The organism is Pseudomonas sp. WS 5412 (assembly GCF_012985615.1).
GTDB lineage: Bacteria > Pseudomonadota > Gammaproteobacteria > Pseudomonadales > Pseudomonadaceae > Aquipseudomonas > Aquipseudomonas shahriarae.
In genome coordinates this window covers 57258-165242 of sequence record NZ_JAARMB010000009.1, presented here as the reverse complement: position 1 = coordinate 165242, position 107985 = coordinate 57258, and the positions used below count along the sequence as shown (strand labels likewise).

At 60.4% G+C, this 107985-nt stretch carries 132 protein-coding genes, 4 tRNA genes and 1 pseudogene (2 of these 137 running past the window's edge); 67 read left to right on the top strand and 70 right to left on the bottom strand.

All coding sequences use genetic code 11. The annotated features are described in order from the left end of the window. From HBR94_RS14480 to HBR94_RS14290, 40 genes and pseudogenes are all read right to left on the bottom strand, one after another. Positions 1 to 1165, bottom strand: partial view of a phage tail tape measure protein gene (locus HBR94_RS14480; RefSeq protein WP_170045042.1) — the 5' end (the start) only. 1778 nt of this gene lie to the left of the window's left edge; 1165 of the gene's 2943 nt are visible here — the first part of the coding sequence; its start codon is at positions 1163 to 1165; its stop codon lies off the left edge, out of view. A 55-nt stretch (positions 1166 to 1220) separates the two neighbouring features. Further along, positions 1221 to 1640, bottom strand: a complete 420-nt coding sequence (locus HBR94_RS14475) for a superinfection immunity protein (protein ID WP_262381558.1) — start codon at positions 1638 to 1640, stop codon at positions 1221 to 1223. 381 nt (positions 1641 to 2021) lie between these two features. After that, the gene (locus tag HBR94_RS14470) at positions 2022 to 2180 is read right to left on the bottom strand and encodes a hypothetical protein (protein ID WP_170045041.1); all 159 of its coding nucleotides are present in this window, start codon (positions 2178 to 2180) and stop codon (positions 2022 to 2024) included. Positions 2181 to 2218: 38 nt separating this feature from the next. Then, positions 2219 to 2470 (bottom strand): DUF1799 domain-containing protein, encoded by a 252-nt coding sequence (locus tag HBR94_RS14465; RefSeq protein ID WP_170045040.1) that lies wholly within the window; start codon positions 2468 to 2470, stop codon positions 2219 to 2221. A gap of 62 nt (positions 2471 to 2532) precedes the next feature. Then, complete coding sequence (locus HBR94_RS14460) at positions 2533 to 2916, bottom strand: phage tail assembly chaperone (protein ID WP_170045039.1); 384 nt, start codon at positions 2914 to 2916, stop codon at positions 2533 to 2535. A gap of 3 nt (positions 2917 to 2919) precedes the next feature. Further along, positions 2920 to 3576, bottom strand: coding sequence for a phage tail protein (locus tag HBR94_RS14455; protein ID WP_170045038.1), 657 nt, complete (start codon positions 3574 to 3576; stop codon positions 2920 to 2922). Between the two features lie 71 nt (positions 3577 to 3647). After that, positions 3648 to 4064 carry a phage tail terminator-like protein gene (locus HBR94_RS14450; RefSeq protein WP_170045037.1) on the bottom strand — a complete coding sequence of 139 codons (417 nt, stop codon included), beginning with the start codon at positions 4062 to 4064 and terminating at the stop codon, positions 3648 to 3650. Beyond that, a complete protein-coding gene (locus tag HBR94_RS14445) occupies positions 4061 to 4486 on the bottom strand; it encodes an HK97 gp10 family phage protein (protein ID WP_169956939.1) in 426 nt (141 codons plus the stop codon). Before HBR94_RS14445 ends, HBR94_RS14450 begins: the two co-directional genes overlap by 4 nt. An 11-nt stretch (positions 4487 to 4497) precedes the next feature. After that, positions 4498 to 4884 carry a hypothetical protein gene (locus HBR94_RS14440; RefSeq protein ID WP_170045036.1) on the bottom strand — a complete coding sequence of 129 codons (387 nt, stop codon included), beginning with the start codon at positions 4882 to 4884 and terminating at the stop codon, positions 4498 to 4500. Further along, positions 4884 to 5939 (bottom strand): hypothetical protein, encoded by a 1056-nt coding sequence (locus HBR94_RS14435; RefSeq protein ID WP_170045035.1) that lies wholly within the window; start codon positions 5937 to 5939, stop codon positions 4884 to 4886. Before HBR94_RS14435 ends, HBR94_RS14440 begins: the two co-directional genes overlap by 1 nt. Then, positions 5936 to 6457: a DnaT-like ssDNA-binding protein gene (locus HBR94_RS14430; protein ID WP_170045034.1), complete on the bottom strand. Its 522-nt coding sequence runs from the start codon at positions 6455 to 6457 to the stop codon at positions 5936 to 5938. Before HBR94_RS14430 ends, HBR94_RS14435 begins: the two co-directional genes overlap by 4 nt. Before the next feature lie 43 nt (positions 6458 to 6500). After that, the gene (locus HBR94_RS14425; RefSeq protein ID WP_169956921.1) at positions 6501 to 6680 is read right to left on the bottom strand and encodes a hypothetical protein; all 180 of its coding nucleotides are present in this window, start codon (positions 6678 to 6680) and stop codon (positions 6501 to 6503) included. A gap of 12 nt (positions 6681 to 6692) precedes the next feature. Continuing rightward, positions 6693 to 7655, bottom strand: a complete 963-nt coding sequence (locus HBR94_RS14420; RefSeq protein WP_170045033.1) for a DUF2184 domain-containing protein — start codon at positions 7653 to 7655, stop codon at positions 6693 to 6695. Between the two features lies 1 nt (position 7656). Further along, complete coding sequence (locus HBR94_RS14415; RefSeq protein ID WP_170045032.1) at positions 7657 to 8136, bottom strand: hypothetical protein; 480 nt, start codon at positions 8134 to 8136, stop codon at positions 7657 to 7659. A 10-nt stretch (positions 8137 to 8146) separates the two neighbouring features. Beyond that, complete coding sequence (locus HBR94_RS14410; protein WP_170045031.1) at positions 8147 to 9277, bottom strand: DUF2213 domain-containing protein; 1131 nt, start codon at positions 9275 to 9277, stop codon at positions 8147 to 8149. Continuing rightward, the gene (locus HBR94_RS14405; RefSeq protein WP_170045030.1) at positions 9274 to 10629 is read right to left on the bottom strand and encodes a phage portal protein; all 1356 of its coding nucleotides are present in this window, start codon (positions 10627 to 10629) and stop codon (positions 9274 to 9276) included. The genes HBR94_RS14410 and HBR94_RS14405 overlap by 4 nt, the downstream gene beginning before the upstream one ends. Further along, positions 10626 to 11906, bottom strand: coding sequence for a terminase family protein (locus HBR94_RS14400; RefSeq protein WP_170045029.1), 1281 nt, complete (start codon positions 11904 to 11906; stop codon positions 10626 to 10628). The genes HBR94_RS14405 and HBR94_RS14400 overlap by 4 nt, the downstream gene beginning before the upstream one ends. Further along, positions 11881 to 12264: a hypothetical protein gene (locus HBR94_RS14395; RefSeq protein WP_233092167.1), complete on the bottom strand. Its 384-nt coding sequence runs from the start codon at positions 12262 to 12264 to the stop codon at positions 11881 to 11883. The genes HBR94_RS14400 and HBR94_RS14395 overlap by 26 nt, the downstream gene beginning before the upstream one ends. 72 nt (positions 12265 to 12336) lie before the next feature. Next, positions 12337 to 12450: pseudogene (locus HBR94_RS28905) on the bottom strand (HGGxSTG domain-containing protein); the annotation flags it as partial. A 70-nt stretch (positions 12451 to 12520) separates the two neighbouring features. Continuing rightward, positions 12521 to 12736 carry a hypothetical protein gene (locus HBR94_RS14390; protein ID WP_170045027.1) on the bottom strand — a complete coding sequence of 72 codons (216 nt, stop codon included), beginning with the start codon at positions 12734 to 12736 and terminating at the stop codon, positions 12521 to 12523. Beyond that, the gene (locus tag HBR94_RS14385) at positions 12733 to 12996 is read right to left on the bottom strand and encodes a hypothetical protein (protein WP_170045026.1); all 264 of its coding nucleotides are present in this window, start codon (positions 12994 to 12996) and stop codon (positions 12733 to 12735) included. Before HBR94_RS14385 ends, HBR94_RS14390 begins: the two co-directional genes overlap by 4 nt. 53 nt (positions 12997 to 13049) lie before the next feature. Then, positions 13050 to 13382: a phage holin, lambda family gene (locus HBR94_RS14380; RefSeq protein ID WP_054898887.1), complete on the bottom strand. Its 333-nt coding sequence runs from the start codon at positions 13380 to 13382 to the stop codon at positions 13050 to 13052. 149 nt (positions 13383 to 13531) lie between these two features. Beyond that, the gene (locus HBR94_RS14375; RefSeq protein ID WP_170045025.1) at positions 13532 to 13909 is read right to left on the bottom strand and encodes a hypothetical protein; all 378 of its coding nucleotides are present in this window, start codon (positions 13907 to 13909) and stop codon (positions 13532 to 13534) included. 256 nt (positions 13910 to 14165) lie between these two features. Further along, a complete protein-coding gene (locus HBR94_RS14370; protein ID WP_156796363.1) occupies positions 14166 to 14330 on the bottom strand; it encodes a hypothetical protein in 165 nt (54 codons plus the stop codon). 151 nt (positions 14331 to 14481) lie between these two features. Further along, positions 14482 to 15162: a hypothetical protein gene (locus tag HBR94_RS14365; RefSeq protein WP_169872391.1), complete on the bottom strand. Its 681-nt coding sequence runs from the start codon at positions 15160 to 15162 to the stop codon at positions 14482 to 14484. After that, on the bottom strand, positions 15159 to 15833 hold the full coding sequence (locus HBR94_RS14360; protein ID WP_170045024.1) for a recombination protein NinG: 675 nt from the start codon (positions 15831 to 15833) through the stop codon (positions 15159 to 15161). The genes HBR94_RS14365 and HBR94_RS14360 overlap by 4 nt, the downstream gene beginning before the upstream one ends. Further along, positions 15830 to 16072 carry a hypothetical protein gene (locus HBR94_RS14355; protein WP_170045023.1) on the bottom strand — a complete coding sequence of 81 codons (243 nt, stop codon included), beginning with the start codon at positions 16070 to 16072 and terminating at the stop codon, positions 15830 to 15832. Before HBR94_RS14355 ends, HBR94_RS14360 begins: the two co-directional genes overlap by 4 nt. Continuing rightward, on the bottom strand, positions 16072 to 16488 hold the full coding sequence (locus HBR94_RS14350) for a recombination protein NinB (RefSeq protein ID WP_032877420.1): 417 nt from the start codon (positions 16486 to 16488) through the stop codon (positions 16072 to 16074). The genes HBR94_RS14355 and HBR94_RS14350 overlap by 1 nt, the downstream gene beginning before the upstream one ends. After that, on the bottom strand, positions 16485 to 16661 hold the full coding sequence (locus tag HBR94_RS14345) for a hypothetical protein (RefSeq protein WP_170045022.1): 177 nt from the start codon (positions 16659 to 16661) through the stop codon (positions 16485 to 16487). Before HBR94_RS14345 ends, HBR94_RS14350 begins: the two co-directional genes overlap by 4 nt. After that, entirely contained in the window at positions 16658 to 17017 is a 360-nt protein-coding gene (locus HBR94_RS14340) for a hypothetical protein (RefSeq protein ID WP_170044973.1), read from the bottom strand. The genes HBR94_RS14345 and HBR94_RS14340 overlap by 4 nt, the downstream gene beginning before the upstream one ends. Before the next feature lie 232 nt (positions 17018 to 17249). Continuing rightward, positions 17250 to 17519, bottom strand: coding sequence for a hypothetical protein (locus HBR94_RS14335; RefSeq protein ID WP_170045021.1), 270 nt, complete (start codon positions 17517 to 17519; stop codon positions 17250 to 17252). Beyond that, positions 17516 to 17824: a hypothetical protein gene (locus HBR94_RS14330; protein ID WP_170045020.1), complete on the bottom strand. Its 309-nt coding sequence runs from the start codon at positions 17822 to 17824 to the stop codon at positions 17516 to 17518. Before HBR94_RS14330 ends, HBR94_RS14335 begins: the two co-directional genes overlap by 4 nt. Continuing rightward, positions 17824 to 18549, bottom strand: a complete 726-nt coding sequence (locus HBR94_RS14325) for a replication protein P (RefSeq protein ID WP_170045019.1) — start codon at positions 18547 to 18549, stop codon at positions 17824 to 17826. Before HBR94_RS14325 ends, HBR94_RS14330 begins: the two co-directional genes overlap by 1 nt. Beyond that, positions 18546 to 19307, bottom strand: a complete 762-nt coding sequence (locus HBR94_RS14320; protein WP_170045018.1) for a DnaT-like ssDNA-binding domain-containing protein — start codon at positions 19305 to 19307, stop codon at positions 18546 to 18548. Before HBR94_RS14320 ends, HBR94_RS14325 begins: the two co-directional genes overlap by 4 nt. After that, positions 19307 to 19537 (bottom strand): hypothetical protein, encoded by a 231-nt coding sequence (locus HBR94_RS14315; RefSeq protein ID WP_048375916.1) that lies wholly within the window; start codon positions 19535 to 19537, stop codon positions 19307 to 19309. The genes HBR94_RS14320 and HBR94_RS14315 overlap by 1 nt, the downstream gene beginning before the upstream one ends. Then, complete coding sequence (locus tag HBR94_RS14310) at positions 19534 to 19857, bottom strand: hypothetical protein (protein WP_170045017.1); 324 nt, start codon at positions 19855 to 19857, stop codon at positions 19534 to 19536. The genes HBR94_RS14315 and HBR94_RS14310 overlap by 4 nt, the downstream gene beginning before the upstream one ends. 2 nt (positions 19858 to 19859) lie before the next feature. Beyond that, positions 19860 to 20663 carry a KilA-N domain-containing protein gene (locus HBR94_RS14305; protein WP_170045016.1) on the bottom strand — a complete coding sequence of 268 codons (804 nt, stop codon included), beginning with the start codon at positions 20661 to 20663 and terminating at the stop codon, positions 19860 to 19862. Positions 20664 to 20790: 127 nt separating this feature from the next. Then, on the bottom strand, positions 20791 to 20979 hold the full coding sequence (locus HBR94_RS14300; protein WP_042559998.1) for a hypothetical protein: 189 nt from the start codon (positions 20977 to 20979) through the stop codon (positions 20791 to 20793). Between the two features lie 18 nt (positions 20980 to 20997). Beyond that, complete coding sequence (locus tag HBR94_RS14295; protein WP_017736486.1) at positions 20998 to 21189, bottom strand: hypothetical protein; 192 nt, start codon at positions 21187 to 21189, stop codon at positions 20998 to 21000. A 29-nt stretch (positions 21190 to 21218) separates the two neighbouring features. Further along, complete coding sequence (locus tag HBR94_RS14290) at positions 21219 to 21458, bottom strand: hypothetical protein (RefSeq protein ID WP_017736485.1); 240 nt, start codon at positions 21456 to 21458, stop codon at positions 21219 to 21221. Positions 21459 to 21541: 83 nt separating this feature from the next. On the opposite strand from HBR94_RS14290, the gene HBR94_RS14285 reads away from it, so the two are divergent. The 4 genes from HBR94_RS14285 to HBR94_RS14265 all read left to right on the top strand — a co-directional run bounded on the left by HBR94_RS14285 (position 21542) and on the right by HBR94_RS14265 (position 24005). Continuing rightward, positions 21542 to 22396, top strand: coding sequence for a LexA family transcriptional regulator (locus HBR94_RS14285; RefSeq protein WP_170045063.1), 855 nt, complete (start codon positions 21542 to 21544; stop codon positions 22394 to 22396). Positions 22397 to 22399: 3 nt separating this feature from the next. Continuing rightward, the gene (locus tag HBR94_RS14280; protein ID WP_076965250.1) at positions 22400 to 22600 is read left to right on the top strand and encodes a hypothetical protein; all 201 of its coding nucleotides are present in this window, start codon (positions 22400 to 22402) and stop codon (positions 22598 to 22600) included. A gap of 324 nt (positions 22601 to 22924) precedes the next feature. Continuing rightward, positions 22925 to 23158: a hypothetical protein gene (locus tag HBR94_RS14270; protein ID WP_170045015.1), complete on the top strand. Its 234-nt coding sequence runs from the start codon at positions 22925 to 22927 to the stop codon at positions 23156 to 23158. A 49-nt stretch (positions 23159 to 23207) separates the two neighbouring features. Further along, on the top strand, positions 23208 to 24005 hold the full coding sequence (locus tag HBR94_RS14265; RefSeq protein WP_170045014.1) for a hypothetical protein: 798 nt from the start codon (positions 23208 to 23210) through the stop codon (positions 24003 to 24005). A 282-nt stretch (positions 24006 to 24287) separates the two neighbouring features. On the opposite strand, the gene HBR94_RS14260 is transcribed toward HBR94_RS14265, so the two are convergent. Then, the gene (locus HBR94_RS14260) at positions 24288 to 24599 is read right to left on the bottom strand and encodes a DUF1654 domain-containing protein (RefSeq protein WP_170045013.1); all 312 of its coding nucleotides are present in this window, start codon (positions 24597 to 24599) and stop codon (positions 24288 to 24290) included. Between the two features lie 543 nt (positions 24600 to 25142). On the opposite strand from HBR94_RS14260, the gene HBR94_RS14255 reads away from it, so the two are divergent. The 11 genes from HBR94_RS14255 to HBR94_RS14205 all read left to right on the top strand — a co-directional run bounded on the left by HBR94_RS14255 (position 25143) and on the right by HBR94_RS14205 (position 31106). Further along, positions 25143 to 25316 (top strand): hypothetical protein, encoded by a 174-nt coding sequence (locus tag HBR94_RS14255; RefSeq protein WP_157255584.1) that lies wholly within the window; start codon positions 25143 to 25145, stop codon positions 25314 to 25316. Between the two features lie 356 nt (positions 25317 to 25672). Next, on the top strand, positions 25673 to 26110 hold the full coding sequence (locus tag HBR94_RS14250; protein WP_170045012.1) for a hypothetical protein: 438 nt from the start codon (positions 25673 to 25675) through the stop codon (positions 26108 to 26110). A gap of 226 nt (positions 26111 to 26336) precedes the next feature. Continuing rightward, positions 26337 to 26597 (top strand): hypothetical protein, encoded by a 261-nt coding sequence (locus HBR94_RS14245; protein WP_017736473.1) that lies wholly within the window; start codon positions 26337 to 26339, stop codon positions 26595 to 26597. 21 nt (positions 26598 to 26618) lie between these two features. Next, positions 26619 to 27056: a hypothetical protein gene (locus HBR94_RS14240; protein ID WP_170045011.1), complete on the top strand. Its 438-nt coding sequence runs from the start codon at positions 26619 to 26621 to the stop codon at positions 27054 to 27056. Continuing rightward, positions 27053 to 27244 carry a hypothetical protein gene (locus tag HBR94_RS14235; RefSeq protein WP_170045010.1) on the top strand — a complete coding sequence of 64 codons (192 nt, stop codon included), beginning with the start codon at positions 27053 to 27055 and terminating at the stop codon, positions 27242 to 27244. Before HBR94_RS14240 ends, HBR94_RS14235 begins: the two co-directional genes overlap by 4 nt. Beyond that, positions 27241 to 27462, top strand: coding sequence for a hypothetical protein (locus HBR94_RS14230; RefSeq protein ID WP_170045009.1), 222 nt, complete (start codon positions 27241 to 27243; stop codon positions 27460 to 27462). The genes HBR94_RS14235 and HBR94_RS14230 overlap by 4 nt, the downstream gene beginning before the upstream one ends. Positions 27463 to 27620: 158 nt before the next feature. After that, complete coding sequence (locus HBR94_RS14225) at positions 27621 to 28376, top strand: recombinase RecT (RefSeq protein ID WP_054898778.1); 756 nt, start codon at positions 27621 to 27623, stop codon at positions 28374 to 28376. Then, the gene (locus HBR94_RS14220; protein ID WP_170045008.1) at positions 28373 to 29998 is read left to right on the top strand and encodes a YqaJ viral recombinase family protein; all 1626 of its coding nucleotides are present in this window, start codon (positions 28373 to 28375) and stop codon (positions 29996 to 29998) included. Before HBR94_RS14225 ends, HBR94_RS14220 begins: the two co-directional genes overlap by 4 nt. Continuing rightward, the gene (locus HBR94_RS14215; protein WP_017736466.1) at positions 29995 to 30237 is read left to right on the top strand and encodes a hypothetical protein; all 243 of its coding nucleotides are present in this window, start codon (positions 29995 to 29997) and stop codon (positions 30235 to 30237) included. The genes HBR94_RS14220 and HBR94_RS14215 overlap by 4 nt, the downstream gene beginning before the upstream one ends. Then, positions 30234 to 30704, top strand: coding sequence for a hypothetical protein (locus tag HBR94_RS14210; protein ID WP_170045007.1), 471 nt, complete (start codon positions 30234 to 30236; stop codon positions 30702 to 30704). Before HBR94_RS14215 ends, HBR94_RS14210 begins: the two co-directional genes overlap by 4 nt. 69 nt (positions 30705 to 30773) lie before the next feature. After that, complete coding sequence (locus HBR94_RS14205) at positions 30774 to 31106, top strand: hypothetical protein (RefSeq protein ID WP_170045006.1); 333 nt, start codon at positions 30774 to 30776, stop codon at positions 31104 to 31106. Here HBR94_RS14205 and HBR94_RS14200 read toward each other — a convergent pair. Beyond that, positions 31084 to 31317 (bottom strand): hypothetical protein, encoded by a 234-nt coding sequence (locus tag HBR94_RS14200; RefSeq protein ID WP_170045005.1) that lies wholly within the window; start codon positions 31315 to 31317, stop codon positions 31084 to 31086. The genes HBR94_RS14205 and HBR94_RS14200 overlap by 23 nt on opposite strands. Positions 31318 to 31391: 74 nt before the next feature. Between HBR94_RS14200 and HBR94_RS14195 the strand changes: the two genes are divergently transcribed. Together HBR94_RS14195 and HBR94_RS14190 are read left to right on the top strand one after the other, a co-directional pair. Continuing rightward, complete coding sequence (locus HBR94_RS14195) at positions 31392 to 31781, top strand: hypothetical protein (protein WP_170044972.1); 390 nt, start codon at positions 31392 to 31394, stop codon at positions 31779 to 31781. A gap of 24 nt (positions 31782 to 31805) precedes the next feature. Then, positions 31806 to 32741 (top strand): DNA cytosine methyltransferase, encoded by a 936-nt coding sequence (locus HBR94_RS14190; RefSeq protein ID WP_170045004.1) that lies wholly within the window; start codon positions 31806 to 31808, stop codon positions 32739 to 32741. Here HBR94_RS14190 and HBR94_RS14185 read toward each other — a convergent pair. Then, complete coding sequence (locus HBR94_RS14185; RefSeq protein ID WP_115129370.1) at positions 32738 to 32968, bottom strand: hypothetical protein; 231 nt, start codon at positions 32966 to 32968, stop codon at positions 32738 to 32740. The two genes, HBR94_RS14190 and HBR94_RS14185, sit on opposite strands and share 4 nt — an antisense overlap. 72 nt (positions 32969 to 33040) lie before the next feature. Between HBR94_RS14185 and HBR94_RS14180 the strand changes: the two genes are divergently transcribed. The 8 genes from HBR94_RS14180 (at position 33041) to HBR94_RS14145 (ending at position 37440) form a co-directional block, all read left to right on the top strand. Continuing rightward, complete coding sequence (locus HBR94_RS14180; RefSeq protein ID WP_115127736.1) at positions 33041 to 33580, top strand: hypothetical protein; 540 nt, start codon at positions 33041 to 33043, stop codon at positions 33578 to 33580. A gap of 85 nt (positions 33581 to 33665) precedes the next feature. After that, entirely contained in the window at positions 33666 to 33911 is a 246-nt protein-coding gene (locus tag HBR94_RS14175) for a hypothetical protein (RefSeq protein ID WP_054898773.1), read from the top strand. Between the two features lie 49 nt (positions 33912 to 33960). Further along, positions 33961 to 34278, top strand: a complete 318-nt coding sequence (locus HBR94_RS14170; protein WP_170045003.1) for a hypothetical protein — start codon at positions 33961 to 33963, stop codon at positions 34276 to 34278. 49 nt (positions 34279 to 34327) lie between these two features. After that, positions 34328 to 34744: a hypothetical protein gene (locus HBR94_RS14165; RefSeq protein ID WP_170045002.1), complete on the top strand. Its 417-nt coding sequence runs from the start codon at positions 34328 to 34330 to the stop codon at positions 34742 to 34744. A gap of 39 nt (positions 34745 to 34783) precedes the next feature. Continuing rightward, a complete protein-coding gene (locus tag HBR94_RS14160) occupies positions 34784 to 35005 on the top strand; it encodes a hypothetical protein (protein ID WP_170042688.1) in 222 nt (73 codons plus the stop codon). 187 nt (positions 35006 to 35192) lie between these two features. After that, a complete protein-coding gene (locus HBR94_RS14155) occupies positions 35193 to 36398 on the top strand; it encodes a tyrosine-type recombinase/integrase (RefSeq protein ID WP_170042687.1) in 1206 nt (401 codons plus the stop codon). A 22-nt stretch (positions 36399 to 36420) separates the two neighbouring features. Beyond that, entirely contained in the window at positions 36421 to 36966 is a 546-nt protein-coding gene (gene folE, locus HBR94_RS14150) for a GTP cyclohydrolase I FolE (RefSeq protein ID WP_029300367.1), read from the top strand. A gap of 102 nt (positions 36967 to 37068) precedes the next feature. Then, complete coding sequence (locus HBR94_RS14145) at positions 37069 to 37440, top strand: glutathione S-transferase N-terminal domain-containing protein (RefSeq protein WP_170045001.1); 372 nt, start codon at positions 37069 to 37071, stop codon at positions 37438 to 37440. Positions 37441 to 37561: 121 nt separating this feature from the next. Here the strand turns inward: HBR94_RS14145 and HBR94_RS14140 are convergent, their stop codons facing one another. After that, complete coding sequence (locus tag HBR94_RS14140; RefSeq protein ID WP_057440718.1) at positions 37562 to 38164, bottom strand: glutathione S-transferase family protein; 603 nt, start codon at positions 38162 to 38164, stop codon at positions 37562 to 37564. Between the two features lie 10 nt (positions 38165 to 38174). Beyond that, entirely contained in the window at positions 38175 to 39341 is a 1167-nt protein-coding gene (locus HBR94_RS14135) for a PLP-dependent aminotransferase family protein (protein WP_170045000.1), read from the bottom strand. Between the two features lie 81 nt (positions 39342 to 39422). Here HBR94_RS14135 and HBR94_RS14130 point away from each other — a divergent pair, with 81 nt between their 5' ends. The 3 genes from HBR94_RS14130 to HBR94_RS14120 all read left to right on the top strand — a co-directional run bounded on the left by HBR94_RS14130 (position 39423) and on the right by HBR94_RS14120 (position 42099). After that, the gene (locus tag HBR94_RS14130; protein ID WP_115127729.1) at positions 39423 to 39854 is read left to right on the top strand and encodes a MarR family transcriptional regulator; all 432 of its coding nucleotides are present in this window, start codon (positions 39423 to 39425) and stop codon (positions 39852 to 39854) included. Between the two features lie 223 nt (positions 39855 to 40077). After that, positions 40078 to 41409 (top strand): NCS2 family permease, encoded by a 1332-nt coding sequence (locus tag HBR94_RS14125; protein WP_178112856.1) that lies wholly within the window; start codon positions 40078 to 40080, stop codon positions 41407 to 41409. A 63-nt stretch (positions 41410 to 41472) separates the two neighbouring features. Then, positions 41473 to 42099 (top strand): LysE family translocator, encoded by a 627-nt coding sequence (locus HBR94_RS14120; protein WP_057440711.1) that lies wholly within the window; start codon positions 41473 to 41475, stop codon positions 42097 to 42099. A gap of 155 nt (positions 42100 to 42254) precedes the next feature. Here the strand turns inward: HBR94_RS14120 and uraH are convergent, their stop codons facing one another. Further along, the gene (gene uraH, locus HBR94_RS14115) at positions 42255 to 42608 is read right to left on the bottom strand and encodes a hydroxyisourate hydrolase (protein ID WP_170044998.1); all 354 of its coding nucleotides are present in this window, start codon (positions 42606 to 42608) and stop codon (positions 42255 to 42257) included. A gap of 418 nt (positions 42609 to 43026) precedes the next feature. Here uraH and puuE point away from each other — a divergent pair, with 418 nt between their 5' ends. The 8 genes from puuE (at position 43027) to HBR94_RS14075 (ending at position 50206) form a co-directional block, all read left to right on the top strand. Beyond that, positions 43027 to 43953: an allantoinase PuuE gene (puuE, locus tag HBR94_RS14110; protein WP_057440707.1), complete on the top strand. Its 927-nt coding sequence runs from the start codon at positions 43027 to 43029 to the stop codon at positions 43951 to 43953. Beyond that, the gene (gene uraD / locus HBR94_RS14105) at positions 43950 to 44465 is read left to right on the top strand and encodes a 2-oxo-4-hydroxy-4-carboxy-5-ureidoimidazoline decarboxylase (protein ID WP_169961203.1); all 516 of its coding nucleotides are present in this window, start codon (positions 43950 to 43952) and stop codon (positions 44463 to 44465) included. The genes puuE and uraD overlap by 4 nt, the downstream gene beginning before the upstream one ends. 41 nt (positions 44466 to 44506) lie before the next feature. Continuing rightward, positions 44507 to 45502, top strand: a complete 996-nt coding sequence (gene alc, locus HBR94_RS14100) for an allantoicase (protein ID WP_170044997.1) — start codon at positions 44507 to 44509, stop codon at positions 45500 to 45502. Between the two features lie 145 nt (positions 45503 to 45647). Beyond that, positions 45648 to 46151, top strand: a complete 504-nt coding sequence (locus HBR94_RS14095; protein WP_057440701.1) for an ureidoglycolate lyase — start codon at positions 45648 to 45650, stop codon at positions 46149 to 46151. Positions 46152 to 46202: 51 nt separating this feature from the next. Further along, positions 46203 to 47501: a urate hydroxylase PuuD gene (locus HBR94_RS14090; protein ID WP_057959037.1), complete on the top strand. Its 1299-nt coding sequence runs from the start codon at positions 46203 to 46205 to the stop codon at positions 47499 to 47501. A 136-nt stretch (positions 47502 to 47637) separates the two neighbouring features. Next, complete coding sequence (locus tag HBR94_RS14085; protein ID WP_057440700.1) at positions 47638 to 48984, top strand: nucleobase:cation symporter-2 family protein; 1347 nt, start codon at positions 47638 to 47640, stop codon at positions 48982 to 48984. A gap of 44 nt (positions 48985 to 49028) precedes the next feature. After that, positions 49029 to 49424 carry a hypothetical protein gene (locus HBR94_RS14080; RefSeq protein ID WP_147283328.1) on the top strand — a complete coding sequence of 132 codons (396 nt, stop codon included), beginning with the start codon at positions 49029 to 49031 and terminating at the stop codon, positions 49422 to 49424. Further along, positions 49421 to 50206, top strand: coding sequence for an outer membrane protein OmpK (locus tag HBR94_RS14075; protein WP_170044996.1), 786 nt, complete (start codon positions 49421 to 49423; stop codon positions 50204 to 50206). Before HBR94_RS14080 ends, HBR94_RS14075 begins: the two co-directional genes overlap by 4 nt. A 116-nt stretch (positions 50207 to 50322) precedes the next feature. Here HBR94_RS14075 and HBR94_RS14070 read toward each other — a convergent pair whose 3' ends face one another. Further along, entirely contained in the window at positions 50323 to 51477 is a 1155-nt protein-coding gene (locus tag HBR94_RS14070) for a patatin-like phospholipase family protein (protein ID WP_120732315.1), read from the bottom strand. Between the two features lie 35 nt (positions 51478 to 51512). After that, the gene (locus HBR94_RS14065; RefSeq protein ID WP_057440694.1) at positions 51513 to 52445 is read right to left on the bottom strand and encodes a lipid A biosynthesis lauroyl acyltransferase; all 933 of its coding nucleotides are present in this window, start codon (positions 52443 to 52445) and stop codon (positions 51513 to 51515) included. Positions 52446 to 52562: 117 nt separating this feature from the next. Here HBR94_RS14065 and minC point away from each other — a divergent pair, with 117 nt between their 5' ends. The 7 genes from minC to HBR94_RS14030 all read left to right on the top strand — a co-directional run bounded on the left by minC (position 52563) and on the right by HBR94_RS14030 (position 59463). Further along, positions 52563 to 53300, top strand: a complete 738-nt coding sequence (gene minC / locus HBR94_RS14060) for a septum site-determining protein MinC (RefSeq protein ID WP_115127724.1) — start codon at positions 52563 to 52565, stop codon at positions 53298 to 53300. A gap of 201 nt (positions 53301 to 53501) precedes the next feature. Then, positions 53502 to 54314 (top strand): septum site-determining protein MinD, encoded by an 813-nt coding sequence (minD, locus tag HBR94_RS14055; protein ID WP_057440689.1) that lies wholly within the window; start codon positions 53502 to 53504, stop codon positions 54312 to 54314. A 3-nt stretch (positions 54315 to 54317) separates the two neighbouring features. Further along, positions 54318 to 54572: a cell division topological specificity factor MinE gene (gene minE, locus HBR94_RS14050; RefSeq protein ID WP_003175252.1), complete on the top strand. Its 255-nt coding sequence runs from the start codon at positions 54318 to 54320 to the stop codon at positions 54570 to 54572. Between the two features lie 96 nt (positions 54573 to 54668). Further along, positions 54669 to 55304 (top strand): RluA family pseudouridine synthase, encoded by a 636-nt coding sequence (locus tag HBR94_RS14045; RefSeq protein ID WP_170044995.1) that lies wholly within the window; start codon positions 54669 to 54671, stop codon positions 55302 to 55304. A gap of 135 nt (positions 55305 to 55439) precedes the next feature. Then, complete coding sequence (locus HBR94_RS14040) at positions 55440 to 56729, top strand: M18 family aminopeptidase (protein ID WP_029300406.1); 1290 nt, start codon at positions 55440 to 55442, stop codon at positions 56727 to 56729. A gap of 307 nt (positions 56730 to 57036) precedes the next feature. Continuing rightward, the gene (locus HBR94_RS14035; protein ID WP_162947716.1) at positions 57037 to 57213 is read left to right on the top strand and encodes a hypothetical protein; all 177 of its coding nucleotides are present in this window, start codon (positions 57037 to 57039) and stop codon (positions 57211 to 57213) included. Positions 57214 to 57285: 72 nt separating this feature from the next. Further along, the gene (locus HBR94_RS14030) at positions 57286 to 59463 is read left to right on the top strand and encodes a mechanosensitive ion channel domain-containing protein (protein ID WP_115127722.1); all 2178 of its coding nucleotides are present in this window, start codon (positions 57286 to 57288) and stop codon (positions 59461 to 59463) included. On the opposite strand, the gene HBR94_RS14025 is transcribed toward HBR94_RS14030, so the two are convergent. After that, positions 59439 to 60152 (bottom strand): UTRA domain-containing protein, encoded by a 714-nt coding sequence (locus tag HBR94_RS14025; RefSeq protein ID WP_057959032.1) that lies wholly within the window; start codon positions 60150 to 60152, stop codon positions 59439 to 59441. The genes HBR94_RS14030 and HBR94_RS14025 overlap by 25 nt on opposite strands. Positions 60153 to 60501: 349 nt before the next feature. On the opposite strand from HBR94_RS14025, the gene HBR94_RS14020 reads away from it, so the two are divergent. The 6 genes from HBR94_RS14020 (at position 60502) to HBR94_RS13995 (ending at position 65834) form a co-directional block, all read left to right on the top strand. Next, on the top strand, positions 60502 to 61569 hold the full coding sequence (locus HBR94_RS14020; protein WP_057440683.1) for an ABC transporter substrate-binding protein: 1068 nt from the start codon (positions 60502 to 60504) through the stop codon (positions 61567 to 61569). Positions 61570 to 61727: 158 nt separating this feature from the next. Continuing rightward, a complete protein-coding gene (locus HBR94_RS14015) occupies positions 61728 to 62534 on the top strand; it encodes an alkaline phosphatase family protein (RefSeq protein ID WP_057959031.1) in 807 nt (268 codons plus the stop codon). Beyond that, positions 62531 to 63376, top strand: coding sequence for an ABC transporter permease subunit (locus HBR94_RS14010; protein ID WP_057959030.1), 846 nt, complete (start codon positions 62531 to 62533; stop codon positions 63374 to 63376). The genes HBR94_RS14015 and HBR94_RS14010 overlap by 4 nt, the downstream gene beginning before the upstream one ends. Then, the gene (locus HBR94_RS14005) at positions 63363 to 64163 is read left to right on the top strand and encodes an ABC transporter permease (RefSeq protein ID WP_057440678.1); all 801 of its coding nucleotides are present in this window, start codon (positions 63363 to 63365) and stop codon (positions 64161 to 64163) included. The genes HBR94_RS14010 and HBR94_RS14005 overlap by 14 nt, the downstream gene beginning before the upstream one ends. Continuing rightward, positions 64160 to 65149 carry an ABC transporter ATP-binding protein gene (locus tag HBR94_RS14000; RefSeq protein ID WP_057445233.1) on the top strand — a complete coding sequence of 330 codons (990 nt, stop codon included), beginning with the start codon at positions 64160 to 64162 and terminating at the stop codon, positions 65147 to 65149. The genes HBR94_RS14005 and HBR94_RS14000 overlap by 4 nt, the downstream gene beginning before the upstream one ends. Before the next feature lie 31 nt (positions 65150 to 65180). Beyond that, positions 65181 to 65834: an HAD family hydrolase gene (locus HBR94_RS13995; protein ID WP_057440676.1), complete on the top strand. Its 654-nt coding sequence runs from the start codon at positions 65181 to 65183 to the stop codon at positions 65832 to 65834. A gap of 610 nt (positions 65835 to 66444) precedes the next feature. Here the strand turns inward: HBR94_RS13995 and HBR94_RS13990 are convergent. Next, a complete protein-coding gene (locus tag HBR94_RS13990; protein ID WP_170044994.1) occupies positions 66445 to 67407 on the bottom strand; it encodes a zinc-binding dehydrogenase in 963 nt (320 codons plus the stop codon). Between the two features lie 138 nt (positions 67408 to 67545). On the opposite strand from HBR94_RS13990, the gene HBR94_RS13985 reads away from it, so the two are divergent. Together HBR94_RS13985 and HBR94_RS13980 are read left to right on the top strand one after the other, a co-directional pair. After that, on the top strand, positions 67546 to 69627 hold the full coding sequence (locus HBR94_RS13985; RefSeq protein ID WP_170044993.1) for a carboxy terminal-processing peptidase: 2082 nt from the start codon (positions 67546 to 67548) through the stop codon (positions 69625 to 69627). 118 nt (positions 69628 to 69745) lie between these two features. Further along, a complete protein-coding gene (locus HBR94_RS13980) occupies positions 69746 to 71503 on the top strand; it encodes a bifunctional diguanylate cyclase/phosphodiesterase (protein WP_275942095.1) in 1758 nt (585 codons plus the stop codon). A gap of 9 nt (positions 71504 to 71512) precedes the next feature. Here HBR94_RS13980 and HBR94_RS13975 read toward each other — a convergent pair whose 3' ends face one another. The 5 genes from HBR94_RS13975 to HBR94_RS13955 all read right to left on the bottom strand — a co-directional run bounded on the left by HBR94_RS13975 (position 71513) and on the right by HBR94_RS13955 (position 74317). Continuing rightward, positions 71513 to 71899: a sel1 repeat family protein gene (locus HBR94_RS13975; protein WP_057440672.1), complete on the bottom strand. Its 387-nt coding sequence runs from the start codon at positions 71897 to 71899 to the stop codon at positions 71513 to 71515. Then, positions 71900 to 72271: a hypothetical protein gene (locus HBR94_RS13970; RefSeq protein WP_057440671.1), complete on the bottom strand. Its 372-nt coding sequence runs from the start codon at positions 72269 to 72271 to the stop codon at positions 71900 to 71902. Then, positions 72268 to 72606, bottom strand: a complete 339-nt coding sequence (locus HBR94_RS13965; RefSeq protein ID WP_057959026.1) for a helix-turn-helix transcriptional regulator — start codon at positions 72604 to 72606, stop codon at positions 72268 to 72270. Before HBR94_RS13965 ends, HBR94_RS13970 begins: the two co-directional genes overlap by 4 nt. A 97-nt stretch (positions 72607 to 72703) precedes the next feature. Next, positions 72704 to 73159: a YkvA family protein gene (locus HBR94_RS13960; RefSeq protein WP_032863275.1), complete on the bottom strand. Its 456-nt coding sequence runs from the start codon at positions 73157 to 73159 to the stop codon at positions 72704 to 72706. A 429-nt stretch (positions 73160 to 73588) separates the two neighbouring features. After that, positions 73589 to 74317 (bottom strand): FKBP-type peptidyl-prolyl cis-trans isomerase, encoded by a 729-nt coding sequence (locus tag HBR94_RS13955; protein ID WP_115127718.1) that lies wholly within the window; start codon positions 74315 to 74317, stop codon positions 73589 to 73591. A gap of 258 nt (positions 74318 to 74575) precedes the next feature. Here HBR94_RS13955 and HBR94_RS13950 point away from each other — a divergent pair, with 258 nt between their 5' ends. Together HBR94_RS13950 and HBR94_RS13945 are read left to right on the top strand one after the other, a co-directional pair. Next, positions 74576 to 76384, top strand: a complete 1809-nt coding sequence (locus tag HBR94_RS13950) for a di-heme-cytochrome C peroxidase (RefSeq protein WP_170044991.1) — start codon at positions 74576 to 74578, stop codon at positions 76382 to 76384. Positions 76385 to 76413: 29 nt separating this feature from the next. Then, positions 76414 to 77547: a catalase family protein gene (locus tag HBR94_RS13945; RefSeq protein WP_170044990.1), complete on the top strand. Its 1134-nt coding sequence runs from the start codon at positions 76414 to 76416 to the stop codon at positions 77545 to 77547. Positions 77548 to 77593: 46 nt separating this feature from the next. Here HBR94_RS13945 and HBR94_RS13940 read toward each other — a convergent pair whose 3' ends face one another. From HBR94_RS13940 to HBR94_RS13930, 3 genes are read right to left on the bottom strand one after another with little or no spacing between them, the layout of a single operon-like run. Further along, on the bottom strand, positions 77594 to 78562 hold the full coding sequence (locus HBR94_RS13940; RefSeq protein ID WP_170044989.1) for a LysR substrate-binding domain-containing protein: 969 nt from the start codon (positions 78560 to 78562) through the stop codon (positions 77594 to 77596). Positions 78563 to 78612: 50 nt separating this feature from the next. Next, complete coding sequence (locus HBR94_RS13935) at positions 78613 to 80622, bottom strand: CocE/NonD family hydrolase (protein ID WP_170044988.1); 2010 nt, start codon at positions 80620 to 80622, stop codon at positions 78613 to 78615. A gap of 27 nt (positions 80623 to 80649) precedes the next feature. Continuing rightward, positions 80650 to 82233, bottom strand: a complete 1584-nt coding sequence (locus HBR94_RS13930; RefSeq protein WP_057959020.1) for a BCCT family transporter — start codon at positions 82231 to 82233, stop codon at positions 80650 to 80652. A gap of 725 nt (positions 82234 to 82958) precedes the next feature. Between HBR94_RS13930 and kdpF the strand changes: the two genes are divergently transcribed. The 6 genes from kdpF (at position 82959) to HBR94_RS13900 (ending at position 91068) form a co-directional block, all read left to right on the top strand. After that, the gene (kdpF, locus tag HBR94_RS13925; protein ID WP_081044208.1) at positions 82959 to 83057 is read left to right on the top strand and encodes a K(+)-transporting ATPase subunit F; all 99 of its coding nucleotides are present in this window, start codon (positions 82959 to 82961) and stop codon (positions 83055 to 83057) included. Between the two features lie 107 nt (positions 83058 to 83164). Further along, positions 83165 to 84871 (top strand): potassium-transporting ATPase subunit KdpA, encoded by a 1707-nt coding sequence (gene kdpA / locus HBR94_RS13920; protein ID WP_170044987.1) that lies wholly within the window; start codon positions 83165 to 83167, stop codon positions 84869 to 84871. Positions 84872 to 84881: 10 nt separating this feature from the next. Beyond that, complete coding sequence (kdpC, locus tag HBR94_RS13915; protein ID WP_057440648.1) at positions 84882 to 85535, top strand: K(+)-transporting ATPase subunit C; 654 nt, start codon at positions 84882 to 84884, stop codon at positions 85533 to 85535. A 12-nt stretch (positions 85536 to 85547) separates the two neighbouring features. Next, positions 85548 to 87617: a potassium-transporting ATPase subunit KdpB gene (gene kdpB, locus HBR94_RS13910; RefSeq protein WP_057959017.1), complete on the top strand. Its 2070-nt coding sequence runs from the start codon at positions 85548 to 85550 to the stop codon at positions 87615 to 87617. 110 nt (positions 87618 to 87727) lie between these two features. Continuing rightward, positions 87728 to 90379, top strand: coding sequence for a sensor histidine kinase KdpD (locus HBR94_RS13905; RefSeq protein WP_057438903.1), 2652 nt, complete (start codon positions 87728 to 87730; stop codon positions 90377 to 90379). After that, the gene (locus HBR94_RS13900; protein WP_057959015.1) at positions 90376 to 91068 is read left to right on the top strand and encodes a response regulator; all 693 of its coding nucleotides are present in this window, start codon (positions 90376 to 90378) and stop codon (positions 91066 to 91068) included. The genes HBR94_RS13905 and HBR94_RS13900 overlap by 4 nt, the downstream gene beginning before the upstream one ends. A gap of 87 nt (positions 91069 to 91155) precedes the next feature. Here the strand turns inward: HBR94_RS13900 and HBR94_RS13895 are convergent. The 4 genes from HBR94_RS13895 to HBR94_RS13880 form a co-directional block, all read right to left on the bottom strand. After that, a tRNA-Asp gene (locus HBR94_RS13895) sits at positions 91156 to 91232 on the bottom strand. 18 nt (positions 91233 to 91250) lie between these two features. Next, a tRNA-Val gene (locus HBR94_RS13890) sits at positions 91251 to 91326 on the bottom strand. Positions 91327 to 91627: 301 nt separating this feature from the next. Beyond that, positions 91628 to 91704, bottom strand: a tRNA-Asp gene (locus HBR94_RS13885). A 19-nt stretch (positions 91705 to 91723) separates the two neighbouring features. Beyond that, positions 91724 to 91799: transfer RNA gene (locus HBR94_RS13880), tRNA-Val, on the bottom strand. A gap of 159 nt (positions 91800 to 91958) precedes the next feature. Here HBR94_RS13880 and rdgC point away from each other — a divergent pair. From rdgC to sugE, 3 genes are all read left to right on the top strand, one after another. Further along, a complete protein-coding gene (gene rdgC / locus HBR94_RS13875; RefSeq protein WP_057438902.1) occupies positions 91959 to 92879 on the top strand; it encodes a recombination-associated protein RdgC in 921 nt (306 codons plus the stop codon). Positions 92880 to 93026: 147 nt separating this feature from the next. Then, a complete protein-coding gene (locus HBR94_RS13870) occupies positions 93027 to 93983 on the top strand; it encodes a bile acid:sodium symporter family protein (RefSeq protein WP_057438901.1) in 957 nt (318 codons plus the stop codon). A gap of 105 nt (positions 93984 to 94088) precedes the next feature. Then, on the top strand, positions 94089 to 94403 hold the full coding sequence (gene sugE / locus HBR94_RS13865; protein ID WP_057438900.1) for a quaternary ammonium compound efflux SMR transporter SugE: 315 nt from the start codon (positions 94089 to 94091) through the stop codon (positions 94401 to 94403). A gap of 69 nt (positions 94404 to 94472) precedes the next feature. Here the strand turns inward: sugE and HBR94_RS13860 are convergent, their stop codons facing one another. From HBR94_RS13860 to HBR94_RS13850, 3 genes are all read right to left on the bottom strand, one after another. Then, positions 94473 to 96347 carry an MFS transporter gene (locus HBR94_RS13860; RefSeq protein WP_057438899.1) on the bottom strand — a complete coding sequence of 625 codons (1875 nt, stop codon included), beginning with the start codon at positions 96345 to 96347 and terminating at the stop codon, positions 94473 to 94475. 67 nt (positions 96348 to 96414) lie between these two features. After that, entirely contained in the window at positions 96415 to 97569 is a 1155-nt protein-coding gene (locus tag HBR94_RS13855) for a TDT family transporter (protein ID WP_057438898.1), read from the bottom strand. A 92-nt stretch (positions 97570 to 97661) separates the two neighbouring features. Further along, entirely contained in the window at positions 97662 to 98846 is a 1185-nt protein-coding gene (locus HBR94_RS13850) for an MFS transporter (RefSeq protein WP_170044986.1), read from the bottom strand. Positions 98847 to 98936: 90 nt separating this feature from the next. On the opposite strand from HBR94_RS13850, the gene HBR94_RS13845 reads away from it, so the two are divergent. Further along, positions 98937 to 99482 (top strand): TetR/AcrR family transcriptional regulator, encoded by a 546-nt coding sequence (locus HBR94_RS13845; protein WP_169989431.1) that lies wholly within the window; start codon positions 98937 to 98939, stop codon positions 99480 to 99482. A 78-nt stretch (positions 99483 to 99560) separates the two neighbouring features. On the opposite strand, the gene HBR94_RS13840 is transcribed toward HBR94_RS13845, so the two are convergent. From HBR94_RS13840 to HBR94_RS13825, 4 genes are all read right to left on the bottom strand, one after another. Beyond that, complete coding sequence (locus HBR94_RS13840) at positions 99561 to 100340, bottom strand: ABC transporter permease (protein WP_057438896.1); 780 nt, start codon at positions 100338 to 100340, stop codon at positions 99561 to 99563. Further along, the gene (locus tag HBR94_RS13835) at positions 100337 to 101269 is read right to left on the bottom strand and encodes an ABC transporter ATP-binding protein (protein ID WP_057438895.1); all 933 of its coding nucleotides are present in this window, start codon (positions 101267 to 101269) and stop codon (positions 100337 to 100339) included. The genes HBR94_RS13840 and HBR94_RS13835 overlap by 4 nt, the downstream gene beginning before the upstream one ends. A gap of 134 nt (positions 101270 to 101403) precedes the next feature. Continuing rightward, entirely contained in the window at positions 101404 to 102021 is a 618-nt protein-coding gene (locus tag HBR94_RS13830) for a glutathione S-transferase (protein WP_170044985.1), read from the bottom strand. A 43-nt stretch (positions 102022 to 102064) separates the two neighbouring features. Continuing rightward, the gene (locus HBR94_RS13825; protein WP_057438894.1) at positions 102065 to 102724 is read right to left on the bottom strand and encodes a transglutaminase family protein; all 660 of its coding nucleotides are present in this window, start codon (positions 102722 to 102724) and stop codon (positions 102065 to 102067) included. Positions 102725 to 102926: 202 nt separating this feature from the next. On the opposite strand from HBR94_RS13825, the gene HBR94_RS13820 reads away from it, so the two are divergent. Both HBR94_RS13820 and HBR94_RS13815 read left to right on the top strand, forming a co-directional pair. After that, a complete protein-coding gene (locus tag HBR94_RS13820; protein WP_170044984.1) occupies positions 102927 to 105374 on the top strand; it encodes an acyl-CoA dehydrogenase in 2448 nt (815 codons plus the stop codon). 76 nt (positions 105375 to 105450) lie between these two features. Continuing rightward, positions 105451 to 105858, top strand: coding sequence for a PA2817 family protein (locus HBR94_RS13815; protein ID WP_057438892.1), 408 nt, complete (start codon positions 105451 to 105453; stop codon positions 105856 to 105858). A gap of 144 nt (positions 105859 to 106002) precedes the next feature. Here HBR94_RS13815 and HBR94_RS13810 read toward each other — a convergent pair whose 3' ends face one another. Next, positions 106003 to 106935 carry a LysR family transcriptional regulator gene (locus HBR94_RS13810; RefSeq protein WP_170044983.1) on the bottom strand — a complete coding sequence of 311 codons (933 nt, stop codon included), beginning with the start codon at positions 106933 to 106935 and terminating at the stop codon, positions 106003 to 106005. 90 nt (positions 106936 to 107025) lie between these two features. On the opposite strand from HBR94_RS13810, the gene HBR94_RS13805 reads away from it, so the two are divergent. Together HBR94_RS13805 and HBR94_RS13800 are read left to right on the top strand one after the other, a co-directional pair. Continuing rightward, the gene (locus HBR94_RS13805; protein ID WP_057438890.1) at positions 107026 to 107652 is read left to right on the top strand and encodes a hypothetical protein; all 627 of its coding nucleotides are present in this window, start codon (positions 107026 to 107028) and stop codon (positions 107650 to 107652) included. A 155-nt stretch (positions 107653 to 107807) separates the two neighbouring features. Next, positions 107808 to 107985 carry the start of a dipeptidase gene (locus tag HBR94_RS13800; RefSeq protein ID WP_170044982.1) on the top strand. It continues 1562 nt past the right edge of the window, so the window shows 178 of its 1740 coding nt (coding positions 1-178); it begins with the start codon at positions 107808 to 107810; its stop codon lies off the right edge, out of view.

Sequence of the window (107985 nt, the reverse complement as noted above, 5' to 3'; positions counted from 1 at the left end):
CCGCGAGCTGATCAGCAAGGCCTTTTTCTCGACCAATCGACAGCGGCACATCAAGCGCAGCCTTGGCGGCGTCACGAATAGAGTTCCAGCCACGCTCAATCAAGCCAAGGTTTTGGGTTATCTGTCCCGCCCTGGTTGCAATCGTGCCGGCATAGGTATCAGTCAGCAGGTTTGCCGCGCCTACCGTGTCACCCTGTTCCTTGAGCGCTACGATCTGGGCGTACACAGACGCTGTCAGAAAGTGGTATTGGTCGTTCAGCTCTTTGGCTGCGGCGACCGGGTCCTTCGCGATTTTGGCAAACTCTGCGATGGTTTCATCAATAGATCGGCCCGTTGCGCGCTCCATTTGCAGAGCGGCTTCCGTGATTTGCTCGAAACTGCCGCTGGCAATCTTCCCATTACCCGCCAGTTTTGCGAGCACCTCGGCAGCGGCCCCGGTCGTGCCGATTGTAGAGCTGACCTGCTGGGCCATTACTGCCAGTTGCGAGGAACTCGTCCCGGCAGCGTTTCCAGTGAAAATAAGCGCTTTGTTGTACGAGTCAGCCTCTTCGCTCCCCTTGTAATAGGCTAGCCCTAGAGCGGCCACAGCCGCGGCCGCAAGCGTGAAAGGGTTTATCAGGCCCAGAACGTAACCGCCCAACGCCTTCGCCGCCGGCGCAATCCCGCCGAACATATCTTTTAGCTGGCCGCCCTGCTGTAGCAGAACCGTCAAAGGCGCCTGCCCACCCTGGAGAGAGACTGCAATGTCAGTGAACTGCGCAGGCACGCCGCGCAGCGCTGCCGCCGTCTGCTTCGCTGTGTTTCCGGTACGAGTAAGGCTGTCGTCGAATCTGCCTAGGTTCGCCCGCGACTGGTCGATCTTGCCCTGGTACTCGCTGAATGTTGAGGCGTCCAGCGCTCCAAGTTTTTTTTGTTTGGACAGCTTACTTTCCAGCTCGTCTAAGCGACCGAGAGCCTTAACAGTTGGGTCAATCTCCCCAAGAAGATCGGAAAGCTCGTCCCGCTGCTTTTTAATCGATGCGGAAGCCTTGTCCGTGCCTTTCGACACACGCTCAGCTGCTTTTTCTGCTCTGCCGCCAGCGGCAACAAGCTTGTCGAGGTCAGAACTCGCCTGTGCAGCATCCGTCGAATCGACCCTTATGCCGAGTTCTGCAATCGACGTCATACTTTTCTCCAGGCAATAAAAAACCCGCCGAAGCGGGTCATTTGTGATTTTCTGATCAGGTAGCGGGAATTTCGCTACCGCAGTGTTTGCACTTAACTGCCGCTACCAGCACCTCTTCGGCGCAATAAGGGCAGGCTTTGGTTTCGCGCAAATCCTTCGGTGGAAAAACAGGAGCGTACGCCGGCTCGGCTTTCGCCAAAACCTGCGGTTCTGGCCGTTTAAAGGCCCACACAATGGCCGCCACCCAGCCTAAGAGCGTCCACCCAAGAAATAGGTTAAGCAACGCAATTGAAGTTAGGTTCGGGTGTTTACGCAGCCACGCCTCGAAAGTTGGAAGCATGTACAGAGCAGGGATGAAAACCACACCACTGTAAACGACCAAGTGTCCGAAGGAGTTAAGTGGTCCACGCTCCATACCCATTGAGTAGCTGTAGAAGGCGAGAAACGCCAAAACGATGAGCCTTAAAAAGAACATTTGAATTCCCTTCCTGTAGATAGCGGCAATCTACCACCATCCTCGGGCCGCACCAAAGCAGACTGTACGAATCCCCAGTAACGCCCGACCATCGGCCGGTAGTAGCCTCCTGCCACACGCAAGGATTCCCCAGTCCTACGCCTGCAAGCCCAAGGACTGGGACAGCGCCAATATCGGCGCGTTTATGACCTGGAGGTCAATGTGGCTTTAAAGATAAGCAATATCTCGATCAATTGGAGCTCTACCCCGCCATCCGCTCAAGTAATAATGGTGGATGACCATAACTGCAACGTAAGCGTGCCGATCCTTCTCGAAGGTAAAAATGTCGAGAAATTTTCCCTTCAAGAACTTTCGGATTTGGCTCGTACAGCCGCCAAACACTTAGTGAGCCAAGCGTAATTCCAGCGCCGTTACTCGTTGAAGCAATGATTGGTTAGCGGCGGATGTTTGGCCCGACTCTTGATTGAGTCGGGTCTTAAGTTCCTGAATTTCCCGCTTCAGATGTTCCAGTTCTTTAGTAACCACTTCGTTTTCGCTCATGCTGCTCTCCTGCGGCCATGCCGCTTCATGTTGGTTGTCTACGTCCTGCTCTCGCTCATCACCAGCAGCGCCTCAGCTTCCATCATGCGAAGGTCGGGGAAAGCCTGTGCCAGCTCGGCACGCTTGAGTCCGATCATGCTGGCCACCGGCTTGATCGCGTTGTAGTCCAGGCCCACGGCGCCACCCATACCCACACGCCACTGCGTGGACATCGCCTCGAACAGCAGAAAGGCTGGCCAGTTATCTGGCCAGACCTCGTACTCTTCATCGGGGATGTCGGCCTTGGTCATGCCGAACGCCGCCAGGTCAGACTCTGACGGGCCCTGCTCGTACAGGATGCGGGCGACGCCGGTCAGTTTCCCAGGCGGGCCGGCTGATAGGCGGCCTGATAGGCGGCCAGCACTGCCTGGGGCGCACCCACGCAGGTGGTGACCAGCGCAGTCATGGCCTCGTCGGATAGCTTCTCATCGAAGCCCCAGCCGCTGACGATGTCCTTGAGCTGTTCGACCTGCAGCGCGATTTCCGAAGCCGTGGCGTCCTGCCAGGACATGCCCTCGTCTTGCACCTTGGTGGCGTGCGCATCGCGCGCAGTGTTCCAGCGGTCGAACAGCGCCGAGAGCGCAATTCGATCCAGGTACTTGAACTCGAAGTCCACGGCCACAGCATCACCACCCACGCGGGGGATCTGCACCTTGGCCTTGAACGTTGGGTTTGGGGCGATCTTGATCTTGGTCATGGGTTACACCACCACTGCCGAGTAACGGGTCGGACGGCCAGCCAGCGACAGAGTGATGACGCGGGTCATCAGGTTGTTGCGAGACAGGGCCGGGGTCGACGTGATGGTCACATACGCGTTGTAGAGGATGCTGTCGCCGTTCGGCAGGTTCAGGCGCAGTACACGGGTGACCTTGTCTTCGTCGGCAGTTTCAACCACTGGCACGTATGGCAGTGCCGGATCGTCTGCGACAGTGAACGACATGCTGATCGGGTTCTTGGTGGTCGGGATCTGGCGGTCGTCATCGTCAGCCAGGAAGCCGAAGGTCAGGAACTGCTGGTCGCCGCCGGTGGTTGCCACGTCGGTGATCTGCGAGATCTCAACGAAACCGGTTACTTCGCGTACCGAACCCAGGCCAGAGCCGGCCGGGTATGGCTGGAGATTGGTGGTGTTGATGTTCTCCAGGGCGAAGGTGCCGGTCAGGCTGTTTGCCACGCGCGCGGCGCGGTCATTGAGGCGAGTCCAGCCCGAGGTCACAGCGATGATGTCGCCATCAGTCAGGCCGTGGGCCGCGGCGGTCGCTACCGCAGGATTGGCGTTGCTCAGCGCGGTTACCGGGATCGCCGGGCCATAGGTCGAAGCGATTTGCAGGGTCGCGCCGTTGGGGAGTCGAAAGCCCATGTGTATTTTCCTCTTTGCAGAAATGACAAAACCCGCTCAGTGGCGGGTTCTGGGTTTGCCCAGCGGGCGAATTAGTTGGTGTCTGCTCGATACTGGAACGAGGCCGGCACGGTGTAGGTGCTGCCGTCAGCGATGCCTGGGCCAGGCCCGACCGGAGTCAGCACAATGGCGACCAGTCCGGCGCGCGGGATGCGAAGGTTTACGGGGAACAGAGCGGCGAGCTCGTCAACAATGCCGCTGGCCTCTGTCCGGTACTTACCGGATGGTGCAACGATGTTGACCTGGAATACGCCGACGTACAGGTGGTGGTCGCCGCCCAGTGTGTTGCTGGCGCTTACCGCAGGAAGCGTAAAGGCCCGCAGGTACGTCTCGCCAGAGGCCGGCGTGTATGTCTCGTTCTCGACCACCACCTTCAGTGGCTTGGCTCGAGCCTTGGCCCAGGCCAGCAGGCGCGACTCGAAAGCCGCGGCGATGATGTTATGGCTCATACCTGGTTATTCCTGATGGCTTCTTCGACGATCTGCTGGAAGCGTGCGAGCGTGATTTGCACCATGCCGGCCGGCGCCTGGTCGGAATGCCCGTATTCGAGCGGCACGCCGTACACCAGGTTGTTGACGATGTATGCGACCTGTCCGGCCTCAAGCTTGCTGACCTCGGCCACCAGAGTCGCAATGGTTTCGTGCCCTGCCTTGTCGAAGGTGTCGATGCTCTGGTTCGAAGGCGCACCCACAGTGAACTGCCAGTTGCCTTTGAATCGCCCAGTGTCCACCGGTGACAGCCGGATAACCGAAGTGCCGATCTCGATCACCACATCGCGGAACACATCGTCGATGGCTTCCTTGGTCTGCTCGGCGAATGCCGCCAGGCTCTCGGCAAAACTCCCTTGCTGTCCGCCGTAGCGGCTGGTCATGTGATTTGCCATTACTTGCGCACCTGCAGCTCAAACCCAACCGCCAGGCCGGCGTAGTTCCATGGGCCGACGGCGATGACGGTGTAGGTGGTGCCATCGAATTGGATACGGTCATTGCTCAACGGGGTCGGCATATCCGCGCCGCTGAGCTGCACCGGCGACACCAGCAACTTGACGTCGCCGCGAACGATCAGCGTGTCATCGATGTACTTGTTGTCGTATTCCTCACGAAAGCCGGAACCGTTCAATACCAGTTCGCTGGGCGCCTGAGGTGCATCCGGGTCGTACTCGCCCAATGTCTCGCGGCGCAGGACCAGTTCCAGGCCCTTCCCGCCCTTGCTGCGCGGCGCAAGCATCCGCGTGGCCAGGGCCTTTGCGCGATCATAGATATCTGGCATCACTTGCGCCTTATTTTGTAGATGGCCGAGCATCTGCAGTTGGCCCGCTCACTCCACCCGGCCCCCAGGCTGGTATCGCCCGGATATCGAAGCAGCGCACCGGTGGGGCTCTGGAATGGCTGATCCTTCTGCACCTCTTGGCCACCCATCACGGAGTGCGTGTGGCGGACCTTCTTATCGCCTCGGTCGCGCCAGGTCTTCGTGACCGAATCGCGATCCAGGCCCTGCGCAATGAGCTGCTCGTAAACCTGGTCACGACCGGCACCGAACGACTCCAGCGCCTCAGCCTTGGACAGCATCTCGGCATATGTCTTCATCAGGCGATCAGCGTAGCGACCAGCGATCTTGTCCACGTCAGCCTGAGCAACGGGTGTACCTGCCTTGATGGCGCGGTTCACGATCCCGTCGAAACGGCGGTCCCGGCGCTTGCGCTGCAAGTACTTGCGCATCTCGTCGGGATTGCCGCCCAGTAGCTGCGCACGGGCGTTCAGGACGTACTGGGCATAATTACCGGGCAGACCGATAACACCACCGGAGCGAGATCCGGTCTGAGCGCTCACACGACCCAGCAGGTCAAGCGCTGCCTGGCGAGGCGTGCGAATCATCGGCGTAGCGCTGACTTCCACCTGCACTACAGCAGGCTGCGCACTGGGCCAGCCGACAATGCGGCGGCGACTACCCATCACTTCGCGAATAGCGGCGCGCACGTCGATGGATGCATTGGCGCGAATCTCTTCTGCCTTGGCCGACACCCACTTCTCAGCATCGGGCTGCCTGGCATCGAACTCGAAGCGTCCAAGGTCGCGCGGGATCGCGATCGCCTTGACCTCGAACTTGGCGCCGGCGATGAACACCGACCGCGCCAGCTCAAGGAACGTGGACAGTGCGCCCAGGCTGAGCAGCGCGACCAGGCCTTCTTCATCCTCATCAGCAATCAGGCGCTCGACCTCTGCAACCGTTGCTGCGCTGACCACCGTCTTGACCTGCTCCAGATAGGCCCGCTGCATCGCAGGCTCCATTCCTTCGATGGCCTGGATGATCTGCGCCGGGGTCATACCGTAAACACCGCAGGCAGCGTGTAGCGAGCCACCAGAACAGGGGCAATCATCTCGTCGATGATGCTGATCACCGGGCGCACAGAGCTGGCAGCGTCTGCACCCACCGATACGGCGAATTCAGTTTCCAGCGGCCCGACCTTCTCTCGCTTGACCATTGAGGCGGACACGAAGTCAGGGCTGAGGCTGCCAGGCTCCACAAGCTCTCGCAGCGCGGCTTCGTACGTGGCCTGCTCAACCTCCACGGGCACCTGGTCAGTGGGAATCGGGTTGCCCTCATAGTCATAGGCGCCTGTGCGCGGCCATTCCCTGGCTTGCCCTCTGCCCTCGGTCTTCACGCCGGGGAACAATGACTGCCACACACCAGAAGCCAACAGCTTCCGGTAGCGACCGTCGATGTAGACCGATGCCCGGATCAGTGCGGCTTGCTTCGCCACTTCATCGCCGGCCCAGGCGGTATTCGCGCGCGCAGCGTGATAGGCGTCGGCGGCTGCGACGGTTCCGTAAAAGTCAGGCATCGGATTGTCTCGAATAGGTGGAGCGGCGAACCGCTCCGGGGTTTTACTTCTTGTCGTTGTCAGCTTTCTTGGACTCGCCGACGGCAAGGAAGTCCAGGCGCTTGGCACCCTTCAACCCTGCCTCGGTGAATTCCACATCGACGGAATCGCCTGGCGCGATGTATTGAACGCCAGACTTCGTATGCACGCCCTGCAGCGCCTTCGAGTTGTTGGTCACTTTCATGTCGACCTCCTATCAGGATACTGGCGGGGTGATTTCGTCGAGGTACGCCACGGCGCCCGGCAGACGAATCTCGGTACCGCCGGTACGGGCGATGATCCCAGTTTCGAAGCCCATGATGGACTTCTGGCGCGGTGCCAGGACGCGGCGCGGCATCGGCAGGTGGAAGCGAACCACTTCTGGGTCCTTGCGATACGCAACCAGGCGGCCGCCGCCGTCAGCGGAAGCGTTGCGGGCCTCGCGCAGGGGCGCGATATCCAGCGGCAGACCGGTCTCGGCGGTGTAGATGTTGTTGCGGCGCATGTATTCCAGCACCGTCATGAAGCCATCGCCAGCGCCCATGCGCTTGGTTGCCACGGCTCGGAATGCGTCAGGCGGCATGCGCACGGTATCTGCCCACTCGACTTCGCCAGTGTTGGTGCGGATGCTGCCCAGCAAGCCATTCACGTCAGCCATGATCAGGTCGACGTCTTTGGCGGACCAGTAGGTCGAACCAGCGGTGCCGGATGCAGCAGCGTCAACACGCGATACGTTGCCGTCGTTCAACAGGCCAGTCCAGCGCTTCTCAACACTGCCAGTGAAGGCAATGCTGTTCAGCAGGCGCTCAACCTTGTCGGCGGCCGAATCAGCCTTGGTGCCGCTCAGGTTAATGCCATACAGCTGGGCCTGGTTCACTTCTTCCAGGTTCCATTCCCAGCCGGAGCCGATCATGGCAAAGTCGTGCGATGCTTGGTCGTGGGTGGCCGAGTTGAACGGCATATCAGTGCCCGAACCCGACAGAAACTTGGCCTCACCAGCGGTATCGACGGTGAAGAACGTGGTGCCGATGGCCCATGGAGCGCCTTCGGTGACTACTGGAATGCTCGCGGCGTAGTTAAACGTCGGGTAGCGGCGGGTGTAGATGCGCGTTTCGATGTTCCGGCCCTGGGCCAGAACGAACGGGAACGCCGACTGAGCGTCTTCGAAAACTTGAGGCATGTTAAGCGCTCCGATGTTTGAGGGAGATTTCGACGATGTCACCGTTCGCACCAGTGGTGTCGAAGAAGGCGCCAGGGATCAGCACTGCACCGGTTGCGGCGGTCGTCACGTAGCGATTGGTGGCCGCGACGTAGTACACGTCATCGCCCGGCACTACAGCGGCGCCTGCGGTGACGTACATCTGGCCATCGGTCATGAATGCGCCGGTGAAGTCCTGAGGGTAACCGTCAATCAGCGTGGATCCGGTCGCTACCGGCGGTACGGCTGCGCTCAGCACAGCCAGACCGAGGAATAGGGTGCCAGTGGCGGCGATCTTGTGATCGTTGCCAGCGCCAGCCACACGGAAGCCAGGAGCGCCGAAGACAATGCCCTCAGCGTTAGAGACCGTGCGGCTGATCTTGTTGCACTTCTCTTCGTTGGCGACCAGGCCGGGCACGCCCTTAGCTGGAGCGTTGGTGTACGTGGTTTGGTAAGTAGCCATGGTGTGCTCCTTATGCCTTCGGCAGGTGGGCGGTTTGCATGTCCGAAATCATCTTCAGCCGTGCTTTTTCCGAATCATCACCACCGGCAGCGCTGTCCTGGTGGATCATGTGCTGGCGGAATGGGTCATTGGCCGGGTTCTTGGCAGCGTCTTCCACCAGGATCTCGAAGCGGGCATCGATGTAGGCGTCAGCCTTGCCCGTTACGGCCGCATCACCCAGCTTGGCGATGACCACGGCCTTGCGGATCTCGGCGTCGGTCTTGCCGGTGTAGTCGGCGTCGGCGATGGCCTTGGCTTTGCTGAGCAGGTCGGCGCGGGCAGTTACGCGCTTGTCGATATCGGAGTCACTGATCACGGCCGCCTTCAGCTTGGTGATCTCGTCGTCTTTCTTGGCCAGTTCGCCATCCTTCAGCGCGATTGCAGTAGCGTGCGCATCGGTCAGGGTCTTGGTGGCGGTGGCAGCATCAGCAAGCTTGGTGTTCAGCTTCTCGATGGCCTGGGCGCCTTGCTCGGTGACATCAATGGAGATGCCATCGACAAGGAGTTTTCGCAGTGCATCAGCCATGTCATGGCCTCCTTTGGGGGTGTCTGGTTTGTGGTCACCGATGCGCAGATCGATGCCGCCCCGAGCGCGATGCTCAAGGCTGAGGTGGTTCATTTTCATAGGGCCGAGGTAGCAGTCGTACTGCTCACCGTCGCCGGTTACGCCATCCTGAAACACAACTTCGGCGCCGTAGCCCATGGAGAGCTCGCGCTTGCCTGACTCGTAGTCAGCGATGGCCTTGGCGTCCATCAGCACCAGGGGCACCTTGACGAACTGCCCGTCGCGGACGACTTCTCCACCGGTTTGGCCGATAGCGACGTCTTTCCAGTTCTTGGAATTGACGCCGTCGCCGCCCGGGTGGCCATTGGTCATTGGTCGGTATGCGTACGAGTGCATCGCATCAGCGTGGAAAACCGCGCTTTCGGGCCGGTACACGCGAACGATTGGCTTATCCCGCAGGCCGTGTTCGTTGTCCGGGTCGATCTCGGTACCCAGGTAGTCCTGAATGCCGGTGCGCGCCACCCTTGCCTCGGCTACCAGGTAACCGTCCTCGGTGCGCCGTACGCCTGTGACTGGCACGGAATCGGTAAAGATCATGGGTCGATTTCCTCGATGTCAGGTTTGGCGTCGGATGGCGGGCCAGGCAGATCATCACCGCCCTCTTCGTCCGGAAGCTCTGCGCCGAACTGGTCGATGGCCGCTTCCAGCCCAGGCATCACGCTCAGTTCCACCAGCAGGTTCACCGAGGCAGCCGACAGCGCGTCTTCAGGGAACAGGGCCGAATCCTTCAGCGCCTTGATGGTGTCGGCGGTGGTCTTGCCGATGTCCGATCGTTCTTTGGCCGTGGCCTGCCACAGTGGAGCCCATGAGTAGTGGATCTCCTTGGGGCGGCTGCCCAGCGCTGAGCGGATCAGGCATTCATCCAGCACGCTCATGGCTGGCTTGATCTCCAGCTTCTGGCGCGACGCGACGTTGTCGTAGTAGTTGCGGGTGTTCTCTTCGCCGTTGGCGCCCAGGCCCGTGGAGGACTGGCCGAACATTCGGGTGCCCGGGATATCGAACGCGCCGGACACGCCCTGCTCTGTCTTGGCGATCACCTCAGGCAGATTGCCGAAGCTGGCCGACTTGGAGCTATGGGTCTCGGCGCCGTCGAGGATCAGTGTGCCGTTGATACCCTTGGCGGTAGCAGCCAGACGCAAGCGCTCCAGCAGCAAGCGCTCGTAATTCTTGTCCTGCATGCTCGCCATCAGGTTTGGGATATTGATGACGTCGATCTTGGCCTCGTAGACCAGGCTCACAACGTTGGCCACCGTCTCGTCGTAGTGACGCACGGCGGGCATCGCAGCCAGGAGCACTGAGTCACCCCAACCGAAGCCGCAACCGACCGCGAGCTCAGGGTCAGGGTGTGGCGTGCCGATGAAGATCACCAAGCGCGACGGGTGGATCTCAACCAAGCTGCCCGGTAACCGGTAAGCCTTGGGCTTGCCAAAGCGCGGGCTCTGCGGGTCTTGTTCAATCTCGGTCGCGCTGAGTTGTCGGCGAGTCATGACAGTGAGGTACTTCACGCCTCCCTGCTTGATTCGCTCAGGGTTCAGCTCGGATGCCGTATCACGCTCGCCGGTGCCGATGAACACGGCAGCACCACCGAACAGGCGGGCCTTCAATAGGGCCTCAAGAATCTTGCCCTTGACATTCAGCCGATCCTCTTCGGCCTCGATCAGCTCAATCTGGTCCTTTTCAGCCTGCCAGTTGCGCCAGTTACGGCACGCGTCCACCGCAGGGATGGTGACGCCCTTCTGCGCCGTCCACGATCCACGGAAGGCGTTCAGCAGCTGCTGGTCGTCCATCTCCGGCACGGCATAGTGCGAGTGGGAGGCCTTGTCGCGCGCAGTACCCAGTCCTGCGACCAGGTTCTGCAGGCTGTCTTTCAGGTAGCTGAATGCGCTCATGAGTTGCTCACGTTTGCGAGTGTGTAGCTGCCCGCAATCGGGAAGCGCTGGACAATGAAGTAGCCGAGTGCGTCGACCGGGTCTTCAGTGCCGTCCTTGTTGGGTTGGCCGTGCTCGTCATAGGCCTGCTGCTCCAGCACCTGGGTGGTGACCGGGCAGTTATCGGTGTTCACCAGGTAGCGGCGCTTATGGTCGATATTCAGGAACATGGCATTCACTGCCAGCACCCGATCGCGCACCATGGGGTTGGATGGGTTAACCATCACCATGAAGCCGGCGGCGCGGAGCAGGCTGTGGTCCGACTCGCTGCCGTTGACGCTCTTGCGGTTCTTGCCGCTGGCGTCCGGATAGACCGTGATGCTGTGCCCGGGGAAGCGGCGCTTCAGCTCGACGATCATTGCCGGCGTGTCGAATAGGCTGGTTGCCTCTTCCAGCAGCATGGGCAGTCCGTCACGGATGACATGGATCGTCGCGGCCATCCGGTTGATGTTGAAGTCCATGCCGATGTGCAACTGCTCGCCTGGGCGAATTGTTGCGTCGGTGTGGTTCTGCTTGCGGCAGAAGCTTGGATACACGCTGCCCGACGTCAGGTTGACGAACAAGCCATCAATGTAAGCGTCCACCAGGTTCGCCGGGTAGGACTCGCGCAGCGACTTGATGTAATCCTTCGGCAGGTTCTTTGCGTTCTGCCGCGTCGAGGCGTGCACGATGCCGTACAGCGGGCGCTGGCTGGGATTCGATGCAAGCTCCTTGACGAACTTGCGATACACCCAGTTGAAGCCCTCCGGCGTCGTGGTGACGTCAATGGTGTTCATGTCGCGGCCAGGCCAAACCGTGGACATCCGCGCAATGATCTTCTTCCATGCGCTGTCGGCCTTCTTGATCGGCATGCAGTCGATCTCATCGACCAGCGCATGCGCGATGTTGAAGCCAACGATGCGGTGCGGGTGTTCCATGCTCTTGCAGACGATCGTGGACAGACACCGCCCGCGGTTGTCACGCAGGTACACGCGCTTCTTGCTCGGCACGATATCGGCGAACAGGCCAAACGCCTCAGCAACCACCGGCATGGTGTCGTAGAAGATGTCGGCGATCTGCGGGTAAGTCGGCGCGAAGTAGCCCTGGGGTATGCCAGGGTTCTCCAGCGCATTGATACAAAGCCGCACGCACCCCACGAAAGTCTTACCGCTACGGTAGCCGCCGACGAACGCTGAAAACTTCTTGGGGTGGCTGATGAACTCGAACTGGGGCCTATTCAGCTTCAGGGTCGCTTGCATCTTCTACCCCGATGATTACTTGCTTGGGCTCGGGCAGGCCCTTGTTCGGGTCTTCCAGTTCGCGTCGCAGCTTCTCATTGGTGAGTCGCCGCGTCTCCAGGTCTTCCTTCGTCCGCTCAAGGCTCTCGACACGGGCAGTGAGGCGGTCGATCAGGCTGGAATAGTCGCGAACCTTGCTCGTAGTCGTGATCGAGGTGAGCGAGGTCTCCTTGCCGCCGACCAGGATCGGCTCTTCCTTCTCCGACTCCACCTCCAGCGTGTTGCCGAATTCGCTCTCCCTGGCTAGGGCACGCATCAAGCGCACTCGCGTCAGTCGTAATTCATCATCCACGCGCCCCAGCTCTATGCCGGCAAGCATGTCGTTCTCTTCGTCAGTCAGGAATCGGCTGTAGATCGAGCCGGGCTTCGCAGCGTTCTTGTTGCCCCTCTGTTCCTTAGGGCCTGAACTCTTGCCGCCGTGTAGCTTGCAGCGAGAGGAACCCGGTATCGCGTGACGCTTGCATGGTTCCCCGTTGCCGCGCTTGGATGCGCCGCATAGGGCCATAGTCAGCCTCATTCATGGGGTTGGTTTTCGCAGAACGATTCATTCAATGCATTCGAACGTCATTCAATGATCATTCGATGCCTATAACCTTGATCTCACCCCACACTGGGTGGAAATCGACATGCTCACCATCCGTGGACTTAAGCGGGGCATCCAGAACAACGGCGATACCTGCCTTGGTGTCGCAGTAGGTCACGCCGTCAACGCGCTGCCCGTCGATGATCACCTCGCGCCGGCCTCGACCATCATCCCAGTAGTGGACGTGTTCGCCTGATTGGTCGCTCATGCAAGACGCTCCAGGGTGATTGGGTCAACCTCGATGTAGCCCATGCCGAAGTCGAACAAAGTGGTCTTCTGCCCGCACTTGCCGCAAGTACATACATCGTGGAACGGTGCCGGGCCATCCAGCTCGACGTGACGCCATCCGCCGCAGTTTGCCTGCCACGTATCGCACTTAGGGCACCGCTGATCGCAGTAGTAGCGATTCAGCCAGGCTTTGCGCTCTTGGCGCTCAGCCCAATGCTTGATCCAGGTCCAGATACTCATATCTTTCCCCAATTGCGCGCCACGATTTGGCGCATTCGAAAACGTGGCGCGGATTAATCGACCTTGCGACCTGGCAACTTGAAGTCAGTCACCCGGTCAGCAATGGACCTGATCTTCTCCACACCTAAGAAGCCAACCCAGCCACCTACAAAGGTAGCCATGCTCTGTGGGAGCGAGAAGAACTCAAGCCCGCTAATGATTGTCAGGGCCAAGCCACCACAGATAGCGCCTTCAACGATCATCTGGCGCCGTGTACCGCCACCGTATGTGATTCGCAGGACAGCCATCGCACAGGACAACGCAGCCGCATAGAGGATTGGCGAATGCTGGCTCAACCACGCAAGCGCTATCGCCCAGGTGTCTGGTTTGTCTGGCATGTTGGACATCTCGGTTCCTCCCCGTCAGGGAGTTAGGAATACGACAGGCCATGACCTGCGGAATTGAATCGGCTCACACGGCACTCCCAGCTCGGAGCAATGGGTGTGGTGTAGCCGAAAACTGGAAAGGCCCGCGGAGTGCGGACCATTTGTAAGCGTTAGCGAAGCTGCGAAATTTGTGCTTCGAGCGCGGATATCCTGGCACTCATAACGGAATCGGCTGTTATGCGTGCAGAACACTCATGCGTGATGCGCGCGTTCTTGGCCGTGGCATCATCGATGAAGCCCTGGCGGATGTAGGTCACGCCGTCCACTACGATGAATGGCTTGAGCTCTTGAGCATCATGCAGATCCGGAAGATTGCCCAGAACGACCTGGGGTGCACCGTTTGCACTGATTACCAGCTTTCCGTCTTTGATGACCGTATTCGATCTCTCTCTCGGCAAGCCGTTGATCTCGAAGGTACCGGTGGCCTGGTCAAGCTTCCAACCGGAAACGCCCGGCACGTAGTTGCTGGATTGAATAGAGCAGGACATTTGCTGCGCCTCTTAACGAGAAAAGCCCCAGCGATTGCTGAGGCCCTGAATAGGTGCGCGGTCTTTCCCGCAGTCAGCCAAAGACCAGCCCGGCGTCGACGCCCCAATGCATCGATCTCGCCCTTCCTGTCTCGCGCCACTCCAAAAGCAAGTGTGAGGTCAAAGTGCGCGGGCTGCCGGCGCTGATTCCGTACGTCGCACTATCCGGCTATCGACGTCCAGGCCTTCCCGAGGGCTGTCCTGGCTACAGGTGAAACTACAGATTCTTTTTGTGGATCCGCCAACCCATGGCGACACCAGGATGCAGGTATTCGCCGGTCTGCGGATGGCGCGAAAAGTTTGTCTCGCCAACCTGTCGCGCAACTGCTTCCCAGGCCGTACGGGCGCGCTCCAGCGTGTTGATTCTGGTCTTCAGCTTCATGCGCACCTACCGGCAGTAGAATTCAGGCAATAAAAAACCCGGCGCGATGGCCGGGTTCTTTTTAGTCAGTCCTACACACGCAGGAATGACAGGATGGGTGAATAATGCGACATGGCGACATGATATTGCAAGCCCTTTTGAGGGACTATTTTCATGCAGCCTCTACCGCCAGCACGCCAACCGCCTCAAGCATGTGCTGGGCGTCTACCAGCGCTTCGTTCACAAGACCTTCCAGTGCGCCCTTGATCGACTTATTCCAACGCTGATAGGTGCGCTCTGTCAGGCCCTGGGAATCCCAGTTCGTCATGTCGTAGTTCGAGTCGGCCAGGACGATCATCTCGCCCGGCTTCGTTTCAGCCACTGACCTGGCGTGCTTGTTGGCGCGGGCAGCATCGGCGTCAGCCGCTTTGTTGCGCCAATCCCACTGCCCCTCATCCTTGTTTTCCCGATGCTTTGGAGCTTTGACCTCGACCACGGCGCGCTGGATGCCTTTCGACTGCTGCGGCACAGCCCAGACCAGTACCGCCTGCTGAGTGAAGCGCTTGGGCGCCGACGACGGCACAACCGCTACAAGGCGACCGATGGAATCGATCTTGCGCCCGCGGTGGGTGCTGTACTTGGCCACCAATGCATTCCAGTGGCGAGGGCTGAGCTGGGCATGCAGAAGCTTGTGCACGATGCAGTCAGCAAGTAGGGCCGCATCCTTGCCGGTGATCTCCCCCTTCAGTTTGCTGGTCTGCACTCGAGGCTCGACGTTGCACCCGCCGGCGCTGTTGATGGTTTCCGCTGCCAGGGCGCGGACGACTGCAGAAATGACGTTTTGGTAGTTCATGCTGCCTGCCCCTTCTTGAGTTCTCTGGTCTTTGCCCGGTATTCGGCGGTGATGGCTTTCAGTTGCTCTATGGTTTCCTTGCGCGGCGTGTGGTCTGACTCCAGCGCCTCGACAGCCTCAAGGCCGATTCTTGCGATAAGGCCGGTGCGGAAACCCTGCGAAACCGTTTGGCCCTTTCGGGCGTACTTGGACGAACCGGCATTACAGCTCTTGCACTGCAACCAAATATTGCTGGGCACCAGCCTTAACTCTGGCCGAGCGCCCTTGCCGAGAAAGTGCCCGGCATCAAATGCGCCGCCAGTCTTCCATCCCTGGGCATGGAGGATCGATTCCTGCGAACCACCGCAACTGATACAGCCACTGCCGATGCTCAGTTCGTAGGTGCGGCGGTAATCGCGCACAGCCTTCTCTGCGTCCTTCATGTGGTCCGATCGGGTCTTGAGGGCTTTCTTACGAACCTCGATGTCCCGGCGGCCAACATCCGCCAGGGCCTTCTTAGCGCTAGCCTGGCCCTTCTCGGACTTGCCGTAGGCGATGGCGCACTCGATCTCTCCGCACACCGCCTGCGAGCTTCTGGAGGGTGTGAACATCACCCGGCACTCTGGGCAGCGCTTGCGGCGAGGTCCGTTCGATGTGAGCGGGGTCTTGCGTTGCAGTGGCGTGCGCTTCATGCCGAAACCTCGACCAGACGATTATCGAAGGAGGTTTCACCGACCTTATGCCGGTAGCCGAACTTCGACTCAAATGCCTCGATGTCCAGATCGCACAAGCACTCGCCTGGTTCCATGGCGGTGTCGCTGATCGTGGGCAGATCCCGAACTGCGCAGCCGACGGCCTCAGCAAGCCCCCCGGCGTTATGGGCCTCAGCGGGATTGTCATGGAGCGGCGTGACTTCAAACCAAATGCACATCAGTAGCGCCCTCCCCAGTTGTCCTTTTGCGTCCAGCGCACCTGGTGCTCGGCGCCGAAGGCGTGCACCCACTCGATCAACTCTCCGCACTGCTTCACGGTGAGCTTGCTGGTACGCTCGTAGATGACGTCGAAGCCGTTACCGTCTACCGCTGGTATCATCTGCGGCTGATCGCCAGACTCGCGCAGCCAGGCGGCCGTCAGCAGGCGCTTCCAGATCAGGACGTCCCACTTCTTCCCGGCGTGTTCGACCTGGGCGGCAATATCGGCCAGGGCCGCGTGCAGGGCCTTGTTTTGCTCCCCGCTGCGGTCAACTTCGGTGATGGCCAGCTTCTTGGGCTTGGTGATGTCCATACCAGCGATATGGCCAAGCACCCTGGCTCGGTCGGATTCATTGCGGATCTGGAGGCTAGTCATTTGCGCATCACCTTTTTCCAGAGCTGAGCCGCCGGGTACAGGATCGGGTACGTCAGCGGAAAGCTCACAATCAGCAGTGAGGCACCAAGATCAGCAAATGCGAACGCAAGGTCTCGGCAGTAGGACGGGAAGCCAGTGAAGGTCTTCTTGTACATCCTCAGAAATTCCTTCATGACTGCTCTCCCTGGCCCAGGGCGGCGTCGATCTGCTCCATGACCAGTTTCCGGAGAGGAAACATTGGCGATATGTGCCGGGCTCCATCGGTCATGCGCCGCACCTTGGCATCACGCATAAGGAATTCTCGGGAGGATGTGAGAGCCTTGCGCAGCCCCTCAACCTCAGCCTTCAGCTCAGCATTCACCCGCTCGTAGGCTTCGTAGCCGGTGCGTAGGCCGGCGATTTCGGCCTTGAGCGCTTCAACCTCCTGCCACAAGCGGTCTGCAAGTGGGTCATGCCAGCCTGGCATCTTCTGCAAGCTGCGCATGTGCACAGCGAGCTCGGTAGATGATTGCTCTCTGACGTAGGTCATGGCTTCACCTCAAACAGCTCAGGATGTAGTTGGCGTGCTGGACCTGCCATCCAGGGGCGCCGAATGACTACGTGGAATCTCCACGCCCAAATCGATAAGTGATTCGCCCCTCGGCTACGCATAAAGCTCCTGCATGCCTGATAGCGCCATGGCAGGAAGGTGACCTTCAGAAGGCAAGACTTCGGCAGGGCCTTGTGCTTGACCGTTGCGTCGTGTGGCATCGAATGAATGTTCATGACTTCACCTTCAGGCCGGCAGCTTCTAGGACATCAACAACGTCACGCTTGCCTTGGCGATGGCCTTTGGCGTAGTCGCTTTGGGCGTCTGCGTATTCGCATTTTTCGGGAAGTTTGATCACTATCGCCCCGATAGCGGCATCAGCCTCGGCCCACACGGAATGGTCGGCGCCAATGTCCTCAAGCTCCATGTCGCACCGGTCTTCCTCTTCGCGACGGATATTCCAGATTGCTCTCGCAACCGCTTCACGCATCTTGTCGCTCATGTCCGTTGCTCCGCTGCTTCTGCGATCAATGCGATGCGCTCCAGGCGCTCGGATTCGTCTTTTCGGATAGCCCGGACCATCGTGAAGATGCAGTAGCCGAGGCAGATCGCGATTGGCGCGAAGAGAATCCAGCCGTTGAAAACCCAGGCTTTGCGCCACTCAAAGGTGCCAATTGTGGTCCCTTCATAGATCCATGGGCCGATCCAGATAGTGTTCACCGGCCCCCAAATCACGAAACAGAAAACCAGCATTGCCAGCACTGCAACGGCGCATCGAATACCAGCTTTGTCGATGTGATCTTTCATCAGAATTTCTCCGCGCCGCGCTGTGCTTCGCGCTTGATGTTCATTTTTGCCAGCAGGAGCGCACGCGCCGATTTGCCGTCGGCCGGGATGCCTTGCTGAAGGATTCGCGCCTGGGTTTGCTGGTCGGCCAATTCGTCAGCCAGTTCCAGCGCCGTCTTCTGGCTGTCGTGGCCGATGCCGGTGAGGATCTTTCCGTCGAGCGGCTGGCCTTCCTGGGCGCGGCGGATCACCACGGCGTAGTTGTGATCAAAGCGCTGGCGAAGGCCCTTGTCTTCCTGCTTGGCGGAACGCAGGTCGAACAGCCCGGTGGCCTCGGCGGCAAACTTCACCGCCTCGTGGCTGTAGACGCCCATCAGCGCCTCAATCCATGCGTCGGCGACGATCGGCATGCCGAAGTCTTCCGGGCCTGGCACGCACATCGCGATGAACTCCCCCACACTCGGCGCGAAAGGCTTCTTGAGCTTTCGGCACTTCTGGATACCGAACTCAATCTGCTCCAGGGTGCGAATGCCCTCGTCGGCAAATTCCTTGATCCACTCAGCCTTCGCGGCGTCGAGTGCTTCCGTGGACGGCCACGCCTGACGCCATGCTGGGAATATCCCGCGCAGCCGTCGGAACAGGTCGTTCACCACTTCTGCCGTCTGCGGTGTGACGTGCAACGGCCGGGTGTGAATTGCTGGCGGCAGGTTGCCCATGGTCGCCATCAGTTGGCTGACTGGCTTCATGGGCTCACCACAAGCCCTTCGGCCCAGGCATTGCTGTCGAAGTCGGGCTCATTGCTCTGGCGCGGCGTGAACTGCCTGACGTTCGACGATGCTGCTCGATTCCGATCGCTCAGCACCCACTTCACCAGCATCTGCACCCACTCGGCCTGGGTGTTCACCTGGCCGCGCGGCTTGTAGTGGGCAGTGAATGCTCGGCGCGCATCTTCGGTGAACAGGTCCAGCGCTACGCCTGAGTGAACCGAGTAGGTTTTCAGCAGCTTGTCGTCCGGGTGCCAGTCGAGGGTCATTTCGCTGGGCATGCGAGGGTCGACAGCTTCCCGCGCAGAGAGAGGGTTTTGATCTTCTCTTCTCTTCTCTTCTCTGGTCCGCATTTCGTCCGCATCACTTGCGGACATTTTGCGGACACTTCCCGACTTTCGTGCGGTGCGCTTCCTCTCATTGTCGTTCGCACGGCGCTTGGCGCTTGCCCCGTTGTGCTCGTCAAAGCGAGGCATTACAAGGCTTCCAGCCTCATCGATAGAAGCCCACTGCACGTCGATCATGGCCTGCGTGAACCCTGGCCAGCCGATCACAGCGTCCATCGCATTGCAGTCATAGCCCAGCAGAACGCCATCAGCAGAATGAGTGTCGAAGATGCTCCAAGCGACATGCAGTCCGCCAATCACCCGCAACCTGTCCGCTTTCAATGCGGACACAATGCGGAAAACTTTCGGATGGGTTTGGAGGTCGATTCGCATTTTTATCCAGTCTCCGGCCATTACGCGGCCTCCAATTTGGCGATGATGCGTGCGGCTTCGCGCTCAATTGCGAGGCGTTCGGCTTCTGGCATCTGGTTGTAATAGAACAGCGCGCGCTGGAGCTTCTTGGTTGTCTCGAGAAGCTCTGATTGGTCGCCGAGGCATGCGCTTGTAAGGCGACCGCCAGCTAGCGTCATACCCAAGTGGATTGGCTCTGTGGGGCTGTCGAGAACGATCGTTATCCGGCTCATGCAGCACCCCGCATAGCCTTGGCATGGCTGGATGCGTCAAGGGCACGCAGCGCGGTGTGATGACGGCGCCGGGCGTTGTACTCGGCCTTCTTGGCAGCAGAGACACGCTGAAACTGCGCCTCGGTGAAATTCATCACGGGCAGGAAGGCTTCGCTGTACGGATCGAACGGACCGTCAGGTCGGCCGTATGCCTCGAAGTACGTGTCGTACAGCGAGCGCAATTCAGCCTTGAGGGCCTTTTTAGTGGTCTGCGCCTGGAACAGCTCAAGCGCAGTCAGGGCGGCTCGCTCGATCAGTTGTTGGTAGGTCATGGGCTTCATGGTCAGAACTCCAGGCGCTTGATTTCGGAGAGAAGAGCCCGGCTATGGCGCTGGATGTAGATCTGGCTTAGCTTCTGCTTGCGGGATTCGAAGTCCATGCCGACATCGATCAGAGACGCGTTGACGCGCTGCAGGTGTTCAATGCAGCGAATCTCGCAAGGCGTGAGGTGGTCACGGATCGAGTCTGTAGGGCTGATGCAATGCGCTGCCCGGTACACCTTGGAAGGCATGCCCAGGGCGATACGGTTGATTAGGTCGAACTCATTGCTGAAGTGGTAGTGCTTGGTTTCTTTACCGGCGGCGAGGCGCCCGTGCTTGATGGCGTCGGTCAGAGCTGGAGCTTCGAGGCGGGCTCGCTCGCGAGACATGGCCCGATCAACCCCTTCACGGATGTTGTTGGCCGCAGATCGCTTAACCGACTGAAAAGTGCGATATACGTCAACCTCAAAAGCTGGCTCGATCCAGGCCGCATAGCGGATAGCGATCAGCTCATCGGCGAAGGTTCCGCCAGCGCGCCCTGGCCGCTTCACACAAACTGCTATTTTCGTAGCAGTTTCGAGAGCCCCAATAAAAGCGGATACCGACTCAGATTTTAGGAAGTTACCAGGGCGCTGGCTTTCTGTAGCCTTACCGCTTTCCATTGCCGACCGGTGAAGATCGTTCAAGGAGTAACGACCTTCCTCGTCACGACGGATTATCACGGCCCCGATATTTACCTCATTAATGCGCGCCACGTTTTCAGAGATAACGAATCGTGGCGCGGAATGGATAGAGGAGGTGTTGACATTAATCTGCTGAGTGCGCATTATTCGCTCCAGAACTGATTTGAAATTGCTGCACGAAAAGCCACCATTGCCCGGTGGCTTTTTTGTGCGTCCGATTTACTGCTTGGTTGTTTCACTGGCAGATCCTCAATAGTCCCTGGGGGACTTATCAGCCCTTGCGTCCTATGGAAGCGACGTTGCTCCGGCTCTTTGGTGGCCGGGTCATTCGATCAAGCGCCCGGTTCATGATTGTTGCGGCCATCTCTTCTGGTGTTACCCCGTTGCGTCTGGCTAATAGCTCCAGATCAGCGAGTCCCTGCCAGTCGAGCTGGATTTCCAGCGGTTTTCTTTCAGGCACAGGGCCTCCTCGGCTACTTCAGGCCACGTCTGTTTTCGCGTTAAGCTCTTCCATCATTTGGTTCAGGCCGCGCTCAAGAATCTCGCGTGCTAGCACCGCCTTTTGAGTTCGCTGAAAACGGGCCATGGCCGTCAGCAGATCGTCGGCCACCTCATCCAGGCGAACTTTGGTGGGCTTGTCGTGGAGGTGGTCAGGTGCGGAATACGACATCTGTGTTTCCTTGTGTGGTTGGAATGGGTTTAAGCGGCGGATTTCTTGGGGTGCGCCTCGGCAAGCAGCCAGGCTGGATCGAATGGCTTTCCGTTGGCGGATGCCAGTTCTGCAATTTTCTTGGCGTACTGGGTTTCGCCGGTGTACTCGGTGCGCGGCAATGCGTCGGCAACAAGCCACTTGTAGATGGCGCGCGGGGTCTTCCCGCAGGCCAACGCCACGGACGGAACACCACCAGCATCATCAATCGATTTCTTGAGCGGCCGCATAAGGCCTCCGAGTTAAATATGAACTTGCAGTACATATTATGTCGGAACTGAAAGTACATGCAAGGGCATGCGATATTGAACCTATGGTTCAAATAGAAGAGATACGCGCCGCGTTCGCCTCACGCCTCAAGAAATCAGTAGCCGCCAAAGGCATTGATCAATGGGGCGCGGGCGCTCGCCTGGCTGAAGTTGCCAAAGTTACGCCGAAGGCTGCGAGCAAATGGCTGAACGGTGAATCCATCCCTGGCCCCGCAAAGATGCAGGCGATCGCATCGTTTCTCGGGGTGAGGATCGAGTGGTTGCAGCATGATTCAGGCGACGGCCCTGATGCGCTGACAGATGCCGCCGAACCGGGCCCGGAATCCACCGCTGCCGATAAACTGCGCGCAATGCTTGCTGGTAAGAATTTGGGCGAGGAAAGACTCAAGAAGCTTCTGGCAATAGCAGAAGGTGACGAAGTCGAAGCTGCTGGCGGCGTGCTCGTACATGACGCCTATCGGCCGGGGAAGGTCGGTGACGAAGTGTGGATTGCTCACTACGACGTGCGCGGAGCTTTGGGCGGCGGCGAAATCGCTCATGACTTCCCTGAGATGCTCCAGGACGTGCGCGTTAGCCCTTCTCAGCTCCGAGCCATGGGCGTCGAGTTCAAAGAGCACTTCCATCTGAAGATGATCACCGGCTGGGGGCAGTCCATGACGCCAACCATCAAGCATGGCGATCCGCTGCTGGTCGATGTCAGCATCAAAGAGTTCGTTGGCGATGGAATCTACTTCTTCTCGTACCAAGGCTTTCAGTACATCAAGCGCCTGCAAATGAAGGGTAAGGAAAAATTCAAGATGCTGTCGGACAATCGGAAGCACAAGGCCGAGGACATCTTTCTTGATGAAACGTACATCCAGGCGCGTGTGCTGCTCGTCTGGAATGCCAATCTGGTATAGCCCATGCCCCTCACCAAGCCCAACAAACAGCTGTGCAACGAGCTCAATTACCTTGGGCTGGGCCTCGAGCAAGCCGCGGGCGGCATAATCAACATCACTAAGGACTGCCGAGATGTCGATGCGACAGCTGCCCTTATGCTGATTGCGAAACTCTACAAGCATGCGGATCGGGCGGCGGCGCTTGCGGATGCGGTGAAGGCGTGAAGGTTGTGCGACCTACCTAGCCAGAATGGCATTGCGCACTTGAGCGAGAATTTATGCGTAATCATGGCTTGTGGATATGGGAAGAAGACGAGTGCCTAGCCCTTCGCAGAGCGATTGCCGCTTATAACGCAAGCAGGCAAAAGGCGGATCGTCTAGCTCGGAGCGCCATAGCGAGCGAGATAGGGGTATCCACTTCGACCATTAATAATTATTTTCTAGGTACTAAGGCTCTAGACATTGAGGTTGCTCAAGCGGTTCTTAAGCTTACCGGCATTCCTGTGGAGCGGTTCAGTCAGAGGCTCGCAGAAGATCTGAGGTTAAAGCATGACCCTAACCAAACCTAATCAAGACCTAAAGCGCGACCTCCAGGGCATCGCCTCGGACCTCAAGTGGTCCGCTGTCGAACTGATGCGAATCGCTGAGCGATTGAGCCTGGCCGGCAATGAGGCGGACGCCCAAGCCGTGCTGAGGATGTGCAACGTGTTTCATGCGGATGAGGATCGGCTGGCCGGTTATGCGGATGAGGTGAAGGCCGGAAGGATTGTGCGGGAAGACTGAGCAGCCTGAGTTTCATATTTATATCTAAATACAGAGAAAAGGAATTCCGATGGGTCCGGCAGAAAAGAACGATCTTTTATTTGAAATAAAGAATATCACCCCCGTCTCGGCAGAGGATTATTCCGGTAGCCTGCAAGCGCTTGCCGAGGAATATCGCCGGTTTCTGGCTGTCTTTGAATCGCCTGAAGATAGCGTGGCTACGCAGCTTTACGTGCATGAGGTTCGTGCGGGGAGCATCGTCAGTCTGCTAACCCCGATAGCTGTTGGTGTTTTACCGTTGCTGGATTGCGCCAAGAGCATGCTTGAATACTCCGACTACCTCAAAGCCATCCTTGACTGGGCTCTTGGCAAAGCCAAAGATAAGCCGAAGATGGCCGATGAACAGAAAACCCTAAAGGGTCTTGTGAAAATCATAGAGCCGACCGCCAAAGATCATGGGTCTCAAATGAATATCGGTGTAGTGAATTTTCATGGGGCAGTAAGCGTGAACATCAACCTTGGTTCGGTTGAGGCGAATGCTGCTCAAAATTTTCTGACTCGCCACATGGATAAGGCGAAGGAAAAGGAGTCACTTACTGGCGATCATAATTTTGTGGCGCTCAAGTGGTTTCAGACCAGAAACGAACTCAAAAACAAAACCGGCGACAAGGCTCGTATAGAAAGCATTTCACCAGATCCGGTAAAGGTTCTCTTTGGTAGTGATGATTTGAAAAATCGGATGGTAATCAACGAAGTAAACATCTATCACAAGGCATTCATAGTGGATGTACATGTTGAGACGGTAGATGGAAAGCCAATTCTTTACCTGGTTAAAGCGCTACACGAAACTCTAGATATCGCCTCCTAGTCAGGCCCGGCCAAGCGCCGGGCTTCTTGTTTCTGGCCTTCCTTGATCGCCTCCTAAATTGGTCTACGATTACATAGTCGAGCTACTGGTCCCCCAACTGGCTCGACTTTGCCCGCACATGCGGGCTTTTTTGTATCTGCCCTTCCTGCATTACCCCCTACCCCTCGCAGGCATCGACCTGCACCGCCTGTACCGAACGGTACGACCTGCTGATTTGTGGTCGGCCTGCGCCTGACCGGGTCGAGAACTGAGCCCGCCACTGAGCGGGCTTTTTTGTGGTCGCTAAAAAGGTGCCGGCTCTTCTTCCTGCTCAAACTCAACCTCTCCCCTCCCCGCCACCTCTACCTCCTGCTGCTCCCACCTCACCGTCACGCTGCCGTCGTCATTTAGCGTGAGCTCGAGCTCGTCTGTATCGGCGATCACGCCCAGCACCTCCTCCCACTCCCGATCCCCGTCCGTGTCCAGGCGATGGATCGTCACCCAGCGGCGCTCTTGCGCAACTGGGTGATTGATCATGGATGAGACCCTCAGCCCCAGGCGCGCCATGCCACTCATTTCTTGCCGTGCTGCCGGTACCGCCTGCTTCTTCGCCATGATATTCCCTCCCAATTAAATGCTGTACATACGTCCAGTATCTGAAAGCGAATATAGCGAACCTTTGGTTCGTCGTAAATCCCCGTCAAGCAGCGTTTTATGGATTCGAAAATGAACCAACAAAAATTTATGTACTTTTGGTACTTGACTCAATGTGAACCTGTAGTTCATATTTACTCCATCGAGTCACCCAACAGGGACTCGCCAGGGCCTCACAGCCTGACCGCTCTTTAAAAATTCAGAATACGATCCCGCTGCGGAAATAACAGCGGGGCCGCCTGTCCGGTAAGGACAGGGAGGGCCGATGCAAAGGCTCTGTCAAAACCAAACTATTAAGCCGCTACGCCTCTACTGGGGACCGGCGATCTGATCTGACCTACCGCCCGGGGAGTGACTTGGGTGCTGGAAGGAAACGCAGGGAGAACCTGCGGCGGATCGAGGGATACCGAACTGGCGAATGATCCAGATATGCGTAGCGAGACAGATTTCCTCGATGCCCTTCTCACGAGGGGTATCAGGGAAATCAAACCGGAGAATTAGCAGATGAAGATTGAAGGATTGACGATTGAGGTAATTCCAAAGCCAGGCACTGACGAATTTGATCAGCTGGCCAAGCAGTTCGCAGAATCTGCTTACCGTCACTTTGTTGAGTTGTGGCGACAAGGTGCTGAGCAGGATCCAGCCGCCACTTACCCTCAGTTCCTGGCTACTGAATGATCTCGACCTGGTTTGCTCTCGGCACCTGAGGCGGCTCAAAAGGCTTTGCAAACACCGAATGGATGTTCCCGCAGTCGCCACAGCTTGCAACCAGGATGTTCTTGTTTGCCGGGGCGGGTTGGATGGCGACCTTAGTCAATCCTTCGACTCCGCATGCCGAGCATTTCGGTTTAGCAATTTCCATGTTGTTGCCTCAACGGTTGTAGGGACTTGAGAGGCTACCACGGCCCGGCGTGGGTAAATATCCGGGCATCAAATTCAAGCCGATGACCGACGCCAGTAGCGGGTCACGGCGCCACAGATTTACTGATGCCGCTTCGATGAGGCGGCATTGGAAATCCAGCGGAGGAAGTGAGATGGGCAGATTTGAAAGTTTTCCGGAACAACTGATGGCCTGCTTCATGCTGGGCTTTCCAGTAGCGGGCCTGCTCTTAGGTGCCGTTCTCCTTGGTCTCGTCTGGCGAAAGGCCTGGGCCTGGATCGACGATGCTGAGGCTGGGCGTAACCCCGTGCTTGAGTTTTTGGCAAGGCTGCGCGGTTGGACGCCATATACCACTGAGGGCGCAGGCTACCAATGGTGGAAAGACAAAAAGGACTCAACGCATACAGAGGTCTTTCTTCCGTTTTTTGGGGCGTCCTTCCTTGCCCCGCTAGCGATTTTCCTCGGTATTAAGCTCTACCCGCTTGTTGTCGCTGCGCTGACCATGGTCGCCGTTGCTTTTGTGGCCCGGTTCGCACGGCGCCACAAAAAGCTATTCGACAAGCATCTGAAAGATCCCGAAGCACACAAGTGAACCATCTTCCTGCGCATTCACAGAGTGCGCAGCGGGATGCGGATGAGTCCACACGGCGCAAGGCCGCCCCCTGCATCAATCACCTTTGACGACCCACCACGATCCGTAGCCAGTAGCTGGATTGTGCGCAGATGGCGACCTGCTGTTTCAGGCCTGCCATCTGGTTTCACAAATGCCTCTAGTCCCCCTGGAGGTATTTGGAAGCCCATTCCACTTGGAGAAAGACATGGCCCGCACTTACGAATATTGGACGGTCAAGGATGGCGAGGACATTGCCGTCAACCTGACCGTTGTCTCTTTCTCGGCCTCGAAAGGCAACTTCAGCTCGCAGGCCGCTGATCCCGATGAGTATCACGGGCACTGCGAAATCGAGTGGGAATCGAAAGACGACACCAGCTTCATGACTGAATCTGAGATCGCCTCGATGGAAGAGTGGCTTGTGAATGAGCATTCCGAGTACCTGGCCGATCAGGACTACTACGACTAACCCGCCACCCTGGAGGCGACCATGAACGCAGCATTGAAGATATGCCAAGAGCGCTTCGACGCTCAGTTGCCTCCAGAGATCAGCGAGGAGGATCTGGAACAGGAGTGGCTGGAACACTCGGCGGAACAGTTGGTGTGCGGCATGGACATCAAGTGGAAGCGCCGCTACGGCCGGCCGCAGGTTGTTACGTTCGACCGGTACTGCACGTACCTGCAAGGCATCTTGAATCAGCGCCAGATCGACAGCCTGGACCAGCGCGACTCATTCGCCCGGTTATTCCTGTCGTCGATCCTGGGCAGCCAGGCCGACTCACGCGGCCACGCCGCAGACCTGATTGGCGAGCAACGCCCCATTGAATCCGCCGAGCGTATCGCCATGACCCTTCTCAAGCCCTACGCCGCCGACGCGGTTGCAGCCGAGCGGGAAGAGGCAGAAGGCGACGTGGATGCGGACCTATGAGCCCGCACATCCTTATCGATGAAGCGCTGGATAGCCTCTCGCATCCGGACAGTCCGCCCGGTAACAGCATTCTGGTTCAGCAGATCATCACCAACCTGATGACGGATCAGTTGATCACCCTCGAAGAATTCAGCCATTACTACCAGCGCCTGCTGAAGCATTGCAGGCAGCGCAAGGAGTTCGCATGAGTACCGCACCGGTTAAATCGCTGATCGACGAACAAATTGAAGAACTGCCCGAATTCATGGCGGTACCAAGCGACCGCGTACTGATGGTGTTCAAGGGCGCAACTTGGGAAGACGCTCTACACTCTGCTGAATTAGCCAGCATTGAAAATGTTCACGCTTGGAGCCGCAGGGTCTGCCTGTGTGGTGAGTGGACGATCACATATGAGGTGAAAGCTTGACCTCCTACCAGCGTGCAAAACGTGCCGCCATCCTCCGCGGAAGTTTAATCGCCATCTCCGTCTTCATCTTCCTGATGCTGATCAGCGCCCTCGCTGATCGCGTCACTCAATAACCCCACACCTTCAAACGCTGCGTGCATCGCGGCAAGGATTCTGTCGTGTCCGAATTAACCACAAAGCAAAGTTTCAGCCTGACGCCGTCGTCGCTTACCGAGGCAATGGCCTTTGCCGACATCCTGGCCAAGTCGACGATCGTGCCAAAAGAGTTCCTCGGTAACCCCGGCAACATCCTGGTTGCGATCCAGTGGGGTTTGGAGTTGGGCCTGCAACCGCTGCAAGCGATGCAGAACATCGCGGTCATCAACGGGCGCCCGGCGCTCTGGGGTGACGCAGTGATTGCCCTGGTGCGGGGCTCGCCTCTTTGTGAGTACGTCTACGAAAGCGACGACGGACACGCGGCAACCTGCCGAGTGAAGCGCCGCGGCGAAGACGAGCAGGTCAGAACCTTCGACATGGACGATGCCAAGACGGCGGGATTGATGGGCAAGCAAGGCCCGTGGACCCAGCACCCAAAGCGAATGCGCCAAATGCGGGCCCGAGCTTTCGCCTTGCGTGACGTGTTCCCTGATGTGTTGCGCGGCATGCCGGTCGCGGAAGAGTTGCAGGACATGCCGAAAGACCGCGAGAACGGCCAGCCCCTCGCCAGCGTAGCCAAGATCGCGGCGCCGACGGAGCTTGAGGCGTATCCCGACGAAAAGCTGGCAGAGAACCTGCCGAGATGGCGCAAGGCGATTGAGGACGGCAAGTCATCGCCAGAGCATCTGATCGCCACTGTCAGCAGCAAATACACGCTGACCGCCGAACAAATCGACTCCATCAACCAGCTCAAGCCACTCGAAGGTGCAGCAGCATGAAAATCCATAACGTTGCTCAAGGCTCTGCCGAATGGCATGCCCTCCGCGCTCAGCACTTCACCGCTTCTGAAGCTCCGGCAATGATGGGCGCTTCGAAGTACCAGACCCGCACCGAGCTTCTCACTCTGAAGAAGACCGGCATCGCGCCAGATGTGACGCCTTCGCAGCAGTTCATCTTCGACAAGGGTCACGCGACTGAGGCGCTGGCTCGCCCCCTAGTGGAAGTCATGATCGGCGAAGAGCTGTATCCGGTCGTGGGTACCGAAGGCAATCTGCTGGCCTCTCTGGACGGCGCGACGGAGCTCGGTGAGACGCTGTTCGAGCACAAGCTCTGGAACGAATCACTGGTCGCCCAAGTGAAAGCTGAGGACCTGGCACCGCACTACTATTGGCAGCTTGAGCAGCAGTTATTGGTGAGCGGCGCCGAGCGGGTCATCTTCGTTTGTTCCGACGGCACTGCCGAGAACTTCGTCAGCATGGAATATCGCCCGGTCGCCGGCCGCGCCGAGCAACTGATCGAAGGCTGGAAGCAGTTTGAGGCCGACCTGGCTGAGCACACCCCACATGCCGCTGTTGTTGAAGTTGTCGCGGCCGTTATCGAAACGCTGCCTACGCTCTCCGTCCAACTCGAAGGCGCCGTGAAGTCGTCCAACCTTCCCGCCTTTCAATCTACGGTGATGGCGCGCATCCAGGCCATAAACACTGACCTGCAGACAGATCAGCACTTCGCCGACGCCGAGGAAATGGTCAAGTTCTGCGACGAGGCCGAAAAGAACATCGACCTTGTGAAGGCGAATGCGCTCGCACAGACGGCCAGCATCGACGAGCTGTTCAAGACCTTGGACACCATTCAGGAAGAGCTACGCAAAAAACGCCTGATGCTCGACAAGCTGGTGAAGGCTCGTAAGGTCAGCATCCGTGAAGACATCGCCATGGACGCAGCCAAGGCGCTGCAGGTGCATATCGACCGGATCAACGCATCGCTGGGCGGAAAGGCGCGCATGCCGGCTGTGCCAGCGGACTTCGCCGGCGCCATTAAAGGCAAAAAGACCATTGCCAGCCTGCGCGATGCCGCTGATTCGGAGTTGGCCCGGGCGAAGATCGCTGCCAGCCAGATCGGCGACAGCATCCGGAACAACTTGGCCAGCCTGGACGAGCTCGCCGCCGACTACATGTTCCTCTTCAACGACGTGCAGCAATTGGTGATGAAGGCGAGCGATGATCTGGTAGCGCTGATCAAGGTTCGGATCTCGGAACACCAGAAGGCGGAGCAACAAAAGGCCGACGCGAAGCGTATCGCCGAAGAGCAAGAAGCCCAGCGCCTGGCAGCTATCAAGCCAGAACCGGTCGTGGAGAAGGTGGCGACACCAGAGCCTGTCCGCACCGCTCCGGTCCAGGCGACCGTCGGCCAGGCCACAAAGCCTGTGGCGAGCCACACCGTGGAGCAGGTAGCGCTGCAGGCCAACGTGACAGACTTCGAGGCCCTGGTGAAAGCCGTGGCATATGGTCAGGCGCCGATCACCGTCCTATTGGTCAACCGGGAAGCGCTCGACGCGATGGTCGCGGCGCAGGGGTCGACCTTCAGCATGGCCGGGGTGACGCTGGCCAAGGCGGCAGCATGATCAGCAACCACCTCAACCTGGTTGAGCAGCAGCGTCAGCACGCCGACTCAATATCGGAGCGCACGGCGCAGTTCCTGGCGGCCGGTGGAACGATCTACCTGGGCGAAAGCCCGGCGATCAACCCGCTGCCACCGCCCCGCTCCACCAAGATCGATCCCGAAACCATCCTCAAGCGCCGAAAGCCGCCCATCACAGCGGCAGAACGTAAGGCGCTGCGCAAACTCGCGGAGGCATTATGAGCAAGCGCAAACCCCACAATCTCAAAGCACGCATTGACCGGTCCTGCCGGTCGCTGCTGGCTGCCAACCACGTCGCGGTGGTGAACATCGATCCCAGCGGCCGCCAGGGCATGGTCAATTACAAGTCGCTGAAAAACATCCCGCCCGGGAAGATAGGCCAGGCCGTTTGCGGAATTCCTCACCGATGGACGATCTACCTCAGCGCCCTGTGTATCGACGACCGCGGCGACCGCTACAGCAAGTCGGTGGAGGTGGCGCCCGATGGCGTTTACCTCTCCGACCACCTGGAAGATGTGATCGAGCATTGCTACAAGAAACTGCGCGACGAGGCCAATCAAAGCCAGATGGTGGCTTCGGGCTGGATCGCCATACCTGAAGCGATGTCGCTGGACGAGGCGCACGCCGCGCGGATCTTCGAAGCCGTCGGCGCCTGGCACCAGGTAAAGGTCGACTCATGCGCCGCATAACCCGAATCCAGCAACGCAAACGTCAAACCTGGCTCGCACTGCCGGCCAGCGGAATAGAAGAGGTAGGTCATGGCAGCAGTAACGCAGAAAGAACGCTCGGCCAAGTCTGCCAGGAAGCGTGTAGCACTTGCCGAAGAGGAATTGAGGCTCAGGGTTCGCCCCGGCACGCGCCAGGCCCTGGCCGACCTGATGGAGTGGTCAGGCATTACTGAGCAGGGCGAGGCTATGACGCTGATGATTCATCGTCTTCATGACCTTGGCTCGAAGTCCAAAGCGCTACTCGAACCGCCGCGCCACGAATTCAAGATATCCGAAAACGTGGCACGGGAATTCCGAAATAAAAGCCTTCTCGCCATCCAGAAAGACCCAGGCGATGAAATTATTTCACCCAGCCATCAATGACTTTCCTTGCTTCAGCGGTCTTGGCTGATTTGGCTTCCTCATAAGTCGGCCATGAATGATCGCTGTCATTGCGCCAAGGCAAATCGCCGACTTTGAGTCGTGCGGTGATTCCATTCTGGTGCTGGGTGAAGTCGATCGTGAATTCGTAACCACGATATTCAGTAGTAAACATAGGCAGCATCGACACTTCTTCTCCTTGATCCGGCTCCATGCCGGTCACCCGTAATACCCCATATCAACGAAACACGCCAGCCGGCGAGGCAGGCGCACGCTTGGAGATAACCCATGAGCACCTTTGCAGTGTTTGGAATGACCCTCGATGTCGCCATGACAGAGGCCCGCAAGAAGACGGCGGGCACCCGCAAGAATGCCAAGGCACCTGGCGGCGTCGAGCCAATCCCCGAAGCCGAATGGCTGGAGTTGGTCGCAAAGCGCACCGAGAAGATTATGGGGGGGGGTACGGTTCGCCAGCTCTCACCGCTCTTCGACGCGCCGCAGTACGCCGAGCAGTTCATTGAGCTGGCCCGCAAGACGCTGAGATGCCGCGACATGCAGATCAGGGCCAAGGCTGTACTGGTGGACGCCAAGGGAAAGCCGATCATCAACCCCAAAACAAAGGCGCCCCGCGTGGGGTTTTCGGAGTGGCCGCCGAAGCAGCAAGACCAGGCCGCGTAACCCACTCAGACATCGAGAACTGCCATGACCATCACCTACGGCTCAGTTTGCTCCGGCATCGAGGCTGCAACACAAGCATGGCACCCGCTGGGCATGCGCGCCGCCTGGTTCGCCGAGATTGAGCCGTTCCCCTCGGAGGTCCTGGTCCACCACTACCCCGACGTGCCGAACCACGGCGACATGACCAAGCTGGCAGCCCTGGTGCTGGCCGGCAAGATTCCGGCGCCGGACGTGCTGGTCGGCGGCACCCCATGCCAGGCCTTCTCGGTCGCCGGCATGCGGGAAGGCCTCACCGACCCTCGCGGCGCCCTCACCATCAAATACGTGGAGCTTGCAGATGCAGTTGACTATGTTCGAGCAGGCCAGCGAAAGCCCGCCAGCGTTATCGTCTGGGAGAACGTCCCCGGCGTCCTCAGCGACAAAGGGAACGCCTTCGGATGCTTTCTTGGCGCGCTTGCTGGGGAAGACTGCGAGCTGCAGCCTCCAGGGAAAAAATGGAAGGACGCTGGTTGTGTGTATGGACCCAAAAGAACAATCGCGTGGCGGGTCCTGGACGCCCAATATTTCGGCCTGGCCCAACGACGCCGTCGTGTGTTCGTTGTCGCAAGTGCTAGAGACGAGTTCGATCCCACCGAGGTACTTTTTGAGCGCGAAGGCGCTCGCCGGGATAGCCCGCCGAGATGGCCGGCGAAGCTTGCACTTCACCCTACTCTCACGGCACAAGGGGGAGGCTCTCTCGATGATAGAGAGGCATATGTGCTGGAGCCCGGAGGCGTCCGCCGAACCAGTGTGATCGAGTGGGAGCGTTGCCAAGGCTTTCCCGACAACTACACTCAGACCCCTTGGCGCGGCAAGCCTGCCAGTGAATGCCCGGACGGGCCCCGCTACAAGGCGATCGGCAACAGCAAGGCCGTCACCGTGGTCCGCTGGATCGGCCAGCGCCTACTGCTGCAGCTTTAAGCTCGCTCAGCGATCATTCTGGCCCCAACTTCACGCCCAGCTACCTGCGCCAGGCCACGGTCAACATAGGTTCGGTCACCAGCAACAACCGGCACCACCACTTCACTATCGCGCTTCACCTCGACGTTGATTCGCCAGGTCTCCCGGCCTTCCTCGTCCTTGTCGCACTCCATGTAGTTCCAAACCTGAAAGCCTTCGATCTCATCGTAAATATCGTGCTTGGTCATGGTCCTGCCCATTTGTAGGAAGGGGCCATCGTAGCACCACACCGCCCGGGCATGGCCCGGCAAGGACTCCCCATGCCTACAGAAAACAAAACCACGCCCTTCGAACGGGAAGAGCGATACGTCGTGATCAAGTTGAGCAAGCTACAAACTTTTCATCGCGGTCTACTCATCGACACGACGCGCACGGTTTTTCAAGAATGCCTTGTCGACGCCCTAGTTATCGAAAGCGATTGGCCCGAATACGAGCCTGGCTGGCAGATGATCGAGCGCCGCATGACCGGACAACCACCGGTAACCGCCGAAGAACTCGATGCAGTGTTGCACTGGCGCGCCAAGCATGCTCAGGCAATCCGCGAGCGTGACGCTCTGCAGGTTCGACTGAACGCAGCGCCGGCGATGCATCCATTTGCAGAAAAGGTGGTTCGTAAGCTGGAACGCTTTCAGGAGTGTGCGGACGACGGCCAGGGCGCGGATATTGGTCGACACTGGTTTGATCTGCTGACCCAACTCGGCCTGTTGAATCGGGTACAGCGCAGCCCTGCACTTTGGGAAATGACCCAGCAAGGCGAAGACGCGCTTGAGTTATCACGGCAGAACGCCAAATCCAGATAGGAGTACATCCGTACTCCACCCGCAAAACCTGTAACCCCTCCCCCTTCAAAGTCAGCCGCTATAGCGGCAAGGAAAAGTGTTGCCGATGAATACGAAACTCAAAGCTGCATGGGCAGCCGCCCGGATAGCCGCCCGGCGCGATCTGGGGCTCTTCTTCGTGATGATGATCCTTGCGGTGGTAGCCCTAGTGATCGCGGTGCCGGTGATCCTGGTGCTGGGGTTGATGCCTGAATGGGCTTGGCCAGTCGTTGGTGTCGGGCTCGTTATTTGGTTTGTTTTTGGCGACACCATCAGCGCGACTGTTCGGGCTTTCCGGAGCGAGAAGCCATGATCGCCCCCCTCTGGTTCGCCTACGTCTTCATCTACAAGGGGCCGAGGCCATGAGCGACCAACAGATTCTTGAATTGGCCGCGAAAGCGGCAGGTATCAGCCCTGTTCTTTGTTTTGAGTCGGCGCGGAACTGCCTTCGAATCGGCGACAGGGAAAGCTACAGGCTGTGGCGCCCGCTGGAAGACGACGGCGATGCTCTGCGGCTGGCAATCAAGCTCGGGATCTGCATCGTTTTCATGGAGGATCACGACTCAGTTGGCGCGGAGCACTCGGTACATGGCGTGATGATTATTGAAGCCATGGACGATTTCGGCACCCGTCGAGCAATCGTTCGCGCAGCCGCAGATATCGCCAAAGCAACAGCCTAACCCCAATCCCCCCACATGCCTGCCGGTGAGCGGCGGGCGGAGCTATGCCATGAACAAAGAAGACCTCGCGGACCGGATTACCGGGATCGCTTACCCCTGCCGCATTCACAAGGACCTGATCCAGATCGCCAATGAGTCTGGACTGGTGATCGTCTACGGCGCTAGCGACGACCTGATGGAGTTCGAAGGCGCTTCCGATGAAGAGATTGGTTGCTACGGCGGCGGCATCGCACTTGTTGATGCCAAAGGCGTACTGCCCGACCGCGACAGCATCGACAATGACGTTGAACTGGAGCAGTACTTCCTGCGCAAAGCCAAGGCGAAACCCATAGAGGCGCTGTGGTGCAAGGAGGACGGGTATTCCTGGACCTACAAAACAGACATACCTCACGCCACTTTTGAAGTGCTGGAAGACGCTGACCGCTATTGCCGGGGAATCGTCTTCGCGCTGGCGGACTTGGCCTAACCACCCACCTTCTGCCGCCCAGCGCGGCAAGGACACCCCATGTACGCAACGAAACTCACCCTGCTCATGACGGCCATCGTGTTGTACGTGGCGGGGTCCACCTTCTGGTTTTTCTGGCAGGTGCCGGAGCTGCTCTCCACCGGCACCGAACAAACCCTGGTCGTAGCATTCGCCGGCTCCGTCGCCTGGGCGCTGCTCACCTTCGGTTTCATCATCCACATCATCAAGACAGCGCGGCCTACAGCGGGCGGCGGGAGGTAGACATGGCAGCAGCCGAACAGCTGGAAGAACCGCTCAGGTCGGACAAGATCCCGGAAAAGGAATTCGCCTTACTCGTTGGCACCACGAAACGCGCCCTGGAAGGGAAGCGTCAACGGGGAGTTATTCCCAGGGGTGTTTGGAATGAGTATGACGGGAAGATTTACTATAGCTTTTGGAGATATGAGAAATGGCTAGAAAGCCAATGGGAATGCCCGCCGGCGTTGAGCTTGCCGGACAGTCCGTCCGGATTCGCTTCACCTGGAAGTTTCGTCGCTGCGAAACCCTCCCCTATCCCCAAACGCCAAAGGGCATTAAAGCGGCCGCAGATCTTCGCGCTACAGTAACCAGCCTGATTAAGCACGGCGTGATGGACGAGCAGCGTTACGCCGAGCTGTTCCCAAACTCGACATACTCCACTTATTCAGCCACTCCACTGTTCGGGGAGTATGCCCAGGCGTGGCTAAATGGGCGGGAAGTGGTAACCGGAACCCGGAAAAACTACCGAATTTCGCTGAACCTCTACTGGATGCCCCACCTGGCGCTGATCCCCATGGATCAAATCACGTCGCCGATGCTCAGAAAGATCGTGAGCGAAACAGAATGGAAGTCGCCAACCGTCAAGCGGTCAGCAATTCAGCGGCTTACCACACTGCTTGAGACGGCCGTGAAGGATGAGCTGCTCACGCGCAACCCGGCAAACTCAATTGAACTGCCGACGAAGGCAAAAAAGGCTGTGGATCCGTTTACGGTCGAGGAAGCAGATCGGGTTATTGGGCACCTGTATCAGGTGCTGACCGGTTCAATGCGGGTGTACGCAGCCTACTTTGAGTTTGCGTTTTACACCGGCATGCGGCCTGGTGAGATAGCGGCGTTGCGCTGGGGTGAGGTAGATAAAGAGGCCAGAGTGGCCAATATCTGCAGAATTGTTGCTGACTACAAGATCGAAGAGCGGACCAAGACCCGGGAATCGCGCCGGGTGATGCTCAACAGTCGAGCCCTGAATGCTATAGAAGAAGCGGAGAAAGTCGCCGCACTGCGCGCCAAACAGAGCCGCCGGCAGCACAAGCAATCGCCGTATGTGTTCCCGCCGACCAGGAACTTTGAGTACATCCAGCAGGCCAGCGTGACCGACAAACACTTCCAGGCGGCTCTGGTAGAATTGAAGATCCGAAGCCGTCGGCAATACAACTGTCGGCACACGTACGCTACTATGTGCCTAATGGCAGGCATGAACCTCGGGTTCATAGCAAATCAGCTTGGTCACAGCGTGCAAATGCTGCTGTCCACTTACGCCCGATGGATAAACTCCAGCGAAGATTGGAGCGAGCTCGGGAAGCTTGAACAAAGCCTGAATGGTACAAAATTGGTACAGGCAGAAACCGTACCGCTCTGAAACCCATACGGAATACCGCCCTGTGACTTTGGAACAGAATTACACAGCGATCCTCGGCCAAATCGGCGAGGACGTTTCCCGCGAGGGCCTGCTCGACACGCCAAAACGTGCCGCCAAGGCTATGCAGTACCTTTGCCGCGGCTACGAGCAAACCCTGGAAGAGGTCACCAACGGTGCCCTGTTCAGCTCCGATAACAGCGAAATGGTGCTGGTCAAGGACATCGAGTTGTACTCGCTGTGCGAACACCACCTGCTGCCGTTCATCGGCAAGGCCCATGTCGCCTATATCCCTAGCGGCAAGGTCCTGGGCCTGTCGAAGGTCGCGCGGATTGTCGATATGTATGCCCGTCGCCTGCAGATCCAGGAAAACCTCAGCCGCCAGATCGCCGAAGCGGTCCAGCAGGTGACCGGTGCCCTGGGCGTTGCCGTGGTGATCGAGGCCAAGCACATGTGCATGATGATGCGCGGTGTGGAGAAACAGAATTCGTCGATGATCACCTCGGTGATGCTGGGTGAGTTCCGCGAAAACGCGGCGACCCGCAGCGAGTTCCTCAGCCTGATCAAGTAACAGGCTGCGTCAGAAAAAACCGGCATTCATCGCCGGTTTTTTTTCGCCTGTAAAAATCAGGTAAGCTGCGGCCCCTTCTGTCCTGGGCAAGAGGTTTCAGCCATGTTCGTCAAAGCACTTCGAGTGGGCCTCGGCCACGTCATCATCGCGGGCGACTTACTTACCCGCCCGCGTAAAAAGCAGCGCCCCGCCGAGCAACAGGCACAGGTCAATGAAGCGGCCAAGAGCCTGACCCTGTACCAATTCCACGCCTGCCCGTTCTGCGTGAAAACCCGCCGCACCCTGCACCGCCTGAATGTGCCGGTGGCGCTCAAGGACGCGAAGAACAACGAGCAAGACCGCCAGGCTTTGCTTACCCAAGGCGGCAAGATCAAGGTGCCGTGCCTGCGCATCGAAGAAAATGGCCAGACCACCTGGATGTATGACTCCAAGGTGATCATCGACTACCTGGACAAGCGCTTCGCCGCGATCTGACAGAAAACGCAGTGCACATGTGGGAACGGGCTTGCTCGCGATGGCGGTGTGTCAGTCAATATTCGACAACTGACCCTCCGCCATCGCGGGCAAGCCCGCTCCCACATTTAGGTCGCGCCTATCAGTCGAGCATCGGCACATGCCGGGGATGGCTGGCCACGCGCGCAAGCCAGGCTTGTACGGCCGGATAAGGGCTCAGGTCAAAACCACCCTCATGGGCCACATGGGTGTAGGCATACAGCGCAATGTCGGCGATCGAATACTGGTCGCCCACTAGGTATGGCGTGGCTTGCAGCTGTTTTTCCATGACCCTCAGCGCCTTGTAGCCGCCTTTATGGGTGGTCTTGTACTCCTCCAGCCGATCCTCCGGCAGCCCCAGGTAAAGCTGGATAAACCGCGCCACGGCAATGTACGGTTCATGGCTGTACTGCTCGAAAAACTGCCACTGCAACACCTGGGTGCGCAGGCGCGGTTCGCTGGGCAGGAACTCGCTGCCGTCGGCGAGGAAGTTGAGGATGGCGTTGGATTCCCACAGGCAGGTGCCGTCTTCGAGCTCCAGGACCGGGATCTTGCCGTTGGGGTTCTTCGCCAGGAACTCGGCGGTCTGGGTGTCGCCGTTCAAAATATCGACATTCACCCACTCGTATGCGATGCCGAGCAGGTTGAGCATCAACTTGACCTTGTAGCAGTTGCCCGAGCGGTAATCGCCATAAACCTTGTACATGAAGCTCCCCTTATGCCGCTTGCGCGAGCTGTGCTTGACGGATCACCGCCGCGAGACGCTTGAGACCTTCGTCCAGGCGCGTCGGGTCGATGTGGCTGAAATTGAGCCGCAGGTGCCCGTGGTGCTGGTCCGGCTCGGAAAAGAACGGTTCACCGGGCATGAACGCCACGTCCTGGTCGAGCGCTGGTGCCAATAAAGTGCGGGTATCGAGGGGCTGTTTCAAGGTCAGCCAGAAGAATAATCCACCCTGGGGCACTTGCCAGTCCGCCAGTTCCTGGAAATGCCGCGTCAGTGCCAGCTGGAATCCATCGCGCCGCTCACGGTAAAAACTGCGCAATTGCCCCAGGTGTTGCTGGTAGCGCTCGGTGCCGATCCACTGCATGGCCTGCCACTGGCCGACGCGGTTGGTGTGCAGGTCCGCCGACTGCTTGAGCTTGAGCAGGTGGGGAAACAGGTCGGGGCTGGCGATCAGGTAGCCGACCCGTAAACCGGGGAGCAAGGTCTTGGATACGGTGCCAGTGTAGATCCAACTGGCCTTGCGTAACCGGCTGACAATCGGCCGCGCACTGCCGCCGTCGAAGGTCAGCTCGCGGTAGGGCTCGTCTTCGATCAGGGTCACGCCGAACTCATCCAGCAGCGCCGCTACCGCATCGCGCTTGGCTTCGCTGTAGCGCACCGCCGAGGGGTTCTGGAAGGTCGGGATCAGGTAGATGAACGCCGGGCGATGGCGTTCCAGGCGGCTGCGCAGTGCCGTCAGGTCCGGGCCATCGGCTTCCAGTTCCACGGTCAGGCAATCGGCGCCGAACAGTTGGAAGATCTGCAGGGCCGCCAGGTAGGTCGGGCCCTCCAGCAGGATCTGCGTGCCTTGGTCGATATACAGCTTGGCCGCCAGGTCCAGGGTTTGCTGCGAGCCGCTGACCACCAGGACCTGGCTGGCATCGCAGGCCACCCCCAGCGCCCGCGCTTCGGCCGCCAGCAACTCGCGCAATTGCGGCTCGCCTTCACTCATGCCGTACTGGCCCATGGCCGGTGGCATAGCTTGCCAATCCAGCGCCGGCAGCATGGCTTCGGCTGGCAGGCCACCGGCAAATGACATGACCTGCGGGCGCTGGGCCGCCGCGAGGATTTCACGGATCAAGGAGCTTTTAAGGCGCGAAACACGTTCTGAGAAAGCCATGGGGTCACCGGTAGCAAAGCCTGGGAAAAATACGTCAAACTGGTTGACCAAAATTACGACGACCCAGGTAGATACGTCAATATGCTTGACCTTAAAAACCAGACCTCGCAGCAAGCCGCCATGGAAGCGTTCTTCTTCGGCTACCAGGCCTTTACCGCCAAGGCCGATGAAATGCTGGAGCGCCGAGGCTTGAGCCGGGTGCATCAGCGCATTGTGTTTTTTATCGCCCGCTACCCGGCCTTGAGCGTCAAACAACTGCTGGAACTGCTGGGGGTGAGCAAGCAGGCGCTGAATATGCCGTTGCGCCAATTGCAGGAAATGCACCTGGTCGACAGCGTGGCCTCGGACACCGACAAACGTAAGCGCCTGCTGCACTTGACCGAGGAAGGCCAGCGCTTCGAACACGCCCTGCGCCGCGAGCAAGTCAAGTTGCTGCAGCGCGCCTTTGCCGAAGCCGGCGAGGACGCGGTGAATGGTTGGCTGGCGGTGAACAAGGCGCTGACCCTGCCTTGAAATTGGCCTTTCATCTTTTTTGCACACATAATCGCAAACATTATTTGCTTTATTTGTATACAAAAGCATAATTCGCTTCGTGCGAGTTCCTGACCTACTGGTCAACAAAGCCCGCTGGTACCTCAAAGCGCCGCTGCCCCACTCATGTGTCCGGCGCTGGAAATAACAATAAAACTCTTGAGGAGTACTTGCTGTGGAAAGCCATAAATCCGACGCCCCGACCCTGGACCTCAGTCCGCCGCATCTTGCGACCACAAAGCAGGGTTGGCTGGAACGCCTGTTCAAACTCAGCCTGCATGGCACCACAGTGAAGACCGAACTGATCGCCGGCCTCACCACGTTTATCACCATGGCCTACATCATTTTCGTCAACCCCAACATCATGGCCGACGCCGGCATCGACCACGGCGCCGCCTTTGTCGCGACCTGTATCGCCGCCGCGCTCGGCTGCCTGTTGATGGGCCTGTACGCCAACTGGCCGGTCGGCCTGGCGCCGGGCATGGGCTTGAATGCGTTTTTTACCTACACCGTGGTCGGCACCATGGGCTACACCTGGGAGACCGCGCTGGGTGCGGTGTTTATCTCCGGTGTGCTGTTCATGATCCTGACGCTGTCGCGCATCCGCGAATGGCTGCTCAACAGCATCCCGGTGAGCCTGCGCCACGCCATGGGCGCCGGGGTGGGTCTGTTCCTGGGGGTGATCGGCCTGAAAACCGCCGGCATCATCGTGGCCAGCCACGCCACCCTGATCAAGCTCGGTTCCCTGCATGAGCCGGCGCCGCTGCTGGCGGCCGTGTGCTTCCTGCTGATCGCGATCCTCAGCTATCACCGGGTGTTCGGCGCGATCCTGATCAGCATCATCGCCGTCACCCTGGCCGGCTGGGGCCTGGGGCTGGTGCAGTACCAGGGTATCGTTGCCGCACCGCCGAGCCTGGCGCCCACCTGGATGGCGATGGACGTGATGGGCGTGTTCAACGTGAGCATGATCAGCGTGGTATTCGCCTTCCTGTTTGTACACATGTTCGACACCGCTGGCACCTTGATGGGCGTCGCCCAGCGTGCAGGCCTGGTGAAGGCCGATGGCAAGATCGAAAACCTCTCGCGGGCCTTGAAAGCCGACAGTGCCTCCAGCGTGTTTGGCGCGGTGGTCGGTGTGCCGCCGGTCACCAGTTACGTGGAAAGCGCTGCGGGAGTGGCGGCCGGTGGGCGCACCGGGCTGACGGCCGTGACCGTGGGCGTGCTGTTTGTGGCGGCGATGTTTTTCGCCCCGCTGGCAGGCATGATTCCTGCGTATGCCACGGCCGGTGCGCTGATTTATGTAGCGATGCTGATGATGAGCGGCATGGCCCATATCGAATGGGACGACGCCACCGACAGCATTCCGGCGATTGTCACGGCAATCATGATGCCCCTGACCTTCTCGGTCGCCGACGGCATCGCCCTGGGCTTTATCACCTACGTGGCGCTCAAGGCCGGCACGGGCAAGTACAAACAGATTTCCATCAGCCTGTGGGTGCTGTGCGCGATTTTCATCGCCAAGTTTGTGTTCCTGTAACGCGAAAGCTGGCGAAAACCGCCTCACCTCCGGGTGGGGCTTTTGCATGTATGGAGGAATGTAATGAGCGTGGAAACCTGGCTGCTGTTCAGCGGCGCTGCTTTGATCGTGATCCTGATTCCGGGGCCGCTGTCGCTGCTGATGATCAGCAACAGCCTGAACTACGGCCTGCGCCGTTCGTATCCGGCGTTTCTGGGCGGGGTGTTCGCCTCAATCTGCCTATTGAGCGCCTCGGCCCTGGGCCTGGGCGCGCTGTTGCTGGCGTCGGAGCAGTTGTTCAGCGCCCTGAAGATCGTCGGTGCGCTGTACTTGTTCTACCTCGCCTGGCAGAGCTGGCAGCAATCGCGCCTGCCGTCCAAGGGCGCCGTGGTACCGGACGCAGCGCCTGTGCCGCGTTTTCGTGCACTGTTTGGCCGGGCGTTTGTGCTGGGCGCCAGCAACCCCAAGGACATTCTGTTTTTCGCCGCCTTCCTGCCGCAGTTTCTCAGCAGCCAACAACCGTTCCTGCCACAACTGCTGATCATGATCGCCACCTGGACCGTGCTGGACCTGCTGTGCAAACTGGCCTATGGCCTGGGTGCCCACGGCGCCGCGCGCTACCTGCGCACCGGCAAGGGCCAGAGCTGGTTCAATCGCTTCAGTGCCGGGCTGTTTGGCAGCGCTGGGGCGGCGTCGCTGCTCAGGGGCTAACACACAACCCTGTGGGGCTCGACAGCTCCCACAAGGGTTCCTCTGGTTCGCTGGCATTGGCTCATGACCCGCCTTTTGGCGGACAAAAAAAAGCCCGCAGTGTGCGCGGGCGAAACCAACGAAGAGCATTTGGGGGTGTGAAGCCAGGTGACGACTCAGCTACCGCGATAGGTGGAGTAGCTGTAGGGCGAAATCAGCAGGGGCACATGGTAGTGATCCTGTTCGGCGCTGATGCCAAAGCGCAGCACCACCACATCGAGAAACGCCGGCTGGGGTAATTGCACACCACGGGCGCGGTAGTAATCCCCGGCACTGAACTGCAGTTGGTAGACGCCACTGCGGTAGTCATCACCTTGCAGCAGCGGGGCGTCGCAACGGCCATCGCTGTTGGTCAGGGTGCTGGCGACCAGTTCCAGCTGGGCGCCATCGACGCGATACAGTTCAACCTTGATGGCGCTGCCTGGGCAGCCGTGCGCGGCGTCCAGTACGTGTGTGGTCAGTCGTCCCATGGATCGGAGCTCCCAAGTCATCAGTTAATAAGCGGCCGCACCTTTGCGGGGCACTGAAAAGCCGGCGATGGCTGATTAAGACACTTTTCAAAAAAATTGTACACAATAAATTCAACAAATCCCCTTCCCCCCTGCAGCAGCAGGCTTGTCGACCGTGCCGGTGTATCCCTCAGCAATGCCGTCACTCGACGTTGGCCATCGTCGGCAAGCCAGGGCCTACAGTAAAGCTGCGTCGTAGGTTTGCATATTTTAGTTGACCAGTCGGGCAAGTTTCTTGCAAGGATAGGTCGAGGCGACCGCCTGGAAAAAATGCAAAAATACAGGCTTACAAAGTGAGCATTAAGTTGTATACAATCAGTCCATTGCTGTGACGCAACAGCCGCCACACCCTTGATCACGAACAAGAAGGAAGACTGCAGTGAGCGCTGACTACCCACGCGACCTGATCGGTTACGGCAGTAACCCTGCGCACCCACACTGGCCTGGCAAGGCGCGTATCGCCCTGTCGTTCGTACTCAATTACGAAGAAGGCGGTGAGCGCAATATCCTGCATGGCGACAAAGAGTCCGAAGCCTTCCTCTCGGAAATGGTCTCGGCCCAACCGCTGCAAGGCGCGCGCAACATGAGCATGGAGTCGCTGTACGAATACGGCAGCCGTGCCGGCGTGTGGCGCATCCTCAAGCTGTTCAAGGAATTCGACATTCCGCTGACCATCTTCGCCGTGGCCATGGCCGCCCAGCGCCACCCCGAGGTGATCCGCGCGATGGTCGCCGCCGGCCATGAGATCTGCAGCCACGGCTACCGCTGGATCGACTACCAGTACATGGACGAGGCCCAGGAGCGTGAGCACATGCTCGAGGCCATCCGCATCCTCACCGAGCTGACCGGCGAGCGCCCGCTGGGCTGGTACACCGGGCGCACCGGCCCCAATACGCGGCGGCTGGTGATGGAGGAAGGTGGCTTTCTGTATGACTGCGACACCTATGACGACGACCTGCCCTACTGGGAACCCAACAACCCCACCGGCAAGCCGCACCTGGTGATCCCCTACACCCTGGACACCAACGACATGCGCTTTACCCAGGTCCAGGGGTTCAACAAGGGCGATGACTTTTTCGAGTACCTCAAAGACGCGTTCGACGTGCTGTATGCCGAAGGGGCAGAGGCGCCGAAGATGCTGTCTATCGGCCTGCATTGCCGCCTGATCGGCCGCCCGGCGCGCCTGGCTGCACTCAAGCGCTTTATCGAATACGCCAAGGGCCATGACCAGGTGTGGTTCGCCCGCCGCGTCGATATTGCCCGCCACTGGCATGACGTACACCCTTTCCAGGGAGCCGCCAAATGACTGCTTTCCAGACCTTGAAACCATCGGCCCTCGGCCGTGACGCATTCGTCGCAGCCTTTGCCGATATCTACGAACACTCGCCATGGGTGGCCGAGAAGGCCTTCGACCTGGGCCAGGACGCCTCGATCGACGAGATCGAAACCCTGCACCAGCGCATGAGCGATATCCTATTGAGCGCCGATCACACCAGGCAACTGGCCCTGATCAACGCTCACCCGGACCTGGCGGGCAAAGCTGCCGTCCAGGGCCAACTGACCGAAGCCAGCACGAATGAACAAGCTGGCGCCGGTATCCACCAATGCACGGCCGAAGAGTTTTCTCGCTTCACCGAGCTGAACGACGCCTACAAGGCCAAGTTCAAGTTTCCCTTCATCATGGCGGTAAAAGGCAGCAACCGGCATCAGATCCTCGCCGCGTTTGAAACGCGCATCCACAACCCGGTCGACACCGAGTTCAAGTGCGCGCTGGCAGAGATCAACAAGATCGCGTTGTTCCGTTTATTGACCCTCTAAACGACCATCCCCAGCCACTCTATCTAAGGCAGACAAGAAGAATGAAAGCTTACGCCGTACCTTTCGAAAAGTTCGTCAACCTGGCCGACGCCCGCCTGGGCACCAAGATCATCTCGGTGACCGATGACTGGTTCGCCGATGCCAACCGACTGTTCCAGCCGACCCCGGCCGTATGGAAGGAGGGCGTTTTCGATGATAACGGCAAGTGGATGGACGGCTGGGAGTCACGCCGCAAGCGCTTCGAAGGCTTCGACAGCGCAGTGATCCGCCTGGGCGTACCGGGTTCGATCAAGGGCGTGGACATCGACACTTCATTCTTCACCGGCAACTTCCCGCCATCGGCGTCCCTGGAAGGCTGCTTCCTGGCTACCGGCGAGCCCGATGACCACACCCAGTGGGTCGAAGTGCTGTCTGCCGTGGAGTTGCAGGGCAACAGCCATCACTTCCACGAGATCAACAACGACCAGGCGTTCAGCCACCTGCGCTTCAACATCTACCCGGATGGTGGCGTGGCCCGTCTGCGCGTGTACGGCATTCCGTTCCGCGACTGGTCGGCCGTGGGCGACAACGAACAAGTGGACCTGGCCTCCTCCCTCAATGGCGGGCGTGCCCTGGCGTGTTCCGACGAGCACTTCGGGCGCATGGGCAACATCCTCAACCCGGGCCGTGGCATCAACATGGGCGATGGCTGGGAGACCGCGCGCCGTCGCACGCCAGGCAATGACTGGGTAATCGTCGCGCTGGGACATGCCGGCGAGATCGACAAAGTAGTGGTCGACACCCTGCACTTCAAGGGCAACTACCCGGACACGTGCTCGATCCAGGGCGCGTTCGTCAAGGGCGGTACCGACAGCCAGATCGAAACCCAATCGCTGTTCTGGCGTGAACTGCTGCCAGCACAGAAGCTGGAAATGCACGCCGAACACACCTTCGCCGAGCAGATCAAGGCACTGGGCCCGATCACCCACATCCGCCTCAACGTGTTCCCGGACGGTGGTGTAAGCCGCCTGCGGGTGTTCGGCAAGGTCGCTAAGTAACACCCGATGATCGTTCCCACGCTCCGCGTGGGAATGCATCCCGTGACGCTACGCGTCACAAACAACGGACGCAGAGCGTCCATGGCAGCGTTCCCACGCAGAGCGTGGGAACGATCCAACACAGCATTCGGATAAGAAGACAGCCATGCGCACACTGATGATCGAACCCTTGACCAAAGAAGCCTTCGCCCCTTTCGGAGACGTTATCGAAACCGATGGCAGCGATCACTTCATGATCAACAACGGCTCGACCATGCGCTTTCATAAACTGGCGACGGTTGAAACCGCCACGCCAGAAGATCACGCCATCATCAGCATCTTCCGCGCCGACGCGCAGGACATGCCGTTGACCGTGTGCATGCTGGAAAGACACCCGCTGGGCAGCCAGGCCTTTATTCCGCTGCTCGGCAATCCCTTTCTGATCGTGGTCGCGCCCATTGGCGATGCACCTGTATCAGGCTTGGTCCGCGCCTTCGTCACCAACGGCAGGCAGGGCATTAATTACCATCGCGGCGTCTGGCACCACCCGGTGCTGACGATCGAAAAGCGGGATGACTTCCTGGTGGTTGATCGCAGTGGCACAGGCAATAACTGCGATGAGCATTTTTTCAAAGAGGATGAGCGGTTGATCCTTGCCCCCCACCAATAAGAGAAGGTCCGATCACCCGACAACAAGGGTGACGGGCGAGAGGTAAAGACTGTGGAAGCACATCTGTTGGAATGGCTGAACCTGAGCGTGCGCTGGGTTCATATGATCACTGGCGTGGCCTGGATCGGTGCGTCTTTCTATTTTGTATGGCTGGAAAACAACCTTAACCGCGTCAACCCAAAAAGCGGCCTGGCTGGCGATTTATGGGCGATCCACGGTGGCGGTATCTACCACCTGGAAAAATACAAACTGGCCCCACCGACCATGCCGGACAACCTGCACTGGTTTAAATGGGAAGCCTATTTCACCTGGATGTCGGGCGTCGCGCTGCTGTGCGTGGTGTTCTACCTCAACCCGACGCTGTACCTGCTCGCCCCCGGCAGCAGCCTCAGTGGTACCGAAGGCGTGTTGCTGGGCATTGGCTCACTGTTCGCTGGCTGGTTCATATACTCCTTTCTTTGCGACTCGGCCCTGGGCAAACGCCCTGCCCTGCTCGGTTTTATCCTGTTCGTCCTGTTGATCGGCGCGGCCTACGGCTTCAGCAAGGTGTTCAGCGGTCGCGGTGCATACCTGCATGTGGGTGCGATCATCGGCACCATCATGGTCGGCAACGTGTTCCGCATCATCATGCCGGCCCAGCGTGCGCTGGTGGCAGCGATTGCAGAAAACCGCACGCCAGACCCGGCACTGCCGGCCAAGGGCCTGCTGCGTTCGCGACACAACAACTACTTCACCCTGCCCGTGCTGTTCATCATGATCAGCAACCACTTCCCGAGCACCTACGGCAGCCAGTACAACTGGTTGATCCTGGCCGGGATCGCGGTGGCGGCGGTGTTGGTGCGCCACTACTTCAACACCCGTCATGACAGCCAGAAATACGCATGGACCCTGCCGGTCGGCGCCCTGGCGATGATCTGCCTGGCCTATGTCACCGGGCCAAAACCTGTGGCGACTGCACCGGATGTGGCCAAGGCGCCAGCGGCCATCGAGTATCAGCCGTTGCCGGAAACCGCAGTGGGCGGTGGTCTCAAGCCAGCCGCCCCTGCCGCTCCAGCCCCGGCCGCCGAACCGGCTCCGGCCCAGGCTTCGACGGACTTTGGCAAGGTCCACAGCGTGATTGAACAACGCTGCACCGTGTGCCATTCGGCCAAGCCCACCAGCCCGCTGTTCAGTGCCGCGCCGGCCGGGGTGATGTTCGATACCCCGGCGCAGATCCAGCAGCAGGCGGCGCGTATCCAGGCGCAGGCGGTTGCCAGCCAGATCATGCCACTGGGCAACATCACCCAGATGACCCAGCAGGAGCGGGAGTTGATTGGTAGTTGGATCAATCAAGGAGCGCGCACCAATTAACTGATTAGCGCAGATCACACTGTAGGAGCTGGCAAGCCCGCTCCTACAGTTGAGAGGTGCAGTGTTTTGAAGATTGGGTTTCACCTGGCAATTGACTGCCAAACAACACAAAAATAAAAAAGATCCGAGGTGTTGCATGTCCGAGTTAGCCGAGCCGCAGATTCCTGCCGCACCCGCCATGGTGCGGCTGCCCCTTTTGCAACTGATCCTGGTAGGCCTGCAACATGTACTGCTGATGTACGGCGGCGCAGTGGCCGTGCCGCTGATCATCGGACAAGCCGCGGGCTTGAGTCGTGAAGAAATCGCCTTTTTGATCAACGCCGACCTGCTGGTGGCGGGGATCGCGACCATGGTCCAATCCTTCGGGATCGGCCCGCTGGGCATCCGTATGCCGGTGATGATGGGCGCCAGTTTCGCCGCTGTCGGCAGCATGGTCGCCATGGCGGGCATGCCGGGCATCGGCCTGCAAGGGATCTTCGGCGCAACCATCGCCGCCGGGTTCTTTGGCATGCTCATCGCGCCATTCATGTCCAAGGTGGTGCGCTTCTTCCCACCGCTGGTGACCGGCACGGTGATCACGGCCATCGGTCTTTCGTTGTTTCCAGTGGCGGTGAACTGGGCTGGCGGTGGTGCTACCGCCGTGCAATTCGGCTCGCCGATCTACCTGGCCATCGCCGGCCTGGTGCTGGCCACCATTCTGTTGATCAACCGTTTCATGCGTGGCTTCTGGGTCAATATCTCGGTACTGATCGGCATGGCCCTGGGCTACGCCTTGTGCGGACTGCTCGGCATGGTCGACCTCGGCGGCCTGGAGCAGGCGCCGTGGGTGCAAGTGGTCACGCCCTTGCACTTCGGCATGCCCACATTCGAATTGGCACCGATCCTGTCGATGTGCCTGGTGGTGGTGATTATCTTCGTCGAATCCACCGGCATGTTCCTCGCGCTGGGCAAGATCACCGGCCAGGAAGTCACCCCGAAAATGCTGCGACGCGGCCTGCTGTGCGATGCCGGCGCGTCGTTCTTTGCCGGGTTCTTCAATACCTTCACCCATTCTTCTTTCGCCCAGAACATCGGCCTGGTGCAGATGACCGGGGTGCGTTGCCGCTCGGTGACGATCATGGCCGGGGCCTTTTTGATTGTCCTCAGCCTGCTGCCCAAGGCGGCGTTTTTGGTGGCTTCGATTCCTCCTGCGGTGCTGGGCGGCGCGGCCATCGCGATGTTCGGCATGGTGGCCGCAACCGGGATCAAGATCCTCCAGGAAGCCGACATTGCCGACCGGCGCAACCAGTTGCTGGTGGCGGTCAGCATCGGCATGGGCCTGATCCCGGTGGTACGCCCGGAGTTCTTTGCCCAGTTACCGTTGTGGATGAGCCCGATTACCCATAGCGGCATTGCCATGGCCACGCTTAGCGCGTTGTCGCTGAACGTGCTGTTCAACATCCTGGGCGGCTCAGAACGCCCCGCAGTTGCCCATACGCATTGATTCCTTCGTTACGACAAAAATAACAACGAACAGGGAACATCCACATGCACACCCTAGACCTGGGGCCGGCCACACGCCGTGCCCCATTCTCGCCCCCCGCGCTCTTTTACAGCGCACTTGAGCACAGGCTCTGGAGCCAGTATTCTCCGCGCCCGCTCGAATCGACTCAAAAAAAAACAGCGAATGTAAAAGCTGACTTAAAGGCCAACTTATCCCGGCCTTATGTTGGCTGCCAAAGTGCGCAAAAGTCCTCTGTATCCGACTGCATCCCATGTAGCCGGCGGGGATTTTTTGGCTTTTCAAACACTTTGGCGCAGCTCTTGCTAAAAGCATTAAAGCTGACCGAACAGACGATTTTTGCAGCGAACCAAAAGGCGCCACACCAGAGCGCCTGCGTAGAAGAAAAACCACAAAACTTTAGCTCGGGAGCAACCGAATGAAACGTACCGTGAACAGCCTGATGTTGGCCGGATCCCTGCTGGCCGGGGGCCAGGCAATGGCGGGTGACTTGCTGCAGTGGCAGAACAACAGCCTGACTTACCTGTGGGGCAAGAACTTCAAGGTCAACCCAGAGATCCAGCAAACCATCACCTTTGAACACGCCGATGCGTGGAAGTACGGCGACAACTTCTTCTTCCTCGACCGTATCTTTTACAACGGCAAGGAAGACGGCAACGTCGGCCCCAATACTTACTACGGCGAGTTCAGCCCACGGCTGTCGTTTGGCAAGATCCTGGATAAGGACTTGTCCTTCGGCCCAATCAAAGATGTATTGCTGGCGTTCACTTACGAGTTCGGCGAAGGCGACAACGAGTCCTACCTGGTAGGCCCGGCATTCGACCTGAACATCCCCGGCTTCGACTACTTCCAGTTGAACTTCTACCAGCGCCAGACCGAAGGCAATCGCCCGGGTGATGGTGTCTGGCAGATCACGCCGGTATGGTCTTACACCATTCCCGTGGGCAACTCCGACGTACTGATCGACGGCTTCATGGACTGGGTGGTGGATAACGACAAGAACGCCCGTGGTACTTACCACGCCAACTTGCACTTCAACCCGCAGGTCAAGTATGACCTGGGCAAAGCCATGAACTGGGGCGCCAAGCAGTTGTATGTCGGTTTTGAATACGACTACTGGAAGAACAAGTACGGGATCCAGGACAGCGGCGCGTTCGAGACCAACCAGGACACGGCCAGCCTGTTGGTCAAGTACCACTTCTAAGGCCTCCCCTGTGGGAGCGGGCTTGCCCGCGATAGCGGAGTGTCAGCCAGCCCAAGTATTGGCTGATTCACCGCCATCGCGGGCAAGCCCGCTCCCACACAAGCCCGCGCCCCGATTCAGTTCGGGGTCAGGCCCAGGAACCGCTGCAACTCCTCGCGCTTGGCCAATGCATCGCGCCGCCCCAACTCGATCAACTCGCTGCAATACCCTGCCTCGAACAACAGATAGCTGAGCACCCCTGCCCCGCTGGTCTTGGTCGCCCCTGGCCCACGCAAGAACAACCGCAATGCCGCCGGCAGTTCCTGGCGATGGCGGGCCGCTATTTCGTCGATCGGCTGGCTGGGCGCAATCACCAACACATCGACCGGTGAAAGCCCCCGCGCGGCGCTGTTGGCCGGTTGCAGATGGCTGAACTGGTTAAGACGCTCCAGCAACTCGATGTCACTCTCGAGGCTGTCAATAAAGGTGCTGTTGAGCATATGCCCACCAATCTGCGCCAGGGTGGGCTGCTGGCCGGTGTAGCTGCGCTCCTGCGGCACCGAAGGGTCAGGGGAACGCGGGTTGCCACTGACCCCCACTACCAGCACCCGGGTGGCCCCCAGGTGCAGCGCAGGACTGATGGGCGCTGATTGCCGGACGGCACCATCGCCAAAATATTCCTGGTCCAGTTTGACCGGCGCAAACAGCAATGGGATCGCCGAACTGGCCAGCAGGTGCTCCACCGTCAACTGCGTGGGCAGGCCGATGCGCCGGTGGCGCAGCCAGGCGTCGATGGTGCCGCCGCCCTGATAGAACGTCACCGCCTGCCCCGACTCATAGCCGAACGCCGTCACCGCTACGGCATGCAGGTGCTTGTGGCGGATCGCCTCATTGATACCTTCAAAATGCAGCTTGTCTTGCAGCAACTCCCGCAACGGCGAGCTGTCGAGCAGCGCCACTGGCACCGGCGAGCCCAGGCCCAGCAGGCTGCGGGAGAGGAAACGGCTGGCCTGGTGAATCACCCCCGGCCAGTCGCTGCGCAGCACCAGATGGCTGCGAAAGCCCTGCCAGAATGCGGTGAGGCGCGCGATGGCGGCAGTAAAGTCCATGGCGCCACTGGCCAGGCTCACCGCGTTGATCGCCCCGGCCGAGGTGCCGACAATCACCGGGAAGGGATTGGCGGCCCCCGGAGGCAGCAACTCGGCAATCGCCGCCAGCACCCCGACCTGATACGCCGCACGCGCCCCGCCGCCGGAAAGAATCAAGCCTGTGACCGGTTCAGTGGGGCGCATTGCATAACTCCATGGGCGAGGGACAATCCGTTTGTTCAGCGGCGCTTTTCGTACAACTTGGGTTCGCCCGGTGGCCGGCTCTTGAAGCGGCGATGGGCCCACAGGTATTGCTCGGGGCACTCGCGCACCGCAGTTTCCACCCATTGGTTGATGCGCAGGCAATCGACTTCGTCGGATTCACCGGGGAAGTCGCGCAACGGCGGATGAATCACCATGCGGTAGCCGCTGCCATCGGCCAGGCGCTGCTGGGTAAAGGGCACCACCAACGCCTTGCCCAGGCGCGCAAACTTGCTGGTAGCGGTGACAGTGGCGGCCTGGATGCCGAACAACGGCACGAAAATGCTTTGCTTGGCGCCATAGTCCTGGTCCGGCGCGTACCAGATCGCCCGGCCGGCGCGCAGCAGCTTGAGCATGCCGCGCACGTCTTCACGCTCTACCGCCAGGGAGTCGAGGTTGTGGCGCTCGCGGCCACGGCGCTGGATAAAATCGAACAACGGGTTGCCGTGCTCGCGGTACATGCCGTCGATGGTGTGCTTCTGGCCGAGCAAAGCCGCGCCGATCTCCAGGGTGGTGAAATGCAGGGCCATGAGGATCACGCCCTTGCCTTCCAGTTGTGCCTGCTTGAGGTGCTCCAGCCCTTCAACATGGGCCAGGCGCGCCAGACGCTGTTTGGACCACCACCAGCTCATGGCCATCTCGAAAAAAGCGATGCCGGTGGAGGCAAAGTTTTCCTTGAGCAAATGTTTACGCTCTTGCGCGGACATCTGCGGGAAGCACAGTTCCAGGTTTCGCGCGGCAATGCGTCGACGTTCGCCGGCCACCCGGTACATAAACGCACCCAGTACACGACCAATGCCCAGCAGCGCCCGGTATGGCAGTTGGGTAATCAGCCACAACAGGCCGAGCCCCAGCCATAGCAGCCAGAAGCGCGGGTGAAAAAATACAGCTCGAAAACGCGGGCGATCCATTACAGATTCCGGTAAAGACAGGGCCGCGCATTCTACAACGGTTCGACCCGGCTTGCGGCTAGCGGTTGTTCTCGTTATAAGTCTCGACACTTTTCGTGACAAGCCGCTTTGCCGACCATGAGCCAAACTGAATCGCTAGACCAAGATCCCGTATTCCAGCTCAAGGGCAGCATGCTCGCCATTACTGTGCTGGAACTGGCCCGTAACGACCTTGACGCCCTGGACCGCCAGCTCGCCGCCAAGGTCGCCCTGGCGCCGAATTTCTTCAACAATGCGCCGCTGGTGCTGGCCCTGGATAAATTGCCGGCCGGCCAGGGCGCGGTTGACCTGCCCGGGCTGATGCGCGTTTGCCGCCAACATGGCCTGCGCACCCTGGCCATCCGTGCCAACCGTATTGAAGACATCGCGGCGGCCATCGCTATTGAATTGCCAGTATTGCCACCATCCGGTGCCCGCGAGCGCGTGCTCGACCCGGTAGAAGCTGAAGTGAAGAAAAAACCGGAAAAACCGGCAGAGCCGACGGTCAAGCCTACAAGGATCATCACCTCTCCCGTACGCGGTGGGCAGCAGATTTACGCCCAGGGCGGCGACCTGGTGGTGGTCGCTCCGGTCAGTCCCGGCGCGGAACTTCTCGCCGATGGCAACATCCATGTATACGGCCCAATGCGCGGTCGGGCACTGGCTGGGGTCAAGGGCGATACCAAGGCACGGATTTTCTGCCAGCAATTGAGCGCTGAGCTGGTGTCGATCGCCGGCCAGTACAAGGTTTCGGAAGATTTGCGCCGTGATCCGCTGTGGGGGGCCGGGGTACAAGTCAGCCTGTCGGGCGATGTGTTGAACATCATCCGTCTTTAACGGATACTGCCGCATTTTCCAAGCATCTCTGGACTCTGATAGCACAGCGAAACCGGCAAGACTTGTGTAGGAATAATTGAAAGCTGGCGTTTCCCTTACGGGATGCACATCTTTTTCCTACGAAGGCTGTCCGCCTGCAGCGAGTTTCAAGAGATGTTTTTCAGGGACTGAGAGGTCCTTTTTCCTTAGGGGTGAAACACCTTGGCCAAGATTCTCGTGGTTACATCCGGCAAGGGTGGTGTGGGTAAGACCACCACCAGCGCCGCTATCGGTACCGGTCTCGCTCTGCGCGGCCACAAGACAGTCATCGTCGACTTCGACGTCGGTTTGCGTAACCTCGACCTGATCATGGGCTGCGAACGCCGCGTGGTGTATGACTTCGTCAACGTGGTCAACGGCGAAGCCAACCTGCAACAGGCCCTGATCAAGGACAAGCGCCTTGAGAACCTGTATGTACTGGCCGCCAGCCAGACCCGCGACAAAGACGCGCTGACCAAAGAAGGCGTGGAAAAAGTCCTGATGGAACTCAAGGAAACATTTGAGTACGTGGTCTGCGACTCCCCGGCTGGTATCGAGACCGGTGCTCACCTGGCGATGTATTTCGCCGATGAAGCCATCGTCGTGACCAACCCGGAAGTGTCCTCGGTACGTGACTCGGACCGTATGCTGGGCCTGCTGGCCAGCAAATCCCGGCGCGCCGAGAAGGGCGAAGACCCGATCAAGGAACACCTGCTGCTGACCCGCTACAACCCTGACCGTGTCAGCAAGGGCGAAATGCTCGGCGTTGAAGACGTCAAGGAAATCCTGGCCGTGGCTCTGCTGGGTGTGATCCCGGAATCCCAGGCGGTGCTGAAAGCATCCAACCAGGGCGTACCGGTCATCCTCGACGACCAGAGCGACGCCGGCCAGGCGTACAGCGATGCCGTTGACCGCCTGTTGGGAAAAACCGTGGAACACCGCTTCCTCGATGTCGCGAAGAAGGGATTCTTCGAGCGCCTGTTTGGAGGCAACTAAACAATGAAATTTCTCGACTTCTTTCGCGCCAACAAAAAGCCAAGCACCGCATCGGTAGCGAAAGAGCGTCTACAGATCATCGTGGCGCACGAACGCGGCCAACGCAGCACGCCGGACTACCTGCCAGCCTTGCAGAAGGAACTGGTCGAGGTGATCCGCAAGTACGTCAATATCGGCAACGATGACGTGCATGTCGCCCTGGAAAACGACGGCAGCTGCTCGATTCTGGAACTCAATATCACCCTGCCTGATCGTTGATCGAACAGGCGGTCGCCGCGGCGGCTCCGTCACCTTGATCCCCTTTGGGGAACCAGGTGGCCGAGCCGCCGTTGGCGTTTGTTACGAGGCTGTTTAATGCCGTTGTCCAATATCCATATCCTTCACCAGGATGACGCTGTCCTGGTGGTGAACAAGCCTACCCTGCTGCTGTCGGTGCCAGGTCGCGCCGACGACAACAAGGACTGCCTGATCACTCGCCTGCAGGAAAACGGTTACCCAGAGGCGCGTATCGTCCATCGCCTGGACTGGGAAACGTCGGGAATCATCCTGCTGGCCAGGGATGCCGACACCCACCGCGAACTGTCCCGCCAGTTTCACGACCGCGAAACAGAAAAGGCCTACACCGCCTTGTGCTGGGGCCAGCCGGAACTGGACAGCGGCAGCATCGACCTGCCGCTGCGCTATGACCCGCCGACCAAGCCGCGGCATGTGGTGGACCATGAGTTCGGCAAGCATGCGCTGACCTTCTGGAAAGTCCTGGAGCGTTGCGGGGATTGGTGCCGGGTCGAGCTGACGCCGATTACCGGGCGTTCGCACCAACTGCGGGTACACATGCTGTCCATCGGGCACCCGCTGCTCGGTGATGGCCTGTATGCCCATGAACAGGCCCTGGCCGCCTGGCCGCGCCTGTGCCTGCACGCGAGCATGTTGAGCTTTACCCACCCGCAAAGCGGCGAGCGCCTGCGCTTCGAGTGCCCTACGCCTTTTTGAAGTGGTAACCCAATCCTCTGTGGGAGCTGGCGTGCCTGCTCCCACAGAGGTCTTGTGTTGCACTTAAGAAAGTAGCTTCAAGCCAAATCCTGAGCCAATACGGTAAACTCCGCGCATTGCTGTCTGGAGCTACTTATGCGCGAAGCGTTGAATCAAGGCCTGATCGACTTCCTCAAGGCCTCTCCCACTCCCTTTCATGCCACTGCGGCCCTCGCCCAGCGCCTGGAAGCTGCCGGTTTCCAGCGCCTCGACGAGCGCGAAACGTGGACCACCGAGGCCAACGGTCGCTACTACGTGACCCGCAACGACTCCTCGATCATCGCCTTCAAGATGGGCCGCCAGTCGCCCCTGCACGACGGCATCCGCCTGGTCGGCGCCCATACCGACAGCCCGTGCCTGCGGGTCAAGCCGCAACCTGAACTGCAACGCCAGGGCTTCTGGCAACTGGGTGTGGAAGTCTATGGCGGTGCGCTGCTGGCACCGTGGTTCGACCGCGACCTTTCCCTCGCCGGCCGCGTGACGTTCCGGCGTGACGGCAAGGTCGAAAGCCAGTTGATCGACTTCAAACTGCCGATTGCCATCATCCCCAACCTGGCCATCCACCTGAACCGTGAAGCCAACCAGGGCTGGGCGATCAATGCTCAGACCGAGCTGCCGCCGATCCTCGCGCAGTTTGCCGGTGACGAGCGCGTGGACTTCCGCGCCGTGCTCACCGACCAACTGGCCCGCGAACATGGGCTGAACGCTGATGTGGTGCTCGACTACGAGTTGAGCTTCTACGACACCCAGGGCGCAGCGGTGATTGGCCTGCATGGCGACTTTATCGCCGGTGCCCGCCTGGACAACCTGCTGTCGTGCTATGCCGGCCTGCAAGCCCTGCTCACCAGTGAGACCGACGAAACCTGCGTGCTGGTGTGTACCGACCACGAAGAAGTCGGCTCCTGCTCGGCCTGCGGTGCCGACGGCCCGATGCTGGAACAGACCCTGCGTCGCCTGCTGCCTGAAGGTGATGAGTTCGTACGGGCGATTCAGAAGTCGCTGCTGGTGTCTGCCGACAATGCCCACGGCATCCACCCCAACTATGCCGACAAGCATGACGCCAACCATGGCCCGAAACTCAATGCCGGCCCGGTAATCAAGGTCAACAGCAACCAGCGCTACGCCACCAACAGCGAAACCGCCGGGTTCTTCCGCCACCTGTGCATGGCTGAAGAAGTGCCGGTGCAGAGCTTCGTGGTGCGCAGTGACATGGGCTGTGGCTCGACCATCGGCCCGATCACCGCCAGCCACCTGGGCGTGCGCACCGTGGATATCGGCTTGCCGACATTCGCCATGCACTCGATCCGCGAGTTGTGCGGCAGCCACGATTTGGCGCACCTGGTAAAGGTGCTGAGTGCGTTTTACGCAAGTCGCGACCTGCCCTGAAAGGGGCGGCGCTTGCCCTAATGCCGATCAGTTAAGCGAACGCAATACTCAAAGCAGCGAAGATCAAATGTGGGAGCGGGCTTGCTCGCGAAGACGTCCGCCCAGCAAACATTGATGTTGACTGACCCACCACTTTCGCGAGCAAGCCCGCCCCCATAGGGGATCTGCGCTTAACTTAACGGCATTAGGGCTTGCCCGCGATGGCGATTCCCAGCGCACTGCGGCGCTATCTGACACACATCAAGGCACCCCGCGCCAATCCCGCCTAGACTGACACTCATCCCTCAACGACAAGGCCGTCCCCACCATGATCCCGATGTCCGCCTTCCACGCCATGCTCATCCCCATCCTCACGGGCATGATCCTGCTGGCCGTTGGCTTCAACTTCCGCGACAAAAACCTCGGTGTATTTGGCATGTGGATCGGTATGCTGCTGATCCTCGCCACCATCGTCTACCGGATCCTGGCGAAACTGGCCGAATAATAAATGCACTCGCATTGGGCATAGCGCCCTCGTACACTCGGGCGATCCATCGTATTCAAGGTTGACCGCCTCGTGCTTGCCCGTCTGTTTGCCCTGCCACACTGCCTGCTCCTTTGCCTGCTGATCCTGTTGCCCATCGCCCCTGCCCAGGCGGTCGGCCTGCCCGGCATCCTGGGCAGCACCACCAAAGCCCAGCCACAGGCCGACGTGCCGCTGGGGCAGTCTTTGGACGAGGTGATCAAGACCCTGGAAAACGACCAGCAGCGCACCAAGCTGCTGGCCGACCTGAAAAAGCTGCGCGAAGCCACGAAAAAAGCCCAGCCGGCTGCCGAGCAAGGGGTGCTGAGCCTGATCGGCGGCACCCTGGCCAGCCTGGAGCAACAGCTGTCCGGCGCCGACAGCCCACTCAATCGCTGGTCCGTCGAATTCGCCCAGGCCAGGACCGAGCTGGGCGCGCTGATGCTGCCCGCCAGCGAATGGCTGCCGATTATCTTTGGCTTTGCCGTGGTGCTGATGCTCTGGAGCCTGCTCGCGGCCGCGCTGATCTGGCTCAGCCATAGGGTGCGCCTGCGCTTTGGCCTCAGTGAAGAATTGCCGCAACACCCCAAGACCTGGGACATGCTGCGCTTTGCCCTGCGCAAGCTCGGCCCCTGGCTGATTGCCCTGGTGATCACCGTCTACCTCAGCTACGCCCTGCCCTCGTCCCTGGGCAAATCCCTGGCGATGGTGCTGGCGTACGCGCTGGTGGTCGGCACGTGTTTTTCGGCGATCTGCGTCATCGCCTTTTCCGTGCTTGACGGCCCGCACCGTCACCGGGCGCTGTATATCCTGCGCCACCAGGCGTTTCGCCCGCTGTGGCTGATCGGCAGCTTCGCCGCTTTCGGCGAGGCCTTGAGCGATCCGCGCCTGACCGAAGCCCTGGGTACCCACCTGGCCCACAGCGCCGCGACCGTCGCCAATGTCCTCGCGGCACTGTCCACCGGCGTGTTTATCCTGCGTTTCCGCCGGCCCATCGCCCACCTGATCCGCAACCAGCCACTGTCCCGGCGCCTGACCCGCCGCGCATTGAGCGATACGATCGAGATCATCGGCACCTTCTGGTACTTGCCTGCGCTGCTGCTGGTGGGCATTTCGCTGTTTGCCACCTTCGTGTCGGCCGGCGACACCAGCACCGCCTTGCGCCAATCATTGCTGTGCACGGTGTTGCTGGTGCTGTGCATGGTGATCAACGGCCTGGTGCGCCGCCACGCCCTCAAGCCCCAGCGCGGGCACAAGCGCCATGCGCTGTATTCCGAGCGCCTGAAAAGCTTTGTCTACACCCTGGCCCATCTGATGGTGTGGCTGGTATTTATCGAACTCGGCCTGCGGGTCTGGGGCTGGTCGCTGATCCGCTTTACCGAAGGCGACGGACATGAAATCAGCGTCAAGCTGTTCGGCCTTGCCGGTACCCTGCTGTTTGCCTGGCTGATCTGGATCCTCAGCGACACCGCGATCCACCACGCCCTCACCCGCTCGCGCAAAGGCCTGGCCAATGCGCGGGCGCAGACCATGATGCCGTTGATCCGCAACGTGCTGTTCGTGACCATCTTCATCATCGCCGCCATTGTCGCCCTGGCGAACATGGGCATGAACGTCACGCCCCTGCTGGCCGGTGCCGGTGTGATCGGCCTGGCCATCGGTTTTGGTGCGCAGTCACTGGTGGCGGACTTGATCACCGGCCTGTTCATCATCATCGAAGACTCCCTGGCCATTGATGACTATGTGGATGTCGGCGGCCACCTTGGCACCGTCGAGGGCCTGACCATCCGTACCGTGCGCCTGCGCGATATCGACGGCATCGTCCACACCATCCCGTTCAGCGAGATCAAGAGCATCAAGAACTACTCGCGGGAATTCGGCTACGCGATTTTCCGCGTAGCGGTGCCAGCCAGCATGGACATCGACACCGCGATCAAGCTGATGCGCGACGTCGGCCAGAAAATGCGCGCCGACCCGCTGCAACGCCGCAATATCTGGTCGCCCCTGGAGTTCCAGGGCGTGGAAAGCTTCGAGTCCGGCAACGCCATCCTGCGTGCGCGCTTCAAGACCGCCCCGATCAAACAGTGGGAAGTGTCGCGGGCGTTCAACCTGTCGCTCAAGCGCCACCTCGATGAGGCAGGGATGGACCTGGCGATGCCGCGCTTGAGCGTGCAAGTGGTGACGGCGGCGAGTGGGCCGCAGGAAGCTCAGGTCACATCCACCCCGACATGAATCGCATCATGGCGCCAGAACTCCAGATCGCAGTCGATCAGGCGCTGATGCTGATCGTAATTGACCCGGGCGATCCGCAGCCCGGGGCTGCCCGCCGAGACTTTCAAGGCGGCTGCCGCTTCTACCTGTAGAGAAGTCGGCACAATCTCAAAGCGCACGCGCCCGTAGTGCAGGTCGTACTTGCGGGCGTACAACTCAGTCATCGACTCGTTCAGGTCACACGCCAGGATCCCCGGAAAATACTGGGGGTTGAGGTAGTGCTCCACATACAGCACAAGCCGCCCATCAATACGCCGCCGCCGGCAGATCTGGATCACGCTGGACAGTGCCGGCAGTTGCAGCCACGCGCAGACCGCGGCCGAAGCCGGTTGCAGGCGTGCCGAGATGACTTCGGTAGAAGGCACTCGCCCCTGGGCGCTGACCATGGCGTGGAAGTGGCTGCGCTGCATCAGGTTGTAGGCCAACCGGGGCGGCGAGACAAACCAGCCACGGCGCTCCTCGCGGTAGATCTGGCCCTGGGCCTCCAGTTGCAGCAAGGCCTCGCGCACCGTAATGCGGGTGGTACTAAACAACTCACTGAGTTTGCGCTCGGCGGGCAGTTTGCTCGTCGGGCTCAACAAACCGTGGCTGATCTGCTCTTGCAGCGCCAGGCCAATGGCTGTCACCGCTTTGGTTGCCTCATCACGCATCAACGTTACCTATCTGGACTAGGCCAGCACTGTTTGGGTGCGCCAAATGCCCCTGGAATGAGCGGCGGCTGTTGCGTGCCAGCCTAGGCATCACACATGACCGACAGATGACAGCGCCTCGTGACACTGCCCCACACGCCCTGCAATACATCGGCCAAGTCCAAGAATTACGGGGGCCTGGCCTTGGTCTACGCTTACCCGGCAAGTACCTGCCCAGGCGCTTTAAAAACGACACCGACATAAAACTGTCATCCATCGCGCCTAAATTGGCTCGTGTATTGCTGACCTAGACCAAACCCACCGCGCCATCAAAAAATCGCAGCGTTGAAAACGCCCAAAGGAGCTTCGGATGAAACAGCTTTTCCTGGCATCACTGTTAGGCTCGACCATTGCCATGTGCACCGCCGCCATGGCCGCTGACACCGATTTGAAAACCCTGGAAGCTGCCGCCAAGGCAGAAGGCGCTGTGAACAGCGTCGGCATGCCCGATAACTGGGCCAACTGGAAAGGCACCTGGGAAGACCTGGCGGCCAAGTACGGCCTCAAGCACATGGACACCGATATGAGCTCGGCCCAGGAAATCGCCAAGTTCGCCGCAGAAAAAGACAATGCCAGCGCCGATATCGGCGACGTGGGCGCAGCCTTCGGGCCGATTGCGGTCAAGCAGGGCGTGACCCAACCCTACAAGCCAAGCACCTGGGAACAGATCCCGGACTGGGCCAAGGACAAGGACGGCAACTGGGCCCTGGCCTACACCGGCACCATTGCGTTTATCGTCAACAAAAAGCTGTTGCACGGCTCCGAAGTGCCGACCAAGTGGTCTGACCTGAAAACCGGCAAATACAAGGTTTCGATTGGTGACGTGAGCACCGCCGCCCAGGCCGCCAACGGTGTACTGGCCGCCGCCCTGGCCACCGGCGGCGACGAGAAGAACATCCAGCCGGCGCTGCTGATGTTTGCCGAAATCGCCAAGCAGGGCCGTATCTCCCTGGCCAACCCCACCATCGCCACCATGGAAAAGGGCGAAGTGGAAGTGGGCGTGGTCTGGGACTTCAACGGCCTGAGCTACAAGGCCAAGATGGCCAACCCGGATGACTACGTGGTGCTGATCCCCTCGGATGGCTCGGTGATTTCCGGCTACACCACCATCATCAATAAATACGCCAAGCACCCCAACGCGGCCAAGCTGACCCGCGAATACATCTTCAGTGATGCCGGGCAAATCAACCTGGCCAAGGGCAATGCGCGGCCGATCCGTGCCGAACACCTGACCCTGCCACCTGAAGTGAAAGCCAAGCTGCTGCCTGACGAGCAATACAAAGGCGTGACTCCGATCAAGGACGCCGATGCCTGGGAGAAGACCTCCAAGGCGCTGCCGCAGAAGTGGCAGGAAGAAGTCATCATCAACATGCAATAAGCCCTGGGTGGGAGCTGCCTTGCCGGCGATAGCGGTACGACATTCAGCACGTGTATCGGCTGATGCACCGTTATCGCAGGCAAGCCAGCTCCCACAGTTGATCCGGTTCCAGAAGAACCACCGAATCAAGCCCAATTTGTCGCGGAGCCCCTGCCCCTATGAAGCACAACGTCATCCTTGTGGTGCTCGACGGCCTCAATTACGAGGTCGCCCGGCATGCCATGGGGCATCTCCAGGCCTACGTCGGCGCCGGGCGCGCAGCGCTGTACAAGCTGGAATGCGAATTGCCCGCCCTCTCACGCCCGCTCTACGAATGCATCCTGACCGGCGTAACGCCGATCGACAGTGGCATTGTCCACAACAACGTTTCGCGCCTGTCCAACCAGCGCAGCATTTTCCATTACGCCACCGACGCCGGCTTGACCACTGCGGCGGCGGCCTACCATTGGGTCAGCGAGCTGTATAACCGCTCGCCGTTTATCGCCGCCCGCGACCGGCATACCGACGACCCGGCGCTGGCAATCCAGCACGGGCACTTCTACTGGAGCGATCATTACCCCGACGCTCACCTGTTTGCCGATGCCGAGAGCCTGCGCCTCAAGCACGCGCCGAACTTTTTGCTGGTACACCCGATGAACATCGACGACGCCGGCCACAGGCACGGCCTCGACACCGCGCAATACCGTAACAGCGCCCGCTCGGCGGACGTCATCCTCGCCGACTACCTGCAAGGCTGGCTCGACACCGGCTACCAGGTGCTGGTCACCGCCGACCACGGCATGAACAACGACCGCTCCCACAACGGCCTGCTGCCGGAAGAGCGCGAAGTGCCGCTGTTTGTGTTCGGTGATGCCTTCAGCCTCGAGCCCGAGGCCCAACCCAGGCAAACCGATATCTGCGGCACCGTCTGCGCCCTGCTTGGCGTTGCCCACGACAAACCTGTCTGCCAGGAGCTGTTGAAGTGAGTTCAGTGATCCGTGGTAAGTGGCTGGCCGCCTTGTGCCTGGTGCCTTTCGCCCTGTTTTTTATCGTGTTCCAGATCGCGCCGCTGTTCTGGGTGATGGTCAACAGCCTGCAATCGGAAGAATTCGGCTGGGGCCTGGCCAACTTCAGCAAGATCTTCAGCTCGAAGTTCTACTTGCAGGCGATCCAGTACAGCCTGGAGCTGAGTTTCTACTCCAGCGTCTTCGGCATCATCATTGCCGTGCTCGGCAGTTACTCGTTGCGCAAGGTGGATTCGCCGCTGCGCAACTTCGTCACTGCCTTCGCCAACATGACCAGCAACTTCTCCGGCGTGCCCCTGGCCTTTGCCTTCATCATCCTGCTGGGGTTCAACGGCAGCATCACCATCATGCTCAAGCAGGCCGGGATCATTCAGGACTTCAACCTGTACTCCAAGACCGGCCTGATCATCCTGTACACCTATTTCCAGATCCCCCTGGGCGTGTTGCTGCTGTACCCGGCCTTCGATGCCCTGCGTGAAGACTGGCGCGAGTCCGCAGCACTCCTGGGCGCCAATGGCTGGCAGTACTGGCGGCATATCGGCCTGCCGGTGCTGACGCCGGCGTTGCTGGGCACCTTCGTGATCCTGGTGGCCAATGCCCTGGGCGCCTATGCCACGGTGTATGCGTTGACCACCGGCAACTTCAACGTGCTGCCGATCCGCATTGCGGCGATGGTCTCCGGCGATATTTCCCTGGACCCGAACATGGCCAGCGCCCTGGCCGTCATCCTGGTGGCGCTGATGACCGTGGTCACCGTGGTCCATCAACTGTTGCTCAAGAGGAGCTACCATGTCTCGCGCTGAAGCCAGCCCCGTCGCCCTCTATCATCGCGTGGTGGTGTACCTGCTGTTCGCGATCCTGGTGCTGCCGCTGATTGGCACCCTGGTGTACTCCCTTGCCAGCAGTTGGTCGGCCACCATCCTGCCCGCCGGTTTTACCTTTGAATGGTATGTACAGCTGTGGAGCGACCCGCGCTTTTTGCATGCCTTTGGCCAATCGCTGCTGGTGTGTGTCGGCGCACTGATCCTGTCGGTGGTGCTGATCCTGCCGCTGCTGTTCGTGGTGCACTACCACTTCCCCAGGCTCGACGCGCTGATGAATATCCTGATCCTGCTGCCTTTCGCGGTGCCGCCGGTGGTGTCCTCGGTGGGCCTGTTACAGCTGTATGGCTCGGGGCCGCTGGCGATGGTCGGCACACCGTGGATCCTGATTGGCTGCTACTTCACCGTGGCACTGCCGTTCATGTACCGCGCGATCACCAACAACCTGCAGGCGATCAACCTGCGTGACCTGATGGACGCCGCCCAACTGCTCGGCGCCAGCACCTGGCAGGCGGCGATCCTGGTGGTGCTGCCAAACCTGCGCAAGGGCTTGATGGTGGCGTTGCTGCTGTCGTTCTCGTTCCTGTTCGGCGAGTTTGTGTTCGCCAACATCCTTGTCGGCACGCGCTACGAGACCTTGCAGGTGTACCTCAACAACATGCGTAACAGCAGCGGCCACTTCACCAGCGCCGTGGTCATCTCCTATTTCCTTTTCGTGCTGCTGCTCACCTGGGCCGCCAACTTCTTGAACAAGGACAAAAGCCAATGAGCTTCGTCAGCGTCCAGCACCTGCAAAAAAGCTACGCCGCCACCCCGGTGTTCAGTGATATCAACTGCCAGATCGCCAAGGGCGAATTCGTCACCCTGCTTGGCCCGTCCGGTTGCGGCAAGTCCACGCTGCTGCGCTGCATCGCCGGGCTGACGCCGGTGGACAGTGGGCAGATCCTCCTGGACGGCCAGGATATCGTGCCGCTGAGCCCGCAGAAGCGCCATATCGGCATGGTGTTCCAGAGCTACGCGCTGTTCCCCAACATGACCGTGGAACAGAACGTCGCCTTCGGCCTGCGTATGCAGAAGGTCAACGCCGATGACAGCCACCAGCGGGTGCAGGAAGTGCTGCAACTGGTCGAGCTCAAGGACCTGGCCGGGCGCTATCCGCACCAGATGTCCGGCGGCCAATGCCAGCGCGTCGCCCTCGCCCGCTCCCTGGTCACCCGCCCGCGCCTGCTGCTGCTCGATGAACCGCTGTCGGCACTGGATGCGCGGATTCGCAAACACCTGCGCGAGCAGATCCGCCAGATCCAGCGCGAACTGGGGCTGACCACGATTTTTGTGACCCATGACCAGGAAGAAGCCCTGGTCATGTCCGACCGCATCTTCCTGATGAACCAGGGCAAGATCGTACAAAGCGGCGACGCTGAAACCCTGTACACCGCCCCCGTGGACGCCTTCGCCGCCGGTTTTATCGGCAACTACAACCTGCTGGACGCCGAGCAGGCCAGCAAGCTATTGCAGCGTCCGGTCAGCAGCCGTATTGCGATCCGTCCTGAGTCCATCGAACTGAACCGCAACGGTGAGCTGGACGCTCTGGTGCGCAGCCACAGCCTGCTGGGTAATGTGATTCGCTATCGCGTCGAAGCCCGGGGCGTTGAATTGGTGGTGGACGTACTCAACCGCTCGGCCCAGGATCTGCACCCAGACGGGCAACGCCTGGCACTTTCCATCGATCCCAGCGCACTGTGTGAGGTAGCCTGAGGATGCAGTGTTTATTGAGGAAGCATGACTGATGGCTTTGGTAATTTTTGATCTGGACGACACCCTGATCCACGGCGACTGCGCCACCTTGTGGAGCGAACAAATGGGCCGCCTGGGCTGGGTGGACCCCGATTCGTTCATGCGCAAGAACAACGAACTGATGGCCGCCTACAGCCGCGGCGAGCTGGCCATGGAAGAGTTCATGGACTTCAGCCTGGAACCGATGATCGGGCGCACCCCGGAAGAAGTCGCGCACCTGGTCGAGCCGTGGGTGGAAGATATTATCGAGCCGCTGATCTACAGCGACGCCACCAAGACCATCGCCCGCCACCGGCAGAACGGGGACCGGATCCTGGTGATCTCGGCCTCGGGCACGCACCTGGTCACGCCGATTGCCGCACGCATTGGCATTGATGAAGTACTGGGGATTGAACTGGACGTGGCCCACGGGGTGTACAGCGGCAAGACCGTGGGTGTACTGACGTACCGTGAAGGCAAGGTCGCCCGCTTGACGCAATGGCTGGAGCAGGAAGGTGAAAGCCTGGAGGGTGCGTATTTCTATTCGGATTCGCGCAATGACTTGCCGCTGTTGAGCAAGGTCGATTTCCCGCAGGTGGTGAACCCGGACCCGGTGCTGCAGGCCCACGCCGAACAGGCCGGATGGCCGATCCACCAGTGGACCTGAAGGCCCATTTTTGGCATTGAAACCCAATCAAATATGGGAGCTGGCTTGTCGGGTCGCCGCATCACCGCGATGGCTGCGGCAAGAACACCTGGGGTGTCAGGTATTCATTTGTCATCGTTAACGACCATCGCAGGCAAGCCAGCTCCCACAGGAGTCCGCGCACGCCTCGACGATCAGGTCGGCTGTCAGGCCGCCTCGCTTTGCTTTTGATCTGAGGCGCCCCGTTAAACCACGCTGGCCGTCATCGGATATTGATTTGGGGGGTAACCCGGCAGGACGCCGGGTTAGCCGCGCTGGGCCATGGATGGCCCATCGCGGCGGCCCCCCAAATCAATGTCGGATGACGGGCACATCGAGCCTAGGCGAGGTGCCGAGTGGTGGGGCAAAAGCGCTTTGGTTACTTTCGCGCTCTTCGAAAGTGACCCGCCGTAAGGGCGGAACCCTAAGTGGCCGTGATCGCAGCAACGGATATGTACACATACCCATAAGAAAGTTGTGTAGATACCTATGCTGCGATAGCGGTATATCAAGTTAAGGTCTGTTACTGACACACCGCTATCGCAAGCAGCCCCGCTCCCACCTTGGGCTGCATTTCAACCCTGGACTGGCCTCAAGCCAGGCTCTCGTCGATCACCAGCACCAGCTTCCCGGAAATCTGGTTGGTCGCCAGCTCCGCAAACGCTGCTTCCGCGTCCTTGATCGGGAAGGTCTTGGCCAACTGCGGGCTCAGCCGCCCTTCGCCAAACAACGGCCACACCTGCTGGCCCAGATCGCTCAACAGATCCGCTTTGAATTGATCATCACGGCTGCGCAAGGTCGAGCCCAGCACCTGTACGCGCTTGGCCAGCACCTGCGCCAAGTCCAATTGGGCCTCGCGCCCGCCCATCAAGCCGATCAATACCCAACGCCCATCGCGGGCCAGGAGTTTGAGGTTAATGGCCGCATAGTTGCCGCCCACCGGGTCGAGAATCACGTCGAACGGGCCAAAATCCCCCAGGCTCTCGATGCCGTCGGTACGTACCACACCGCCCTGGGCGCCGAGGTCTTCGCAATAGGCCAGGCGGTCCGCCGAGCCGACGCTGACCCAGCACGGGCTGCCAAAGGCCTTGCACAGCTGGATCGCCGCCGAGCCGACGCCACTGGCACCAGCGTGCAACAGCACCTTTTCCCCGGGCTTGAGCGCCGCCAGTTGGAACAGGTTGAGCCAGGCGGTGCTGTATACCTCGGGCAACGCAGCGGCTTCGGCCAGGGACAGACCTTCCGGCACCGGCAGCACGTGGCGCGCGTCCACCACCACTTCCTGGGCCATGCCGCCGCCCGCCAGCAGCGCACAGACCCGATCCCCCACTTGCCAGGACGAGCCGGCGCCAACCTCGCTGATTACCCCGGAACACTCCAGGCCCAGCACCTCGCTGGCCCCGGGCGGTGGCGGATAGAGCCCTGCACGCTGTAATAAATCCGCCCGATTCAGGCCGGCTGCCGCCACCCGAATGCGAACTTGCCCTACATCGCACGTAGGACTCGGGGTCTCAACCCACTCCACATGACCTTCAACGCCTTGCAATGCTTTCACAGTGCCTCCATAGTGAGTCTGGACTGAGCCCGTTGCTGTAGCGCCGGGCTTTTTGCATTATGCGACCGGCCCAAATGGAACCGGCGACTTCAAAGACGGCCTAATATGCGTTATCAATTGCCCCCGCGTCGAATCAGCATGAAGCATTTGTTCCCCAGTACCGCCCTCGCTCTTTTCATTGGTCTCGGCCTGTTGCCGCTGTCGACCAATACGTTCGCAGCCAACAGCTGGGACAAACTTCAGCCTGATCGCGATGAGGTGATTGCCAGCCTTAACGTCGTTGAGTTGCTCAAGCGCCACCATTACAGCAAACCGCCGTTGGACGATGCGCGCTCGGTGATTATCTATGACAGCTATCTCAAGCTGCTGGATCCCTCGCGCAGCTACTTCCTGGCCAGCGATGTGGCCGAGTTCGACAAGTGGAAGACCCAGTTCGACGACTTCCTCAAGAGCGGCGACCTGCAACCTGGCTTCACCATCTATAAGCGTTACCTGGACCGTGTCAAAGCGCGTCTGGACTTCGCTCTGGGTGAGTTGAACAAAGGCATCGACAAGCTCGACTTCACCCAGAAGGAAACCCTGCTGGTGGATCGCAAGGAGGCCCCATGGCTGACCAGCACCGCCGCCCTGGATGACCTGTGGCGCAAGCGCGTCAAAGATGAAGTCCTGCGCCTGAAGATCGCCGGCAAAGAGCCCAAGGCGATCCAGGAGCTGCTGACCAAGCGCTACAAGAATCAATTGAGCCGCCTGGACCAGACCCGCGCCGAGGATATCTTCCAGGCGTATATCAACACCTTCGCGATGTCCTACGATCCGCACACCAATTATCTGTCGCCAGATAACGCGGAAAATTTTGATATCAACATGAGTCTGTCCCTTGAAGGCATCGGGGCCGTGCTGCAGAGCGACAACGATCAGGTGAAGATCGTGCGCCTGGTGCCGGCAGGCCCTGCGGACAAGACCAAGCAGGTCGCCCCGGCCGACAAGATCATCGGCGTGGCCCAGGCTGACAAAGAGATGGTCGACGTGGTCGGCTGGCGCCTGGACGAAGTAGTTAAGCTGATCCGCGGGCCCAAGGGCAGCGTGGTGCGCCTGGAAGTGATTCCCCACACCAATGCACCGAATGACCAGACCAGCAAGATCGTGTCGATCACCCGCGAAGCGGTGAAGCTCGAAGACCAGGCCGTGCAGAAGAAAGTCCTCAACCTCAAGCAGGATGGCAAGGACTACAAGCTGGGCGTCATTGAGATCCCGGCGTTCTACCTGGACTTCAAGGCCTTCCGTGCCGGCGATCCGGACTACAAGAGCACCACCCGCGATGTGAAAAAAATCCTCACCGAGCTGACCAAAGAGAAGGTTGACGGCGTGGTCATCGACCTGCGCAACAACGGCGGCGGCTCGTTGCAGGAAGCCACCGAGCTGACCAGCCTGTTCATCGACAAGGGTCCGACCGTGTTGGTGCGCAACGCTGACGGCCGCGTGGATGTGCTGGAAGACGAAAACCCGGGTGCCTTCTACAAGGGCCCGCTGGCACTGCTGGTCAACCGTCTCTCGGCCTCGGCCTCGGAGATTTTTGCCGGCGCGATGCAGGACTACCACCGCGCGCTGATCATCGGTGGCCAGACCTTCGGCAAAGGCACGGTGCAGACAATCCAGCCGCTTAACCATGGCGAACTGAAGCTGACCCTGGCCAAGTTCTACCGGGTTTCCGGCCAGAGCACCCAGCACCAGGGCGTACTGCCGGACATTGATTTCCCGTCGCTCATCGACACCAAGGAAATCGGCGAAAGCGCCCTGCCCGAAGCCATGCCGTGGGACACCATCCGCCCGGCTATCAAGCCGGCGTCCGATCCCTTCAAGCCGTACCTGGCCCAGCTCAAGGCCGAACATGACCTGCGCTCCGCCAAGGATGCCGAGTTTGTGTTTATCCGCGACAAGCTGGCCCTGGCCAAGAAGCTGATGGCCGAGAAGACCGTCAGCCTCAATGAAGTGGACCGTCGCGCGCAGCACACCGCGATCGAGAACCAGCAACTGGCCCTGGAAAACATCCGTCGCAAGGCCAAGGGTGAAGATCCGCTCAAGGAGCTGAAGAAAGAAGACGAAGACGCGCTGCCGACCGAACCTGAAAAGACCAAGCCGGAAGACGACGCCTACCTGAGCGAGACCGGGCGGATTCTGCTGGACTACCTGAAAACCAGTAAGGCAGTCGCCAAGCAGTAAATGATGGCAATTTAATGTCTCCGCTCCACTGAGCGTCATCAAACAGACATCATTCTGTCGTGAAATGAAGGACCGGGTGCCCCAGGCACCCGGTCCTTTTTTTTCGACCGAGATCATCATGACCATGACCGAACAGCTGCATGCCCTGGGCTCCATCCTGGCTCAAGGCAGTCTGCACAGTCTGTTCCAACCGATTATCAGCCTCAGCGAACGCCGTATCCTTGGCTACGAAGCCCTGAGCCGCGGCCCGTCCAACAGCCCGCTGCACTCGCCCCTTGCGTTGTTTTGCGTGGCGCGCCAGGCCGGACGCCTGAATGAACTGGAGATAGCCTGCAGGCAAAGTGCCTGCAAGCGCTTCAGCGAGCAGGCGCTGCCAGGCAAGCTGTTTCTCAACGTCTCACCCGAGTCCCTGCTGGAAACCACCCATCAACCGGGGCGCACCCTGCAGATGCTGCGCGAGTACGGAATCGCGCCCAGCCAGATCGTGATCGAACTCACGGAGCAAGCGCCGACCGACGACTTCCAACTGCTGCAGACCGCCCTGCACCACTACCGCGACATGGGTTTTTCGATTGCCCTGGATGACTTGGGCGCCGGTTACTCCAGCCTGCGCCTGTGGTCTGAGTTACGCCCGGACTACGTGAAAATCGACCGGCACTTTATCGACGGCATTCATCAGGATGCGCTCAAGCGCGAGTTCGTCGGCTCGATCCTGCAGATCGCCAAGGCCTCCCGCGCACAGGTGATTGCCGAAGGCATCGAGTTGCCGGAGGAACTGGCGGTGCTCACGGAAATGGGCGTGGACCTGATCCAGGGCTACCTGCTGTGCCGTCCCCACGAACATCCGCCGATCGAAGCAAGGTTGATGCTGGCCAAGCCTGACAGCACCAGCGTCTCGCTCAATGAAGACGCCAGTGACCTCAGCGCCCTGCTCAACGAGCAACCGGCCGTGGCCCAGGACACCGCCACAGCAAAAGTCCTGGAAGCGTTTCGCAGCCAGGCCAATCTCAACTCCCTGGCGGTCCTGGATGGGCGCGGCCAGCCCATCGGCATCGTGCATCGGCACTCGTTGTCCGACGTCCTGCTCAAGCCATTTGCCACCGACCTGTTTGCGCGCAAGCCGATCAGCCGCCTGATGAGCGACGACTTCCTGGCCGTGGAGTTGAGCCAGTCGTTGCAACAGGTCAGCCGCCTGCTGACCAGCCGCGCGCGGCAGCGCATCGAAGAAGATTTCATCATCACCCAGAACGGCAACTACCTGGGCCTGGGACGGGTGATCGACGTGCTCAAGCTGATTACCGAACTGAAAATCCAGCAGGCGCGCTACGCCAACCCACTGACTCTGCTACCGGGCAACGTGCCGATCCAGCAGTGCCTGACGCGACTGTTGCAGCAGCAGCGCGAATCGGTGATTTGCTATGTGGATATCGACAGTTTCAAGCCGTTCAATGACATCTACGGCTATGGCCGAGGCGATGAGGTGTTGCTGTGCCTGGCACAGTGCCTGAACGACCGGGTGGACCCCAGCCGCGATTTTGTCGGGCATATCGGCGGCGATGATTTTCTCCTGGTACTGGGTGCCCAGGACTGGCGCAAGCGTCTCAACCAATTGGTGGACGATTTCCAGACCCAATGCCGGCGCTTCTACCGCAGCGAGCATTTGGACGCGGGCTGTTTTATCGCCCTGAATCGCCAGGGGGTGCGCCAGGAGTTTGCCTTGCTGTCGCTGTCCATTGGCGTGGTGCACCTGCATCCGCTGAGCTGTGGATATCTGGATGCCAGCCAGTTGGCGGAACTGGCCTCGCAAGCCAAGCATCACGCCAAGAACGTGGCCGGCTACAGCATCCACGTCCTCGACAGCCGCGAACTTCTGTAAGGCCGGCCCTTACAACTGCTCCAGGCGTATCTGCGCCAGCGGATGCCCGGCCTTGGCGGCAATGGTCCACCAGCGTGCGGCTTCGGCCGGGTCTGGGGCCTTGCCCAGGCTGCCCGCCAGGCTCAACACTCCCACCTGATAAGCGGCCTTGCCATCACCGGCCTGGCCCGCCAGGCGCAGCAAGCGCACGCCCTCTTCCCGCGCGCCAAGCCCTTGGCCGCGAAAGGTCAGGATATGCCCATAGAAACTTTGGGCCTCGACATTACCCAGGTTGGCCATGCGCGCAAACTGACCCTCCAGCCAGTGCCAGCCACGGGGCTGACGCACAAACCATGACCAATGAAACAACCTGCGGGCCAACCAATAGCTGGCGTACGCTTTAAGCTTCCAGAACACTCAGGCCTCCGCTGACTCAGGATATTCGTACTCGAACACACGCACCACTTCCGAGGCATGCCACGACGCCGCAGCAACGCCATCGGACGGTCCGCAAAAGCGCCCGAGGCGCTCGACACATTCAAAAAAACCGGTGCGCGGCAAGCGGCTGGCGCCCTGGCTGATCACCAGTGAACTGCGCAGCGGTTGATCCGCCTTGGCATCCAGAGCCGCCAGGTGCTCCAGGGCGGCGGTCAGGGTTTGCATGGCTGGCGTGGGGAATTGCAGACGCTCCAGCAACGCACGGTAGGTCAAAAGATGTCGCTGGCGACGGGCCTGATCGAGTTCATTGAGCAACCCATCCCAATGTTGACGACTGATGCGCACACTCACACTTCATCCCTCCAACCCGCAATCCCCAACTCCCAGGCCAGGCTGCGACGAATCGCAGCATCCGGCTGGCGCTCACCACTTTCAATCAACCCCAGGTAGGACGGGCTGATGCCCACGGTGCGGGCCAAGGTCTCGATGGCCAGGCCTTTGGCTTCGCGCAGGCTGCGCAATTGTGCTAGGGGACGCAGGTCCTGCTCGGTAGCGACGGGAGGGGTCTGTGCAGAAGAAGTGGCGGGTTGCGACACACCGGCGGCTTTTAGCAGCGCCTGGTACTGAGCCCATGGCAGAACCGCGTATTCGGGTTCGCCATCCCGTGAAATGATTTGTATATCCATGACTGCCCCGTAGGATCACAACACTTACGAAGTAAGTACTTTCCTTAGGAGTGTAATCCTAACAGCCCCAAAGAGCGCAGGGGGATAATCCGCGCCTTCAGTTTTTTTTCGGGTTTTCCTGCTCCAGGAGCTGCGGCGTTGCGGGCAGACGCTCCACCACCACCAGCTTCTCCGGGCGCTGGCGTTCACGCCAGGCGCGGAAGGCACTCAACTCGCCGTCCAGGCTCTTCATGACCCAGGCCAGTACCGCAATGTCATCGAGCATGCCGAACATGGGCAAGAAGTCCGGGATCGCATCAATCGGGCTGAGGAAGTACATCAGCCCCGCCACCACCGAGATCAGCGCCTTGGGGCTGATCGCCCGGTACTCGCCACGCCAGTAGGCCAGGCACAGCGCCTGAAGCAGCTTCAGGTCGTCCTTGAGCTTACCCAGGCGATTGCCCTGGCTTGAGCCTTTGGCAGCCACAGCGAACAACAGGGTGGGCAGGCGCCCACGCCCGATCAGGCGGGCGGCCAACGGCAGGAAGCGGGTGAAATTCCAGGGTGCTTTCATCGTCACTCCAGTTCCAGGCAAGAGAAAAGGTTATCCACACAACTTGTGGATAACCTTGTGAACAGAGCCCATTTTCGCGGCTGAAAGCCACGTAATACAAGGCCCTGAGTCAGATCGGGCGTTTTTTGCGCACATAAAAAAAACCCAAGAATTCATTGACTTGAAGCGCGCCTGCGGCTAGCCGTGCCGAGGTATTGCATCAGACTGCTCTAAGTCGCAGGTGTTCGTTTTGATTTGCCCCACGGTCACCTGTGGGAGCTGTCGAGCCCCAGCGAGGCGGCGATGGCGGCGGCATGGCCAACAGGAGTGTTGCCTGCACCGCTATCGCAGCCTCGCCAGGGCTCGACAGCTCCCACACGGATCGGATCAAGCCCCACACCAGAAACAACAACGCCCCGTAAAACGGGGCGTTGGGTGTTTTGCAGCGGCTTACTTGGCAGCCGGTGCCTCAGGCGCGTCGGCCTTGGCCGGGTCCTTGATTGCCAGCAGCTCCAGGTCGAAGACCAGTACGGAGTTGGCTGGAATTGCCGGGCTCGGGCTCTGGGCACCGTAGGCCAGGTCGGACGGGATGTACAACTCGACCTTCTCACCCACGTGCATCAGTTGCAGGCCTTCGACCCAACCCGGGATCACGCCGCTGACCGGCAGGTCAATCGGGCTGCCGCGATCCACGGAGCTGTCAAAGGTGGTGCCGTTGGTCAGCTTGCCGGTGTAGTGAACAGTCACTACGTCGGTAGGCTTGGGCTGGGCGCCTTCGGCTTTCTTCACGATCTTGTACTGCAGACCGGAAGCGGTGGTGACTACGCCGTCTTTCTTGGCGTTGTCTTCGAGGTATTTCTTGCCGGCAGCTGCCGACTCTTCGCTCAACTTGGTCATGCGTTCTTCAGCACGCTTCTGCAGTGCGGAAAACGCTTCAACCAGTTCTGCGTCCTTCAGTTTCTGTTCTTTCTTGCCGACGGCATCTTCGATGCCTTGGGCCACGGCCTTGGAGTCCAGGTCGTCCATACCTTCCTGAGCCAGGCTTTTGCCCATGTTCAGGCCGATACCGTAGGAAGCTTTCTGCGCCGGGGTTTTCAGCTCTACGCTGGTTTGCGAATCACAACCCGCAAGTACCAGGCTAACCAGGGCCACCGCCGCCGCCAACCGATGCTGTTTCATGCTATTTCCTTGTTCATGCGCCAAAAGGGCATTCGAATAAAGTCGCGAGCTTATCAGGCGGCCACGACCAATGGCTACCGGCATGTGAGCAGGAAACTTCTGATAAGTTCACGTGTTTAAAAGCATTTTCATCTGCCCCAAAGCCCGGCGAAGGACAGCAGGCAAGCCGAAAACCGCCGCAACAGACCGATCATGGCTACTTGCCGCCTGCTACGCTCGGTGGCATAAGGACGCAACAACTCGACAAGGATAGTTATCTTGCGCATTTTTTCCCGTGTTTTACTCCTGATCCTGTCATTTATGGGACTGGCCCTGGCCGTGGTCCTCTATTACGTGGTCAACCCCAGGCTGCCGGACTACGTGCCGGTGCAGCAGGTGTACTACCAGGACCAATGGACCGCCGCCGACCGCCAGGTCTACTACTTCACGCCCCAGGGCACCCAGGTCAAGGGCCTGCGCTATAACTGGTTCACTGCACTGGAGCTGCCGTTTTCCCAGCAGCGTTTTGCCGAACCGGCCAACCTGGCGCGTTTCGGTTTCCTCGTGGACCCGCGACAACAGGCCACAGCCCAGAACCCTGGCAACCTGCCCGTCGGCTTCGCCCGGCACAAGAATGCCGGCAGCAACGACGAGTTTCTCGATATCACCTGTGCCGCCTGCCACACCGGCGAGTTGCACTTCAATGGCCAGGCCCTGCGCATCGACGGCGGCGCTGCACAGCATGTGCTGCCCTCCAGCGTGCCGACCCTGCGCGGTGGCAGCTTCGGCCAGGCGTTGGTGGCCAGTCTCGCCTCCACCTATTACAACCCGCTGAAGTTCAGGCGCTTCGCCCACAGCGTGCTGGGGGATCAATACGACGCCCAGTACGATCAGTTGCGCCAGGACTTCAAAAAGTCCCTGGACAACTTCCTCAAGGTGGCCTGGAACGATACCCACCGTGGTCTCTACCCCACCGAAGAAGGCCCGGGGCGCACCGATGCGTTCGGCCGCATCGCCAACGCGAGCTTTGGTGACGCCATTTCGCCGGACAACTACCGCATCGCCAACGCGCCGGTGGACTACCCGCAACTGTGGGACATGTGGACCTTCGACTGGGTGCAATGGAACGGCTCGGCCCAGCAACCCATGGCGCGCAATATCGGCGAAGCCTTGGGCGTAGGCGCGACCCTGGCGTTCTTCGACAGCGCCGGCCAGCCGCTCAAGGGCGATGCACGCTACCCTTCCAGCGTGCGCGTGCGTGACCTGAACCGCATCGAAGAAACCCTGCAACGGCTCAAGCCGCCGACCTGGCCTGAAGCGCTGTTCGGCGCCATCGACAAACCCCTGGCCGCCCGTGGCCGCGCGCTGTTCGCAGAGAACTGCGCAGCTTGCCATGTGCCCAGCGTGAGCGAAGTCAACGGGCGCCCGGTGCAGCAGTTGAAGATGCTGCCAGTGGACTACATCGGCACCGACCCGGGCACCGCCAGCAACATTGCCGACCAGCGCTACGACCTCAGCGCCCTGCAATGGGACCCGGCCGAACTGGCGCAGTTGAATGTGGAGTTGCACCCGACGCCGACCGAACCGCTGGACTTGCGCAGCCTGTCCGTGGCCAAGGGCCTGGCCTATGTCACGGCGTTTGTCGAAGAGCACGCCTACCGCGCCGCCGGCATCACCCCGGCCGAACGCCCGCGCCTGGACGGCTACGGCCTGCCTATCGGCGTGCGCGAACTGCGCGCCTACAAGGCCCGTCCACTGGCTGGCGTGTGGGCCACGCCGCCGTTTCTGCACAATGGTTCGGTGCCGACGATCTACCAGTTGCTTTCGCCCCAGTACGAGCGCAGCCGCACCTTCTATAAAGGCACCTTCGACTACAACCCGCGTCACCTGGGTTATCGCACCGAAGCCTTTAAAAATGCGTTCCTGTTCGATACCCGCATCACTGGCAACCACAACAGCGGCCACGAATTCCGCGCCGGCAAGCGTGGCAATGGGGTAATTGGCCGGGGCCTGGAGCCTGAGGAGCGCTGGGCGCTGCTGGAATACCTCAAAGTACTGGGCGGCCCCCTGGAGCAACAACTGCCATGACTTCCCCATTTCGATACAAGGACCGTTCCATGCTCGCTCGACTGTGGCTGCGCCTCGGCGCGTTTCTCGGCAAGACGCTGTTATGGCTTGTGGGTCTGGGCCTGCTCGGCTGGTTGCTGGCGACCCTGTGGTTTACCTGGCACCACCGCGGCCCGGTGTCGGCCGATGAACAGATTCCACCCGGCGAAGCCGCCATGACCCAAGGCATCATTCAGACGGCCGTGCGTATCGTCGACCAGCACCGCGAAGGCACCCGCTACCTGCGTGATGCCCATGCCAAGGCCCATGGCTGCGTGAAGGCCGAAGTCAGTGTGCTGCCAGGTCTCGACCCGGCGCTGCGCCAGGGCGTGTTCGCCGAGCCGGGCAAGACCTGGCAGGCGATGATGCGCCTGTCCAACGGCAACGCTTATCCACAGTTCGACAGCATCCGCGACGCCCGCGGCATGGCGATCAAACTGCTGGACGTGCCGGGCAAGCAACTGCTGGCCGATCAGCAGGCGCGCACCGAGCAGGACTTTGTGATGTTCAGCCACCCCAACTTCTTTGTCAGCGACGTGGCGGAATACGCGCAGAACGTCGGGGCCCAGGCCGATGGCAAGAAGGCCATGGCGTTTTTCCCCAGCCTCGACCCGCGCAGTTGGCAGGTGCGCCATCTGTTCATCGCCCTGGCGACGTTGGCGCCGGCCCCCGCCAGCCCGACCGAGGCGACATACTTTTCGGTATCGCCCTACAAATTTGGCACGGCCAACGCCAAGTTCCGCGTCGCCCCGGACCCGCAAAGTTGCCCGGAGTACAACCTGCCCAAGCAGAACCAGGACTTGCCGAACTTCTTGCGCAGCGCCTTGAGCCAGCGGTTGTCCACCGACCGGGTCGACGCGTGTTTTGTGTTGCAGATCCAGCGCCAGAACCCACAGAAATACATGCCCATCGAAGACACCAGCATCGAATGGAAGGAAAGCGACGCGCCCTACGAGAGCGTGGCAAAAATCCGCATTCCGGCGCAGGACTTTGATACCCCAGCCTTGAACCTGGCCTGCGACAACCAGTCGTTCAACCCATGGTTTGGTGTGGAAGAGCACCGGCCGATTGGGGGGATCAATCGGCTGCGCAAGGCGGTGTATGAAGCGGTGAGTGATTATCGGCATAGCCGCAACGCCCCGTGAACAACGCCCGCGCTGACGTCAGCAAGAACGCCTCACCGCGTCATCGTTAACGATCATCGCGGGCAAGCCCGCTCCCACATAAAAATCCCTGCGGCGTTGTATCGGACGCCGTCAGCAACCATTGCTGAAAACTACGCGCTGCCGAAGGCGGGTTGCGATGCTGTGGTTGCATCAGTTGCAGGCGGCCACGGCTGTGCATGTGGTGCGCCAAGGCCAGTTGCAGGCGACCGGCAGCCAGCTCGCCTTCGAGCAAGCGCTTCCAGCCCAGGGCCACGCCATGCCCCATCACCGCCGACTGCATCAGCAACTGATAGCTGTTGGTGCGCAAAGCGTGCCGGGGCGTGTGGTATTGCGCCCCGATATCGGCGAACCAGTCGGTCCAGGTCAACCAATCGTGATAGTGGTCCTCGACGATCAACAAGGTATGGCTGTGCAACAGGTGTTGGGCGTCGCGTATCGCGCCATGACGCTCGATGTAGGCGGGGCTGCACACGGCGATGACCTGCTCGCTGGCAAACACCGGGGTCAGTTCCAGGCCAAGGGGCGCCGGCAGTTCGTCGAGGTGATAGAACAGGCCCAGGTCATATTCGCTGACATCCAGGTGGCTCGGGCTTTCACTGCACAGGATGCGGATATCCAGGTCCGGGTGCGCATGCTGGAACGCCGGCAGCAGCGCGGCGAGCCAGATCGAGCTTATGGTCGGCGTGCTGGCCAGGGTCAGTTGGCGATCGGCACCGCGTCGGCGCAGCTCCGCCGACTCACGGTCGAGCTCGCGCAGCAGGCGCTGGATGGTACGAAAGTAACGCACCCCGGCCGGGGTCAGACTCAGCCCCAACGCCAACCGATAAAACAGCGGCCGTGCCAGGTCCTCTTCGAGGCGCTTGATCTGCCGGCTCACCGCGCTTTGGGTCAGGTTCAGTTCGTGGGCCGCCTGGGTAAAGCTCAGATGACGGGCGGCCGCTTCAAACGTCTGCAAACAATTGAGCGGTGGAAGGTCGACATTTCGGCGCGACATGCAGGGATCCGTGGCTGATCAGATGAGCAGGCATCCTGCCATTTGCCCGCTCACAACGCGACCCGCGCGACCCGTTTGCTCCAGGTGCGGTGATGCACCTGCACCCCGTTTTCCAGGGCCTGCTGCTGCGCCTCAATGTAGAACCACTGGGCGTCGGCGCGCACCTGCAGGCGGCTGTCGACCGCCACCGACCAAGGCGCTCGCTCGACGCGGTACTGCCAGTGGATATCGGCCTGGGTCGACAACGGGTCCCAGGGCAAGGTGCGATATTGCTCGGTACAGCGCTGGTCCACCGCCAGGCCATGCTCGGTGAAACGCACGGCGCCCAGGTCGTCCTCGATGGTGACGCAGACTTCGCCACTGCCCACATCCTCGCTCAAGGTGCGTTTAGGCGCTGCCGCCCGCAGCACCTCCAGCGCAACCGGGCTAGCCGCTTGCGGGGCCTCGAACGGGCACGGCACGGCCGCGCCGCTGAAGATCGGCAATTGCACACGCTGCACGGCGGGCAGCACAGTCAGGGTGGTCAACTCGCGACTGGGCCACAGCAACGGGAAGCTCGCGGTACTCAGGGCCAGACGCAGGCGGTGGCCGGCCGGCACGCGCACGCCGACGTGATCCAGGTTCAATTGCACGTCCATGGGCTCGCCCGGCACAGGCGGCGTCAGACGGGAGAAATCTTCACGTAGGACAAGGTTAAGCACGCCGTAGGTGACCTGCGTGACTTGGCCGTCGGGCGCCACCGCATTCAGGCGTGCCACCAGTTGCCCGCAGGGGGTATCGCTGGCCAGGCGCAGGTGCAAGCGCACATCCCCCAGCAGCGCCAGGGGTTCAGCCAACGGCGGCGAGTCGAAACACAGCGACTGCGCATCGTCGCGACGCTGATCGGTGGGGCCATCGGGGCCGAACCAGATGGCGCAGTACTCGCCCTGGTGCAGACCGGTGGTCAGTGGCGAACAGATACTGCGCGGGCCGCCCAGTGCCTGCTGGCCGGGGCTGAGGCCATGGTCGTTGAGGCTGTAGTCGGTCCATTGCACCTGGGGATCGGGCCAGCCCGAGGTCTGCACCCAGATCCCTGGGCGCTCGGCATAACTGCCCTTGGGTGCCAGCACATCCTGTAGGTAAAAGGTGCAGGCAGCGTCGTCCATCACCCGATTGTCGATACCTTTAAGCCAGTGGTCCCACCAGCGCTTGGCCTCCTGCAGGAAGCCAATGGCCGGGTTGGGCACGGCGAAGTGCGGGTACTTGTGAATCCACGGGCCGATCATGGCTTTCTTCGGTCCCGGCAGATGTTGCATCAGGCGCGGCACCGCATTCTTGTAGGCATCGCCCCAACCGCCCACGGCATACACCGCCGCCTTGATCGCCGAGTAGTCCTCGCAGACCGAACCGTGACGCCAATAGGCATCGCGGGTCTGGTGCTGCAGCCAGGTCTCGGCCAGCAGCGGCATGGCGTCGAGGCGTTGTTGCCACAGGCTTTTCCAGGCATCGCCGACCAGCAGCGGGTCGGGCGCCGCCGCGCTGAAGTTGAGCATGGTCGCGGCCCAGCCGAAGTTCTCCAGCAGCAGGTTGCCGCCCTTGTAATGGATGTCATCGGCATAGCGGTCATCGGTGGAGCACAGGGTGATGATCGCCTTCAATGCTTCGGGCTGGCGCGCGGCGACTTGCAGGCTGTTGAAGCCGCCCCAGGAGATGCCCATCATTCCCAGGTTGCCGTCGCACCAGGGCTGCTGGCACAGCCAGTCGATCACTTCGAGGGCGTCATCCTGCTCCTGCAACAGGTACTCATCGGCCATCAGGCCCTGGGATTCGCCATTGCCGCGCATATCGACCCGCACGCAGACATAGCCCTGCCCCGCCATCCACGGATGGGTCAGCGCATCGCGTAGCGCCGTGCCATCACGCTTGCGATAGGGCAGGTATTCGAGGATCGCCGGGAAGGCCTGCACACTGGCGGTGTCAGGCAGCCAGATACGCGCTGCCAGTTGCGTGCCGTCGCTCAGGGGGATCAGGCAGTGCTCGATTTCACGGACCTTGTAGGCAAATTCGGTGACGATTTCCATCGGTAACTCCAGCAACAAAGAGGCAAGTCAGCGGGCAAAATCCGCCACGGGGCTGGCACCACGCAGGCCAGGTTCGACGTGGACCGCAGGGGCCTTTACGTCCAGCAGCGCGGGGTTCTTCAACCAGTAGAGCAACGACGTGCTGGCCAGCAGCACCAGGATCATTCCCGGCAGGCCGCCGAGGTTGGAGAGCATCTTCACCCCGTCGATGCCGACAAAGGCCACCATGACCCACGACACCGTGCCGATGATCACGCCCCAGACAATCTTCAGCAGCGGGTTGCCGTCCAGGTCCGAATCGGCGGTGACGCCTTTGCTGCACAGGTTGGCGATCACGTCGGTGCTCGAGTCGGCGGCGGTGACAAAGGAGATAAAGGCGACAAACAACAAAAACGCGATCATCAGGCCGCTGGCCGGCAACTGCTGGAACATCTGGTACAGCACATGCTCCACGCCTTGCTCGTTGAGCACGCGGTTCAAACTGCCATCGCCGAGGGCATCGAAGTACAGGCTGCTACCGGAGAAAATGCAGATCCACAGCGCGGTAAACAGCGCCGGGTACAACATGTTGATCTGGATAAATTCGCGCACCCTGTAGCCCCGGCCGATCTTGCCGAGGAACAGCGCACTGACCGGGGCCCAGGCGAACCACACCGACCAGTAGAACACCGTCCAGCTCTGCGGCCAGCTGTCGCCACTGGCGGCACCGGTGGACAGGCTGCGGCTGAAGAAGGTGTCGAGGTACACCCCCAGGGACTCGACGCCCAGGCTGAAGATGTACAGGGTTGGCCCACACACCAACACGAACGCGCCCAGGGCCAGCATGATCCAGGTGTTGAACGACGACAGCATGACGATGCCGCGCTGCAGGCCGCTGGCGGCCGAGGCGACAAAGGTGAACACGATCACCGCGATGATCAGGCCCAGGCGCAACGGCGTGGTCTCACCGCCGATGTACTGGCTCAGGCCACCGGACAGGGTCAGCGCCCCGGTGCCCAGGGACGACGCCATGCCTGCGACCAGGGCGAACATCGCCAGGGTGTCGATCAACCCCGCATAGCGCTTGACCCGCTCGGCGCCGAGCAAGGGTTGCAACATGGCGCCAATCGAGAAGTGACTGCGCAGGTTGTAGAACACCAGGGCAAACACCAGGGAGGGCACCAGGTAAATCGCGTAGGGCGTGAGGGTCCAGTGCAGGAACATCGTCGACAAGGCAAAGCTCTTGGCCGCCGCGCTGCCCGCCTCGATCGGCAGGCTGGAGGGTGGCGAGTACAGATGGTAGAGCGGCTCGGCCGTGGTCCAGAACAGTACGCCCACCGCCAGGGTGGTGCACAGCGCGACCATGAACCAGCGCCATTTGCTCAACAGCGGCGTGGCGCCCTCCCCGCCGATACGCACCTGGCCCAGGGGCGAAAAATACACAATGGCCGTGAGCACCAGCATGGCGAAAGAACCGGCACTGAATAGCCAGGAAAAGTTTTGCAGGATCACCGTATTAAGCTGTTTGCTCACGGCGAGGAATGCGGTGAGGTCAACGTAGCTGGCGATCACCGCCGCCAGCAAGATCAGAAAGGTTGGCCAGAAGACCAAAGGACGCAATGGGTATTTCATCTCGTGCGCTTCCCCAGACAGACTATTTTTATTGCCTTTGCAGGCCATTGTTAGAAGCGGGCACTGTGCCGCCTTGAAGTCTTCGCGTGGCTATAGATAAGCGTGGGTGCCGGCCGCGGTGCTGGGCTGCGTAGCAGCCCCAAAACCATCCCACCGGGTCTATCTGGAACACTCGGTGGCGGCCCTACTGGGGCCGCTACGCGACCCAACGCGGGCAAGCCCGCTCGCCACAATAAGCCCGCTCGCCACAATTGAGTCTCAGGTTTTAGGGTTTTTATCCGCCCCCCCCTGTAAAGAGTTCATATAGTTTGCCTGTTCGCCATAACGTTTACGTCGCCGCTATTGAGTAACTAAGTCCAAACCCTCTACCGTCACCTCCTACCCCAACACCCGTAGGAAGTTATCGTGGAAAGTTCAACTTTAGGCATGGTCGTCCTGTCGATGATTGCGCTCTTCGGCACTGCCGCGTTTTGCTTCGAACACCTCGCTACCCGCAACGAGAAGAAAAAGAAAACCAAATAAGCGGGTCGTCAACCTCAGCAGCACCCCAGCGTTTAAAGGGATACCCGGGCGGCGGGCTATCCCTTTTTTTCGTGCACCCGGCAGAACCTTTTCTATATGCCGTCTTAATGCCGCTGCGCGTAATCAGTGCCCGAACTTGATACTCCGGGGATTAACCTCCCCGCCTCCGCAGTTGCGGCTTATTTACTCAGGGGAGTTACACCGTGCTCACACTTACGTTCATTTATATCGCCAGCGGCATATGTGCCGTGGGGCTGTTCGCTTACTTGGGCTACGCCCTTATTCGCGCAGAAAAATTCTAGGGAGTTGGCCATGTACGACCTGATGTTTATCAGCCTTTCCCTGGTGTTTTTTGTTGCGACTGCCATGGCCATTGTCGCCATGGGCAAGATTTGAACGGAGCCACGACATGTTAAGCACGCTGCTGGAATTTACGCTGGTCCTGGGGGTAATGACGGGGCTCGCCGTACTGATGGGCAAATGGCTGACCCGGGTCTTCACCGGAACCCACCATGCCTTGCCGGAACGTTATACCTATCGCCTGCTGGGCATCGACCCACAGGAAACCATGGGCTGGGCCCGCTTCGGTTCGGCGCTGTTGTTGTCGAACGCGGCAATGATGCTGCTGGGCTATCTGGTCCTGCGCCTGCAGGCGGTCACGCCGATCAACCCACTGGGGCTCGCCGCGCAATCGCCGGACCTGGCGTTCAACACCGCCGTGTCCTTTATCACCAACACTAACTGGCAGGCGTATTCGGGCGAGACCAGCCTGTCAAACTTCAGCCAGATGGCGGTCATCACCTTTCTGATGTTCGTCGGCGCCACCTCCGGCGTGGTTGCGGCGGCCGGTTTCATTCGCGGCCTGAGCCGCTCCAGTTCGGGCGATATCGGTAACTTCTGGGTCGACTTCACCCGCACGCTGTATCGCGTGATGCTGCCGCTGTGCGTGGGCATGGCGCTGGTGTATGTCTGGCAGGGCATGCCACAGACCTTCGCCTCCCAGGCACTGGTCACGACCCTGGAAGGGGCGCAGCAACAGTTGATTGTCGGTGCGGTGGCCAGCTTTGAGTCGATCAAGCATATCGGCACCAACGGCGGTGGCTTCTTCAGCATGAACGCCGCGCATCCGTTCGAAAACCCGACGCCGCTGACCAACATCCTGCATATCCTCAGCATGTTGCTGATCCCCTCGGCGCTGACCTACACCTTTGGCAGCATGCTGTTGCAACGTCGTCAGGGCTGGGTGTTTTTCGGCACCTTCCTGGTGATGTTCATCGGTTTTCTCACCCTGGTCTACGGCGCCGAGCAAAACGGCAACCCACTGCTGACCCAGGCCGGCGCCAACCAGACCCTGTCGGTGGAACACAGCGGCGGCAACATGGAAGGCAAGGAACTGCGCTTCGGCATCGCCGACAGCAGCCTGTTTATCGCCACGACCACCGCCGCCACCACCGGTTCGGTCAACACCATGCATGACTCGCTGACGCCCATGGGCGGCTTCGTGCCCCTGGCGCAGATGATGCTCAACTGCGTGTTCGGCGGCGACGGCGTGGGCTTTATCAACCTGATCCAGTACGCCCTGCTCACGGTGTTCCTGGTGGGCATGATGATCGGCCGCAGCCCGGAGTTCCTCGGCAAGAAAATCGAGGCGCGGGAGATCAAGCTGGTGATGCTCTCGGTGCTCGCGCACCCCATCAGCATCCTCGGCTTCACCGCCCTCGCCGCCCTGTGGCCCGACACCATGGCCAGCCTCAACAACATCGGCCCCCACGGGTTCAGCGAGGTGTTGTACGCCTACACCTCCGGCACCGCCAACAACGGCTCGGCCTTTGCCGGCTTGAACGCCAACACGCCGTTTTTCAACACCACCATCGGCCTGGCAATGCTGATCGGACGCTTCTTCACCATGCTGCCGATGCTGGCCGTGGCCGGCTCCCTGGCGATGAAAAAAACCGTGCCTGCCGGTGCCGGCACCATCCCCACCGCCACCCCGCTGTTCATGCTGCTGGTGGTGTTCGTGGTGCTGGTGGTGGGCGGCCTGACCTTTTTGCCGGCGCTCGCGCTTGGCCCGCTGGTGGAGCAACTGCAGTTGCTGTCCGGCCAGACGTACAACTGAGGACACCTTGATGACGACTCACTCGATATTCAAAGGGCTGTTGCGCCCAGTGCTGGTTTCGGCGGTGTTTTTCATGCTGTTGACGGGGCTCGCCTACCCGGCGTTCACCACCGTGACCGCACAGCTGATGTTCCCGTTCCAGGCCCGTGGCTCGCTGATTGAACGCGATGGCCTGGTCATGGGCTCGACGCTGATCGGCCAACACTTCACCCGGCCGGAATACTTCCATGGCCGCCCGAGCATGACCCTGGGCGCCGACCCGCAAGACCCAGGCAAAAGCGTCTCGCAGCCGTACAACGCCGGTTCCAGCGGCGCCAGCAACCTGGGGCCGACCAGCCAGAAACTGGTGGACCAGGTGGCCGCCCGCGTGCAGGCCTATCGCCTGGCCAACGGCCTGCCCGCCGACGCCCAAGTGCCAGTGGACGCGGTCACCGCCTCCGCCTCGGGCCTCGACCCGCATATCTCGGTGGCCAATGCACGGCTGCAACTGCCACGGGTGGCGCGCCTGCGGCAAATCCCCGAAACCGAGCTGCTGCAGCTGGTCAGCCAGCACACCAGCGCGCGCACCCTCGGCCTGCTCGGCGAGCCCCGGGTCAATGTGCTGCAACTCAACCTGGCGCTGGACGCCCGCCTGCCATCACCTCCTATTGCGGCCAGTGAGTAAGAGATTTCCCTCATGAAAAATGCTCGTTTACCTCTGTTTGATCGCGCCATCGTGCTCACCGCGTGCGGCGATGCCCTGAAAAAACTGTTGCCCCAGGCGCAATGGAAAAACCCGGTGATGTTCGTGGTCTACCTGGGCAGCATCCTCACCACCCTGCTCTGGTTCCAGTCCCTGGGCGGCCAGGGTGAAGCTCCCAGCGGCTTTATCCTCAGCATTACCTTGTGGCTGTGGTTTACCGTGCTGTTCGCCAACTTCGCCGAGGCCTTGGCCGAGGGCCGCAGCCGCGCCCAGGCCGCCAGCCTGCGCGGGATGAAACGCCAGACCCTGGCCAAGCTGCTGCAACAGCCCAAGCATGGCGCGCCATGGCTGCCGACCGAAGCGTCGCTGCTGCGCAAGGATCAAGTGGTGTTGATCGAAGCCGGCGACCTGGTGCCGCTCGATGGCATCGTAATCGAGGGCGTGGCGTCGGTGGATGAAAGCGCGATCACCGGCGAATCGGCGCCGGTCATTCGCGAGTCCGGTGGCGATTTTTCCTCGGTCACCGGCGGCACCCGTGTGCTGTCGGACTGGCTGGTGGTGCGCATCAGCGTCAACCCCGGCGAGTCGTTCCTGGACCGCATGATCTCGATGGTCGAGTCGGCCAAGCGTCAGAAAACCCCGAACGAGGTGGCCCTGACCATCCTGCTGGTGGGCCTGACCCTGTTGTTCCTGCTGGTGATCGCCACGCTGAGCCCTTACTCGATCTTCGCCGTGGCCATGAGCGGCAGCGGCAGCGTGGTCAGTGCCACAGTACTGGTGGCCTTGCTGGTCTGCCTGATCCCCACCACCATCGGCGGCCTGCTCTCGGCCATCGGCGTGGCGGGCATGAGCCGGATGATGTCGGCGAATGTCATCGCCACCTCCGGGCGGGCGGTCGAGGCCGCGGGTGACGTCGACGTATTGCTGCTGGACAAGACCGGCACCATCACCCTGGGCAACCGCCAGGCCAGCAGCTTTTTGCCGGCACCGGGGATCAAAGAGGCCGACTTGGCGGATGCCGCGCAATTGGCCTCCCTGGCCGATGAAACCCCGGAAGGCCGCAGTATCGTGGTCCTGGCCAAGCAGAAGTTCGACATTCGCGCGCGGGACATCAACCAACTGGGCGCCAGCTTTGTGCACTTCACCGCGCAAACCCGTATGAGCGGGGTCGACCTGCCCGCAGGCCGGGCGATTCGCAAGGGTGCAGCGGACGCGATTCGCCGCCATGTCGAGGCCTTGGGCGGTAGTTTTCCGACAGCCTTGCAGGCCAAGGTCGATGAAGTCTCGCGGCGCGGCAGCACGCCGCTGGTGGTCAGCGACGGCGCCACGGCGCTGGGCGTGGTGGAACTCAAGGACGTGGTCAAAGGCGGCATCAAGGAGCGCTTCGCCGAGCTGCGGCGCATGGGCATCAAGACCGTAATGATCACCGGCGACAACCGCCTGACCGCCGCCGCCATTGCCGTGGAGGCCGGGGTGGATGACTTCCTCGCCGAGGCCCGCCCGGAAGACAAGCTGCAATTGATCCGCGACTACCAGGCCAAAGGCAAGCTCGTGGCCATGACCGGCGACGGCACTAACGACGCGCCGGCGCTGGCCCAGGCTGACGTGGCGGTGGCAATGAACAGCGGCACCCAGGCTGCCAAGGAGGCCGGCAACATGGTCGACCTCGACAGCAACCCGACCAAGCTGATCGAAGTGGTCGAGGTCGGCAAACAGATGCTGATGACCCGCGGCGCCCTCACCACCTTCAGCGTGGCGAATGACGTGGCGAAGTACTTTGCAATCATCCCGGCGGCGTTTGTCGCGACCTATCCCCAGCTCGGCGCGTTGAACGTAATGCAGCTGACCAGCCCCAACTCGGCGATTCTCAGCGCGGTGATTTTTAACGCGCTGATCATCGTCGCGCTGATTCCCCTGGCCCTGCGCGGCGTGACTTACCGCGCAATCGGCGCGGCGGCGCTGCTCAACCGCAACCTGCTGATCTATGGCCTGGGCGGGGTGTTGGTGCCGTTTGCCGGGATCAAGCTGATCGACATGCTCTTGACCGCAGTGGGCTTGGTGTAACGACTCAACCCCATGTGGGAGCGGGCTTGCCCGCGATAGCGGTGTGACTGACTCACCCCTGTCGCGGGCAAGCCCGCTCCCACACTTGAACCGCATTGACCAGGAATGACATGCCCGCCTTAAACAACGAACGCCCCGACCCCGACGCCCTGCTCGCTCGGGTCCAACAAGAAGAACAGGCCGCCTTGCGCGGCAAATTGCGTATCTACTTTGGCTCTAACGCCGGGGTCGGCAAGACCTGCGCGATGCTCGAAGCGGCACGCCGCGAAACCGCCCTGGGCCGCGACGTGCTGGCCGGCGTGGTGGAAACCCACGGCCGCCAGGACACCGCCGAGCTGCTCCACGGCCTCGAACAACTGCCTCGCGCCCAGCACCGGCACCGTGAATTCGCCCTCAGCGAATTTGACCTTGACGCCGCCCTGTTGCGCCATCCTGCCGTGTTACTGGTGGACGAACTGGCCCACAGCAACGTGCCCGGCTCGCGCCACCCCAAACGCTGGCAAGACGTGGAAGAACTGCTCAGCGCCGGCATCGACGTGTGGACCACCCTCAACGTCCAGCACCTGGAAAGCCTGAATGACCTGGTCAGCGGAATCATCGGCATACGCGTGCGCGAAACCGTACCGGACCATGTGTTCGACAACGCCCACGAAGTGGTGGTGATCGACCTGCCACCCGACGATCTGCTGCAACGCCTCAAGGACGGCAAGGTGTACCTGGGCCCGGCGGCGGCGCGCGCCTCACAGCATTTTTTCCGCAAGGGCAACCTGTTGGCGTTGCGCGAGCTGGCCCTGCGCCGCACGGCCGACCGGGTCGACACGCAGATGCGCGTGTACCGCCGCGAACAGTCGATCAAGACCCTGTGGCCGGCCCGCGAACGGCTGTTGGTCGGCGTAGCCGGTGATGCCGGCGATGAGCGCCTGGTGCGTGAAGCGGCGCGCCTGGCGCAAAAACTGGAAGCCGACTGGATTGTGGTCCATGTGGCCTCGGCCCAGGGGCGCGGCGCCCGGCGCTACCTGAGCGCGATGAAAACCCTGGCCCTGGCCGAAGAATTCGGCGCCGATACCGCCACACTGCCGGGTATGGACGTTGCCGAAGCCCTGGTGGCCTGCGCCCGTGAGCACAACGCCAGTCGCCTGATGCTCGGCCATCATCCGCGCCGCCGCTGGCGGTTCTGGCATCAGTCGGTCAGCGACCGGATCAGCCGTCACCACCCGCAAATCGACCAGATTGTGATTGCCCATGGCCTGCTGCCGGGCAAACCCACCGTGCGCGAAAACACCACGCCACTGCCCGGCACTCGCCTGGCCTACGTCTGGACCAGCCTGGCCTGTTTCGCCACCAGCGCCGTCGCCGCGCTGCTGCTGCAGGTGTTCGACCTGGCCAACGTGGTCATGCTGTTTTTGCTCACGGTGGTACTGGTAGCGCTGCGCTTTGGACGCGGCCCCGGCGTATGGGCGGCGATGCTTGCGGTGCTGTGTTTCGACTTCTTTTTCGTCCAGCCGCGCTATTCCTTCACCGTCACCGACACTCAGTATTTCTTCACCTTTGCCTTGATGCTCGGCATCGCCCTGATCACCGGCCAACTCACCGCGCGCCTGCGCCACGAAGCACGTACCGCCGCCGCACGGGAACGCCGCGCAACCTCCCTGGCGCGCCTGGCCCGTGATTTGTCGGCGGCGCTGACGGTGGAGCAAATCAGCGAAGTGGCACTGCGCACCTTCAGCGGCGTCTTCGAGGCACGGGTGGGCCTGGCCCTGCCGGACGCCGCCGATGGCGTCCACAGCGTGAGCGCCGGTGGGCTGCCGATCGACGACAGCATCGCGCAATGGACCTACGACCACGGCCACCCCGCCGGGCACGGCACCGACACCCTGTCCGCGGCCAAGGGCTGCTACTGGCCGCTCAAGGCGCCGATGCGCGTGCGCGGCGTGCTGGTGCTGGAACTGGCTCAGCGCGATCGCCTGAACGACCCGCAGGAACGCCGCCTGCTGGAAGCCTGCATGAGCCAGCTGGCGATTGCCCTGGAGCGCGTGCATTTCGTCGAAGTGGCGCAAAGCACCCTGGTACAGATGGAAGGCGAAAAAATGCGCAACACCCTGCTCGCGGCGATCTCCCACGACCTGCGCACACCGCTGACCACCCTGATCGGCGCCGCTGAGACCGCCCTGCCCCACGCCCAGCCGGGGCCACTGAACGAGCTGCTGCAGGGCATTCACGAACAGGCCACGTCCATGCAGCGCCTGATCGAAAACCTGTTGGACATGGCACGCCTGCAAGAGCGCGGCGTGCGCCTGAACCGCCAATGGCACTCGCTGGAAGAAATCGTCGGCAGCGCCCTGCGTCAATTGCGCGAACCCTTGGCGCAACACCGCGTGCAGACCACGCTCGACGCGCACTTGCCGTTGGTGGAGGTCGACGCGCTGCTGATCGAGCGGGTGCTGGTCAACCTGCTGGACAACGCCGCCAAGTACACCCCGCCGGGTACCACCATCAGCGTGGCCGCCAGCCAGGCCGGCGAGCAGATTGTGCTGGAGGTCAGCGACACCGGCCCCGGTAGCGCGCCGGCCAATCTGTTTGAGCCCTTCACGCGCGGCCAGCAGGAATCGTCGGTGGCCGGCATCGGCCTGGGCCTGGCGCTGGTCAAGCGCATCGTCGAAGCCCACGGCGGGCGCATCCAGGCCAACCCCGGCCGCGCGGGCGGCATGCATTTCACCATCACGCTACCGGCAGGCACCCCGCCGGCCATGGAACCCTTATGAACACTGCACGCATTCTGATCGTTGAAGACGAGGCCAACATCCGCCGCTTTGTGCGCATTGCCCTGCAAGATGAAGGCTTTCATGTGTTCGAGGCCGACAGCGTCAAACGTGCGCTGATCCATGCCGCCAGCCGACAGCCGGACCTGGTGATCGTCGACCTCGGCTTGCCGGACAGTGATGGCAAACAATTGATCCGCGAACTGCGCGGCTGGCTGGCGGTACCGATCCTGGTGCTGTCGGCGCGTGACCGTGAAGAAGAAAAAGTCGCCGCCCTGGACGCCGGTGCCGATGATTATCTGACCAAGCCATTCGGCGTGCCCGAGTTGCTGGCACGCATCCGCGCCCAACTGCGCCGGCATGGGCACACCGGCACGGTGATGGCCACCAGCAAGGTGGTGTTTGGCGAGATTGCCGTCGACCTGGCGACCCATGAGGTGTGGCGCTCAGGCCAGCCGGTACACTTGACGCCCATCGAGTACCGCTTGCTCTGCGCGATGATCCGCGGCCAGAGCCGGGTCCTGACGCACCGGCAACTGCTGCTGGAAGTGTGGGGCCTGGATTACGTCGACCGCGCCCACTATCTACGGGTGCATATGGCGCATCTGCGGCAAAAGCTGGAGGTGGATCCGGCGCAGCCGCAGTACTTTATTACCGAATTGCAGGTGGGCTACCGGCTGGTGGGGTTGTAGAACAGCAAATCCCAGGCACAAAAAAGCCCGCTCAATGAGCGGGCTTTGCGTGGTGACCTGGCGTTCAGCGTTCCAGGTAACCGAATATGGCGCAGCGGACGGGACTCGAACCCGCGACCCCCGGCGTGACAGGCCGGTATTCTAACCGACTGAACTACCGCTGCGCGTAGCGTTGGACGTAATGGTGGGTGATGACGGGATCGAACCGCCGACCCTCTGCTTGTAAGGCAGATGCTCTCCCAGCTGAGCTAATCACCCTTTACGTTCGGTGCGGGGCGCATCATATACGAAAAATCCGCAATGTGTTGATTTAAATGCAATTTATTTTAAATATCTTTTCGCCGGCAGCCTACACCCCGGAAAACCGGCGCGTGTAGCGGGTAGATGCGAGTCTATTGGTTACCCCGCCCCAACCCCACAAAAGAACGACGCGGCGCTCTCAGGTGCTTCGCGAGCAAGCCCATTCCCACAGAAAGGCAAATCCCAGACAGCAAAAAGCCCGCTCAATGAGCGGGCTTTCTGTGGTGACCTGGCGTTCAGTGTTCCAGGTGACCAAATATGGCGCAGCGGACGGGACTCGAACCCGCGACCCCCGGCGTGACAGGCCGGTATTCTAACCGACTGAACTACCGCTGCGCGTAACACATGAAGCGAATGGTGGGTGATGACGGGATCGAACCGCCGACCCTCTGCTTGTAAGGCAGATGCTCTCCCAGCTGAGCTAATCACCCTTCGTTTCGGTGTGGCGCGCATTCTACGGAGCGTCCCCTGGTCTGGCAAGCACTTTCTTAAATCTTTTTTTTCAGCCCTTCCAATGGCTTAGGCAGGGTTGGCCTCAGGCCTTATCAAGAGAATAATGCCCCACTTTGTATAAAGGAGAGACTCACCCCATGTGGTTCAAGAACCTGCTTATCTATCGCCTGACCCAAGATCTGCCTGTTGATGCCGAGGCGTTGGAAACTGCAATGGCCACCAAACTGGCGCGCCCTTGTGCAAGCCAGGAGTTGACCACTTACGGTTTCGTCGCGCCTTTTGGCAAAGGCGAAGACGCGCCCCTGGTGCACGTCAGCGGTGACTTCATGCTGATCGCTGCGCGCAAGGAAGAACGTATCCTGCCGGGTAGCGTGGTGCGTGATGCGGTGAAGGAAAAGGTCGAAGAGATCGAAGCCGAGCAAATGCGCAAGGTCTACAAAAAGGAACGCGACCAGATCAAGGATGAAATCATCCAGGCCTTCCTGCCTCGTGCGTTTATCCGTCGCTCGTCGACCTTCGCTGCCATCGCGCCGAAACAGGGCCTGATCCTGGTGAACTCGGCCAGCCCCAAGCGCGCCGAAGACCTGCTGTCGACCCTGCGTGAAGTGATCGGCACCCTGCCGGTACGCCCACTGACCGTGAAAACCGCGCCGACTGCGGTGATGACCGACTGGGTCACCACCCAGAAGCCGGCCGATGACTTCTTCGTGCTCGACGAATGCGAACTGCGCGACACCCACGAAGACGGCGGCATCGTGCGCTGCAAGCGCCAGGACCTGACCGGCGAAGAAATCCAGCTGCACCTGACCACCGGCAAAGTCGTGACCCAACTGTCCCTGGCCTGGCAGGACAAGCTGTCGTTCATGCTCGACGACAAAATGACCGTCAAGCGCCTGAAGTTTGAAGACCTGCTGCAAGACCAGGCCGAACAGGACGGCGGCGACGAAGCCCTGGGCCAACTGGATGCCAGCTTTACCCTGATGATGCTGACCTTCGGCGACTTCCTGCCGGCGCTGGTGGAAGCATTGGGTGGTGAAGAGACCCCGCAAGGCATCTAAACGCGCACGCTCAATGTAGGAGCTTGGCCTGCGATGGCGGCGTATCAGTTACAGAGTCACTGACAGACACACCGCTATCGCAGGCAAGCCAGCTCCCACAGTTGATGGGGTTACCACTCCCAGTACTCTAATAATAAGGACATCGCCATGCGCGCACTCGCCGCCTTGAGCCGTTTCGCCGGCACTACCTTCGCCTACTGGGTGCTGATTTTTGCTGTGCTCGCCTTCCTTCAGCCCCACTGGTTTATCGACCTGAAAAGCGCCATCGTGCCGCTGCTGGGCCTGGTGATGTTCGGCATGGGCCTGACCCTCAAACTGGAAGATTTCGCCGAAGTCGCGCGCCATCCGTGGCGCGTGGCCCTGGGCGTGATCGCGCAATTTGTGATCATGCCCAGCGTGGCCTGGCTGCTGTGCCAGACCTTCAACCTGCCAGCGGAAATCGCCGTTGGCGTGATTCTGGTCGGTTGCTGCCCTAGTGGCACCTCTTCCAACGTCATGACGTGGCTGGGCCGTGGCGACCTGGCGCTGTCAGTGGCCATCTCTTCCATCACCACCCTCCTCGCCCCGCTGCTGACGCCGGCCTTGATCTGGCTACTGGCCTCGGCCTGGTTGCCGGTGTCGTTCATGGACCTGCTCTGGTCGATCCTGCAAATGGTGTTGCTGCCTATCGTGCTGGGTGTCTTGGCGCAGCGTCTGCTGGGTGAGCGCGTGCGTCATGCCGTCGAGGTGCTGCCGCTGGTCTCAGTGGTCAGCATCGTGACCATCGTCGCTGCCGTAGTGGCTGCAAGCCAGGCGAAGATTGCCGAGTCGGGCCTGCTGATCATGGCGGTGGTGATGCTGCACAACAGCTTTGGCTACCTGCTGGGTTACCTCACCGCCCGCGTATTCGGGCTGCCACTGGCCCAACGCAAGTCATTGGCGCTGGAAGTCGGCATGCAGAACTCCGGGCTGGGCGCCGCACTGGCCAGTGCGCACTTCTCGCCACTGGCGGCGGTGCCCAGCGCGTTGTTCAGTGTCTGGCACAATATTTCCGGGGCGTTGTTGTCGACGTATTTCCGCCGGATGAGCGAGAAGGAAGATCGCAAGGCCCTCGCCGAAACTTGATCGGCTGCGGGCTTTTCGGCACTCTACGAACCTTCGCGGGGACGACCCCGCGACTCGTTTGAGCATTTACCAGGGGACGACCCCACTTCTAAAAGGAAGGTCTTTATGTCCTGGGTCATTCTGTTTTTCGCCGGGTTGTTTGAAGTTGGCTGGGCCGTCGGCCTGAAATACACCGACGGTTTCAGCAAGCCAATGCCCACCGCCCTGACGATTGCCGCCATGGCCGTCAGCCTCGGCCTGCTGGGGCTGGCCATGAAGGAGCTGCCGCTGGGTACCGCCTATGCCATCTGGACCGGCGTCGGTGCAGTGGGCACGGTGATTGCCGGGATTATCCTGTTTGGGGAGTCCATGGCGCTGTTCCGACTGGCCAGTGTGGCGTTGATCATTGCCGGGTTGATCGGGCTCAAGATTAGCGCGTAAGCCACTAACGCTATCGCGGGCAAGTCGAATCGTCGACTTGCCTGCGATGAGGCCCTTAAATCCGAAAACCTACCTGACACTCCCCCGCAACGCCCCAACCTGTTCCTGCAAGGCCTGTGGCGTCGCCTGCTCCACCGCCAACGGCGGCCCCGCCACCAACGTCACCCGCGACCAGATCCGGTGAAAGATCCCCTTGTTCGGGTCACGGCTGAAAAAGCTCCCCCACAACCCCTGCAACGCCATGGGAATCACCGGTACCGGGGTTTCCTCGAGAATCCGTGTCACACCACTCTTGAACTCGTTCATCTCACCGTCGGCAGTCAACTTGCCTTCGGGGAAAATGCACACCAACTCGCCATCCTTCAGGTACTGGCTGATGCGCTGGAAGGCCTTTTCGTAGATCTGCAGGTCTTCATGGCGTCCGGCAATCGGAATGGTGCCAGCGGTGCGGAAGATAAAGTTGAGCACCGGTAAGCGGTAGATCTTGTAATACATCACAAAGCGAATCGGCCGACGCACCGCGCCGCCAATCAGCAGTGCATCGACAAACGACACATGGTTGCACACCAGCAACGCCGCGCCTTCGTCCGGTATATGTTGCAGGTCGCGATGCTGCACGCGGTACATGGAGTGGCCGAGCAGCCAGATCATGAAGCGCATGGTGAACTCGGGAACAATCCTGAAGATGTAGGTGTTGACCGCGATATTAAGCAGCGACACCACCAGGAACAGCTCGGGGATCGACAGCTTGGCCACACTCAACAGCACGATGGTGACAATCGCCGAGACCACCATGAACAGCGCATTGAGAATATTGTTGGCGGCAATCACCCGCGCCCGCTCGTTTTCAGCGGTACGCGACTGGATCAAGGCATACAGCGGCACGATATAGAACCCGCCAAACACCCCCAGGCCGAGGATGTCAGCCAGCACCCACCAGGCCTGGCCGTACCCCAACACCGCCAGCCAGTCGTTGGCCTGGACGTTTTGCGGGAAGCCACCGGAATGCCACCAGAGCAACAGGCCAAACACCGTCAGGCCGAATGAACCAAAGGGCACCAGACCGATTTCCACCTTACGCCCGGAGAGTTTTTCGCAGAGCATCGAGCCCAGCGCGATACCGACCGAGAACACCGTGAGAATCAGAGTCACCACGGTCTCATCGCCATACAGCCACTCTTTGGCGTAGGCCGGGATTTGCGTGAGGTAGATCGCCCCGACAAACCAGAACCACGAGTTGCCGACAATCGAGCGCGACACGGCGGGCGTCTGCCCCAGGCCCAGGCGCAAGGTGGCCCAGGACTGGCTGAAGATGTTCCAGTCCAGGCGCATCTCGGGGCTGGACGCCGCGGCGCGCGGGATACCCCGGCTGGCCAGGTAGCCCAGCACGGCAATCGCGACAATCGCAGTCGACACCACCGGCGCGTACTGCGCAGAGGACATCATAACCCCGGCCCCGATGGTCCCGGCGAGGATCGCCAGGAATGTGCCCATTTCCACCAGGCCATTGCCGCCCACCAACTCCTCTTCGCGCAAGGCTTGCGGCATGATCGAGTACTTCACCGGGCCAAACAGCGCCGAGTGGGTGCCCATGGCAAACAGCGCCAGCAGCATCAGTTCCAGGTGGTTGGTCATAAAGCCGACGGCCCCCACGGCCATGATCACGATCTCGCCGAGCTTGATTGCGCGGATCAACGCATCCTTGTTGAATTTCTCGCCAAACTGCCCGGCCAGGGCCGAGAACAGGAAGAACGGCAGGATAAACAGCAAGGCGCACAGGTTGACCCAGATCGAGCGGTCACCTTCGATGGTCAGCTTGTAGAGAATGGCGAGGATCAACGACTGCTTGAAAATATTGTCGTTGAACGCCCCCAGGGACTGGGTAATGAAGAACGGCAGAAAACGCCGTTTGCGCAGCAAAGTAAATTGCGAGGGGTGACTCATCGTCAGTGTTCCTGCGTGGCCTGAAGGCTTTATTGATTTTTCAGGCCACGACTTTACCTAATCCTGCTTACTTATTCCCCAATCCTGCAATGCACGGTGAAACAAACAGCTCACCTTTATAGGCACCCTGCACCGTGCGCTTGCTGACCACCAGCCACATCAGGGCCAGCGCGGCGACCAGCACGCTGCCGGTCACGCTGAAAAATGCCAGGTGCAAGGTACTGCCCAGTTTCAACGTGGTCAGGGCATACACCCCCAGCGGGAAGGTAAAACCCCACCAGCCCAGGTTGAATGGAATCCCGGCACGCAGGTAACGCAGGGTGATCAGCACCGCGATCAACATCCACCACAGGCCCAGGCCCCACAGGGTGATGCCGGCAACCAGCCCCAGGCCGGCGGCAATCTCGCCGATACCGGCAAAGCCATTGGCGGCGAAGATCGCCGGCGCGTCCTGGCCCAGCAGCAACATGCCCAGGGCGCCGGTGCCGATCGGGCCTAGGGCCAGCCAGCTCGACGCGGCCATGTTGGCGTGGGGCAGTTTATGCAGGGCCATGCGCAGCATCAGGATCGTCAGAATGCTGAACGCAACCGGCAAAGAAAACGCCCAGAGCACGTAGCTGGTCACCAGCATCACCAGTTGCGAATGGGCGTCGACCAGATGCGGCGCCAACAGGCCACCACTGGCGGCGGCGACTTCGGCAGCCACCACCGGCAACAGCCAGACCGCTGTCATCTGGTCGATGCTGTGTTCCTGGCGGGTAAACATCATGAACGGGATCAACACCCCACACGCCAGGGCCATGGCGACGTCCAGCCACCACAGGGCCTCGGCCAGTTGCACCACGCCCTCGCCCCAGCGCGGCAGGCCAAACAGCAGCAGGCCATTGATAATGGTCGCCAGGCCCATGGGGATGGTGCCGAAGAACATCGAGACCGTGGAGTGTCCGAAGATTCGCCGCGCCTCGTGAAAAAACATCACCCAGCGCGCCGCGTATAAACCGCTGAACAACACAAACAGAACGATCGTCAGCAGCCACAGCCCTTCGGCGATGGCATAGACACCCGGCAGTTGCACCGGCAATTGCGCCAGGGCCAACGCCAGCACGCCGGTGCCCATGGTGGCGGCGAACCAGTTGGGGGTGAACTGGCGAATCACTTCCCTGGGGGCGGCCAAATGGCTGAAAGGTTTGTAACTGGGGGTGATGCTATTGGGGCAGGTCATGGCTCAATCCTCTTCCTCGTATGAGGTTGAGCCCATGATAGAAGCCTAAGAAATATCTATATAACGGGTAATATCTCTAACTGTTATCTGTTTTACCTATATGCAGACTTGTCCGGCGCTTGCCTCATCAAGCCAATCAAGGCGCCGAGGGCCAATACGATCAACACCCCGCCGTAGCCATAAGTGGTAGCGATCAGGCCAAAACTGCGGGTCAGGTTGCCCGCCAACAGGGTCGGCAGGCAGAACGCCAGGTAACTGAGGACGTAGAACGCTGACATCAACCCGGCCCGCTCATGGGGCAAGGCCAGGGGGACTACGCTGCGCAACGCGCCGAGAAAACCTGCGCCAAATCCGCTGCCAGCCACCAGCGTGGCGAAGAAAAACAAGCTCAGGTTGGCGCTGTGAACCGCACCGAGGATCAGTGCGACGCCCACGGCCAACAGGCCGGCTCCCAGGCGCAGGACCTTGTCCGCCGGGCGATTGCGCAGGCTGAAAATCATCACCGCACCGCTCAAGGTCAACACCGCAACCAGGCCGCCACCGATCAGGTTGGAGGTGGATCCGGTCGCCGCCCTTACCAGCGACGGCGCCAGCGACAAGTAGAAACCACTCATGGCCCACACCGCGATATCCACCGGCAGCGACAGCCACAAGGCCCGGCGCGCCTGGGCCGGCACATGCAGGGTCGGCCATAGCGAGGCGAGCGCGCCAGGGATGGGGCTGACGCTTTCCGGCAAGCGCCAGACATACAGGCTCTGCAACAGCATCAGCGCGAACAAGGCCCAATAGATCAACTGGGTCGGCAGCGGCGCGAACTCCACCAGTACACTGCTGCCCATGGCGCCACAGGCCATGCCCAGCAATGGCGCGACACTGTTGACCAGCGGGCCCTGCCGACGGTCGGTGTCGAGCAACGCAGCGCCGAGCACGGCGGTGGCCATGCCTGTGGCAAACCCCTGCAAGGTGCGGGCGGCAATCAGCCAGGCGACACTGTCGGCGTAGATAAACAGCAGCATCGCCAGCATATTCAGCACCAGCGCGGCAAAGATCGCTGGCTTGCGCCCCAGGTAATCCGACAGCGAACCGACGGTCAACAACGCAGCCAGCAGGCTCAAGGCGTAGACGCCGAAGATCAGCGTCAAGGTGCCAGCAGAAAAGTGCAGGCCCTCCTGGTAAAGGTGATACAACGGCGTCGGCGCGCTGGAGGCGGCGAGAAACGTCAGCATGGTGCTCGCCAGAAACACCAGGCTGGAACGATGAGAAGTGACGCTGGACATGGGCACGCTCCGCTAAAGCTAATATTTTGCTTTTGTGCAGTGTGCTACTGGGTCGCGCTTAAAGCAAATTCTTTGTGTTAAGGTTTTGGCATGGCGATAAAAGAAGGCCTCCGCCCGGGGGGCCGTAGTGCCCGGGTACAAGAATCGGTTCATTCGGCGGTGCGCCAGCTACTGCAAGAGCAAGAGCGCGCCAGCGTGACAGTACCGCAAATTGCCACACGGGCCGGGGTCACGCCGTCGACCATCTACCGGCGCTGGGGCGACCTCGCAGCCCTGCTCGCCGACGTCGCCCTGGCCCGCATGCGCCCCGACAGCGAGCCCGCCAACACCGGCAGCCTGCGCAGCGACCTGCAAGCCTGGGCAGAGCAGTACCTGGACGAGATGAGTTCGGAACCGGGGCGCACGATGATGCGCGATGTGCAGTGCAGCCAGACGCCGGGGTACTGCGTGACGATTCTGGGGGGACAGTTGCAGGTGATCCTGGACCGTTACCAAGGCAGCGGCCAGGCATTGCCCAGCGTGGATCGACTGATCAATCTGCTGGCGGCGCCGACGGTGTTTCGGATTCTGTTTGACGCAACGCCGATGCGGGTTGAGGAGTTGCATGAGCTGATTGAGATTGCCCTGCACACCTGACCCAACTGTGTGTATGCGGGCTTATGTGGGAGCGGGCAAGCCCGCTCCCACACAGGCCCGTACATCTTTAGACCTGGCTTAGGTACGCATCCCACGCCCGCTCACCAGCAGCCGTGCGCAGCCCAGATACAACACCACCGTCGCCACGATCATAAAGGTGATCGCCACGCTGATCTTGATATCCGACACGCCCAGGATCCCGTAGCGGAAGGCATTGACCATATGCAGCACCGGGTTGGCCAGCGACACGGTCTGCCAGAACGGCGGCAGCAGGGTAATCGAGTAGAACACGCCGCCCAGGTAGGTCAGCGGGGTCAGCACAAAGGTCGGGATGATCGAGATGTCATCGAAGTTGCGCGCAAACACGGCGTTGATAAAGCCCAGCAGCGAGAAGATTGTCGCCGTGAGCACCACCACCAGGATGGTCACCCCCAGGTGATGCACCTGCAGGTCGGTGAAGAACATCGACAGCACCGTCACAATCGCCCCGACCATCAAGCCACGCAGCACGCCGCCCAGGGTGTAGCCGATCAGGATGGTGTGTGGCGACACCGGCGAAACCATCAATTCCTCAATGGAACGCTGGAACTTGCTGCCAAAGAAACTCGACACCACGTTGCCGTAGGAGTTGGTGATCACCGACATCATGATCAGCCCCGGCACGATGTACTCCATATAGGTGAAGCCACCCATATCGCCAATCTGCCGGCCGATCAGGTTCCCGAAGATCACGAAGTACAGAACCATGGTGATCGCTGGCGGTAGCAGGGTCTGCGGCCAGATGCGCATAAAGCGCTTCACTTCGCGGTAGACGATGGTGTTGAGCGCTACCAGATTGGGTTGGAACTCGGAATTCATACCGCCACCTTCGCCAGATTCTTCTCCACCAGGGACACGAACAACTCCTCCAGGCGATTGGTTTTGTTGCGCAGGCTCTGCACTTCAATGTTCTGCAAGGCCAGTTGGCTGAACAGCGCGGTGATGCCCACGGTTTTATCGACCTGCACTTCCAGGGTATGGCTGTCCACCAGGCGGTTGGGGTAGCCGATCAACGCAGGGGGCGCGGACAGGTTGTTTTTCAGGTCAAGCAGGAACGTCTCTACATGCAACTGGCCCAGCAAGTTACGCATGCTGGTGTTCTCGACAATGGTGCCGTGGTCGATGATGCCAATGTTGCGGCACAGCTGTTCAGCCTCTTCCAGGTAATGGGTGGTGAGGATGATGGTGATGCCTTTCTGGTTCAGCTCGGTGAGGAAGGTCCACATTGAGCGACGCAATTCGATGTCCACGCCGGCCGTCGGTTCGTCGAGGATCAGCAGGCGCGGCTCATGCACCAGGGCGCGGGCGATCATCAGGCGCCGCTTCATGCCGCCGGACAAGGAACGTGATGGCACGTCGCGCTTGTCCCACAACCCCAGCTGGGTCAGGTACTGCTCGGCGCGCTCCTTGGCGATTTTCGGCGGGATGCCGTAGTAACCGGCCTGGGTCACGACGATATCAAAGGTCTTTTCAAACTGGTTGAAATTGAACTCTTGGGGCACCACACCAATGCAGCGCTTGAGCGCGGCCGGGGATTTATCCAGGTCATGGCCAAAGATATTCACCGTGCCACTGGTCTTGTTGACCAGGGTCGACAGAATACCGATGGTGGTGGATTTGCCGGCACCATTGGGGCCGAGCAATGCGAAGAAATCACCTTCGGCGACATCCAGATCAATACCACTCAGGGCCTGGAAACCGTTGCCGTAGGTTTTGGTTAGCTGCCGGATGGACAGAGCGGAACTCATATCGGATTACGCACCAAGGAAGGGAATAGAAGAAATAGATAAGGGCGCGCCACACCTAATACAACCGCAGCGCACGGCAAGCATGGTGCTTGCCTGCGCCGCACAAGTACAGTCACCTGTATTAATAGTCAGTATTAAGTCAACGCGGTCATTACCGCTTTTTGATAGGCCGGACGTTGCTGCAAACGCCGGTACCACGCCTCTAGATTGGGCATCGCCGGGCGTTCGATCGGCATCTCGAACCAGGCATAAATAAAGCTGCCCAGGGGAATATCACCCATGCCGATCTCGTTGCCGGACAGGTAGGGCTGCTCAGCCAGGGCCTGGTCCACGGTTTTCAACACCTCGATACAGGCATTGCGCCCGGCATGGATGCTGCCCCAGTCCTGCCGCTCGGCCGGCGTGCGCAAAATGCCCCAGAACACCGTTTTGAACGGTTCGGCAAAGGTCGAGGTGGTCCAGTCCATCCACTTCTCGGCATTGGCCCGCGCCTGCAGATCGGCGGGGTACCAGCTCGAAGCCTGTTTGGCGCAGAGGTAACGCACGATGGTGTTGGATTCCCACAACACAAACTCGCCGTCCTCGATCATCGGCACCCGGCCATTGGGATTCAATGCCCGGTACTGCGGTGTATCGACCACACCAAAGGCCCCGCCCGCATCAATTGCCTCATAGTCCAGGCCGAGTTCCTCGGCGCACCACAGTGCTTTCCTGACGTTTGACGAATTTTTACGACCCCAGATCTTCAGCATGACCGCCTCCCAGTGGATGAATGCCGGAGCAGCATACGCCGGTTCAGCCGCGACTCAAATCGCTCTGCATATCACCTAACAATTGCGGCGAATGCTCGCCAAACAGGTGCGGGTAACATTTTTCCAGGTGGGCAAAGAAGAATTCCTCGGGCACCTCGGCAAATTGCCCATGGTCCACCACATACTCCATGGAGCGCTGGCCCTGGCGGTTGAACGGGTGGAAAACGCTGTCGTTGATTCCGTCGAAATCCAGGGGCGGCACATCGAACAATTCGCACAATTGCTGGTTGAACGCCGGGGTCGCCTTGACCCAGCGCCCATCCAGATACAACTCCGTGTAGCCATGCATGGCAAACACATCACTCTTGAGCAACTCGATCAGGCGCGGGGTCGACAGATGGTTGCGCACATCGGCCAGGCCAATGCGCGACGCTATGCCGCAATGCCGGGCGCACGCCGCCAGCAGGGTGGCCTTGGGCACGCAATAGCTCTGCCCGGCAGCCAGGGCGTAGCTACCACGCAGGGTTTGCGGATCGCGGCTGAAGGTGTAAGGGTTGTAGCGTACCGCTTCGCGCACGGCGTAATACAGACTGACTGCCTGGTCACGGGGATCACGGCTCGAACCGCGATGTTTTTCGGCGAACTCCACCACCGTGGGGTGGTCACTATCGATGAAGCGGCTGGGACTCAAGTACGCATTCATGGGGATTTTCTCCGAGGCGAGCCTGGAGTCTAACCACAGGCCCGACCGAAGGTTAACGACGATTCGGCCAAATGTCGGCGCCTGCTGCCTGTGACTGTCGAGCACTTCCCGCCACACCACGTAACACCCTCAGGCACCGCTTTTCCGGATGCCGGCTAAGCTCTGAGGGTGCTTCTGCCCCTGGTTTCACGGAGGATTGAATATGCTGTTGTTGTGGATACTGGTTCTGGTGCTCGGCATTGCCTACCTGGCACACCGTCGTACCGCGCCCCTGCCCGCCCTGGGCGTGGTCGCCGTCTACCTGTTGGCGATGGGCGCCTTCAGCCACGCACCGGGCTGGTTGCTGCTGGTGTTCTGGGTGCTGCTCGCGGTAGTCGCCGCCCCCCTGCTGCTGCCCGACCTGCGTCGCCAGTATTTCACCGCCCCGCTGTTCAACTGGTTCCAGAAAGTATTGCCGCCGATGTCCGAGACCGAGCGCGATGCCATCGACGCCGGGACCGTGTGGTGGGACGGCGAACTGTTCAGCGGCCGCCCCGACTGGGACAAGCTGCTGGCCTACCCCAAGGTGCAGTTGACCGAAGAAGAACAGGCTTTTATCGACGGCCCCACCGAGGAGCTGTGCGCGATGGTCACCGATTGGGAAATCGGCCAGGCCATGGACCTGCCGGCAGCGGCCTGGGACCATATCAAGCAACACGGTTTCTTCGCCCTGATCATCCCCAAGGAGTTCGGTGGCAAGGGCTTTTCCGCCTACGCCCACTCCCAGGTGGCAATGAAACTGGCGACCCGCAGCGGCGACCTCGCCTCCACCGTCATGGTCCCCAACTCCCTCGGCCCGGCCGAGCTGCTGCTGCACTACGGTACCGACGAGCAACGCAACCACTACCTGCCGCGCCTGGCCCGTGGCGATGACATCCCGTGCTTTGCCCTGACCGGCCCGCTGGCCGGCTCCGATGCCGGCGCGATGCCCGACACCGGGGTGATCTGCAAGGGCGAATGGCAAGGCAAGGAAACCCTTGGCCTGCGCCTGAACTGGGAAAAACGCTATATCACCCTGGGCCCGGTCGCGACCCTACTGGGCCTGGCCTTCAAGGCCTATGACCCGGACCATCTGCTGGGCGAGGAAGAAGACCTGGGCATCAGCCTGGCGCTGATCCCCACCGACACCCCCGGCGTGGAAATCGGGCGCCGTCATCTGCCCCTCGGCGCGGCATTCATGAACGGCCCCAACTCCGGCAAGGATGTGTTCATTCCCCTGGACTTCCTCATCGGTGGCCAGGAAATGCTCGGCAAGGGCTGGATGATGCTGATGAACTGCCTGTCGGTCGGCCGTTCGATCTCCCTGCCGGCGGTGGGCACCGGTGCAGCCAAGTTCACCAGCCTGGTGACCGGTCAGTACGCCCAGGTGCGCGAGCAGTTCAACGTACCGCTGTCCGCCTTCGAGGGCATCCAGGAAGCCCTGGCCCGTATCGGCGGGAATGCCTGGTTGATGGACAGTGCGCGGATGCTCACCGCCAATGCGGTCGACCTGGGGGAAAAACCCTCGGTGCTCTCGGCGATCCTCAAGTACCACCTGACCGAGCGCGGCCGCGAGTGCATCAGCCACGCCATGGACGTGCACGGCGGCAAGGGCATCATCATGGGCCCCAACAACTACCTGGGCCGCAGCTGGCAGGGGGCGCCGATCTTCATCACCGTGGAAGGGGCGAATATCCTTTCGCGCAACCTGATGATCTTCGGCCAGGGGGCGATTCGCTGCCATCCATTCGTCCTCAAGGAAATGGCCCTCGCCGGTCGTGAAGATCGCGACCAGGCACTCAAGGAGTTCGATGGGCTGTTGCTGCAACATATCGGTTTTGCGGTGAGCAACGCCGCCAGCACCCTGGTGTTGAACCTGGGCCTGGGCCACTTCGAAAAAGCCCCGGGCAACCGCTTGAGCCAGGGTTACTTCCGCGCCCTCAACCGCCAGGCCGCCGCTTTCGCCCTGCTGGCAGACCTGAGCATGATGCTGCTGGGTGGTGAGCTGAAGCGTCGTGAACGCCTGTCGGCACGGCTGGGGGATGTACTCAGCCATATGTACCTGGCCTCGGCGGCGCTCAAGCGCTACCACGACCTCGACTCCCCAGATCATCTGGAACCGCTGTTTGCCTGGGCCATGGAAGAAAGCCTTGGCCAATCGGAACGCGCGCTGGATGAGTTACTTAGCAACTTCCCCAACAAAGTGCTGGGCTGCCTGTTGCGGGTCATCGTGTTCCCATTCGGGCGTTGCCATAAAGGCCCGTCCGATGCACTGGACGCTGAAGTCGCCGCAGTGATTGGCCGAGCCAAGGGCGACCCGACCCTGGAAGAACTGCTGGCTGGCTGCTATCGCCCGCAATCGGCGGAAGATCCGGTCGGCGCGTTGCAACACGCCTATGACCTACTCGGTGCCAGCCATCCGCTGCAAAAGAAACTCCACAGCGCCCTCAAAAGTGGCCAGGTCAAGCCGCGCGCTGGGGAACATGCCATCGACGCCGCACTGGAAGCTGGCGTGCTGCAACCGGCTGAAGCGCAGACCCTGCGCGACGCGGAAGCGGCGCGGCGCAAGGTGATCGACGTGGATGACTTCAGCAAAGAGGAGCTGGCTCAGGCGCCCGGCAGAGTCCGCTGAGACCAACCGTCATATAAAAACGGGCGCGAGAGCTATATACTCTCGCGCCCGTTTTTGCTTTTGAGGACTTACTCTCGTGTCCAACGTCGTTGCCGATCATCTCGTCTTGCTCGACCACCTGCGCAGCATCCTGGTTGCCGTCGGCGAAGCCGAACAGGTTCCCGAGGAAAGTCACGCGCTGTTCCTGGAACGCTTTGATGAACTGCGGGCCCTGCTGCCCATCGACCCGATCGAAAGCCAATACCTGGGCCAGGACATGATGAGCCAGGTCATCCTGCGCTACCCGCAGATTGCCCATCTGGTACCGCGCGACCTGTTGTGGTTCTTCGGTGGTGACTGCCTGCACTTCATGCCCGACGATGAACTGGACCTGTACCAGGCCCTGGAAGAACGTCGTTTCGAAGCCGAACAGAACGACGAACCGTTCGACTGGAACCAGGAAAAGCAATTGCTGGCCATGTCCAACGACCAGCCCAAGCACTGATCTCAAAAGCACCAAAGATCCAAATGTGGGAGCGGGCTTGCCCGCGATAGCGGTGTATCAGTCAACCAATGTATCGACTGACACTCAGCCATCGCGGGCAAGCCCGCTCCCACACTAACCTGCTCCACATTCTCGATCGCGCACCTACCGCCGACGCAATGTAGGCTCCTTAGCCATGCACTCCACCAGATAATCAATAAACACCCGCAACTTCGGCGGCAGGTAGCGTGTGGGCGAATGCAGCAACCAGGCATCCCCATGGTACGAGGCAATGAAATCCCATTGCGCCAGGACCTGCACCAACCGCCCCTCCTCCAAGGCATGCCGCGCGGTGAAGTACGGCAAGCTGCCAATCCCTACATCCTGCAACACCGCATCCAGCCGCACCCCCGTGTGATTGGCCGCATACCGCCCGCGTACCCCCACCGTCACTGTTTTGCCCGCCTGGCGGAATTTCCAGCGCGCATCCCCCGGCGTTTCGCCCAGGTAGATGCAACTGTGCCCCAGCAAATCATGGGGATGCAGCGGCGTACCGTGGGCGGCCAGATACTGTGGCGTGGCACACAATAAATGCTCAATCGGTAATAACTGGCGCCCTACCAACCCCGGTGGCGGGCTATCGGTGATGCGGATGCTCAGGTCGACATTGTCATCAATCAAATCCACCTGCCGATCTTCGAGGATCAACTGCACATCGACCTTGGGATAACGCCGCAAGAACTCTGGCATATGCGGATGCACCACAAACCGCCCGACCGCCTTGGGCACACTGACCCGCACCAGTCCTTCGGCTTCGTGGGTGTACTGACCGCTGATTTCCATCACCGAGCGCGCCGCGCTGACAATTTCCTGGCAGCGTTTGAAAACCTCTTCGCCACCTTCGCTCAAGCGCAATTTGCGTGTGGTGCGCTGCAGCAGCCGCGTGGCCAGGGCCTGTTCCAGGCGCGAGATGCTGCGACTCACCGCCGATGGCGACGCCCCCAGTTGGCGCGCCGCCTCGGAGAAGCTGCCGGTTTCCACCACCTTGACGAAAATCGCCATTTCGCCCAGCAGCGGCAAAGGAAGATTGATGCTCATGACGCACAAGTCCATTGAGATTTCAGCGGATTATCACCCATTGGCGCACTACTTATACTGCTGTTTAGAACCCTGATGCGGATGTAGACGATGACCCAGCGCCTGTTTTTTACCCATGACCACCTGGTTGCCGATGTTGATGTGCTGGAGTGCACGCCGTTTGAGCAGCAGTTTGCGGTGGTGCTGCACTCCACCATTTTCCACCCCCAGGGTGGCGGCCAGCCTTTTGATACGGGGTGGCTGGGAGACAGCAACGTGTTGAAAGTGGTGCAGGAAGCCGAGCGCATCGTGCACTACGTGGACCAGCCCGTCGCACTCGGGCTCCAGCAAGCGCGGGTCGACGGCGAGCGCCGCGCCCTGCATACACGCCTGCATTCGGCAGGGCATCTGATTGGCAACGCCGGTGAGACCCTGGGCTGGATGCCGATCAAGGCCCACCACTGGCCAGGCGAAGGCAAGATCAGTTTTATCCGTGGGGAGTTCGCCCAGAACATGGAGGCCGATGCCCTGCAACAACAGGTCAACCAATGGATCGCCGCAGATTTACCGCGCCAAATGACGCTGCAAAGCGGCTCCCGGGAAGTAGGTTTTGGTGATCTGCCGCCCTACGCCTGCGGCGGCACTCACGTACAGGCCCTCGCCCAGGTCGGCCAGGTCACGATCCTCGGCCTGTCGGAGAAAAAGGGCACGTTGTCGGTGCGCTACAGCCTCGACTGACAGATTGATGGCAGGCGGCGTTTTATTATTGAGATAGGACATCACCGCGCAAGGGGCTCCCCTGGAGCTTGTGGGTGATGCTAGTGTGTGAAAATGTTTCCGACATAAAAATCGGAGACCTCCTACTCACCACCTGCAAAGGAATGCCCCCAGCAATGGACTTCTCCCTCAAGCACCTGGCCGCCGCCACCCTGATGGTCGCCAGCCTGTCCGCCGTTACCGCACCAGCGTTCGCCAATATCACCCCGCAACAGAGCGCGACCATCCTCAAGACGTTCAATGACGCCTCGATCAAGGACTTCCGCACCTTCCTCGGCAGCCTGGCCACAAGTG

Excerpts from the sequence above, each read along its gene's own strand:
- HBR94_RS14475 (WP_262381558.1), bottom strand. The coding sequence starts at position 1,640 with ATGTTCTTTTTAAGGCTCATCGTTTTGGCGTTTCTCGCCTTCTACAGC.
- HBR94_RS14470 (WP_170045041.1), bottom strand. The coding sequence starts at position 2,180 with ATGAGCGAAAACGAAGTGGTTACTAAAGAACTGGAACATCTGAAGCGG.
- HBR94_RS14465 (WP_170045040.1), bottom strand. The coding sequence starts at position 2,470 with ATGACCAAGGCCGACATCCCCGATGAAGAGTACGAGGTCTGGCCAGAT.
- HBR94_RS14460 (WP_170045039.1), bottom strand. The coding sequence starts at position 2,916 with ATGACCAAGATCAAGATCGCCCCAAACCCAACGTTCAAGGCCAAGGTG.
- HBR94_RS14455 (WP_170045038.1), bottom strand. The coding sequence starts at position 3,576 with ATGGGCTTTCGACTCCCCAACGGCGCGACCCTGCAAATCGCTTCGACC.
- HBR94_RS14450 (WP_170045037.1), bottom strand. The coding sequence starts at position 4,064 with ATGAGCCATAACATCATCGCCGCGGCTTTCGAGTCGCGCCTGCTGGCC.
- HBR94_RS14445 (WP_169956939.1), bottom strand. The coding sequence starts at position 4,486 with ATGACCAGCCGCTACGGCGGACAGCAAGGGAGTTTTGCCGAGAGCCTG.
- HBR94_RS14440 (WP_170045036.1), bottom strand. The coding sequence starts at position 4,884 with ATGCCAGATATCTATGATCGCGCAAAGGCCCTGGCCACGCGGATGCTT.
- HBR94_RS14435 (WP_170045035.1), bottom strand. The coding sequence starts at position 5,939 with ATGACCCCGGCGCAGATCATCCAGGCCATCGAAGGAATGGAGCCTGCG.
- HBR94_RS14430 (WP_170045034.1), bottom strand. The coding sequence starts at position 6,457 with ATGCCTGACTTTTACGGAACCGTCGCAGCCGCCGACGCCTATCACGCT.
- HBR94_RS14425 (WP_169956921.1), bottom strand. The coding sequence starts at position 6,680 with ATGAAAGTGACCAACAACTCGAAGGCGCTGCAGGGCGTGCATACGAAG.
- HBR94_RS14420 (WP_170045033.1), bottom strand. The coding sequence starts at position 7,655 with ATGCCTCAAGTTTTCGAAGACGCTCAGTCGGCGTTCCCGTTCGTTCTG.
- HBR94_RS14415 (WP_170045032.1), bottom strand. The coding sequence starts at position 8,136 with ATGGCTACTTACCAAACCACGTACACCAACGCTCCAGCTAAGGGCGTG.
- HBR94_RS14410 (WP_170045031.1), bottom strand. The coding sequence starts at position 9,277 with ATGATCTTTACCGATTCCGTGCCAGTCACAGGCGTACGGCGCACCGAG.
- HBR94_RS14405 (WP_170045030.1), bottom strand. The coding sequence starts at position 10,629 with ATGAGCGCATTCAGCTACCTGAAAGACAGCCTGCAGAACCTGGTCGCA.
- HBR94_RS14400 (WP_170045029.1), bottom strand. The coding sequence starts at position 11,906 with ATGCAAGCGACCCTGAAGCTGAATAGGCCCCAGTTCGAGTTCATCAGC.
- HBR94_RS14395 (WP_233092167.1), bottom strand. The coding sequence starts at position 12,264 with ATGCTTGCCGGCATAGAGCTGGGGCGCGTGGATGATGAATTACGACTG.
- HBR94_RS14390 (WP_170045027.1), bottom strand. The coding sequence starts at position 12,736 with ATGAGCGACCAATCAGGCGAACACGTCCACTACTGGGATGATGGTCGA.
- HBR94_RS14385 (WP_170045026.1), bottom strand. The coding sequence starts at position 12,996 with ATGAGTATCTGGACCTGGATCAAGCATTGGGCTGAGCGCCAAGAGCGC.
- HBR94_RS14380 (WP_054898887.1), bottom strand. The coding sequence starts at position 13,382 with ATGTCCAACATGCCAGACAAACCAGACACCTGGGCGATAGCGCTTGCG.
- HBR94_RS14375 (WP_170045025.1), bottom strand. The coding sequence starts at position 13,909 with ATGTCCTGCTCTATTCAATCCAGCAACTACGTGCCGGGCGTTTCCGGT.
- HBR94_RS14370 (WP_156796363.1), bottom strand. The coding sequence starts at position 14,330 with ATGAAGCTGAAGACCAGAATCAACACGCTGGAGCGCGCCCGTACGGCC.
- HBR94_RS14365 (WP_169872391.1), bottom strand. The coding sequence starts at position 15,162 with ATGAACTACCAAAACGTCATTTCTGCAGTCGTCCGCGCCCTGGCAGCG.
- HBR94_RS14360 (WP_170045024.1), bottom strand. The coding sequence starts at position 15,833 with ATGAAGCGCACGCCACTGCAACGCAAGACCCCGCTCACATCGAACGGA.
- HBR94_RS14355 (WP_170045023.1), bottom strand. The coding sequence starts at position 16,072 with ATGTGCATTTGGTTTGAAGTCACGCCGCTCCATGACAATCCCGCTGAG.
- HBR94_RS14350 (WP_032877420.1), bottom strand. The coding sequence starts at position 16,488 with ATGACTAGCCTCCAGATCCGCAATGAATCCGACCGAGCCAGGGTGCTT.
- HBR94_RS14345 (WP_170045022.1), bottom strand. The coding sequence starts at position 16,661 with ATGAAGGAATTTCTGAGGATGTACAAGAAGACCTTCACTGGCTTCCCG.
- HBR94_RS14340 (WP_170044973.1), bottom strand. The coding sequence starts at position 17,017 with ATGACCTACGTCAGAGAGCAATCATCTACCGAGCTCGCTGTGCACATG.
- HBR94_RS14335 (WP_170045021.1), bottom strand. The coding sequence starts at position 17,519 with ATGAGCGACAAGATGCGTGAAGCGGTTGCGAGAGCAATCTGGAATATC.
- HBR94_RS14330 (WP_170045020.1), bottom strand. The coding sequence starts at position 17,824 with ATGAAAGATCACATCGACAAAGCTGGTATTCGATGCGCCGTTGCAGTG.
- HBR94_RS14325 (WP_170045019.1), bottom strand. The coding sequence starts at position 18,549 with ATGAAGCCAGTCAGCCAACTGATGGCGACCATGGGCAACCTGCCGCCA.
- HBR94_RS14320 (WP_170045018.1), bottom strand. The coding sequence starts at position 19,307 with ATGGCCGGAGACTGGATAAAAATGCGAATCGACCTCCAAACCCATCCG.
- HBR94_RS14315 (WP_048375916.1), bottom strand. The coding sequence starts at position 19,537 with ATGAGCCGGATAACGATCGTTCTCGACAGCCCCACAGAGCCAATCCAC.
- HBR94_RS14310 (WP_170045017.1), bottom strand. The coding sequence starts at position 19,857 with ATGAAGCCCATGACCTACCAACAACTGATCGAGCGAGCCGCCCTGACT.
- HBR94_RS14305 (WP_170045016.1), bottom strand. The coding sequence starts at position 20,663 with ATGCGCACTCAGCAGATTAATGTCAACACCTCCTCTATCCATTCCGCG.
- HBR94_RS14295 (WP_017736486.1), bottom strand. The coding sequence starts at position 21,189 with ATGTCGTATTCCGCACCTGACCACCTCCACGACAAGCCCACCAAAGTT.
- HBR94_RS14290 (WP_017736485.1), bottom strand. The coding sequence starts at position 21,458 with ATGCGGCCGCTCAAGAAATCGATTGATGATGCTGGTGGTGTTCCGTCC.
- HBR94_RS14285 (WP_170045063.1), top strand. The coding sequence starts at position 21,542 with ATGGTTCAAATAGAAGAGATACGCGCCGCGTTCGCCTCACGCCTCAAG.
- HBR94_RS14280 (WP_076965250.1), top strand. The coding sequence starts at position 22,400 with ATGCCCCTCACCAAGCCCAACAAACAGCTGTGCAACGAGCTCAATTAC.
- HBR94_RS14270 (WP_170045015.1), top strand. The coding sequence starts at position 22,925 with ATGACCCTAACCAAACCTAATCAAGACCTAAAGCGCGACCTCCAGGGC.
- HBR94_RS14265 (WP_170045014.1), top strand. The coding sequence starts at position 23,208 with ATGGGTCCGGCAGAAAAGAACGATCTTTTATTTGAAATAAAGAATATC.
- HBR94_RS14260 (WP_170045013.1), bottom strand. The coding sequence starts at position 24,599 with ATGGCGAAGAAGCAGGCGGTACCGGCAGCACGGCAAGAAATGAGTGGC.
- HBR94_RS14255 (WP_157255584.1), top strand. The coding sequence starts at position 25,143 with ATGAAGATTGAAGGATTGACGATTGAGGTAATTCCAAAGCCAGGCACT.
- HBR94_RS14250 (WP_170045012.1), top strand. The coding sequence starts at position 25,673 with ATGGGCAGATTTGAAAGTTTTCCGGAACAACTGATGGCCTGCTTCATG.
- HBR94_RS14245 (WP_017736473.1), top strand. The coding sequence starts at position 26,337 with ATGGCCCGCACTTACGAATATTGGACGGTCAAGGATGGCGAGGACATT.
- HBR94_RS14240 (WP_170045011.1), top strand. The coding sequence starts at position 26,619 with ATGAACGCAGCATTGAAGATATGCCAAGAGCGCTTCGACGCTCAGTTG.
- HBR94_RS14235 (WP_170045010.1), top strand. The coding sequence starts at position 27,053 with ATGAGCCCGCACATCCTTATCGATGAAGCGCTGGATAGCCTCTCGCAT.
- HBR94_RS14230 (WP_170045009.1), top strand. The coding sequence starts at position 27,241 with ATGAGTACCGCACCGGTTAAATCGCTGATCGACGAACAAATTGAAGAA.
- HBR94_RS14220 (WP_170045008.1), top strand. The coding sequence starts at position 28,373 with ATGAAAATCCATAACGTTGCTCAAGGCTCTGCCGAATGGCATGCCCTC.
- HBR94_RS14215 (WP_017736466.1), top strand. The coding sequence starts at position 29,995 with ATGATCAGCAACCACCTCAACCTGGTTGAGCAGCAGCGTCAGCACGCC.
- HBR94_RS14210 (WP_170045007.1), top strand. The coding sequence starts at position 30,234 with ATGAGCAAGCGCAAACCCCACAATCTCAAAGCACGCATTGACCGGTCC.
- HBR94_RS14205 (WP_170045006.1), top strand. The coding sequence starts at position 30,774 with ATGGCAGCAGTAACGCAGAAAGAACGCTCGGCCAAGTCTGCCAGGAAG.
- HBR94_RS14200 (WP_170045005.1), bottom strand. The coding sequence starts at position 31,317 with ATGGAGCCGGATCAAGGAGAAGAAGTGTCGATGCTGCCTATGTTTACT.
- HBR94_RS14195 (WP_170044972.1), top strand. The coding sequence starts at position 31,392 with ATGAGCACCTTTGCAGTGTTTGGAATGACCCTCGATGTCGCCATGACA.
- HBR94_RS14190 (WP_170045004.1), top strand. The coding sequence starts at position 31,806 with ATGACCATCACCTACGGCTCAGTTTGCTCCGGCATCGAGGCTGCAACA.
- HBR94_RS14185 (WP_115129370.1), bottom strand. The coding sequence starts at position 32,968 with ATGACCAAGCACGATATTTACGATGAGATCGAAGGCTTTCAGGTTTGG.
- HBR94_RS14180 (WP_115127736.1), top strand. The coding sequence starts at position 33,041 with ATGCCTACAGAAAACAAAACCACGCCCTTCGAACGGGAAGAGCGATAC.
- HBR94_RS14175 (WP_054898773.1), top strand. The coding sequence starts at position 33,666 with ATGAATACGAAACTCAAAGCTGCATGGGCAGCCGCCCGGATAGCCGCC.
- HBR94_RS14170 (WP_170045003.1), top strand. The coding sequence starts at position 33,961 with ATGAGCGACCAACAGATTCTTGAATTGGCCGCGAAAGCGGCAGGTATC.
- HBR94_RS14165 (WP_170045002.1), top strand. The coding sequence starts at position 34,328 with ATGAACAAAGAAGACCTCGCGGACCGGATTACCGGGATCGCTTACCCC.
- HBR94_RS14160 (WP_170042688.1), top strand. The coding sequence starts at position 34,784 with ATGTACGCAACGAAACTCACCCTGCTCATGACGGCCATCGTGTTGTAC.
- HBR94_RS14155 (WP_170042687.1), top strand. The coding sequence starts at position 35,193 with ATGGCTAGAAAGCCAATGGGAATGCCCGCCGGCGTTGAGCTTGCCGGA.
- HBR94_RS14145 (WP_170045001.1), top strand. The coding sequence starts at position 37,069 with ATGTTCGTCAAAGCACTTCGAGTGGGCCTCGGCCACGTCATCATCGCG.
- HBR94_RS14140 (WP_057440718.1), bottom strand. The coding sequence starts at position 38,164 with ATGTACAAGGTTTATGGCGATTACCGCTCGGGCAACTGCTACAAGGTC.
- HBR94_RS14135 (WP_170045000.1), bottom strand. The coding sequence starts at position 39,341 with ATGGCTTTCTCAGAACGTGTTTCGCGCCTTAAAAGCTCCTTGATCCGT.
- HBR94_RS14130 (WP_115127729.1), top strand. The coding sequence starts at position 39,423 with ATGCTTGACCTTAAAAACCAGACCTCGCAGCAAGCCGCCATGGAAGCG.
- HBR94_RS14120 (WP_057440711.1), top strand. The coding sequence starts at position 41,473 with ATGAGCGTGGAAACCTGGCTGCTGTTCAGCGGCGCTGCTTTGATCGTG.
- uraH (WP_170044998.1), bottom strand. The coding sequence starts at position 42,608 with ATGGGACGACTGACCACACACGTACTGGACGCCGCGCACGGCTGCCCA.
- uraD (WP_169961203.1), top strand. The coding sequence starts at position 43,950 with ATGACTGCTTTCCAGACCTTGAAACCATCGGCCCTCGGCCGTGACGCA.
- alc (WP_170044997.1), top strand. The coding sequence starts at position 44,507 with ATGAAAGCTTACGCCGTACCTTTCGAAAAGTTCGTCAACCTGGCCGAC.
- HBR94_RS14095 (WP_057440701.1), top strand. The coding sequence starts at position 45,648 with ATGCGCACACTGATGATCGAACCCTTGACCAAAGAAGCCTTCGCCCCT.
- HBR94_RS14085 (WP_057440700.1), top strand. The coding sequence starts at position 47,638 with ATGTCCGAGTTAGCCGAGCCGCAGATTCCTGCCGCACCCGCCATGGTG.
- HBR94_RS14080 (WP_147283328.1), top strand. The coding sequence starts at position 49,029 with ATGCACACCCTAGACCTGGGGCCGGCCACACGCCGTGCCCCATTCTCG.
- HBR94_RS14075 (WP_170044996.1), top strand. The coding sequence starts at position 49,421 with ATGAAACGTACCGTGAACAGCCTGATGTTGGCCGGATCCCTGCTGGCC.
- HBR94_RS14070 (WP_120732315.1), bottom strand. The coding sequence starts at position 51,477 with ATGCGCCCCACTGAACCGGTCACAGGCTTGATTCTTTCCGGCGGCGGG.
- HBR94_RS14065 (WP_057440694.1), bottom strand. The coding sequence starts at position 52,445 with ATGGATCGCCCGCGTTTTCGAGCTGTATTTTTTCACCCGCGCTTCTGG.
- minC (WP_115127724.1), top strand. The coding sequence starts at position 52,563 with ATGAGCCAAACTGAATCGCTAGACCAAGATCCCGTATTCCAGCTCAAG.
- minE (WP_003175252.1), top strand. The coding sequence starts at position 54,318 with ATGAAATTTCTCGACTTCTTTCGCGCCAACAAAAAGCCAAGCACCGCA.
- HBR94_RS14045 (WP_170044995.1), top strand. The coding sequence starts at position 54,669 with ATGCCGTTGTCCAATATCCATATCCTTCACCAGGATGACGCTGTCCTG.
- HBR94_RS14040 (WP_029300406.1), top strand. The coding sequence starts at position 55,440 with ATGCGCGAAGCGTTGAATCAAGGCCTGATCGACTTCCTCAAGGCCTCT.
- HBR94_RS14035 (WP_162947716.1), top strand. The coding sequence starts at position 57,037 with ATGATCCCGATGTCCGCCTTCCACGCCATGCTCATCCCCATCCTCACG.
- HBR94_RS14025 (WP_057959032.1), bottom strand. The coding sequence starts at position 60,152 with ATGCGTGATGAGGCAACCAAAGCGGTGACAGCCATTGGCCTGGCGCTG.
- HBR94_RS14020 (WP_057440683.1), top strand. The coding sequence starts at position 60,502 with ATGAAACAGCTTTTCCTGGCATCACTGTTAGGCTCGACCATTGCCATG.
- HBR94_RS14015 (WP_057959031.1), top strand. The coding sequence starts at position 61,728 with ATGAAGCACAACGTCATCCTTGTGGTGCTCGACGGCCTCAATTACGAG.
- HBR94_RS14005 (WP_057440678.1), top strand. The coding sequence starts at position 63,363 with ATGTCTCGCGCTGAAGCCAGCCCCGTCGCCCTCTATCATCGCGTGGTG.
- HBR94_RS14000 (WP_057445233.1), top strand. The coding sequence starts at position 64,160 with ATGAGCTTCGTCAGCGTCCAGCACCTGCAAAAAAGCTACGCCGCCACC.
- HBR94_RS13995 (WP_057440676.1), top strand. The coding sequence starts at position 65,181 with ATGGCTTTGGTAATTTTTGATCTGGACGACACCCTGATCCACGGCGAC.
- HBR94_RS13985 (WP_170044993.1), top strand. The coding sequence starts at position 67,546 with ATGAAGCATTTGTTCCCCAGTACCGCCCTCGCTCTTTTCATTGGTCTC.
- HBR94_RS13980 (WP_275942095.1), top strand. The coding sequence starts at position 69,746 with ATGACCATGACCGAACAGCTGCATGCCCTGGGCTCCATCCTGGCTCAA.
- HBR94_RS13965 (WP_057959026.1), bottom strand. The coding sequence starts at position 72,606 with ATGGATATACAAATCATTTCACGGGATGGCGAACCCGAATACGCGGTT.
- HBR94_RS13960 (WP_032863275.1), bottom strand. The coding sequence starts at position 73,159 with ATGAAAGCACCCTGGAATTTCACCCGCTTCCTGCCGTTGGCCGCCCGC.
- HBR94_RS13955 (WP_115127718.1), bottom strand. The coding sequence starts at position 74,317 with ATGAAACAGCATCGGTTGGCGGCGGCGGTGGCCCTGGTTAGCCTGGTA.
- HBR94_RS13945 (WP_170044990.1), top strand. The coding sequence starts at position 76,414 with ATGCTCGCTCGACTGTGGCTGCGCCTCGGCGCGTTTCTCGGCAAGACG.
- HBR94_RS13940 (WP_170044989.1), bottom strand. The coding sequence starts at position 78,562 with ATGTCGCGCCGAAATGTCGACCTTCCACCGCTCAATTGTTTGCAGACG.
- HBR94_RS13935 (WP_170044988.1), bottom strand. The coding sequence starts at position 80,622 with ATGGAAATCGTCACCGAATTTGCCTACAAGGTCCGTGAAATCGAGCAC.
- HBR94_RS13930 (WP_057959020.1), bottom strand. The coding sequence starts at position 82,233 with ATGAAATACCCATTGCGTCCTTTGGTCTTCTGGCCAACCTTTCTGATC.
- kdpA (WP_170044987.1), top strand. The coding sequence starts at position 83,165 with ATGTTAAGCACGCTGCTGGAATTTACGCTGGTCCTGGGGGTAATGACG.
- kdpC (WP_057440648.1), top strand. The coding sequence starts at position 84,882 with ATGACGACTCACTCGATATTCAAAGGGCTGTTGCGCCCAGTGCTGGTT.
- kdpB (WP_057959017.1), top strand. The coding sequence starts at position 85,548 with ATGAAAAATGCTCGTTTACCTCTGTTTGATCGCGCCATCGTGCTCACC.
- HBR94_RS13905 (WP_057438903.1), top strand. The coding sequence starts at position 87,728 with ATGCCCGCCTTAAACAACGAACGCCCCGACCCCGACGCCCTGCTCGCT.
- HBR94_RS13900 (WP_057959015.1), top strand. The coding sequence starts at position 90,376 with ATGAACACTGCACGCATTCTGATCGTTGAAGACGAGGCCAACATCCGC.
- rdgC (WP_057438902.1), top strand. The coding sequence starts at position 91,959 with ATGTGGTTCAAGAACCTGCTTATCTATCGCCTGACCCAAGATCTGCCT.
- HBR94_RS13870 (WP_057438901.1), top strand. The coding sequence starts at position 93,027 with ATGCGCGCACTCGCCGCCTTGAGCCGTTTCGCCGGCACTACCTTCGCC.
- sugE (WP_057438900.1), top strand. The coding sequence starts at position 94,089 with ATGTCCTGGGTCATTCTGTTTTTCGCCGGGTTGTTTGAAGTTGGCTGG.
- HBR94_RS13860 (WP_057438899.1), bottom strand. The coding sequence starts at position 96,347 with ATGAGTCACCCCTCGCAATTTACTTTGCTGCGCAAACGGCGTTTTCTG.
- HBR94_RS13855 (WP_057438898.1), bottom strand. The coding sequence starts at position 97,569 with ATGACCTGCCCCAATAGCATCACCCCCAGTTACAAACCTTTCAGCCAT.
- HBR94_RS13850 (WP_170044986.1), bottom strand. The coding sequence starts at position 98,846 with ATGTCCAGCGTCACTTCTCATCGTTCCAGCCTGGTGTTTCTGGCGAGC.
- HBR94_RS13845 (WP_169989431.1), top strand. The coding sequence starts at position 98,937 with ATGGCGATAAAAGAAGGCCTCCGCCCGGGGGGCCGTAGTGCCCGGGTA.
- HBR94_RS13840 (WP_057438896.1), bottom strand. The coding sequence starts at position 100,340 with ATGAATTCCGAGTTCCAACCCAATCTGGTAGCGCTCAACACCATCGTC.
- HBR94_RS13835 (WP_057438895.1), bottom strand. The coding sequence starts at position 101,269 with ATGAGTTCCGCTCTGTCCATCCGGCAGCTAACCAAAACCTACGGCAAC.
- HBR94_RS13830 (WP_170044985.1), bottom strand. The coding sequence starts at position 102,021 with ATGCTGAAGATCTGGGGTCGTAAAAATTCGTCAAACGTCAGGAAAGCA.
- HBR94_RS13825 (WP_057438894.1), bottom strand. The coding sequence starts at position 102,724 with ATGAATGCGTACTTGAGTCCCAGCCGCTTCATCGATAGTGACCACCCC.
- HBR94_RS13820 (WP_170044984.1), top strand. The coding sequence starts at position 102,927 with ATGCTGTTGTTGTGGATACTGGTTCTGGTGCTCGGCATTGCCTACCTG.
- HBR94_RS13810 (WP_170044983.1), bottom strand. The coding sequence starts at position 106,935 with ATGAGCATCAATCTTCCTTTGCCGCTGCTGGGCGAAATGGCGATTTTC.
- HBR94_RS13805 (WP_057438890.1), top strand. The coding sequence starts at position 107,026 with ATGACCCAGCGCCTGTTTTTTACCCATGACCACCTGGTTGCCGATGTT.